Source organism: Deinococcus aquiradiocola (genome assembly GCF_014646915.1).
Lineage (GTDB): Bacteria > Deinococcota > Deinococci > Deinococcales > Deinococcaceae > Deinococcus > Deinococcus aquiradiocola.
The window spans coordinates 113,342-225,110 of the sequence record NZ_BMOE01000004.1; the positions used below are offsets into that span (position 1 = coordinate 113,342).

Below are 111,769 nucleotides of genomic sequence, written 5' to 3' on the forward strand. Positions count from 1 at the left end.
ACGCCCGGCACGCTGGCCCTGCTGCGGCGCGGCGCGGGCCTCACGGACAGCGAGGTGCGGGCCGCGCGCGATCGGCGGGACGCGTACCGCGCGCTGCTGGACGAACGCATGACCGGCCTGGACGTGCTGCTCGCCCCGGCCGTGCCGTGCGCCGCGCCCCTGCAGGGGCAGGACAGCGTGGCGCTGCCGGGCGGTCCCGTGCCGCTGCGGGTGGCGGTGCTGCGCCTGACCGTGCCGTTCAGCATGCTCGGCTGGCCCACCCTGGCCCTCCCGCACCGCACGCCGGACGGCCTGAGCGTCGGCGTGCAGCTCGTCGCTCGCCCCGGTCAGGACGCCGCGCTGCTGGGACTGGCGCGCACGCTGCCCGCGTGACGGTCCGCGTGTCCGTGTCCTCAGGGGTCTCAGGGTCGCGGCCCGTATGCTGGGCGGCATGATGCCCGCCCGCCTCGTCCGCACGGCCCTTCCGCTCCTCACGCTCGCGGTCCTCGCGCCTGCCGCCCACGCTTCGGCCGTCTGGGCGGGCGCGGACCTGAACACGACCGGGTACGGCGTGCGGGCGGGCGTGGCGCTGCTGCCCGTCCCGTTCGTCGGGACGCTCGGCGTGGAGGGCGGCGCGGAACGCGCCTTCAACACCGACACGACCGCCTTCACGGCCGCGCTGACGCTGCGCGACCTGAACCTCCCGCTCACGCGCGTGGACGCCTTCGCCAGCGTCGGCGCGGAATTCACGGACGCGACCCGCCTGTACGCCGAGGCGGGCCTGCGCGGCCCGCTGCTCGGCCCGGCCGGGTGGCGCGCCCACGTCCGCGCCCGTCAGGACGGCGCGTTCAGCGGGGGGCTGGGCGTCGAACTGCGCTTCTGACGCCGCGCTGCAGGCAGGAGAGGCGGGGTCCGGGCAGTGCATGCCCGGGCCCCGCCTCTCCTCTTCCCTGCCCCTCTTCTTCCCTGCCCCGCCCGGGTTCAGGGAACGACCCGGCGGCCCTCCTGCCCGTACTGCCCGAGGACGGCGTCCGCGACCAGCGGCGCCTGCCCGTCCCGGGTGAGGGCGACGACGGCCCCGCCGAAGCCCGCACCCGTCATGCGGGCGCCGTACACGTCCGGGTGCGCCTGCAGCAGCGCCACGAGGTCGTCCACGCGCGGGTGAGACACCTCGTAGTCGTCGCGCAGGCTGGCGTGCGAGGCGTTCATGAGTGTCCCGAAGTGCGCGGCGTCCGCCGTGAGCGCCTCCAGCACGCGGGCGTTCTCGGTGACGACGTGGCGCGCGCGGCGGTGCAGCAGCTCCGGCAGGCCCTCCAGGCGGGCGGGGTCCGTCACGTCGCGCAGCTGCGTCACGCCGAGCAGGCGGCTCGCTTCCTCCACCTGGGCGCGGCGTTCGTTGTAGCCGCTCTCGGCGAGGCGCCGGGGCACGCCGCTGTCCAGCACGAGGACCTGCGTGCCTGCAGGCATCGGCAGGGTACGGCGCTCCAGGCTGCGGGTGTCGAGGAACAGCATGTGGGTGGTGTCGGCGAGGCTGGACGCCATCTGGTCCATGACGCCGCACATGACGCCCACGTACTCGTGCTCGACCTTCTGGCCGAGCAGGGCGAGGTCCACGTCGTTCAGGGGCAGGCCGTGCAGTTCGCGCAGGGCGCGGAGCGTCGCGAGTTCCAGGGCGGCGCTGCTGGACAGGCCGCCGCTCGGCACGTCGGACCACACCCACAGGTCGTGCGGGCCGTCCACGCCGGTCAGGGCGAGGCAGCCGGTCAGGTACGGCGCGAAGCCCGCCCCGACCTCCCCGACCGGCACGGTGAGCGTCTGGTCGAGGTTCTCGGAGTGCAGGCGGTGCGCGGGCGTCCGGCCTCTGGAGACGCTGACGGTCGCGTGCTGCGGGATGGCGGCGGGCAGCACGAAGCCGCCCTGGTAGTCGGTGTGCTCGCCGAGCAGGTTGACGCGGCCGGGCGCGCGGGCCGTGACGGTCGGGGCGACCCCGAAAATGTCCTCGTAACGCTTCATCTTCAGTCTCCGGAGGTGGTGAGGGCGCGCAGTTCGGCGGCCTTCTGTTCGGGCATGGCGTCGTTCGCGAATTCCCCGGCGCCCTGCTCGGTCCCGGCGAGGTACTTCATGCGGCCGGGCGCGCGCAGGTACGGGTACAGTTCGATGTGCAGCGGCCACTCGGGGTACGCTTCGCCGTCCACGGGCGCCTGGTGGACGGTCATGAGGTACGGCATGCGCACGCCGAACAGCGCGTCGAGGCGGCGGAGCGCGTCGTGCAGGGTCGCGGCGAAGTCGTCGCGTTCAGCGTCCGTCAGGTCGCTGAGGTGCGCGGCGGCGCGTTTGGGCATCACCCACGTCTCGTAGGTGTAGCGCGCGAAGGGCGGCACGACGCTCAGCGCGTGGGTGGTGTCGTGCACGACGCGCAGGCCCGCCTGGAGTTCCTGCGCCACGAAGTCCGGCAGCCAGGGGCGGCCCGTCGCCTGCAGGTAGCCGCGCATGTTGGCAAGCGTCTTCTCCTGCACGGGCGGGATGTGGTTGTAGGCGTACAGCTGGCCGTGCGGGTGGTGCAGCGTCACGCCGACCTCCACGCCCCTGTTCTCGAAGGGCAGCACGGAGCGGATGCGGTCGTCCTGCGCGAGGACGGTGGTGCGGTCGGCCCACACGTCGATCAGGAGGCGCAGCTGTGCGGTCGGCAGGCCCGCGAGGGTCGCTTCCGGGTCCTGCGTGAACACCACCACCTCGCAGCTGCCCACGCCCGCGCGGACCGGCACGCCCTGCACGTCGGCGGGCGTGGGTGCGTCGAGCGACAGGCTGGGGAAGCGGTTCTGGAAGACGGCCATGTCGTAGTCGCCGCTCGGCAGTTCGGTGGGGTTCTCGGAGTCCACGGTCGGCGCGAGCGGGTTGTAGCCGGGCGGCGGCAGGAAGGGGCGGCCCTGGCGGTGCGCGGCGTACATGACCCACTCGCCGCGCAGCGGGTGCCAGCGGAGCTGCGGGGTGGCCTGCACGGCGTCGCCGGGCGTGGGGATGGGGCCGTCCACGCGGACGGGGCGGCCGCTGGTGTACAGCGTGAGTCGGCGGCCGTCGGGTTTGACGTAGTCGGCCTTGATCACTGGCGGGCCTCCCGGGGGGCGAGGGTCGCCTCGCGGTACCCGTGGGCGGGCACGCCGTCCTGCGGGCTGTTCGTGAGGTTGAAGGTGCCGCGCGTGAAGTGCGTGACGGCGTCCCCGAGGGACTGTGCGAGCGTGACGGGCCGGTCGGGCGTGCTGACCTGCAGGCTGCGGCGCAGCAGGGCGAGGCCGCGTTCGTTCAGCGTCTCGATCGGGTCGCTGCTGGCGCGCAGGCCGCCGATCACGTCGAGCATCCCGGCGAGCGTGTGACGTTCGGTGGCGGTCAGCATGCTCTGTTCGGTGCGGGCGATCATGACGTCCGGGTCCGGCTGGTACCACGTGTGCTGGTACCAGCGGGACAGGGCGGTGTGCACGGCGTTGCGGGCGGCGGGGCCGGTCGCGTCGCGCAGGTACACGCGGCGGCTCTCGTCGTCCCAGATGGGGGCCACGTCCGGGCCGGTCCGCATGGCGTCCGCGATGCCGATGCTGCTCGCGAGCGGCGCGCCGCACAGCAGCAGGAAGGTGTCTTCCCCGGCGCCCTCGCGGAGCGCGGAGAGGCCCATGCGGTACGCTTCGGCGCGCGTGCGGGTGGGGTCGTGGCGGTGGCCGGGCAGGGCGCCCGCGAACAGGAAGTCGAGCTTCAGGTACGTGTACCCCCAGCCGGTCACGGTGCGCGCGAGGTCGCGCAGCCAGCCGAGCACCTCGGGGTGCGTGGTGTCCAGGCCGTAGTACGGGCCGCCCCAGTTGTTCCCGATGGGGAGCGGCTGGCCGTCGTTACCTTTCAGCATCCAGTCGGGGTGCTGCCGGAACAGTTCGCTGCCCGGCCCGGCCAGGAACGGCGCGAGCCAGATGCCCGCCCGGTACCCGTACCCGCTGAGGGCGGCGGGCAGGTCGCGGGCGTGCCCGCCGAAGTCGGGCGCGGCGATCTCCCAGTCGCCCAGGTCCGCCTGGAAGCCGTCGTCCAGCTGGAACACGTCGAACGGCAGGGCCTGCGCGTGCGCGAGTCGGGCGTTCTCGGTCATGTCGTGCAGGGTCACGTCACGGTAGTAGCTGTACCACGAGCACCACACGCGCAGCGCCTCCGGCGTGCGGGCGTGCATGCGGCGGCCCAGTTCGGCGCTCAGCGTTTCCAGGGTGGCGGTCACGTCGGGCGTGTCCATGAAGACGATGTCGGTGCCGGGCCCCTCGACGTGCAGGTGCACGGTGACGCTGCCCGCCTCGGCGCGCGCCTCCCAGTGCGCGTAGCTGCGCGTCTCGTCGAGGCTGTACCCGACGTGGCCGCTCCCGTCCGGGCGGACGAGGGCGATCAGGGTGTGGCTGCGCCACACGCCGGGGCGCGCGTCGGCCGTGCCGGGCAGGAAGGCCGGGTCGTGGCCGTGCTCCTGCATCCACACCAGGGTCGGGCGGGCCTGCGTGGCGGTCAGGGGGTGCAGTTCCGCCTCGCTCCACGACTGGAAGCCGTTCACGAGGACGCGGGTGCTGGCGGGGTCGAGGGGGAGCGTCCAGTGCTGGTCGCCGCTGATGTGGGTGTGTTCAGTCATGGGTCACCGTGAAGCTGATGGGGGCGAGGGTGCGCCCGGCGAGGTGGACGGTGTCGTCCGTCCAGTTCTGCAGCAGCGTGACGCCCGAGCGGCGCGAGACGCGCACGCCTTCCGGCAGGTCCTGCTGCGGGAGGCCGGCCGCCGCGAGTTCGGCACTCAGGACGGAACGGATGAGGGCTTCGCTGTGCGCGCCGATCACGGTGACGTTGCCGTGCCGGGTGACGGCGGGCTGACCGGCGAGCGGGCCGTCCGCGTACGCGTGCGTGGCCTGCGCGCCTGCCAGGCGGTAACTTTCCGTCCAGGTGTGCGCCTGCGCCGCGACGGGCTGCCCGCTGCTGTCCTCGCTGCTGGCGGTCACGGTGACGTGCAGGCCGGGGCGGAGGCTGTCGAAGTTCTGGAGGCGCACGCCGAGCAGGTCCCGGAGCACGCCGGGCTGGCCGTCCTCGGGCGTGCGGCCGCTCGGCGTGCGGTACGCGGTGCGCGGCCCGAACACGATCCGGGCGTGGCGTGCGGCGTCCTGCAGGTGCGCGGCACGCCCGGGCGTCATGAGGGTCAGGGCGGGCGCGACGATCACGTCGTAGCCGCTCAGGTCGTGGTCGGGGTGCACGATGTCCACGTCCTGCCCCAGCGAGCGCAGCGCACCGTAGTACGCGACGGTCTGCGCCCAGTAGCTGAGGCTCGCCGCGTGACGCTGCTGGTCGTAGATCCACAGGCTCTCGTAGTCGTGCAGGACGGCCACGCGGGCGCGCACCTCACCGGCCGGGAACTGCGTGAGGTCGAGCGCTTCCACTTCCAGGTGGCCCCGGTCGGGCGTCTCGTCGTGGCGGAGCAGGCCGGAATGCATGACTTCCTGCGCCATGGTCGCGGCCCGCCAGCGGAAGTAGCTGACGGTGTCCGCGCCGTGTGCCCAGGCCTGCGCGGTCCACAGTCCCACGGCGCCCGCGGCGGGCAGCGGGTTGTACGGCGCCCAGTTCACCTGCCCGCACTGCTGCTCCATCACCCAGAAGGGCCGCTGCAGCATGCCGCGGTACAGGTCGTGGTGGAACGCCACGTAGTCGGGGTGGCCGGTGCGGGCGTAGCGGGTCTTGAGGTCCTCGCTGCCCCAGCCGCTGAAGAACTCCAGCATGCCGGTCGGGTAGTTGTCCCAGCTCACGAAGTCCAGGCCCTGCGACACGGCGTAATGGTCGAAGCCCGACTCGAAGATCATGAAGTTGTGCGTGACGAAGCGGCCCGGCGACAGTTCCCGCAGGATGGCGAGCTGTTCGGCCTGGAAGTCGCGGACGGTGTCGGACGCGAAACGGTAGAAGTCCAGCAGGTGCGAGGGGTTGAGTTCCGTGACGGTCAGGTTCGGCGGGAGGATCTGGTCGAAGCTCTGGTATGTCATGCTCCAGAAGACGTTGCCCCACGCTTCGTTCAGGGCGTCGACCGTGCCGTGGCGGGCCTGCAGCCACGCGGGGAACGCGGCGGCACTCGCGCCGCCCCAGCTGCGGGCGGTGTCGTGGCAGCCGAACTCGTTGTCGGTCTGCCAGCCGCTCACGGCGGGGTGCTGGCCGTAGCGTTCGGCCATGGCGCGCGTGATGCGGCGCGAGTGCTCGCGGTACACCGGGGACGCGAAGTCGTACTGGCGGCGCGACCCGAACTCGCGCACGCGGCCCTCGCGGTCGACGGGGAGGATTTCGGGGTGCGTGCGGATCAGCCAGGCGGGCGGGGTGGCGGTGGGGGTGCACAGCACGACCTGCAGGCCCTCGGCGGCGATGGCGTCGATGGCCGCGTCGAGCCACGCCCAGTCGTAGCGGCCGGGCTCGGGTTCCATGAGGGCCCACGCGAATTCCGCGATTCGGACGGCGCTCAGGCCGAGGGCCTTCTGCTGGCGGGCGTAGTCGCTCCAGCGGTCCTGGGGGACGTGTTCGGGGTAGTCGCACACGGCGAGTTGCAGGTGCGGGGTCGGGTCGGGTGCGGTCATGGGCAGGACTCCTTGCTTCGTAAACACTGAAACTATTGAAAGCGGGATTTCACGACATCTGCATGATTTCACGTTTTGCAGTCAAAAAGAAGCGCCCGGAGCTTGCGTAAGTTACGAAAGCTCCGGGCGGGGGCCGGGTCGGCGCGCGTCACGGCCCGCCCGGCGGACCGGCCCGCAGGCACGGCCCCCCGGACACGCCTCAGCCCTTCACGGCGCCGCTCGCCAGCCCGCCCTGCCAGTACCGGCCCAGGCTCAGGAACGCGATCAGCAGCGGCAGCACGCTGATCAGCGCGCCCAGCACGATCACGGTATAGATCGGCTCGCGGCCACTGCTGGCACTCGTCTGGTTCCACACCGACAGGCCCAGTGTGAGCGGGAACAGCTCGCTGCGGTTCACCACCACCAGCGGCAGGAAGAAGTTGTTCCAGGCGCCCACGAACGCGAACAGGCCCACTGTCACCAGCCCGCCGCGCACGAGCGGCATGCCCAGATTCCAGAAGATGGTGCCCTCGTTCGCCCCGTCGATCCGGGCGGCCTCCATCAGCTCCTTCGGGAAGCCCGCGTCCCAGAAGAGCCGCATCAGGTACAGCCCGAAGGGGTTCACGAGGCCCGGCAGGATCACGGCCCAGTACGTGTTCAGCAGCCCGGCCTTCTGCATCAGCAGGAAGATCGGGAGGGCCAGCGCGGTGCTGGGCACCATGATGGTCGCCAGGATCGTCGTGAAGATGGCGCGCTTGCCGGAGAACTCGAACTTCGAGAAGGCGTACCCGGCCATGGCGCTCACGAGGACGCTGCCGAGCGCGGTCGCTCCGGCGTACACCACGCTGTTCAGGATCCAGCGCGTGAAGATGCCGTCCTCACGCGTGAACAGCGTCACGAGGTTGTCGCGGAAGTGGCTGGGCGTGCTGAACCACAGCCCGAACGTCGAGAACAGCTGACCGTTGTCCTTGAACATGGTCGTGATCACCCACCACAGCGGCAGCAGGCAGTACACGGTGAAGACGGCCAGCAGCAGCCACTGGACGGGCGTGAAACTCTCTTTCCTCAGCATCAGGTGTCGCCTCCGTCGGCGGCGTACCGCAGAAAGAACCCGCTCAGCAGCAGCGTGAACAGGGCCAGCAGCACGGCCAGGGCCGCGCCGTACCCGAAGTTCCCGTCGCGCGCCACCGTCAGGTACAGGTAGGTGTTGGGGGTGATGTTGTCCGGCACGTAGCCCAGGGGCCGCAGCACGAACGGCTCACTGAAGATCTGCATCGTCCCGATGATGCTGAAGATGCCGGTCAGGATCAGGGTGGGGCGCAGCAGCGGCAGTTTCACGTAGCGCGTGAGCTGCCCGCCCGTGGCCCCGTCGATGCGGGCCGCCTCGTAGATGTCGGTCGGGACGTTCTGCAGCGCGGCGTACAGCGTGATCATGTTGTAGCCGGTCCACGTCCACGTGACGATGTTCCCGATGGAGAACAGCACGACCTGACTGCTCAGGAAGTCCGTCTTGAGGCCCGTGATCTGGTTGAAGGGCGACAGGTTCTTGCTGTACAGGTACCCCCACAGCAGGCCCGCGATGACGCTCGGCACGGTGTACGGCAGGTAGAAGGCCGTGCGGAAGAAGCGGCTGGCACTGCCCTTGGCGGCGTCCAGCACCAGTGCGAGCGCCGTCGCGATGATCAGCATGACCGGAATCTGGATCACGCCGAACACCAGGATGTGCGCCAGCGACTGCAGGAAGTCCGTGTCCTGGAAGGCGCGCACGTAGTTGGCGAGGCCGCCGAACACGTCCTTGGCCGGACCGAACCCGCTGCGTTTCTTGATGAACAGGCTGAGGTACACGGCGTACCCGACCGGCGCGACGAAAAAGGCGATGAAGGCCAGCAAAAAGGGAGCCAGGAAAAACCAGGGGGTTGCCCGCCCGGCACGTCTCGGTTTGGGTGTGGGGGCTGCTTGCGTCTTGGTGAGTGCAGTCATGGAGTCGTCCTCGGCGGGAGGCCAGGAGAGGCCGGGAACGCGGGAAGGGCCGGGGCCAGGAGGTGGTGTCCTCCCGGCCCCGGCGCGTCACGTCACCGGACGGTGTAGCCTTCCTTCTTGGCGTCGGCGAGCGTCTCGGCCTGCCACGCGTCGAGGGCCTGGTCGGGCGTGAGTTTGCCCTTGATCATCAGGTCGATCTGCTTGTTGAAGTTGTCGTTGGCGAAGGGGAACCAGGGCGCCCACTGGAAGTTGACGTTCACGCCCTTGCTGGCCTGCGTGTACACGGCGCTGATGTCCTGACCGCCGAAGAACTTGCTGGGGTTCTTGGTCTTCTCGTGCAGGACGGGCAGGTCCAGGCCCGCGTCGGAGGCGGGGAACAGGCCGCCGTTGACCCAGTTGGCGCTGATGGCGCTGCTGCTGAGGTTGAGCCACAGGGCGAACAGGGTCGCTTCCTTGGGGTTCTTGGACTGCGTGGTGACGACGTTGCTGCTGCCGCCCCAGTTGCCGCTCTTGATGGTGCTGCTGGCCGTCCACTGCGGGAGGGGCGCGGCGCGCCACAGGCCGGCGGACTTGTCCTTCATGCTGCCCGCATACCCGCCGGGACCCCAGGCGGCCTCGAAGTTGCTGGCGACGGTGCCGGCGCCCGCGGCGTTCCAGTAGTCGGCGCTGAAGGCGTTGATGGTGCTCACGTCGCCCTTCTTGATCATGCCGTACCAGTAGTTCAGGACCTTCTTGGCGCTGGGGTTGTTGAGGGTCTGGACCCAGCCGTCGCCGTCACGCTTGAAGAACTGCGCGCCGTCCGCCCAGGCGAGCGCCATGAACCACGGCGCGAAGGTGCTGTAGAAGTTGCCGAGCTTGACCTTGCCGGCGCTCTTCTTGTTGACGACGCTGGCCGCCTGCGCGTACTGCGCCCAGGTCTTGGGGACGGCCACGCCGTACTTCTTGAGGATGTCCTCGCGGTACACCATCGCGAAGGGGCCGGTGTCCTGCGGGATGGCGTACACGGCGCTGCCTTCGGGGCTCACCTGGCCCCAGGTCCACGGCACGAAGTACTTCTTGTAGTCGTTCGCGCCGTACTTGCTGAGGTCCTGCAGGCCGCCCGTGTCGGCGAAGGCGGGCAGGAAGCCGTACTCGATCTGCGCGACGTCGGGCGCGCCGCTGCCGGCCTTGAGGGCCGTCTGGAGCTTGGTGTAGGTGTTCGGGCCGCCGCCGAGGTTCACGACCTTCACGCTGATGTTCGGGTAGGCCTTGGTGAAGGCGGCGACGGTCTTGTCGAGGCCAGGAACCCACGACCAGACTTCCAGGGTGACCTTCTTGCCCGCGTCGACTTTCGGGAAGGCGGGATCGGCGGCGTACGCGGAGCCGAGCGCGGAGAGGCCCAGGGCCAGGGTGACGAACAGTGCGGCTTTCTTCATAACTTCCTCCGTGAGGGGTGCAAGTGGCGTTCGGGTTCGGGACGCGGCCGGTCAGGTCGGGCTGCCGGTCGCGGAAGGGTACTGCGGGTGGGGCGTCAGACGGTACGGATGTCGGTCAGGTCCGGGAAGAGCGGGCTGAGCTGTTCCGGCGTCGCCTGACGCCCGGTGATGAGGGTGTGCACGCCCGACAGCGGCAGCAGGTGCGCTCTGGACACCACGCCCAGCTTGCTGTGGTCGGCGACGACCACCACCTGCGACGCGTACTCCGCCATGCGGGTCTTGACTTCCGCCTCGTCGAAGTTGGCGTTGGTGACGCCGTGCTGGGCGTGCACACCGTTGCAGCCCAGGAACAGCAGGTCCGCGCGGATGCGGCTCAGGAGTTCCAGCGCGTACGGCGACACGAGGCTGTGCTGAAGGCGGCGCAGGCTGCCGCCCGTCACGATGATGTGCAGGTTCGGGAGACGTTCGAGTTCCAGCGCGATGTTCAGGCCGCTCGTGACGACCGTGACGCCGCGCAGGGCCGGTGAGAGGTGACGGGCGATCTCGGTGGTGGTGCTGCCCACGTCCAGGAAGACCGTCTGACCGTCCTGGACCATGCTGGCGGCCACCTCGCCGATGCGGCGCTTGACGGCCGTCTGCTGCTTGCTGCTCTCTTCGAGAGGCCGTTCGGACATGCCGAGCGGGCGGGCGACGCCGCCACGGGTGCGGCGGACGAGGCCCGTCTGGGCCAGGGCGTTCAGGTCGCTGCGGACCGTGACTTCCGAAACTCCCAGAAGTTTTGAAAGTTCGCTGACCGAGGCACTGTCGCGCTCGTTCAGGACAGAGATAATTTCGCTGTGACGGGTCTTCTGCACCCTCACGCCTCCCTTTGATCTTTTATTACTTTCGTAATTTACGATTCCTGAGAGGCCCTGTCAAGGGGAGTGAACAGATGTTCACCGGGGGGGACACCACCCGCCACGCCCCGGCCCCACGAACGACGCACCGGCCCGGCACACGGCACAAAAAAGTGCGGGCACGCGGCCCGCACTCCAGAACACCCGGACGTTTACTTCGCGTCCACCAGTTCCACGTCGAAGATCAGGGTCGCGCCGCCGGGAATCACGCCGGGCACGCCACGCGCGCCGTACCCCATGCTGGCCGGAATGGTCAGGCGGGCCTTGTCGCCCACCTTCAGCTGCGCGATGCCCTCGTCCCAGCCGGAAATGACGTGCCCCGCCCCGAGCGGGAACTCGATCGGCTCGCCACGGTCACGGCTCGAATCGAACTTCTGACCGTTCTCCAGCGTACCGGTGTAGTGCACCTTGACGGTCTGTCCCTTCATCGCCTGCGGGCCGGTGCCTTCGTGGTACTTCTCGACTTTCAGTTCGCTCATGCCCATCAGGCTACCCCATCCCGCCGCGTCACGGCTTCACACGGACTCCATGAGACGCCCACCCCCATGGCGGCCCCCGGATCAGTTCCCGGCGCGCAGGGTACGGAGCAGCAGGTTCGGGAAGCGGGTCACGCCCAGGACGAGCGGCTCGCTCCACCGCTGACCCCCGACGCGCACCTCGGCCGTCCCGGCGGGCAGGTCCGTGAACCCGTAGTACCCGTTCCCGTCCGTGACGGTGCTGCCCAGCGGCGAACCGTCCGCCGCGAACGCGTCCACCCGCAGCCCGCCCACCCGGAGCGTGCCGACCACGCGGCCCAGCACGGCCCGCCGCGCCGAGGGGGTCGGCGTCCAGACGACCGCGCCGCCGCTGCCCCCCTCGGCCGTCATGACGCTGCCCAGCACGCCACGCAATGCCGCCAGCCCCTGCGCCTGCGTCTGCCGCTGCGCGTACACCTCGCTGGTCGGCGTGCGGTACGCGTACCCCACCCACCCCAGTCCGCCCGTCAGGGCGCGCGCCGCCTGCGCGGCCGTCACCTCCGGGGAATTCAGGTACATGGACGTGCCCGCCGCCACCTCGGCCGTGCCGCTGCGCTGCTGCCCCGCGAAGGCGTTCCAGTGGTCGAACCAGCTCTCCTGCCCGTTCACGCCGTCCCGCTTGTAGTTCATGAGGACGTTCACGTCCAGCAGGCCCTCACGCATCCAGGCGGGCCAGTCCTGCAGCACCTCGCTGTACGTGCGGGTCGCGCGGAACGCGGTCAGGTCGGCCGGACCGTTACCATACACGATGGTCGCGGCACTCAGGATCACGCCCGGCCTCGCCGCCCGCGCCTCCAGCGCCACGCGCCGCGTGAGCGCCGTCACCTGCTCACGCTTCCAGGCCTTCCAGCGTTCGTCCGCCGGGGCGGGCGTCCCGGTCGCGCCCGTCTCCTGCCGGTACCGGGCGAGCGTGACGGGGCTGTACCCCCAGTCCCCACCGTCCGGGTAGCGGATACGGTCGAGTTGCAGGCCGTCCACGTCGTAGTTCTTCACGACACTGACCGCCGAGCGCACCATGTGGTCCGCCGCGGCCGGAATGCCCGGATCGAGCCACGCGTCCGCGCCGCTCTTCCAGCTGCCGTCCGGGCGGCGGGACAGCCACGAGTCGCGCGCGTCCGGCCCGTGCAGCGCGAACACCTGAGCCGCACCCGCAGACGGCAGGCTCGCGTTCCACGCGCCCGTCACGCTCACCCACGCGATCACGCGCAGGTGCCGCGCGTGCGCGAGCCGGATCACCTCCGCGAGCGGATCGAAGCCCGGCTGCACGTCCGCCGCCACCGGCACGCTCGCCTGCAGGCACAGGCAGTCGCCGCGCCGGACCGTCTGCACGAACAGCGTGTTGAATCCCATCCCGGCCGCGTCCGACACGGTCTGCGCGACCTCGGCCGGAGTGCGCAGGCCCGGCCCGAACGCGTCCACCCACAGGCCCCGCAGGCCCGGCGCGGCCACCACGGCACCAGCGGGCACAGGCCCGGAAGGAGCGGCAGTGGGCGCAGCCGAAGCGGGTGAGGGAGCCGCAGGCAGAGGGGCAGGCTGCGGAGCGGCCGCCAGCACGCTGCCCAGCAGCGCCAGCGACAGAGACAGGGCAAGGGAAGAAGGAAGACGCATACGCTGGCGTCAACGTAGCGCAGCCGGGCAAGCGGAGCGTGAGCGACACGCCCCCACCCCCCGAGCGCACCTCATCCGGACTCCGTCCAATCCGCCAGGACAATGGCACTCCCACTGTTGTTCCGACGCCTCCACCGCAACCCGGCTCTTCGTCCGCCTTCCAGTCAGCTCACCAGTCCTCGATCTGCCGTCCCGCCTCGAACGCCGCCACGCCCGCCGCCACCGACAGGTTCAGGCTCCGGCCGCCGCCCGGCTGCGGCAACTTCAGTTTCGGGAGCGCGTCCCGCAGCCACGCGGGCAACCCCCGCGATTCCGGCCCGAACAGCAGGTAATCGCCGCGCCGGAAGCCCGCCCGCGTGTGCAGGTCCGTCGCGTGCGTCGAGAACGCGAACACCCGCGCGCCCTCCCCCAGCGTCCCCTGAAACGCCGTCCACGTCGCGTGATCGTGCAGCTTCACACCCTCCAGGTAATCCATGCCTGCCCGGCGGAACTCCCGGTCCGTCAGCCGGAACCCGAACGGCCGGATGAGGTGCAGTTCCGCGCCCAGCACCGCGCACGTCCGCGCGATGTTGCCGACATTCCCGGCCTTCTCCGGCTCGAACAGCACCACCCGCACCAGAGGGACCCCCTCCCCCGCCGCCAGCGGCACCCCCTCACCCGCCCCGCCCTGCGGCTGGGTCACGCGCCCACCGCGTCCACGCGGCCCAGCAGCACCGTCACGCGCACCTGCACGTGCGACAACGCCAGCCCCTCCGACGTCTTGAACGACACGCCCACCTCCGACCCCGCCAGTCCCAGCAGGTCCGCCACGCTCCGCGCGATCACGGCGCGCATCGCCCCCAGCTTCGGGCGGTCCAGCGTCACCACCAGCGCCACGTTCAGCGGCACGAACCCCGCCTCCCGCACCAGCCCCAGGCAACGCCGCAAGATCGTGGCGCTGTCCAGCCCCCGGTTCGCGGGGTCCGTGTCCGGGTAATACTGCCCGATGTCGCCCAGCGCCACCCCGCTCAGCAGCGCGTCCGCCACCGCGTGCAGCACCGCGTCCCCGTCCGAGTGCGCCACCGCGCCGTGCGGCGCGTCCGGCACCCTCACCCCACCCAGCCACAACTCGCGGCCCCCCTCCAGACGATGCGCGTCCTCCCCGTACCCGATGCGGTATGCAAGCATGCCGGGAGAATACAGGAGGCGGCATGAACGAAGCAGAGGGCGCACCCGCAGCCTGAGACGGCTTTACCGGATGCGCCCACGGTCCGGAACATTGAGACTGCTTCCGAATAGAGTCATGCCGGTCCCCGAGAAAGGAACCGGCACACCGCTGATGCTGCGCGTTTACTTGCCGAGCTGGGAGAGTTTCAGGTAGTACGCGGCGCTCTTGTCGGCCGGGTCGAGTTTCACGGCCTGGGCGTACGCTTCGGCAGCGGCGGGGTAGTTCTTGCTCTCGTAGCGGACGCGGCCGAGCCAGCTCCAGGCTTTGGCGTAGGTGGGGCTGGCGGTGGTGGCTGCCTGGAAGCCCGTCTCGGCGGCGGCCTTGTTGCCGGTGGTGTATCTGGCGTAGGCGTCGCGGAAGGCCTTGACGGCGCTCAGGCCGTACTGAGCGCCCTCCTTGACGAGGCCCTGGTTGTAACGGTCGCTGGCGTTCGCGCCGGGGAGGTTCACGGCGGCGTCGTAGGCGGCCTGGGCGCTGGCGGTGTCGTTGAGTTCGAGGGCGAGGCGGCCCTGTTCGCGCCACGCTTCGATGAAGTTGGGGGCGGCGGCGGTGGCGGCCTTGTACCCGTCGAGGGCGTCCTGTTTGCGGCCCGCGTCGAAGTTCTGGTACGCGCGGCTGAAGGCGGTGGTGGCGGCGGGACCGTACCTGCCGGCGTTGCGGGCGACGCCGAGAAAGTACGCGGCGACCTTGTCCTGCGGGCGGAGGGTGCTGGCCTGCTGGTAGAGGGTGACGGCCTGCGTGAACTGACCGTTTTCGAGGGCGACGCGGCCACCCCAGAGGGCGCAGTCGGCGTTGGCGGGGTCGAGGGTGAGGCACTTGGCGAAGGGGGCGGGGGCGTTGCCGAGGTCGGCGCGGGCGTAAGCGGCGTAGCCGAGGTTGTACTGGGCGACGGCGGCGGTCTTGCGGGCCTGCGCGTCGTCCGGTTTGAGGGCGAGGTAGGCGTCCCACGCGGTTTCCGCCTGCTTCCAGAAGCCGACGTCGCTGTACACCTGTGCGCGGAGCTGCAGGGCGTCCGGGTTCTGCGGGGCGGCCTGCACGGCGAGTTCGGCGGCGGCGGCGGCGTCCTTCCAGGGGATGTCGTCGATGTTGCGGCTGCTGCTGGCGCGGGCCGTCTGCGCGAGGGCGCGGGCCTTGCCGAGCAGCGCGGCGGGGTTGCTGAGGTCCGGCGCGGGGGGTGTGACGGGCGCGGTGGTGGTCGTGGTGGTGGTCTGCGTCGTCTGCTGGGCGCTCACAGTGCCGGTGAGGGCGACAGCGGCGAGCGCGGCGGTCAGGAGGGCGTGCGCGGGGAGCTTCATGCTTTCAGAGCATCACGCGGTCATGAGAGAGTCTGTGAGGGCAGGGCGGGAAGGTCTTCAGAAACTGTGCACGCTGCGCGGGTGGGTACGTCCTTTCGGGACCGCCGGGGTTCGCGGGCGTCCGTTTCAGAACTGCAGGGTGTAGCTCGCGCCGAGCGAGTCCTGGCAGCTGCCGATCCCGTGGTCGTTCGCGTCGGCCTGGAAGGTGCAGGTGAGGGTCTGCGCGGTGTCGCCCGTGGCGGGCGTGGTGCGTGCGACGAGGTTGCCGGGTCGCGTGAACGTAGGGGCGGGGCGGTCGCCGAAGGAGGCACGGCCGAAGACGGTGTCGGCGCCGCCCCAGCCGAAGCCCGTCCCGAAACCGACGCTGACGCCGAGGTTCGGGCGGCCGTTCCCCAGGACGGTGTACGTGCCACTGTACGTGCGGCCGCCCACGGTGACAGTCACGTTGTCCGGGTCGCCGGGCAGCGTGGCGCGGTCCCGGAAGCCGCCGATGAAGGTGAGTCGGCCCTCGTCGCCGGTCCTGACGTTCACGATGCGTCCGGCGGCCGACCCGCTGAGGGTGGGGGCGCAGGAGGCGAGCAGCAGCACGGCGAGGAGCGGCAGGTGACGGGTCATGCTTCAGCGTAGTCCTGCCCTGCCCGGCGCGGCTGAGAGGCCCTTGAGGGGAAGCTGAACCGGGCGGCGGCACGAAGGGAAGGGGTGGCCTGCGCCCCCGGAGGCCGTCTCGTACGGTTTTGAGCTGAACTTCTGGAGTTCAGCCGAGCGACAAGGGCACCAAAAAGTACGGTTGGGAGGAGATGGAAGCGGGCAGGCGTCCTGTAGGGCGTCCGTTTTGCCCAAGAAGCGGGCAGGCGTCCTGCAGGGCGCTGTTTTGCCCGAGAAGGGATGCCGGTGCTGTTTCCGGCATCCCTGGAATCGGATCAAAACCGTATCAGTCGTGCGGGAGGTCGAGCGTCATCTTGATCTCGTCCATGCCGGGCGCGAAGCCGTCCGGGGTGCGCTGGGTGACGGTGAAGCCCTGCCGGGCGTAGAACGGCGCGGAGTGCTGGCTGGTGTCGAGCCGGATGCGGCGCACGTCGGGCCGGGCGCGCAGGCGGTCCAGGCGTTCCTGCGTGAGGCGCGTCCCGAGGCCCTGGCGGTGCAGGTCGCGGCGCACCATGCCCCAGCTGAGGCCGCCCACGCCGTCCTCGCTGACCCACAGGCCCCCGCAGCCGACCACGTCCAGCACGCCGCCTGCGCCCTCCTGCAGGAGCAGCAGGTACTCGCCGTCCGCTGCGGGGTCCTGCAGGAAAGCCGCAAAGTCCGCGCGTTCGGACGGGTGGAAGAAGTCCGGGCAGTTGCTGCCAAACAGCGCGAGGCACGTCTCGCGGTCCTGCAGGGTGTAGGGGCGGAAGGTGACGTTCATGCCCAGAGTGTCGCTGCCCGGGGCGGGCGCTGTCCAGGGGGCCGCGCGGCCGGTGTGGGGGGCGGGTATGCTCTACGCATGACATTCCGTTGGGGCATCCTGGGTGCGGCGCGGATCGCGCGGTCGCTCATTCCGGCCATCCGTGAGGCGGGCGGCGAGGTGGTGATGGTGGGCGCGCGCGAACCGGGCTCGGCGCGCGTGCAGGACTTCGCGCGCGAGTGGGGGGTGCCGATGGTCGGCACGTACGGGGACGTGATGCACGCGGACGTGGACGCCGTGTACAACCCGCTCCCGAACCACCTGCACCTCCCGTGGAGCGAGGCGGCCATGCGGGCCGGGAAGCACGTCCTGACCGAGAAGCCGCTCAGCCTGAACGCGGGCGAGGCGGCGCACCTCGCGCAGGTCGCGGCGCAGACGGGCCGCGTGCTGCTGGAGGCGTTCGCGTACCGCTTCTCGCCGCATCACGAGGCGCTCCTGCAGGCCGTGCGGGCGGGCGAGGTGGGCGACGTGCGCGCGTACCGTGGGGCGTTCGGGTTCACGATGCGGAACGATCAGGACTTCCGCTGGGACCCCGCGATGGGGGGCGGCGCGCTGTACGACGTGGGGTGCTACACCGTGAACCTCGCGCGCCTGCTGCTGGGCGAGCCGGACAGTGTGACCGCGCGGGCCCGCTGGACGCCCGGCGGGGTGGACGTGGCGCTGTCGGGCGTGCTGGAGTACGCGGGGGCGCTGGCGACGGTGGAGTGTGCCTTCGACTGGCTGCCGGACCGCATGATGGGCCGCTGTCAGGTGATCGGGTCGGAGGGGCAGCTGGAGCTGGAGGACGCGTACGTGAGCAGCGGCCCGGACCTGCGCCTGACCGTGAACGGCGAGGTGCGGGACGTGCCGGCCGCGAACGGGTACGCGCGCATGGTGCGGCACTTCCAGCGCGCGGCGGGCGGTGAGGAGGCGGCGCTGTACCCGCCGGAGGACGCCGTGCGGCAGGCGCGGGTGCTGGACGCGCTGCTCAGGTCGGCACGCGAGGGTGCGCGCGTCGTCCCGTGAGGGCCGCGTGGACGGCCCGGTGAAGGGGGTGTGGGCGGGCCGCGCGTGGCGGGCCGTGGCGGGCGTGGCGCTGCTGGCGCTGGGCGTGGCCGCGCTGAGCGGGTGCGGGCAGGTGCAGTACCTGGCGCAGGCGGCGGCCGGGCAGGTGGACCTGCTGTGGCGGGCGCGGCCGCTGGCGGACGTGATCGCGGACCCCGCCACGCCCGAAGAGACGCGCCGCCAGCTGCGGCTCGCGCAGGACGTGCGGGAGTACGCGGTGCGGGTGCTGGGCCTGCCGGACCACCGGACCTTCGCGACGTACACGGACCTGGGCCGCCCGTACCTGGTGTGGAACGTGTTCGTCGCCCCTCCCCTGTCCACGCGGCTGCGGACCTCGTGCTTCCCGATCACGGGCTGCGTCCCGTACCGCGGGTACTTCTCGCTGCAGGGCGCGCAGGCGGAGGCACAGCGTCTGCGCGCGGCGGGCGACGACGTGTCGGTGGGCGGCGTGAGCGCGTACAGCACGCTGGGGCGCCTGCCGGACCCGGTCCCGTCGAGCCTGCTGCGCGGCGGGGACGGCAGCATCATCCGGACGATCATTCACGAGCTCACGCATCAGGTGGTGTACGTGCCGGGCGACGCGAACTTCAACGAGTCCTTCGCGGTGGCGGTCGAGACGGCGGGCGCGGCCCGTTACGCGCGCGACCGGGGCCTCCCGCCGCCCGACGAGACGCTCGCCCGCACGCGCTTCCAGGCGGTCACGGCCCTGCTGCTCGGCACGCGCGACGAGCTGGACGCCGTGTACGGCTCGGCCGTCCCGGACGCCGAGAAACGCGAGCGGAAGGCGGCGGTCCTCGCGCTGGCCCGCACGAGATACGCGGCCCTCAAGGCCGACTGGGACGGGTACGCCGGGTACGACGGGTGGTTCGCGGACGGCCCGAACGGCCTGAACAACGCGCTGCTCGGGTCGGTGGCGGCATACGCGGATCAGGTGCCCGCGTTCCTGGCGCTGCTGGACCGCCTGAACGGGGACTTCCCGGCCTTCTACGCGGCGGTGCGCGCGTGTGCCGAGCGGCCGCAGCCGGAGCGCGCGGCGTGCCTCGCGCCGCCCCGGTAGACTGGCGGGATGAGCGAGAGCGTGAACGGGTCGGCCGCCGTGTGCGTGGGGGCCGTGGAGGGCCTGCCGGAAGGCAGTCAGACCGAGGTGCGGGTGGACGGCGTGAGCGTCGTCGTGGTGTGCGACGCCGGGGGGTACTACGCGCTGCGGAACGTGTGCAGTCACCAGGATTTCCCGCTGCTGGGCGGCGACGTGAGCATGGGCCGCATCACGTGCGCGAAGCACGGCGCGAAGTTCGAACTGGCGACCGGCAAGGCGAAAACGCTCCCGGCCGTGAAGCCCGTCCGCGTGTACCGGACGCGCGTGGAGGACGGTCAGGTGTGGGTGGAGGCCCTCTGAAGAACGGCCCGTCAGATTGAAGTGTCCTGAACCCGGCGCGCCCCGCCGAGACGTCTCGCCGGGGCGCGTCTGGTGCTGTGCGTGGGCTTCAGCGGCCCATGCCGTCCTGATCGAGTTCCTGCTCGGCGGGCGCGCCTTCGGGCAGGTCGGCGGCGCCCTCGCGGCTGTGCGGGCTGACCATCTGACTGGGAGGCGTGTAGTTGGGGTTCTGGTCGGCGGCCACGGCGGGGTTTTCGGGCAGGGTGACGATGCCGGTGTTCCCGGCGCGCACCTCGATCAGGCCGGAGTCGAGTTCGGTGAGGGGATCCGCCCCGGCGTACTCGGCGTCCTCCAGGGTCTTCTCCATCGCTTCGGGGTCACGGGTGACGAGTCGGGCGTTCGGGTCCTGGTCTGAGGTCATGCCGTCATTGTCGGCCCGCGCGGGCGGTGTGGCGTGGCAGGGAGCTTAACGCGGGTTGAGACTGCCCTCGCGCCTCGTGCCCTGCCGGGTCACCGGAGCAGGGCGGCGGCCTCGTCGTGCCCGCCCTCGACGGCCAGGGCGAGCGCGTCGTCGCCCGCGTCGGTGCGCGCGGCGGGGTCCGCGCCCCGGGCGAGCAGCAGTTTCACGAGGTCGGTGTTGCCGTTCTGCGCGGCACTGTGCAGCGGCGTGAACCCGCCGTGCTGCGCGGCGTCGGGCGTGGCGCCCGCTTCGAGCAGCATGCGGGCGAGGGCCGTGTGGTTCCCGGCGGCGGCACTGTGCAGCGGCGCGACCAGCATGGCGTTCTGGCTGACGGTGTTCGGGTCCGCGCCGAGCGCGAGCAGCATCCGCGCTTCGGCCTCGTGCCCGAAGAACGCGCACAGGCCCAGCAACGTGAAGCCGTCCGGGCTGAAGGCGTGCAGCAGGTCCGGGTTCGCCTGCAGCGCCGATTCGAGGTGCAGGCCGGACCCGGTGGCGGCCGCCTCGAAGGCCGAGACGGGCGCGCCCAGCTCGGTGAGGAGCGCGGCCATCTGCGGGCGGCGGTAGTACGCGGCGAACAGCAGCGGGCTCAGGCCGCTCGGGCTGGTGGCGGTGAGCAGGTCGGCGCGCGCCTCGATCAGGTCCGTGACGGTGGCCGCGTCGTTCGCCTGGATGGCCTGGAACAGCGTCGCAGATTCGGACATTCGCCCAGTGTAATACGCGCTCCCGTCCGGCGCGGCGGTCGTTCAGGCTTCGGCGCGCACGACGACGGCGATGCCCATGCCGCCCCCGATGCACAGGCTCGCCACGCCGTGCGCCTTGCCTTCGCGGCGCAGGCCGTGCACGAGGGTCGTGAGGACGCGCGCGCCGCTCGCGCCGATGGGGTGGCCGAGCGCGACGGCGCCGCCCGTGACGTTCACGCGCTCCGGGTCGACGTTCAGGTCGCGCACGACGGCGAGGGACTGCGCGGCGAACGCTTCGTTCAGTTCGAACAGGTCGATGTCGGCGGTGCTCAGACCTGCGCGTTGCAGGGCGATGGGGACGGCGCGGGCCGGGCCGATGCCCATGACGGCCGGGTCGACACCGATGGCGGCGGACGAGACGAGTTCCGCGAGGACCTGCAGGCCGTTCGCGGCGGCGTACTCGCGGGTGGTGACGAGCAGCATGGCGGCCCCGTCGTTCAGGCCGCTGGCGTTCCCGGCGGTGACGGTCCCGTCCTTCTTGAAGGCGGGGCGGAGCCGGGCGAGGCTTTCGGGCGTGGTGGGGCGCGGGTGCTCGTCGGTGTCGACGACGGTGTCGCCCTTGCGGCCCGGGACGATGACCTGCACGAGTTCGTCCCGGAACGCGCCGGACTGGATGGCGGCCGCCGCGCGCTGCTGGCTGAGCAGAGCGAAGGCGTCCTGCTCCTCGCGCGTCACGTTCCACTGCGCGGCGACGTTCTCGGCCGTGACGCCCATGTGGTACCCGTGGAAAGCGTCGGTCAGCCCGTCGAGGATCATGCTGTCCTGCACCGTCTGGTGGCCCATGCGGTAGCCCTGGCGCGCGCCGGGCAGCAGGTACGCGGCGCCGCTCATGCTCTCGGTGCCGCCCGCGAGGTACAGCTGACCTTCACCGGCACGCAGGGCCTGCGCGGCGCTGATGACGGCCTGCAGGCCGCTGCCGCACACGCGGTTGAGCGTCATGCCGGGCACGTGTTCCGGCAGTCCGGCCTTCACGGCGATCTGCCGGGCAGGGTTCATGCCCTGGCCCGCCTGCAGGACGTTCCCGACGAGCACGTCGGCGATGTCGCCGTGCAGTTCGGTCGGCAGGGCGTCCAGCACGGCACGGGCGGCCGTGACGCCGAGGTCCACGGCCGTGACGTCCTTGAGGGCTCCGAGGTAGCTGCCGATGGGCGTGCGCCGGGCCGCCACGATCACGATGCTGTTCATGGACTCAGTCTAGAGCGTCTGTCCGTTCCGTGACCGTGGAACATCGCCCCGGTCGTCCCACTCCCGACCGCTCCAGAACGACATTCACTCGCTCCGCTCGGTCATGAACACAGACGGCGTGTTTATGACACGTGCCCTACATCAGGGCGGGCAGACGAACGTGCGCCTCTCCCGGACGGGACAGGCGCAGGAGAACGGTGCGGGACGAACCGGCGCGTCAGGCGGGGCGAGGCTCGCCGCGCAGGGCGGCCAGCACGTCGTCCGGCAGGCGCGAGGGACGGTACGCCCTGTCGGTGCAGATGTGCTGCGTCTCGCCCGTCGCGACGAGATCGTCGCCGCGCCGCACCTCGTACGTGAAGGTGCAGGTGCGCGACTTCAGCTCGCCGACGCGCGTGGTGAGCGTCAGTTCCTCGTCGTAGCGCGCGGCGGCCCGGTAACGGACGTTCAGGCCCGACAGCATGAAGTAGTACCCGCGCTCCTCCACCTGCGCGTACGGAATGCCGATCTCGCGCATGAAGTCGCTGCGGCCCATCTCGAACCACACCGGGTACGTCGCATGATGCACGACGCCCATCGCGTCCGTCTCCGCGTACCGCGTCCGGAAGCGCGTGACGGTGACGTGCGCGGCCCCGGCCGAACCGGGCTCCTGCACCGTCACGGCGCGTCCCCCACCGGCAGGCGGTCGAAGGGCGACGCGCCCGCCGGGTAGAACTCCAGCAGCGGCACGCGGCGCAGCTTCAGGCCGTGCCCCACCTCGTGCTGCAGTCGGCCGCGGGCGTTGTTGAGCGCCTCGACCAGCGGGCCGTTCTCGCCGATGCTCGACACGTACACGCGCGCCACCGAGTAGTCCTGCGTGAGGCTCACGCGTTCGATGGTCACGATCATCGGCACGCGCGGGTCCTGCAGTTCCGAGATGGCCGAGTTCAGGATACGGATGATCGCCACCTCCACCTGCCGGGGCTTCATTGCGGTCCCCAGACGGTGAGGCGGGTGCGGGCGGGTCGGAACGTCATCCGCCTATCTTCGCACGGATGCCGCGCGGCGCGCTCCTCAGCGGATGAGGCCCGCGACCTCGCCCGCGATCTCGTGGATCTCGGCGGCGTCCGGTCCCTCCACCATCACGCGCACGAGGTTCTCGGTGCCGCTCGGACGCAGGTTGATGCGGCCCCGGCCGTTCAGGCGCACCTCGGCGGCACGCACGGCGGCCTGCACTTCGGGCGCGTTCACGGCGGCGGCCTTGTCCTTCACGCGGACGTTCACGAGCGTCTGCGGGAACATCACGAGGTCGTCGTGCAGGGCGTCCAGGGTGGTGTTCAGGCGGCGCATCGCGGCGAGGCTCAGCAGGGCCGTCAGCACGCCGTCCCCGGTGGGCGACACGTCCAGGAACAGCAGGTGCCCGCTCTGCTCCCCGCCGAGGTGCAGGCCGTCCTGGTGCAGGCCCTCGTGCACGTAGCGGTCCCCGACCGCCGTGCGTTTCAGGGTGACGCCCGCGTCCTGCAGTTTCAGTTCGAGCGCCATGTTGCTCATGATGGTGGTCACGACGCCCCGCTCGGCGCGCGCGCGCGCGTTCAGGAGCAGCAGGTGGTCGCCGTGCACCTCGTTGCCGCGCGAGTCCACGAACAGGGCGCGGTCCGCGTCCCCGTCGAAGGCCACGCCGAGATCGTAGCCGCCGTCGCGCACGATGCGCGACAGGCCCGCGAGGTGCGTGCTGCCGCAGTCGCGGTTGATGTTGCGGCCGTCCGGGGTGGTGTACACCGCGAACAGGTCCGCTCCGGCCGCCTGGAACACCTTCGGACCGATGCGGTACGCCGCGCCGTTCGCGCAGTCCATCGCGATCTTCAGGCCGCTCAGGTCCGGCGCGTGCCGCAGCAGGTACGTGACGTACAGCCGTTCGGCGTCCGTATGGTTGCTGACGCTGCCGAGCTCCGTGCCGCTGACGGGCGCGAGGGCAGCGACGCGGTCCAGGGCGGCCTCCATCTCCAGTTCGAGGTCGTCGCTGAGCTTGCTGCCGCTCGCGCCGAAGAACTTGATGCCGTTGTCCTGGTAGGGGTTGTGGGACGCGCTGATCACGACGCCCGCGTCGGCGTCCAGCGCCCGCGTGAGGTAGCTGACGCCGGGCGTGGGCAGCACGCCGAGATGCACGACGTTCACGCCGCGGCTCGTGAGCCCGGCGGCGAGGGCCGCTTCGAGCATGTCGCCCGACTGCCGGGTGTCCTTGCCGATCACGACGCTGACGCGCCCCGTGCCGTGCCCGCCCGCGTGCGCCTGCTCGGCGCGGCGGGCCTTGAGGACCTCGGCGGCGGCCATGCCGAGCTGCATGACCCACTCGGCGGTCAGCGGGAACTCGCCCGCGACACTGCGCACGCCGTCGGTGCCGAAATACTTGCGTTCTGAAGGTTGGACAGCTGTCATTTGGCCCATGGTATCAGTCGGGCCCGCCGTGCGGGAGGCGCGCGTCACGCGCTGCGGTCATGGCGCAGACGGGTGCGTGGGGGCACTTCAGGTGCTGCCGGTCTCACCTGCGGTGACGGGCCCGGCCGGGGAGGCGGCGTGCAGCGTCATGAGTTTGCGCCAGCGTTCGGACGCCCTGGCCTCCCAGCCCTCGTCGCGCGGGGCGTACAGGTGCAGGTCCACGCCTTCCGGCAGGTACCGCTGCTCGAAACTCCCGGCCGGATCGTCGAAGTAGTAGCGGTAGCCCCTGCCGTACCCCTGGTCGCGCATGAACTGCGTGGGCGCGTTGCGCAGGTGGACGGGCACGGCGAGGTTCTCGCCGTCCACGGCGTTCAGGGCGGCCTTCCAGGCGGTGTACACGCTGTTGCTCTTGGGCGCGAGGCACAGGTACACCACGGCCTGCGCGAGCGCGAGGTCCCCTTCGGGACTGCCGAGGAATTCCACGGCGTCCTTCGCGGCGAGGCACACGCGCAGCGCCTGCGGGTCGGCGAGGCCGATGTCCTCGGCGGCCATGCGGACCACGCGCCGCGCGACGTACAGGGGGTCCGCGCCGCCCGCGACCATGCGGGCCAGCCAGTACAGGGCCGCGTCGGGGTGCGAGCCGCGCACGGACTTGTGCAGCGCGGAGATCAGGTTGTAGAAGTCCTCGCCGCCCTTGTCCATGCTGGGCAGGTGCCGTCCGAAGGCCTCGGTGACGGCCTCTTCCGTGACGGGGTTCGCGAGGGTCGCGGCGACTTCCAGCGTGCCGAGGGCGCGGCGGGCGTCGCCGTCCGCGAGACGAGCGAGGAGTGTGAGGGCGCCCTCGTCGGCCTGCACGCCCTGCAGGCCGCGCTCGTCGCTGAGGGCGCGGCGCAGCAGGCCGAGCAGGTCGTCCGGCGTGAGGGCCTGCAGAACGAGGGTGCGGGCGCGGCTGCGCAGCGCGGGGTTCACCTCGAAGCTGGGGTTCTCGGTGGTCGCGCCGATCAGGGTGAGGAGGCCGCTCTCGACGTGCGGGAGGAGCGCGTCCTGCTGCGCCTTGTTGAAGCGGTGGATCTCGTCGAGGAACAGGATGGTGCGCGTGCCTCGTCCGCGCAGGCGTTCGGCCTCGGTGACGGCCTCGCGGATGTCCTTGACGCCTGCCGAGACGGCGCTCAGCGGAATGAAGTGCGCGCCGACCTCGCCGGCCAGCAGGCGCGCGAGCGTGGTCTTGCCGACGCCGGGCGGGCCCCACAGGATCAGCGAGCCGAGCCGTCCGGACGCGAGGACGCGGGTGAGGGGCCGTCCGGGGCCGAGCAGGTGCGACTGGCCGACCACCTCGGTCACGGTGCGCGGTCTGAGCCGCTCCGCGAGGGGGGCGGGGGGGTCGAACAGGGTCATGCGGGCATGCTAGCGGGCGCGCGGCGCGGCAACCATGAGCCGGGTCAGGGTTCACGGCCGGACGCCGGGGCGGGACGCGAGGATGCACGAGGGTCGCGGTTTGCGGGGCGAGGATGCACGGGGGTCGCGGTTCGTGAGGCGAGGATGCGCGGGGGTCGCGGTTCGTGAGGCGAGGATGCAGGCACGCTGCGGCCGCGTGGGCCAGAATACGGACGTGCGCAGCCGGATTCTCGTGCAGAACGCCTTTCGTTTCGACCGCAGCCAGTGGCGGCCACTGGAGGCGCTGCGCTGCACGGCGGGCCTCGCCGTCCCGGTGCTGCTGGGCGTGCTGGCCGGGCAGGCGCCGCTGGGCGTGCTGGCCGCGACGGGCGCGCTGAACGCGGGGCTCGCGTCGTACAGCGGCGTGACGCGCTCGCGGCTGCGGCTGATGCTGACCACGAGCGTCGTGACGGCCCTGGTGACGGTGCTGGGCGTGCTGGCCGCGCACGAGGTGTGGGCGGCGACCCTGGCGGCGCTGGTGGTGGGGTCGCTGCTCGCGCTGTACGGGCAGTCCGGCCCGGCGGCGCTTACGGTGAGCCTGCAGGCGACGAGCGTGCTGGTCGTCATGACGGGCCTGCAGCTCCCGGTGTCGCAGGCGCTCCCGGCGGGCCTGCTGGTGCTGGGCGGGGCGCTGGTGCAGACGGTGCTGCTGGTGGCGGTGTGGCCCGCGAGTCGCCGTTCGCCGGAACGCCGGGCGGTGGCGAACGTGTACCGCAGCCTCGCGCGGTACGTGGAGGCCTGGGACGAGGACGCCTCGCTGCCGGGCGTGCCGGACGCCGTGCCGCTGCAGAACGCGTGGGCGCTGCTGGACGAGGCGCGCGGCTTCGCGTGGCGGGACGAGCACGCCGCGCTCGTGCAGTCGCTGCAGGCGGCCGAGGAGATCCGCGCGTCCCTGACGGGTCTGGGGGGCGCGTCCGTCGCGTACCGGGCGCAGCGGCCAGGGCGTGCCGCGCGGCTCGCGTCGGCGCTGGCGCGCACCCTGCGCCGCGTGGAGAGCGACGTGCGGCAGGGCCACGCCGGGCACGCGTCCGTGCGGTCGCGCGCGGAACTGCGCGGACTGCGGCAACGGCTGGCCGCGCTGGACGGCGGGACGCCCGACGAGCGCAGCGAGCGGCACTGGGCGGAACTGATCGTGGCGCGCCTCGACCGGCTGCTGCGCCTGCCGCCGCCCTCACGGCCGCTGCCCGCCCCGCAGGGAGCGTCCTCTCCCCCGCCCGCTGCCGGGCCGGACGCGGCGCCCGTCACGCTGCTCGGCCGCCTGACGGGCCTGCTGGCGCGCATGCCGCGCAGCGTGCCCCTGCAGCAGGTCGCATGGCGGCACGCGCTGCGGTTCGGGGTGGCGCTGGCGCTCAGCACGCTGCTGTACCGGGCGCTGAACGTGTCGCACGGGTACTGGCTGCCGCTCACGGTGGCGGTCCTGCTGAGGCAGGAGTTCTCCGCGACGCTCACGCGCGGCGTCGCCCGCCTGAGCGGCACGCTGGCGGGCGTGCTGCTCGCCGCCGGGATCGTCGCGGCCCTGCATCCCGGCGCGGCCCTCCTGAGTCTGCTGAGCCTGCTGGCCGCGTTCCTGGTGTACGCGCTGTTCCTCACCAACTACGCGGTGTTCTCGGTTGCGATCACGCTGTACGTGGTGTTCTCGGTGGAGGCGGCGGGCATCGCGCAGCGTCTCGCGGTGGAGACGCGCGTGGTCGCGACGCTGCTGGGCGGCCTGCTGGCCCTGGCCTTTCACCTCGTGTGGCCCACGTGGCAGGCGCGGCAGGCGCAGGGGGTGCTACGTGACGCGCTGGCCCGCCACCTCGCGTACGCCGAGGCGGTCGCGGCCCTGTACGCCGCCGGGAGCGGCCCGGAGCGCGAGCAGGCGGCCGAGACGGCGAGATCGGCGCGCCTCGCGGCGCGGCAGCTACGGCTGCAGGCGGAGAACCTCGTGCAGGCGGCGGCGCTGGAGCCCGGACGGCGACCGCTGCGCGCCGATCTCGCCGCGCTGGTCGGCGAGCTGAGCCGCGAGGCGGCCCGCACGCTGGCCCTGCATGCCGAGGCGCTGGACGGCAACCCGGACGAGCACCGCCCGGCCGCACCGGACGTGCCATGGACGCACGCGCCGTGGACACTCACACCGGACGCGGTCGTGCTGGGCGCACGCGCGCTGCTGGACCGCGTCCCGGGATCAGAGACGGCAGCGGCACCGACGCCGTGACATGCATGCCCTGAGCGTTCCCGGCGGTTTTTCATGCCCGGCTGTTCTATGCTGCGCGCCATGACCCCGTCCACCCAAGGTTCCGTACCCTCCGATTCCTCGTCCCTCGCGGTGGCGCAGGCGTATATCCGGCTCGCGCACGGCCTGGACGTGCACTCGCCCGGCTACATCGACGGGTACGGCGGCCCGGCCGAATGGGCGGACCGGTCGGAACGCAGCCCGCAGCAGCTTCAGGAGGAGGCGGCGCGCCTCACGGACCTCGTCGCGCAGGTCACGGACCCCGCCCGGCGCACCTTCCTGGAGGTGCAGTCGCGCGCCATGCACACCCTGGTCCGCATGCTGGGCGGCGAGCGCCTCGCGTACAGCGAGGAGGTGCGCGGCCTGTACGACATCGACCCGGAACGCGCGGACCTCGCGGAGCTGGAGGACGGCCTGAACCGCATGGACGCCGCCCTGCCCGGCAGCGGCACCCTGGAGGAACGCGAGGAGCGGCTGCGGGCGCGCGTGCAGCTCGACCCGGACGACGTGCTGCGCGTCACGACGCCCGTCCTCGACGAGCTGCGCCGCCGCACGGGAAACACGTTCTGGCTGCCGGAAGGTGAGGACTTCAGCATCGGCCTCGTGCGGAACCAGCCGTGGGGCGGGTACAACTGGCCGCTCGGGAACCTGCGCAGCCGCATCGACATCAACGTGGACCTCCCCGTCCTCCTGCCGAGCCTGCCGGACCTGATGGCGCACGAAGGCTACCCCGGGCATCACACCGAGCATTCCGGCAAGGAGGCGCGCCTCGTGCGGGAGCGCGGCTGGCACGAGCACAGCATTCAGCTCATCAACGCGCCGGAATGCGTGGTGTCCGAGGGCATCGCCGTGAACGCGCTGGACGCCGTGATGACGCCCGCCGAGGTGCGCGAGTGGCTGACGGGCGACCTGAGCCGCGTGGCGGGCCTCGACCCGGACGACGTGCGCGCCTGGCTGGCCCTGCAGGACGCGCGGGAGAGTGCGCGCGGCGTGAACGGCCACGCGGCCCTGATGCTGCACGAGGACCACGCGCCGCAGGCGCAGGTGGTGGAGTTCCTGATGCGGTACAACGTCGTCAGCGAAGCCCGCGCCCTCAAGAGCCTGGAGTTCATCACGCACCCCAGCTTCCGCAGTTACACCTTCACGTACAGCGTCGGTGGGCGGCTCGTGCGCCGCGCCATGCAGGCCGGGGCGCCGCGCGAGGTGTTCGCGCGTCTGCTGACGGAGCCCGTCACGCCCGGCGAACTCGCCCGCTGACCATGCCCGGCGGGGCACCGTTCCCCGGAAAGCATTTGCCCCGCCCGCGCAGGCGTACCCTGACCGCATGACCGTCACGCCAGACCCTGCCACTCCCCCCAGCGGCCACCCTTCCAGCGCCCTCCCGGACCAGCCGGGCCAGGCGTCTTCCGGAAGGACTGACCTGCAGCTGGGGTACTCCTTCTGCCCGAACGACACCTTTATCTTCTACGCCCTGTCGCACGGACGCACCCCGTCCCCGCTGCCGGTCACGGAAGTGCTGGAGGACGTGCAGACCCTCAACGACTGGGCGGGCGAGGCGCGGCTCCCCATCACCAAGATCAGTTACCGCGCGTACTTCAGCGTCATGCGGGACTACGTCGCGCTCCGCAGCGGCGGCGCCCTCGGGCGCGGCGTCGGGCCGCTCATCGTCGCCCGGACGGACCTGGGCGACCTGAACGGCCTGACGGTCGCGTCGCCCGGCGCGCTCACCACCGCCGAACTGCTCCTGCGGATCGTGTACCCCGGCGTGAACGTCGTCCGCATGCGCTACGACGAGGTGATGCCCGCCGTGGAACGCGGTGAGTACGGGGGGCAGCAGGTGCACGCGGGCCTCATCATTCACGAGTCGCGCTTCACGTACCCGCAGCACGGCCTCACGAAGCTCCTCGACCTGGGCGCGTGGTGGGAGGGCGAGACGGGCCTGCCCCTGCCGCTCGGCGCGATCCTCGTGCGGCGCGACCTGCCGGACGACACGAAATGGGCGCTGAACGAAGCGGTCCGCGCGAGCCTGCAGTACGCGTGGACGCACCCGCAGGAACCGAAGGCGTACATCCGTCAGCACGCCCTGGAAATGAGTGACGACGTGATGCAGGCGCACATCGACCTGTACGTCAACACCTTCTCCGACGACGTGGGCGAAGAGGGCGAACGTGCCGTGCAGGAACTGTACCGGCGGGCCGTCCAGGCAGGCGCCGTGCAGGACACCGGCCTGCCGCTCTTCGTGACGCCGCAGGACTGAAACGGACTGATCCGACTGGAAGGAGCAGGCAGAAGCGGATTCCGGATGACAGGGCACGGCACGCGCCGCGTGCCAGGGGGGTGGGAGGCGGGTACGTCGCTCTGGGCGATGCGCTTCCCGCCCCCTGATGTCATGCTGGGGCATGACGACGATACCTGGGCGGGCGTGGGTGCGGGGCGTACTGGACGTGCTGAGAGAGGCGGTGGAGGGCGGCGCGCCCGGTCAGGGGACGGCGTTCCTGGACGGGACGAAGGCGGACGGGAGCGGCAATCACGGGCTGCTGGCGACGCTGGACGCGCTGACGGCGGCGCAGGCGAGCGAGGGGACGGCGCTGGGCCTGAGCGTGGCGGCCCACGCGGCGCACGTGGCGTACCACATGGAGGTCATGGTGCGCTGGGCGCACGGGGAGCGCGGCCCGTTCGACTGGGCGGGGAGTTTCGGGTCGGGCCGCGTCACGGCGCGGGAGTGGGAGGCGCTGCGGGAGCGGGTGCGGGCGGCGTACGCGGCCCTGCAGGCGCAGGCGGTCCTGCCGGACGGGGAGCCGGAGGAGGACGCGGCGGGCGGTCTCGCGGGGGGCGTCGCGCACGTCGCGTACCACCTGGGCGCGCTGCGTCAGCTGGTGAAACTGCTGCAGTGACGCGCGGGGCAACGGCACCCGGCTGGGGCGTGTCCCGTCCACTTCCCGCAGGGTGGGAACCTCACCGCCTCCCCTTCCATTTCCGGGACCGCGTCCGCGCTCCTGCTCTTTTCACCCGGATGAACTCCGCGCACGGCGGGGGCGTTCACCTGCAGCCGGATCACCCGAAGATGCTGAGCGGCAGGAGGGCGCTCACGGTGTAGTTGGGGGCGTCCACGATCTGACTGATGCGGAGGTCCACGCACGCGCTCGCCAGGATGTACGCGTCTGGCACACTCAGCGCGTGCGTGCGCGTCATGTACGCGAGCAGGCCCTGCAGGGCGGTGCGGGCGGCGTCCATCAGGTCGGGCGCGTGACCGGTCGCGGCGTAACTCCCGGCGCTCCACAGGCCGGTCGGTTCGGGCGGCGCGCGGAACTCCGGGGTGCGGACGGGATGGTCCCGCATAACCGTGACGCGCAGCGTGAGCTGGCCGTCCATCTCGATGCCGGTGCCGCTCAGTTCGCCGTCGCCCTGCGCGGCGTGCAGGTCCCCGGCGCTCAGCAGGGCGCCCGGCACCTCGACGGGCAGGTAGAGGGTGCTGCCGCTCACGAGCTGCCGGATGTCCATGTTGCCGCCCACCTGCCGGGGCGGACTGGTGACGTGCGGGCCGGGCGCGGCAGGCGCGACACCGATGACGCCGGGAAACGGTGCGAGCGGCACGCGGATGCCGGGCCGGAAATCCGTGTACGTGCGGGCGCGCAGGTCCCAGACGTGCGTGTACCCGCCCGCCGGGAGGTGCGGCGCGAGCGCCCGGTCGAGCAGGCCGATGCCGTCCGGACGGCAGCCGGTCCAGCCCCACGCGGCGGGCCGCACGTCCAGAATGTCGATGGCGAGCGTGTCGCCCGGCTCGGCCCCCTGCACGTGGACGGGCCCGGTGAGCGGGTGGCCGCGCAAGCCGCCCGTGGAAGGCCGGACCGGGTACGCGGCCGCGAGCACGGCGTCCCGCAGGTCCGGGGCGAGGTGGGCGGGCAGGGCGAGTTCGCCCGCCTGGACGCGCCGGGCGACGCTGCCGTACGACGCGTCCAGCGTGTCGAGCGTGACGGTGTCGCCGCTCCGCACGGTGAGGGCGGGCGTGAGGGCGGCGTCCCAGACGGTGTGGACGGACTGCGTTCCCAGGTGGTGCGTGCCGGTCATGCGTCAGGGTAGCGTGCCCGCACCGCTCACCGGCCCGTGGGGCTGGGCGTCATACGGTTTTGATCCGATTCCAGGGATGCCGGAAACAGCGAAGGCATCCCTTCTTGGGCAGAACGGACGCCCTACAGGACGCCTGCCCGCTTCTTGGGCAGAACGGACGCCCTACAGGACGCCTGCCCGCTTCTTGGGCAGAACGGACGCCCTACAGGACGCCTGCCCGCTTCTTGGGCAGAACGGGAGGAGTGGCGTGGCCAGCCGCGTCCGTTCACGACGATACGCCCTACAGGACGCCTGCCCGCTTCCTGGGCAAAACAGCGCCCATGACTGGGACAGCTCCGCAGGAGAGGACGCCTGCCCGCTTCCGTCTCCTCAAAACCGTACTTGTTGGCGCCCTTGTCACTCGGCTGAACGCTACAAGTTCAGCTCAACACCATATCAGACGTCCTGGGTGGTGGGACGGATGAGCAGTTCGTTGATGGCGACGTGTTCCGGCTGCGTCAGGGCGTACAGCACGGCGCGCGCCACGTCGTCCTCGTGCAGGAACGCCGCGTCCGGCCTGCCGTTCCGCCAGAATTCCGTGTCCACCCGGCCCGGCTCGACGATGGTGACGCGCACGCCCTGCCCGCTCACTTCCTTGCGGATGCTGTCGCCCATCCCGGAGATCGCCCACTTGGTGGCGCTGTACGGGCCGGGGTTGGCGACGCGTCCGGCGACGCTGCCCACCAGAAAGAAATGCCCCCGCGCCTTCACGATCTCCGGCAGGGTCGCGCGTGCAGTGAGGGCCGCGCCGAGCACGTTGGTGAGGATCATGTCCCGCCACTCGTTCGGGGTGGGGTCGCCGCTCGCGTACCTGCCGGTCCCGGCCGTGAAGCCCGCGTTCGCGAAGGCCGCGTCCAGCCGCCCGAAGCGCTCCAGGGTGGCCTGCACGGCCGCCTCCAGTTCCGTCCACTCGGTCACGTCCACCTTCAGGGCCAGCGCCTTTTCCTGGCCGAGTTCGGCCGCCAGGACCTCCAGCCGGTCAAGGCTGCGGGCCGTGAGCACCACGCGGTACCCGGCCTGCACGGCGTGCCGCGCGACCGCCGCGCCAATTCCCATGCTGGCCCCCGTGATGAAGAGGACTTTGCCTTCCGCGCCCTTGTGATCGGTCATGGCGGCAGGCTACCGGGCGCGCGGGAGACCAACCGCGCCGCACACCACCGAATGAAGAGAGCGTAAGGAGGCCAGTCAGGGCGCGGACGCGGGCGCCGCCGCTGGAAATGCTCTACGCTGGCGGCAATCCGAGTCTCGCGTCCCTGTTCCGCTCCCGTCTCTTTCTGGAGGTCCGTCATGCCTACCGTCCGTGAGGTCACGTTCAACCTGCTGCGTCAGCTGGGCCTGACCACCATCTTCGGCAATCCCGGCAGTACCGAGGAGCCGTTCCTGAAGGACTTCCCCGCAGATTTCCGGTATGTGCTGGCACTGCAGGAGGCGAGCGCGGTCGGGATGGCGGACGGGTACGCGCAGGGGTCGGGGAGGCCCGCGCTGGTGAACCTGCACACGGCTCCGGGCGTGGGAAACGGGATGGGGAACATCATCACGGCGGCGCGCAACAAGACGCCGCTGATCATCACGGCGGGACAGCAGACGCGCAGGACGCTGCTGATGGAGGCGTTCCTGAGCAACGTGCGCGCCACGGAGCTGCCGCTCCCACACGTGAAGTGGAGTTACGAGCCGGTGCGGGCGCAGGACGTGCCGGCCGCGTTCATGCGGGCGTACGCGGAGGCGGTGCAGGCGCCGGCGGGGCCGGTGTTCCTGTCGTTGCCGCTCGACGACTGGGACCAGGAGGCGGAGGGGGAAGCGGTGCTGCGGAGCGTGTCCGGGCGGGTCGCGCCGGACCCGGAACGGCTGGAGCTGGTGGCGGCGGCCCTGCGGGGCGCGCGGAATCCGGCGCTGGTGATGGGGGCGGGCGTGGACCGCAGCGGCGGGTGGGGGGCGGGCGTGGCGCTGGCGGAGACGCTGGGGTGCGCGGTGTACGGCGCGCCGATCGCGGAGCGGCTGGGGTTCCCGACCACGCACCCGCAGTACCGTGGGCCGCTGCCGTTCGCGATTCTGCCGCTGGGGCGGGCGCTCGCGCCGCATGACGTGGTGGTGGTGGTGGGCGCGGAGGTGTTCCGGTACTACCCGTACGTGCCGGGAGAGTACCTGGCGGGCGGGACGAGGGTTTGGCAGCTGACGGACGATCCGGCGGAGGCGGCGCGCGCGCCGGTGGGGGACAGCGTGATCGGGGACGCGCGCCTGTGCCTGGAGGGGCTGTCGGCGCATCTCGCGGACTTCGTGCCGGGGTGGGGGCGGGCGGTGAGCGCGTCTCCCCCTCCCGCCGCCACGCCGGACGGGGGGCCGGCGACCGTGCCGCCTTCTCCTGCTCCCGCACCGGGGGACGCCCGCCTGACGGCGCGGGACCTGTTCGCGCTGGTGGCGCAGGAACGGCCCGACGATTCGGTGGTGGTGCAGGAGGTGCCGAGCAGCATTCCGGCCCTGATGCGGCACCTGAAGTTCAGCGGGCCGGGCCGGTACTTCACGATGGCGAGCGGCGGGCTGGGCTTCGGGCTGCCCGCCGCGGTGGGTCTGGCCCTCGCGGAGCGGGACGGGGGGCGTGGGTGGCCGGTGCTGGCGTTCATCGGGGACGGGTCGCTGCACTACAGCGTGCAGGCGCTGTGGTCGGCGGCGCAGCTGGGCGTGCGGGTGGTGGTGGTCGTGCCGCGCAACGGCGAGTACGGCATCCTGAAGATGTTCGCGCGGCAGGAAGGCACGCCGGGCGTGCCGGGCCTGGACCTGCCGGGCCTGGACGCCGTGCGGATCGCGCAGGGGTACGGCGTGACGGCCCTGGCGGCACGGACGGCGGACGAGGTGAGGTCGGCGCTGAGGGACGCGCTGCGGCGGGACGGTCCGACCCTGATCGAGGTGCCGGTCACGCCGGAACCCGGCAAGCTGCTCGGCTGAACGGGTCGCCGCTTGCGGGGTGGGGGCCGTGAACTGCTCTAGACTGCCCGCATGAAGTTCACCATCATCGTTCTGGATTCGGTGGGCGTGGGGGCCCTGCCCGACGCCGCCAGTTTCGGCTCTCCTCCCGGCGACGGCGGGTCGCACACCCTGAACCACACGCTGGCGCGGACCGGCGTGCAGCTTCCGAACCTCGCGCGGCTCGGCCTGGGCCGACTGCCGACCGTGCAGGGCGTGCCGGACGCGGGGGACGTGACGGGCGCGTTCGGGCGGATGCTGGAGGTCAGCCCCGGCAAGGACACCAGCACCGGGCACTGGGAGTTCATGGGCGTGCAGCTGACGCATCCCTTCCAGGTGTTCCCGGACGGGTTCCCACCCGCCGTGATGGACGCCTTCAATGCCGCGACGGGGCGGGGGTTCCTGTGCAACCGGCCGTACAGCGGCACGGACGTCATCCGGGATTTCGGGCCGGAGCACCTGCGGACGGGGGACCCCATCGTGTACACCAGTGCCGACAGCGTCTTCCAGATCGCGGCGCACGTGGACGTGGTGCCGGTGGAGACGCTGTACGAGTGGTGCCGCGCGGCGCGTGAGATCCTGCAGGGCGAGTACGCGGTGGCGCGCGTGATCGCGCGGCCTTTCCGGGGGAGCGCGCCGGACTTCGAGCGGGCGGGCGAGCTGCGGCACGACTACTCGCTGACGCCGCCCCCGACGGTCCTGACGGCGCTGCGCGCGGCGGGCCGGGACGTGGTCGGCATCGGCAAGATTCCCGACATCTACGATCATCAGGGGTTCAGCGAGGAGATCCACACGGACGACAACCCGGACGGTATCCGCAAGACGCTCACGCGCATGCGCTCGGACTTCGACGGGCTGGTGTTCACGAACCTCGTGGATTTCGACGCGAAGTACGGGCACCGGCGCGACCCGGCCGGGTACGGCGCGGCCCTCGCGGCTTTCGACGCGGCCCTGCCGGACCTGATGGCGGCCGTGCCGGACGACGGAGCGCTCGTGATCATCTCGGATCACGGGAACGACCCCACGTGGCACGGCAGCGACCACACCCGCGAGTACGGGATGCTGCTCGCGTACCGCCCCGGGCTGGGCGCGGTGGACCTGGGGGAGCGCGCGACGTTCGCGGACGTGGGCGCCACGGTCGCCGAGGCGCTCGGTGCGGCGTGGGACGGTCCCGGCACGAGCTTCTGGGGTCAGCTGCAGTGAGCGTGCGGGGCGGGGTGGCGGGACCGGAGAGTTTCGCGTACACCCTGACGCTCGGCGGGCGGTACGCGGGCACGCAGGAGTGGGTGGTGCGGCCGGAGCGTTCCGGCGTCGTGACGCGCGTGCAGACGGAGTTCGGCGGGGCGCTCCCGGCGGCCCGGAAGGTGCAGGAGTCGCGGCTCGACCCGGCGTCCGGGCAGAGCGTGGCGTACGCGGAGGCGGAGGGCGGGAATCGCCGCCCGCACTTCGAGACGCTGTTCGACGCGGCGACCGGCCTCGTCACGCTGCGGCAGGGCAAGGACGAGGCGACGCAGCCGCTGGTGGAGGGGTACCACGACCCGCTGTCGCTGCTGCTGTGGCTGCGTTCGCGTCCGCAGGAGGCCGCGTCCGTGCCGCTCACCGTACGCATGGTGGGTGGGCGCGTGCACGTGCAGGCCCTGCCGGACAGCGATGTGCACGGTCTCGCGGCGCACGTGTACTTCCTGCGGCCCGGCGGGGCGTACGTGTACGTGGAGCGGGACGCGCCGCACCGCCTGCTGCGCCTGATCCAGCCGAGCGATTTCGGTCCGGTGGAGGCCCTGCTGACGCTGGAGCACGCGGGCGCTCGCCGCGAGCATTCCCGCGCCGGGGGCGCGCGTGACGCCGTGCGCGGCGAGCGCCCGCCGCCCGGCAAGCCGCGCCGTCGCCGCTGACGCGCGCTCACCCCTTCGCCGGGGCGGAGGTCCGTCGCACGTAAGCGAGCACTTCCATGGTTCCGCTCCAGCACCTCCACCACCCGCGCCGCCCGGTCATCGAAACGGAGGACGGTCTGGTGACAGACGCTCCCTCCACACCCGCCGGGACGGTCGGCCCCGTTCCGAATCCCGATCACTCGCCCCGTCCGGCCGTCCCGGCGGCGGGCGTTGTGGCGACACACGCCAGAGGTAACTTCATGAACATCCTGAAAGGTGAGGCGGCCCGTGCCGCCCTGACGCGCACGTTCTCCGAGATTCCCGTGCCGGACAGCGTGCTGGACCGCAACGAGCGGCTGTTCGGAGAACGGCTCACGCCGGAACAGGTGGTGGACCGCATCCTGAAGGACGTGCAGGCGCGCGGCGACGACGCCCTCCTCGACTGGACGGAACGCCTCGACGGGTTCCGCCCGGACCGCCTGGAGGTGACGGCGGACGAACTCGCGGCGGCGAGCGTCGCGCCGGAACTGCACGCCGCGATCGAACTGGCGATCTCGCGCGTGCGGGCCTTCTACGAGCAGCAGCCCGCGCACGGCTTCCTGAACCACGGGCCGGACGGCGCGCTCGGGCAGCTGGTGCGGCCGCTCGGGCGGGTGGGCGTGTACGTGCCGGGCGGCCTCGCGCCGCTCGTCAGCACCCTGATTCACACGGCGATCCCGGCGCAGGTGGCGGGCGTGCCGGAACTCGTCGTGTGCAGCCCCGTGGGCCGCGACGGGGACATTCACCCGGCAGTGCTGGTCGCGGCGCGCCTGATCGGCGTGACGCGCGTGTTCCGGCTGGGCGGCGCGCAGGCCATCGCGGCCCTCGCGTACGGGACGGCGTCCGTGCCGGGCGTCGACAAGATCGCCGGGCCGGGCAACCTGTTCGTGGTGATCGCCAAACGCATGGTGTTCGGCCAGGTGGGCATCGAGAGCCTGCCCGGCCCGACCGAGACGCTGGTCCTCGCGGACGACAGCGCCGACGCGCGCTACGTGGCCGCTGACCTGCTCGCGCAGGCGGAACACCTGGGGGCCGAACCGGTCCTCGTGAGCACCAGCCGCGAGCTGCTGGTGGCCGTACAGGCCGAACTGAACGGTCAGCTGGAGGCCCTGCCGGAACCGAACCGCGGCTGGGCGCGCGACAGCGTGGACGCCCGCATGAAGATCGTGCTGGCGGACACGCTGGACGAGGCGCTCGACCTGTCGAACGTGTACGCGCCCGAGCACCTGTGCCTGCTGACGCGCGACCCGTGGTCCCTGCTGGGGCGCGTGCAGCGGGCGGGCGGCGTGTTCGTCGGCGAGAGCAGCATGGAGGCCCTCGGGGATTACCTGGCCGGGCCGAGTCACGTCATGCCGACGGGCGGCACGGCCCGCTTCATGAGCCCGGTGAACGTGCGTGACTTCCAGAACATCATCTCGGTGGTGGGCATCAACGAGGAGACGCTGCGGCGCGTGGGGCCGGCCGCCGCGCTCCTCGCGCGCACCGAGGGTCTGGAAGCGCACGCGCGCGCCATCGAGTCGCGCCTGAACACGCAAGGCTGACCCTGTTCGGGCGGTGGGGGCGGCGCGCGGAGACCGGACGCGTGCCGCCCTTTCCTGTGGCGCGGTCCCGGGGGTGCGCGTGCCGGAATGGTGAACTTCTGGGATGTGTGTCCGCGCTGCCGCAGGTATGCTGGGGCCGTGCTGCTCGCCTTTCTCGCCTTCGTTGTTCTGCTTGCCGGGTTCGTCGCGTACGCCGCCGACAACATCGCGCGGCGCGCCGGTCGCCGTCACCTTCGTCTGTTCGGGCTGCGGCCCAAGACGACGGCCCTGATCGTGGCGGTCGCGGCGGGCATGGGCATCAGTCTGGCGAGCATGCTGGCGTTCTTCGCGCTGAACCGGCAGGCGATCCGCAACATCGAGCAGGCGGACCTGCTGCGCCGCGAACTGAACACCCTGAAAGGCGACGTGAAGGTCGTCCGTTCCGACCTGAGCAAGGCGCAGACGGAACGGGACGCCGCGAACGCCCGCGCCGAGGAGGCCCGCGCGGCCGGACAGCGCGCCGTGCAGCAGCTGACGCAGGCGCAGACGGCGCTGGAGTCGGCGCGGACATCCACCGCGCGCCTGAAGTCGCAGGCGACGACGCTGCAGGGACAGGCGCGTGACCTGCAGGCGCGCGTGAAGACCCTCACGGCGCTGCGCGGCGCGCTGGAGGCGCGCGCCATCAGCAACCGGCGCGCGCTGCTCGCGTCGCAGGCGGAACTGGCGACGTCGCAGAAGAACCTGACCGGCGCGCAGGGCCGCGCCAGCACCCTCGACCGGCGCCTGAGCGACGTGCAGGCGCAGATCACGGTGCTGGACCGCCGCAACGCGGCCGCGCAGGCGCAGGCGCAGAGTGCCAGGACGCGTGCCGTGCAGGCGCAGGCGCAGGTGGACGCCCTGCAGGACCAGCTGGCGGTCCTCGACCGGTCGCGCGCGCAGGTGACGGCGCAGCGCGATCAGGCGGCCGGGCAGCTGCGGACCCTGCAGGACCAGCTGACGGCGGCCCGCACGCAGGCGGCGCAGGCGCGGACGCAGGCGGGCAGCGCGGTGCAGCAGGCGACGCAGGCGCGCGCGCAGCTCTCCACGCTGACGGTGCAGCGCGACACGGTCCGCAAGGACCTCGCGGCGCTCAAGGCGACGGTGGCGGGCCTGCAGGCGCAGGCGCTCGCCCTGAAGAACGACAACGACACGCTGCGCCTGAGCCTGAGCAGTTCGCAGGCAGACGTGAAGCACCTCGAGGACGAGTACACGCGCGCCACCAGCGAGCTGAGCGCGAGCCGCAACACGGAGCTCAGCTACTCCAAGAACAGCATCGTGTACGGCGGCGTGGTCGCGTCCGTCCGCAGCCTCGACAGCTTCCTGGACGCGGCGGGCACGGCGGCGTCCGCGCGGGGTGCGCGCGGCGCGCCGCCCGCGCGGCTCGCGGCCCCGGCACGGCAGTCGCTCGAATCGGCCCTGCGGGGCCTGAACGCCAGCGCGTACGTGCTGTGCCGCGCGAGCGGGAACTCCGCGGCGGGCTTCGCGGTGGACCTGACGTGCGACGCGCGCCCGAACACCCTGATCTTCACGCACGGCAGCGTCATCCGGCGCGCGACCATCAACCTGAAGGCAGGCGACGAGGCGCTGCGCGGGCAGGTGCAGGACCTGATCGGGGACGCGGTGCTGGACCTGACGCGGCGCGGCGTGCCGCTGGAGAACGTGCTGAACGGCGGCCTGAACACCGCGAGCCTCTTCAGTCTGCTGACGCGCCTCGCGGAGCGTGGGGGCAGCACGGCCGTGGTGGGCGTGATGCCGCGCGACGACGTGAAACCGAGCAGTCAGGTGGACCTGTACGCCGACATCGTGCAGTGATCCCGGCGTGAGCTGAGCGCCTGAAGGTCCGCCGCGCGGAACGCGAAGCCCCCTTCCGGCGGCGAGCACCGGGACCCGAATGGGGCGGGCCAGGCACTTCAGCGGGATGCCCACCACAGCAGGGGGCCGTCGTCGCCGTCCGGGTCGTCGGCCTGGCCGATGTGCGTGAAACCGGCCTTCTGGAGGACGCGGGCACTGGCGGGGTTGTGCGGGGCGGTGAAGGCCGTGACGCGCCGCACGCCGGGCAGGTCGTGCCAGTGCGGCAGGAGCGCCCGGAGCGCCTCGGTGGCGTAGCCTTCGCCGCGCGCGTCGGGGTTCAGGCCGTACCCGATCTCCAGGTCGCCCTGTCCGTCCGGGTCGCCCTTCTGTCCCATCAGGCCGATGGCGAGGCGGTCCTGGCGGCGCACGAGCACGAACTGCCCGCTGGGTCCACCGGCGGCGAGCAGGTGCGGCAGCAGCGGGAGCGCGTCGCCGGGCCATGTAGCGGGCACGCCGATCAGGTGGTCGTGCCCGTCCAGGTGCAGGGTGTGCGTGAAGCCGGAGGCGTCCGGAGCGAGGTTCAGGCGGGCCTGCATGAGGTCCGGCGTGAGTTCTGGCAGGCGCAGGCGGGCCGTGTGGAAGGTCAGCATGCCGTGGCCTGACGGGTCGGGACATTTGTAAGCTGGGGGGTTGTCATGTCAGTGTCCGGAGTCTACACTCGCGGGACTTCAATTGAGTGACCGTGCCGGACCGCGCCCAGCGTCCGTGAGCACGGCGGGTGAACGCATGCCGGTCCTTCAGGTCTCCACAGCCCATCAACTTCTGCCCCGGCCCGCGCTGGAACCGCTTCAGCTGGTTCAGACGGCCCCGGCGCGCAGGCGCGTCATGCTGCTCGCCGACTACGTGCACCCCTTCGTGTACCGCACGGGGTTCCCGCAGGGCGTGCCGGACGTGGACCTCGTGCTGGCGGCGGGCGACCTGCCCGGCTACTACCTGGAGTACCTGGCGACCAAGCTGCCGGTGCCGGTGCTGTACGTGCCCGGCAACCACGAGAACGAGTACGTGAACGAGGGCGACGGCCGCATCCCGGCGCGCGGCGTGACCAACATCCACGGGCGCGTGGTGACGGTGGCGGGCCTGCGGATCGCCGGGTGGGGCGGCGTGCCCCGCTACCGCGCGGACGGCGAGGGGCAGTACACGGACTTCCAGGCGCGCGTCGGGCTGGGCCTGCTCGCGCTGCGGGCCCGCAGGGGCGTGGACATCCTGCTCACGCACGCGCCGCCCACCGGTCCGCACGCCGGGACGGACTACGCGCACCGGGGCTGCGCCGCCATCCAGACCTTCATGGACCGCCGTCACCCGAAGCTGGTCGTGCACGGCCACATCCACGAGTACGAAGGCAAGAAGCTCTCGTACCAGGATCAGAGCAGCGGCGCAGAGGTCATGAACGCGTACGGGTACCACATCGTCGACATCTGAACAGGCGCCATCTGAACCGCCGAGATCCGGACTGCCGGGAGGCGCAACGACGGGTCAGTTCAGAGGCTTGATCTGACAGAGGAGCGCCGCCCGGTCTGCTGACCTGGGCGGCGCTCCTTCTGCATGGACTGTCCGGCCGGGTCGGGCGTGCGGATCAGTGCCCGTGCCGCTGAACTTCAGGAGTCCAGCTCAAAATCGTATCAGTCTGCGATGAGACGCACGTCGACGTTGCCGCGCGTGGCGACGCTGTACGGGCAGACGTTGTGCGCGTCGTGCATGAGTTTCTCGGCGGTTTCGCGGTCCACGCCGGGGATTTTGACGTGGAGTTCCACGTCGAGCGCGAAGGCCAGTCCGGCTTTCTGCAGGCCGACCATGGCGGTGACTTCGCTGGCGCTGGTGTCGATCTTGCTGCGGCGGCCGACGACGCCGAGGGCGCTCTGGAAGCAGGCGGCGTATCCGGCGGCGAAGAGCTGTTCGGGGTTGGTGCCCTGGCCGCCGTCGCCGCCCATCTCGCCGGGGACGCTGAGGTGCAGGTCGAGGCGGTCGTCGCTGCTCCGGACGGTGCCGGAGCGTGCGCCCTGTGCGGTGGCCTGTGCGGTGTAGATGTTGCTCATGGTGAAACCTCCGGGCCGATCATGCGCCGCCACGGGGGGCGGGACGGTAAGAACGGCACCGTTACTGGACACACCCTCCTCCCAATTCATACTCACCTGAGTATGATACTTACTCTACTCATCTGAGACTCCTATGCTGGGGGCAGTTCCACACCAACCCGGAGGATTCATGGTTCAGACCGCGCTCGACCTGCTCGCCCAGGCCCTCACCCGGCTGCTCTCGGTACTGCCCGTCCTGCTCGTCGCCGCGCTCGTCCTGATCGCGGCCCTCCTCACGTACCGGCTGCTCGGCCGGGACCGCCTGCGCGCGGGGCTGCGCTGGGCCACCGACCGCGGCTGGAGGCTCGGCCGCTGGGTGCTGGTGCCTGTCGCACTGGGCGCGGCCACCCTGATGACCGACATCGCCCACCGCAGCGTGCAGGCGCGCATCGGCGGGCAGGTCAACGCCCGCTACACCAACACGGCCGACCCGAACACCGCACAGACGGTGCAGCAGGCACCGACCGTCACGTACCTCAGCGAACGCACGTACACCCGTACCCTCGTGATCCCGCCGGAACTGCTGCGGCAGGTGCGCCGCGAGGGCGTGCAGGTCCTCGCGCCGTACCTGCAGGATCCCAGCAGCGAGAATATCCTGCGGCTGCGTGACCGCTTCACGCGCAGCGGGCAGAACGTCGTGTTCAGCCGCGAGGCGACACTGCAGAGTGAGGAGTTCATTCCGCTCGACACGAGCCGCGTGAGCGCCGAACTGCTCGCCGTGAACGCCGCCGACCGGCAGAGCGCGTACAACGCGGCGTTCACGGCCCTGTACCGGTTCCGGAACCCGCTGGCGCAGGCGGCCACCGTGCGCTTCCAGTTTCCGCTGCCGCAGGGGTCCGGCACGCTGAGCGGCTTCACCATGAGCATCGACGGGCAGTCGTTCACGTCCACGGACCTCTCGTCGGGCAGCAGCACCTGGGAGGGCCGCGTCGCGCCGGGCGCGGTGACGGAGGTGCGCGTCACGTACCGGCACCAGGGCGCGCGCGGCTGGAATTACGACCTGTCCGCGCGGCGCGAACGGGTCCGGGACTTCGAGCTGACGCTGCGGACCGATCAGGCCACCCGGTTCCAGCGCTACAGCCTGTACCCGACCGGCGTGACGGGCGGCACCTTCGGCGGGCCGCAGACGCTGAAGTGGCAGCTGCAGAACGCCATCACGGCGCAGAACATCGCGGTGGTGTTCGCGCAGGGGTCGGTACGGGAGACGCTGCTCAAGCTGTACGCCTTCCTGCCATTCTGTCTGCTGGGCGGCGTGCTGCTGGTGGCCGTGTGGGGGTGGCTGCGGCGCCTGCCGGTACTGCCGGTGCGGCTCGCGCTGGCGGTGCTGGGCCTGAGTCTGGGCTTCGCGGTGGGCGGCGTGCTGACCGGGTACCTGCCGCCCGTCCCGGCGGAACTGCTGGGCGCGGCCCTGGCGTTCCTGCTGGCCGTGCTGTGCCTGGGGCGGGCGTTCGTGTGGCCGCTGCTGCCGGTGGTGCTGGCGCCCGTGACGTTCCTGTGGGTGGGGAATGCCGGGCTGCTGCTGAGCGTGCTGGCTGTGGCGACGCTGCTGCTGTTCCTGCGGGCCGGGGCAGGGCAGGTGGGCGCGGTGCAGGTGGCCTGAAAGCCGCGCCCACGGCAGGCGGGCCGCTCACCCGGAAGTGCGGGTGGGCGGCCTCCTTTATGCTGTGGGCATCCCGGAAAGGGGGCCGCCGGGCGTGCCGCTGACCGCTGCACGGTGGACGCACCGCCGACAAAAGCTGATCGTTCTGGTAATCTTCTCTGACCGCCCGTCCGCGTGCACCGCACGAACGTTCATTCCGCCTCTCCCCCACCGAGGTCCACCATGCGCAAGAACACCTTCCTGACCGCCCTGCTGCTCGCCTCCACCGCCGCGCCCGCCCTGACCGCGCAGGCCCAGGCGCAGAAGACCACCCTCACGGTCTTCATGGGATCCCAGCAACGCCCCGAGATCTTCCAGCCGCTCTTCGACCGCTTCACGCGCCAGAACCCCAACATCAGGGTCCGCATCGAGCAGGGCGGCGCGACCAGCGAAGCGCAGAACAGCTACCTCACCACCGTCCTCGCCGCCAAGGACCCCAGCCTCGACATCTTCCTGATCGACGTGGTGCGCCCCGCCACCTTCGCCGCCGCCGGGTGGGCCGAACCGCTCGACAGCTACATCCCCAGCAAGGACGCCTATATCAAGGCCTTCCTGCCCGGCACCATCGCCTCCGCCACCGTGAACGGCAAACTGTACGCGCTGCCCGCCTTCACGGACGCGCAGTTCCTGTACTACCGCAAGGACCTGCTCGCCAAGTACAAGGCCAAGGTCCCCACCACCTGGGACGAACTCGCCAGCACCGCCGCGAAGATCACTAGGGCCGAGGGCGGCAACCTGCAGGGCCTGAACTTCCAGGGCGCGCCCATCGAGGGCGCCGTCTGCAACTTCCTGGAACTGCTGTGGTCGGCGGGCGGCGACGCGCGCAACGTGGACAGCGCCCAGGGCCAGCAGGGTCTCGGGTTCCTCGTAAACGCCGTCAAGACGAAACTCAGCCCCGCCAGCAGCGCCGAGATGAAAACCGACGACTCCCGCCAGCAGTTCCAGGCCGGAAACGTCCTGTTCGGCATGAACTGGAGTTACGCCTGGGCGCACTTCCAGGGCAACAGCCCCGACCCCACCAAGGTCAAGGGCAACGTCGGCGTGGCGAAACTCCCCGCCTTCGGCAAGAACGGCAGCGCCACCTGCGTCGGCGGCTGGCAGTGGGGCGTGAGCAGCTACAGCCGCAACAAGGCCGCCGCCGTGAAGCTCCTGCAGTTCATGGCGAGCGCCGACAGCCAGCGCGACCTGGCCGTGAAGGGCGCGTACCTGCCGGTGCGCCGCGCGCTGTACAACGACCCGGCCGTGGTGAGCGCCAACCCGCACTTCAAGACGCTGTTCCCGGCCGTGTCGAGCGCCCGCTCGCGCCCCGTGACGCCCGCGTACCCGCGCGTGTCGGAAATCGTCCGCACGAACGTGTCCGCCGCCGTGTCCGGCAACAAGACCGTGGACGCCGCCCTGAAAGACATGCAGCGCGACCTGGAACCGCTGCTGAAGTGAGGCGGGCCGCACTGCACGGCGGGCCGGGGCGCGCATGACGACGCCCACGCCTGCCCGCCCCCGGGCACGCCGCACGCTGAGCGAGGAGGGACTGGCGCTGCTGCTGCTGCTGCCCGCCGCCCTGATCTTCGGCGCGGTGATGCTCTACCCGATGCTCACCACCCTGTACAACAGCCTCTTCGTGAACAGCCTCACCGAACCGTACCTGGGGACGCCGTTCGTGGGCCTCAAGCACTACGCCGACATGCTGCACGACGGCCGCTTCCTGAACGCGCTGCGCAACACGCTCGTGTACGGCCTGCTGACCGTCAGCGGCTCCTTCCTGATCGGCGTGCCGATGGCGCTCGTCGCGCACGCCGAGAGCCGCGCACGCTGGCTCGCGCGCGTCGCGATGCTGCTTCCGTGGGCCATGCCGCCCGTCATCAGCGCCCTGATCTTCCAGTGGCTCTTCAACGGGCAGTACGGCGTCGTGAACGACCTGCTCGTGCGGCTGCACCTCGTCTCGTCACCCGTCGCCTTCCTGACCAGTCCGGTGCTGGCGGGCGTGGTGCTCGTCGTGACGGTCGTGTGGAAGACCTCCAGTTTCGTGGCGCTCATCGCGCTGGGCGGCCTGCAGGGCATCCCGCAGGAACTCACGGAGGCGGCCGAGGTGGACGGCGCCGGGCGGGTCCAGAGCTTCTGGCGCGTCACGCTCCCCATGCTCGCCCCGGCGCTCGCGGTGGCGTTCATCTTCCGGGCCATCAGCGCCATCCAGGTGTTCGACATCCCGTACGCCCTCACGGGCGGCGGCCCCACCGCGTCGCAGTACGGCGCGACCGAGACGCTCGGCATCTACATCTACCGCACCACGCTGGAATTCCTGGACTTCGGGTACGGCGCGGCCCTCAGCGTCGCCCTGTTCGCCGTGAGTCTCGCCATCACCGCGCTGTACGTGCGCTTCGTGCGGGGGGACGCGTGAAACGCGAGGCGCTCCCAGCACGGCTCGCGCGGTACGCGGGCCTCATCCTGCTGATCGTGGGCGGCACGTTCCCGCTCGTGTGGATCGCGCTCACCAGCCTCAAGAGCGGCCCGGAACTGCAGCAGTTCCCCGTCCAGTACCTGCCCACGCACCCCGCGTGGAGCAACTACGCGCGCGTGTTCACCGAGCAGCCCTTCGCGACGTTCTTCGTGAATTCCCTGATCGTGTCGGGCGTCAGTACCGTGCTGTGCGTGGTCGTCGCGTCGCTCGCCGCGTACGCGCTCGCGCGCCTCAAGCTGCGCCGCCGCAACGTGTACACGACGCTGGTGGTGGTGTTCAGCATGTTTCCCGTCATCAGTCTGGTCGTGCCGCTCTTCCGGATCCTGCGCGGCGCGAACCTGCTGAACACGTACCCGGCCCTGATCCTGCCGTACACGGCGCTGTCCCTGCCGGTCGCGATCCTGGTCCTCATCGCCTTCTTCGGCAGCATTCCGCGCGACCTGGAGGCGGCCGCCATGATCGACGGCTGCTCGCGGCTCGGCGCGCTGCGGCGCGTGGTGGTGCCGCTCAGCGCGCCCGGCATCGTGACGGCCGCGCTGCTGGTGTTCGTGAACAGCTGGAACGAGTTCCTGCTGGCCCTGTCCTTCAACACCAGCCGCACCATGCGGACCGTGTCGGTCGGCGTGACGCTGTACCAGGGCGAGTTCGCGTTCCCGTGGCCGCTGATTTCGGCCGCCATCGTGATCGCCGTGGTGCCGCTCGTGCTGCTGATCGTGCTGTTCCAGAAGCGTTTCGTGACCGGCCTGACCGCCGGCGGCGTCAAGGCCTGAGCGCCGCCCCACTCCCGAGCCCCGGAGGTTCCGCATGACCCACCCCGACCCGCACGCGCCCACGCAGGGCGCTCCGTCCACGTCCGAATTCCTGTGGTTCGCGCAGCTGTCCCGCGACGGCGAGTTCATCGGCACTGCTGCCAGACCGCCGCGCAGGCCCACGCTGGAGTACGTGTCCAGCCTGATCGAGACGGCAGCCGAGGCGGGCTTCACCAGCCTGCTGACCGCCACCAACTACCACTCCGAGCACGAGAACTACACGGCGGCCATCGCGGCGCTCGCCCGGACGCGCGGCGCGGGCCTCTTGATCGCGGTGCGGCCCGGCATGTTCCACCCCGCCATGTACGCCAAGATGATCGCCACCGCCCAGAACCTCTTCCCGGGGCGGGTGCGGGTGAACATCGTGACAGGCTCCAGTCCCGCCGAGAACGCCATGTACGGCGACTTCGAGGCGCACGCGCAGCGCTACGAGCGCACGCGGGAATTCATGCTGATCCTGCGGCAGCTGTGGACGCAGCCGGGACCGCAGCAGTACGCGTCGGACATCTACAGGTTCGAGAACACGGTGCTGGAGCCCGCGCCCGTGCAGCCCATCCCGCTGTACTTCGGCGGGGCGAGCGAGGCGGCGCAGCGCGTCGCGGCGGAACTCGCGGACGTGTACCTGCTGTGGGGCGAGCGGCGCGACATGCTGGAGGAACGCCTCGCGCAGATGCGGACGCTGGAGCAGGAGTACGGCAGGACGCTGCGGTACGGCCTGCGGACGCACGTGGTCGTGCGTGAGACGGAAGACGAGGCGTGGCAGGCCGCCGAGCGCCTCATCTCACGGGTGGACCCGGAGGTCAGGCGCGCCTTCGTGGAGAGTTACAGCCGCGTGGACGGCGTGGGGCAGCTGCGGCAGTTCCGGATGCTGCAGGAGGCGGGAGACAGTCTGCTGGTCGAGCCGCACCTGTGGGCGGGCGTCGGCATGGCCCGCAGCGGTGTGGGCGTCGCCATCGTCGGGAATCCGGAGCAGGTGGCGGGCAAGATCCGCGAGTACGAGGAGATGGGCATCTCGACCTTCATCTTCAGCGGCTACCCGCATCTGGAGGAGGCGCGCCGCTTCGGGGAGCTGGTCATGCCACTCCTGAAGGGCGGCACGGCAGAAGAACGGGTGCTGCACGCGACGGGCGTCGCTCCCGTCGCCTGACGGCAACACACAGTCGCGTGACGGCAACAGGTACAGCCGCCTGAAGGGGTGCCCCTCGGGGAGGGCCGTTCCTTCAGGCGGCGCGGGCGGGAGCGGCGCGTTCCGCCCGGCCGACCCCCTGGAGGTCAGCTCGGTCCGGGTTCAGGGACGGGCGGCGTGCTGCTTTTCCCACACGAGGTCGCGCAGCACCCAGCCGCAGCCGGGAAAGCGAAGTCCGGCGCGGATCTCGAAGATCAGGTAGTCGCGCAGTTCGGCGACCGTGAACCCTTCGGCGAGCAGGTCGCCCATGGTCTTCTCACCGTTCAGGGCGGCGGCCACGCGTCCGCCGCGCCCGCTGCCGAGCTGGTGGCGGAGTTTCAGGGCGTACCATGCGGAGCGGTCCATCGGGAAGAGACGGCCGGAGCGGATGCCGGCCACGACGCGTTCGGCCACCTCGAAGAGCGGCAGTTGCGCGCTCTGCGCGGCCGCGCGGACGCTGCGGCCCTCGGCGTCGTCGAAGAGGGGGAGGTCGCCCCTGAAGAGGGCACTGGGGCTGCCGATCACGGCGCACATCTGGCTCCAGTCGTCGCTGTAGCGCGCCCAGTCGGCCGTGATCTTGCCGTAGGGGGCGAGCACCTCGCCACTGACGTCCTGCACCCTGAAGCTGAAGCTGCCCTGTTCCGGCAGGAGCGGCGCGGCGTAGATGGCATCCAGGCCCTGCCAGTCGACGATGCCGCCGTTGGTGATCTGCCCGTCCTGGAAGTCCAGGAAGAATGGCAGCTCCGCGTCTGCCGTCAGCACGCCTGTCTTGCGACTCACATGAAGAAGTTCCAGCACGCCGATGAGTGGTGCGTCAAAGAACAGACCCTGCATTGAGGGTCAGCGTAGCAGGTTTCGGGGGTGGGCGTCCGTGAGAATTTTCCAGGCGTGCCCGAGTTCGCTGCTGAGGTCGCTGGCGCTCAGGCCGTAGCCGTGCCGGTCGCCCGCGAGTTCCCCGGCGCGGGCGTGGAGGCGCACGCCGCACAGTGCGGCCTGCGGGGCGGGGAGGCGCTGTGCGAGCAGCGCGGCGAGGATGCCGCCGAGGGTGTCGCCCATCCCGGCGGACGCCATGCCGGGGTGCCCGCCGCGCGAGACGTTCACGCCGTCGTCGCTGGCGATGGTGGTGGGGCCGCCCTTGAGGACGATCACGCCGCCCAGCCGGGCCTGCAGGGCGCGGGCGGCGGCGATGGGGTCTCGGACGATGTCGGGCGTGGTCACGCCGAGCAGGCGGGCAGCCTCGCCGGGGTGCGGCGTCCAGATGACCTGCGCGTGCCCGGCCCCGGCGAGGTCCGGCTGCAGGGCGTCCGCGTCGAGGACGGTCGGGAGCTGCCACGTCAGGGCCTGCCGGGCGAGGTGGGCGGCGTCCGGGCCGAGCCCCATGCCGAGCGCGACGGCGTCCGGGCGGCGGCCCGCGCGGAGTTCGGCCGCGAGGGCCGCGCCGGGATCGTGGTGCGTGCGGGCCATGAGTTCCGGGGCCTGCGTGACGGCGAGCGTGGCGACGCCCGACTCGGCGCTGTGCAGCGTGACGAGGCCCGCCCCGGCGCGCAGGGCGCCCAGGCCCGCCAGGACGGGCGCGCCGACCGTGCCCGCGTGCCCGCCGACGATCCACACGCGGCCCGCGTCGCCCTTGTGCGCGTCCGCGTGGCGCTGCGGGAGGAGCGCGGCGACCGTGTCGTCGTGCGGGCGGCGGGCGACGGCGTGCGCGTCCACCCAGGCGTGCGGCACGCCGAGGCCCGCCACGCGTACCTGCCCGGCGGCGTGCGCGGCCGGGCCGTACACCAGGGCGGGTTTCGGGCCGCCGAGCGTGACGGTGTGGTCGGCGTGCACGGTCACGTCCGGCAGGGCCGCGCTGGCCGCGTCCAGGCCGGACGGGAGGTCGATGGCGAGGACGGTCAGGGCGTGCCGGTCGCGGGCGGCGTTCAGGAGCGTGACGAGGTGTGCGAGGTCCTGCCGCATGGGGGGCCGGAAGCCCGTGCCGAGCAGGCCGTCCACCACCAGGGCCGGGACGGGTCCGGTCAGGCCGAGGGCGCGGCCGAGCGCGGCGGGCGTGAGCAGGGCGGGCTGGACGCCCACGGCGCGCAGGCGGGCGCGGTTCGCGCGGGTGAGCGGGTGCCGGGACGGCTGCGCGAGGACCTGCACGTCCAGCCCGGCGGCGTGCAGGTGCCGCGCGGCGACGAGGGCGTCCCCGCCGTTCGCGCCGCCGCCCGCGAGGAGCAGCACCCGCCCGTGCGTGGCGAACCCGTGCGCGGTGAGGGACAGGGCGGCCTGCGCGACGGCGCGGCCCGCCTCCTCCATCACGAGTTCCAGCAGGCCCGCGCGGGCGAGGCGCTCGTCGATGGCGCGCACGGCGGGCGCGTCCAGCAGCACTTCCGGCGGGCGGGCCTGGGCCTGATCGCGGGTCATGTCAGACGTGTCCGCGCACGATGAACAGCACCACGATCACCACGAGGACCAGCATGACGATCCGGGCGGTCTGCACGGCCTTCCTTGTGCGCGGGTCGCCTTTCAGTTCGTCCTGCTGTTCGCGCTGACTCTGCCGCACCGCGAGCCGCTGCCCCTTCTTGATGGCCTTGACGGACTCGGCGAGGCGACCCTGCCGCCGCAGCGCCACCCCGAGGTTGTGCTGCGCGCCCGAGTAGTCGGCGTTCAGGGCGATGGACTGCCGGTAGAGCGTCTCGGCACCTGCCGCGTCTCCGCCCTCCAGGGCCATGTTGCCCAGGTTGGTGAGGGCGCGGTAGTGGCCGGGGTCGTGCGCGATGGCCTCCCCGAAACTCTGGCGGGCCTGCCCCTCGCGGTCCTGCAGGGCGTGCAGCACGCCCAGCGTGTTGAGGGCCTCGGCGCGCGTGAGCGGTTGCGTCAGGGCCGGCTGCAGGCGCTCGCGCAGGGCGGCGTCGTCGCTGAGGCGTTCGCGGTCCGCGCCGAGCAGCGCTTCGAGGGCCGCGTGCAGCGCGTCCGGCGGAGCGTGTTCGCGCAGGGTGCGCGCGTCGGCGGCACCCATGTCGTTCAGGAGGTCGGGGAGGCGTTCCGCGAGGCGCTGCGCGACGAGCAGGCGGCGTGCCCGGACGGCCTCCTGCAGGTCGAACAGCACTTCCAGCGCGTCCTGCACGGGCATGTCGGCGTTCCCGACGCGGGCGGCAGCGAGGGCACGGCGGTACTCGCCGGCCCTGAGGTATCCGGCCCAGTCGAGGTTCAGTTCCGGCTGTGGGGTGGGGGCCGGACCCCCGTGCGGGGCGGCAGGCTCTGCGGTCACGGCAGGAAGTATAGACCGCGCGCGCGGGGAGCGGTTCAGCGGCGCATGAACGCTGGGGCGGGCGCGGCTCAGCGTCCGGCGGTGAGGCCGCCGAGCACGCGGCGCGCCCACAGGTACCGCTGCGCGAAGTACTTCTCGGACAGCGAGTTGATCGCCACCTGCCCGCCGTAGGAGTTCGCGTTGATGAAGGTCCCGTCCCCGAGGTAGATGCCGACGTGCGTCACCTGTCCGCGTCCCTCGGTGTCGAAGAACAGCAGGTCGCCCGGCTGCCACTCGCCCGCCTGCACCGGCTGGCCCGTCTGCGCCTGCTGCGCGCTCTGACGCGGGAGGTTCAGGCCGAGCGGAGTGAACACCTGCAGCACCAGGCCGCTGCAGTCGGTGCCGCTGCGGCTCGCGCCGCCGTACACGTACGGGACGCCCATCAGGTTCATGGCGAGGGCGCGCCAGTCGGGCGTCTCGCCAGTCCCGGCCTGCGGGTCCGCCGCTCCCGTGTCCTGGCCGGGGGGCGCGTCGCTGCGCGGCTCGCCGGTCGCGGAGGGCCGGGGGAGCGGCACGCCGGGCGAGTACGTGGCGGGCGCCTGCAGGCGGGCCGGGGCGGGCGGCAGGGCCGGGAGCGGTCCGGCCGTGACGCCCTGCGGGAGCAGCAGCACCTGTCCGGCCCGCAGGTCGGGGGTGCTCAGGCGGTTCAGGGCGAGCAGGTCGTCCGGGCGCACGCCGTACAGGCGCGCGACGGCGTACAGCGTCTGGCCCGGCTGCACGGTGTGGCGCGGCGCGTCCGGTGCGGGCAGAGGTGCGGCGGAGGACGGGCGGGGAGTGGGGGCGTCCAGCACGGTGACGGGCGCACTGAGTGCGTGCACGACCGGCGCAGCCTGGACTGGCTGGGCAGCCTGCACGGGCTGCGGAGCCTGGGCCGTGGGGGCGGGCGTGCCGGGCGGCAGGGCCAGCACCTGCCCCGCCTGCAGGTCCGGGGAGGTCAGGCGGTTGAAGGCCTGCAGGTCGGCGGGCTTCAGGCCGTACAGCCGCGCCACGCTGTACAGCGTCTGCCCGGGCGTGACGGTGTGGGTACGGGCGGGCAGGTACAGCACCTGTCCGGCGTGCAGGTCCGCGCTGCTCAGCCCGTTCAGGCGCAGCAGGGTCTGCACGTCCGTGCCCGCCTGCCGCGCCACGCTGTACGCGGTGTCGCCGGGACGCACGGTGTACGCCGCGTCCGACACGGCCTGCGCGGACGCGAACGGCCCGAACAGGCACGACAGGGCGAGGCCTGCCAGGGCGGCCCGGCAGGCCAGCAGCGCGTGCAGGCGGGACGGGCGGGGCAGGCGATTCCTTGGGTGGGGTCGGGGCACGCGGGACCTCGGGGCAGGTGCGGCCGGGGCGGGCCGGGCAGGTGAGCGGAGACTGAACGACAGGTGAGCGCCGGGACTTCGTCACTTTAACACTCTTCGCCGCGCGCGCTGCGACCTTTCCGGCATCCGGCACGGCAATGGAAGGCGGCGGGAGTCGTAACGCTCCCCGCCATGTTCGGCACCCACGGCGACTAGACTGCACGCATGAGTCAGCCGTTTGTCCAGAAGCGCCGCCAGACCGTGACCGCCAACGTCGGCGGGGTGCTCATCGGTTCCGGCCACCCGGTCGTGGTGCAGTCCATGACGAACACCGACACCGCCAACGCCGAAGCGACCGCCATTCAGGTCGCGCAGCTCGCGCGGGCGGGCAGCGAACTCGTGCGCGTGACCGTCAACACGCCCGAAGCGGCCGCCGCCATCCCCGAGATCGTCGCGCGGCTCCACGAGGTCGGCCTGAACGTCCCCATCGTCGGGGACTTCCACTACAACGGGCACCTCCTGCTGCGCGACTACCCGGAAACGGCCCGCCTTCTCGCGAAGTACCGCATCAACCCCGGCAACGTCGGCGCAGGCCAGCATCACGACGCGAACTTCGCCACCATGATCGAGGTCGCCAAGGACTTCGGGAAACCCGTCCGGATCGGCGTGAACTGGGGCAGCCTCGACCAGAGCGTCCTGGCGCGCCTGATGGACGAGAACGCCCGCCGCAGCGACCCGCGCAGCGGCACGGACGTCATGATCGACGCGATGGTCGTCTCCGCCCTGGAGAGCGCGCAGTACGCCGAGCAGCTGGGCCTCCCGCACGACCGCATCCTGATCAGCGTGAAGGTCAGCAGCGCGCCGGAACTGTGGCAGGTGTACCGGCAGCTGGCCGCGCAGTGCGACTACCCCCTGCACCTGGGCCTCACCGAGGCGGGCATGGGCATGAAGGGCATCGTGGCGAGCAGCGTCGCGCTGGCCCCGCTGCTCACGGAAGGCATCGGGGACACGATCCGCGTGTCGCTCACGCCGGAACCGGGCGCGCCGCGCAAGCTGGAGGTGGAGGTCGCGCAGCAGATCCTGCAGTCGCTGGGCCTGCGTCAGTTCCTGCCGCAGGTCACGAGCTGCCCCGGCTGCGGGCGCACCACATCGCAGTTCTTCCAGGAACTCGCGCAGAAGATCCAGGACTACATCCGCGATACCATGCCGGACTGGAAGGCGAAGTACCCGGGCGTGGAGGAGATGCAGGTGGCCGTGATGGGCTGCATCGTGAACGGGCCCGGCGAGAGCAAGCACGCGAACATCGGCATCAGCCTGCCCGGCACCGGCGAGGACCCGCGCGCCCCCGTGTACCAGGACGGCAAGCTGCTCACCACGCTGCGCGGCCCGCGCATCGCGGAGGACTTCCAGGCGCTGCTGGAGGAGTACGTGGAACGCACGTACGGCCAGGGGGAACCGGCAGGCGTGTGACCCGCCCGCCGGGCACCGTCCGGCCAGCGCGCGGGACGAGGGACGGGACCACAGCCTCACGCGGGCCGTGGTCCCGTTCGTCTGTGCGTGGCCCTGTTCCCCTGTCGGCCCGGCGTCCGTTACGCTGGAGGCATGAGCACCTGGGGAGTCGGAAGTTTCGAGAACGAGAGCGCCGCGATGTTCGTGAAGGAAGTCGTCGAGGACGGCCCTGTCGCGCTGGAGGAGGCGCTGGAGGTCGTGCTGGACCCGGACATGGACTACGTGGAGCTGGAGGAGGGGCAGCGGGCCGTCGCGGCGGCCGAGATCGTGCAGGTGCGCCTGAGCGGCGACACGTCGGCCGTGACGGACGCCGCGCTGCGCGCGTGGCTGGACGGTGACGACGCGGCGGACGGCGAGGCGGCCGAGGTGGGCGCCCTGCGGGACCTGGCGGTGGAGGCGCTGGGCCGGGTGCTGGGGCCGGGGTCGGAACTGCCGGAACTGTGGCAGGACGGCCCGGACGCACGCGAGTGGCTGGCGGACGTGAACCGCCTGCAGGCCGCGCTCGGCGGCGCCTGAGTGCAGGGGGGCGGGGCGGAAGCGGTTCCCCCCGAACATGAAGCCCGGCATAGCGGGAACCTGACAGCAGCCTGAAAGGGTGCATGGTAAACTCCGTCCAAGTTGAAGACCTGCGGCATCCACGGCCTCACTGCACCCCCACCGCGTTTCGGGGGTTCGGGAGGCCGCCGCTCCTTTGGCCCACCCGTGCAGGGCACGGGTCCGTGCGGGGAAGGCATCGAGAGAAAGGGCAGTACGAGAGCGTCGAGCCGCGGCACCGCGGTCATCAATCTGGCAGGCAGGAACGGGGTCGTCCTCTGGGCGGCCCCGTCTGCGTTTCCTGCTCCCGTCCCTGTCCTATGGAGGTACGTCCTGTGACCCTACGCGAACAGTTCCACACCCTGCCCAAACTCCTGAAAGTCAGTGAGGTCGCCGAGTTCACCGGCACGCACGAGCGCACCGTCCGCCGCTGGATCCGGGACGGTCGCCTGAGTGCCCTGGAGAGCCCCATCGGTCTGCGCGTGTCGCGCCGGGCCCTGTGGCGCTTCCTGGGCCTGGACCTCGCCATGACGGCCTGAACCCGCCCGCCACCGCCCGCACCCCGAGGGAAGACGGTCCTCCTGCCGTCCTCCCTCGTTCTGCCGCCGGGTGGGCGCATGCTCTACACTGCGCGGCGTGAATCTGGAACTCGTCCGGACCCTGCAGGCGAGCGGCGACGATGCCGGGGCGCTCGCGGCCCTGGACGCCCTGACCCCTTCCCCCACCGAGCGCACGCAGGCGGCCGCCCTGGCCCTGCTGCTCGGACGGCCGCGCCTGAGCGCCGCGTGGGCGGACGGGGAGCCGCTGCTGCACGCGGCGGCCCTGCTGCGCCTCGGGGAGCGCGCGGAGGTGCTGCGCGTCCTGGCGGGCGAGCGGGACTCGGCGCGGGTGCTGGTGCTGCGCGCCCGCGCCACCGGGGACATGCAGGTGGCCGAACAGGCACGCGCCCACGCGCGCCGCGAGGGAGACAGCCCCGCGCTCATCGCGGCCGCCGCGCACCTGGGCGAACTGCTGCTCCCGCACGGCCCGTACCCGGCCCTGCGCGCCCTGGCAGAAGGCCTCAAGGTGAGCGAGATGCAGCGCGAGCACACCGACCCGTACCTGCTGGCCGTGCTGAGCGTGGTGCAGGCGCAGGCGGGCGGTTCCGGCAAGGCGGGCCGCACCGCCGGGAAGGCGCTGGAGCGCAGCGTGCCGCGCAGCCCGGCCCGCGTCCTCGCGCTGCACGCACTGGGACAGGCGGGGGAGGCGGAACGCGAACGGGCGGCAGGCGACCTGCACCGCACCTTCAGTCTCCTCTACCCCGGCGGGCAGGTGTAATTCAGGCGGACGTGGTGGGTGGCCCGGCGGTCAGGGACGCGGCCCGCCCACCCGGACGGTGAGGCGGTCCAGGCCACGGATCACGAACCCGCCGCTGTAGTGCGCGTCCTGCACGTCGAGCCGGGGGAAGTGCAGCGCGAGGGCGCGCAGGCTGCTGGCGAGTTCGAGGCGGGCGAGCGGCGCGCCCAGGCAGTAGTGGATGCCGAGCCCGAAGGTGAGGTGCTGCCCCTCGCTGCGGGTGAGGCGCAGTTCGTCCGGCGCGCTGAAGCGGCGCGGGTCACGGTTGCCGCTCGCGTACAGCAGCGCGACCTTCTGCCCGCGCTGCAGGGCGTGTCCGGCCACGTCGGTGTCCTGCAGCACCCAGCGTTCGAAGAGCGGGAGGGGCGTGTCGTGCCGCAGGAGTTCCTCGACGACCGTGCGGAACCACGCGTCGTCCGCGCCGTGCCGGGCGGCCTGCGCGACGGTGTCCCACTGGCCGGTGCGGACGAGGTTCAGGACGCCCGCGGTGAGGCCGTTGACGCTGGCCTCGTGCCCGGCGTTCAGGAGGAGGATGCAGGTGTCCACGAGTTCCTGTTCGGTGAGGCGCTCGCCGCCCTCCTCGGCCTGCGCGAGCGCGGTGATCAGATCGTCCTGCGGGTGCGCGCGGCGTTCGCGCAGCAGGCGGCGCAACAGCGCCGAGAAGTCCAGCACGGCGCGTTCGGCCTCCTCGATGACGGTGTCGGGCGGGTCGACCTCGTAGAGGCGGACGATGGCGGCCGACCAGGGACGCAGCAGGGCGCGGTCCTCGTGCGGCACGCCGAGCAGTTCGGCGATGACGGTCACGGGGAGCGGTTCGGCGTAGGCGCTCACGAGGTCGAAGGTGTCCGCGCCGTGCAGACCGAAAGCGACGCCCTCCACGATCTGCGCGATGCGTCCGCGCAGCTGTTCGACGCGGCGGGGCGTGAAGGCGAGGCTGACGAGGCCGCGCAGGCGCGTATGTTTGGGCGGTTCGCTGTCGAGCAGGTGGTTGGTGTTGAAGGCGTCGAAGGCGGCGCGGCGCAGGTCGCGGGAGCGGGCGTCGTGCAGCGGCGTCTCGTCGCGCGAGAGGGGCGTCAGGGCGCGGCCGAAGGTGCGGCTGTCGCGCAGGATGCGGGCGATGTCGTCGTAGCGGGTGACGAACAGGCGGTCCTGCTGCCAGAAGGCGGGCGTGTCCTCGCGCAGGCGCGTGAGGGTGGGGTACGGGTCGCGCACGAAGGCCGGGTCGGTCAGGGGCAGGATCGGGGCGGTCGCGGTCATGGCTCAGGCTAGCAGGGCGGGCATGGACGGCTGGGGTACGCGGGCCGGGACCGTGGGCGGGCCGGATTCCGTCAGGCGTCTGCGGGCAGGACGGTGGCGTCGCCCCAGCGGAGGGCCGCGACGGTGAGGGCGACGTCGAGGGCACGGACCGTCAGTTCCAGCGTTCCGGCCTGCCCGTGGCCGTGCAGCGTGAACCACTCGCCGAGCGGAACGAAACCCCCGAACAGGGCGCCGTCAGGCAGGGCAGCGGGCGGCGCGTCCCGGCGGGCGTTCGCGGGCGCGTCCGCCTGTGTGACCGACTGCGGGACTGGTTCGGCGGGCAGGTACACGGTGACGGCCCCCCCGCTGCCGATGCCGAGGGCGTGCGCGCCGCTGCCGGGCAGGTGGTCGGGCTCGGCGCGGTAGACGTCGAGGCGGGCCGTGAGCGTCCATGGGCCGTCCGGAACTGGCCCCGCCTGCAGGCGCAGCAGCGGGGGCGGGCCGTACCAGCCGTAACGCATGACCTCCAGGTGCCCGCTGTCCAGCGCGACGCGGTACCCGTTGGGGGTGCGCGTCTCGCGCCGGAAGGTCGGCAGGTCGGGCGGCGGGGCGGCGCGCGCGGCGGGCGCGGGGCGCGTCAGGGTGAGTGGCGCGGCCCGGCCCGGCCCACCGCGGGCGAGGGACGGGAGGTCGGGATGCGGGTGCTGGGGTGGGCGCGCGGGTGGGGCGGCAGGGGCGGGCGGCGGAGCGTGGACGTGCGTGAGCTGCTCCCGGAGCGCCTGGCGTTCCATGCCGGTCAGCGATCCGGCGAGGGCGACGCGCATCGCCTCGCTCGCGAACTGCACGGTCCGCACGTCGTCCTGCGTGCGGTGGTGCAGGCCCGGCACGGTGAGGCGTTCCTCGGGCGCGGCGGGCACCAGCAGGCCGTGCTGCACGCCGAGCGTCAGCGCGGCGTGCGCGTCCGGCCCGATCAGTTCCCCGGCGAGGTCCGGGGCGATGGGGGCGTGCACGAGGCTCAGGCGCGCGAGGGCCTGACGCACGTGGCGCGGCAGGGCGGCGATCTCACTCAGGAGGGCCGTGCGGACCCCGTCCGGCAGGCCGTCCGTGCCGCGCTGGCGCAGGAGGGCCTGCGCGTGCAGCGGCCATCCGTCGGACCGCTGGATGAGGCGCGCCGCCTGCGTGTAGAGCGCCTCGCGTTCGGTGGGTGTCAGGGGCTCATGCGCGTACCGCTCCTGCCAGGCGTGCAGCGCCATGCGGGTCGTGAGGGGCTGCATGTGCAGGTCGTGCGTACGGGCGGGGTCGGCGAAGCCCGTGAGGTCCTGCAGTTCCTCCCACGCGGCGGGCGTGCTCTCGCTGAGCAGCAGCACGAGCGGGAACGGCAGGTCGAGCAGGAAGCCCGTCAGGTCCGGCAGCCACGCGCGGCCCCGCACGGCGTTTTGGACGGAGATCAAGGCGTTCAGGCCGCTGTGCCGCAGGGTGCTGGCGAGGCCCGCGAGGCTTCCGTCCGGGTCGGGCGCACGGCCCGCCCCGTGATCGGCGGCCGGGGCCTGGCGGGGCGGGAGGTGCGCTTCGAGCTGCTGCCACAGCACCTCCTGAAAGAGGGTACGGACCTCGGTCGCCTGCAGGTCGAGGTGCACCCAGCCGCTGCCCTGCAGGCTCTGGCGGATCAGGCTGCGTTTGCCGCTGCCGCGCCGGCCGTACAGCCGCACGAGCTGCGGGCGGGTGCTGCGTCCGAGCAGTCCGCCGAGCGTCGCCTGCTCGTCCCACACGCAGCGCCACTCGGGCGGGTCGGGGCCGGGCGGGTCGGGCGGGGCGGGCTCGTCGGGGAGGCGCAGGCCGAGCCGGTCGGCCCGCGCGAGGATCTGGGCGGCGGCGCCCGCGTGGTGCTGCGCGCTCAGGCGCCGCCGGACCCGGCCGAGCGTCTGCTCGACCCGCTCGATGATGTTCCAGCGCTGCCCTTCCAGCCACTGCTGGTAGGCACGCGTCCCGAGGTCCTCCAGGCCGCTGAGCGGCAGGCCGCGCAGGGTGGCGAGCCAGCCGAGCAGGTGCGCGTCGTCCACCTGGGGGGCCGCCTCGGTCCAGGGGTCGAGGTCGGTGAGGCACGCGAAGTGCAGCATCGGTTGTCGTTCCGGGAAGGTCGTGACGCCGTCCCGTTTCAGGCGCGCAAGTTCCACCCGCAGGTTCCGGAGCGGGTCGGCGGTGTCCCACAGCAGTTCGGCGAGGTGTTCGCGGTGGTGCGCCTGCCGTTCGAGCACCAGGTACGTGAGCAGTGCGGCCGACTTGCTCGACACGACGACGTTCCGGCCGTCCCGCGTGAAATGAACGTGGCCCAGCAGGTGAAGCTGCATGCGGTCCCCCCCGCGCGCCGGTCATGGCCGGCCGCCCCTGTGCCCGGTGTGTGCCGGGGATGATGTTCGTGCCGACCGGACGGCCGACGTTAAGGCGCTGTGCACCGGGCCGCCGGGCAGCGGCGGACGTGCAGCGGAACGTTACAGGGAGGCGCGGCGGCCCGGCGTGCGGGCGGAGCGGGGCGCGGCAGGTGAGGACGGCGCGAGGAGCGGTGCAGGGTCATTCTACCGCAGGCCCGGCCGTTCCGGGTACGGATCCGGGCGCGCCACGGATGACGTCATTCGCTGCGTTTAACGTCTGGCAGGTGCGCTTAACCTGACCCTAACGCGCCCCTGATTACAGTGACCGTGCAGCAGGACCGACCCCTGAAGAGCGGTCCGGACGGCCAGGGGGGCCGCCGGACCTTCACCAGCGCCGCCCGCACGGGTGGGCGCCGGCGCGTGCCGCGAAGCGGCGGGCGACAGGGGGTCAGGGCCAGGCACCTGCCGCAAGGGGGGAAGGTGAACACGTACACCTAGCAGGGCACACCGGAGAGGAAGCACGCAAGAGCACGCCGCGCACCGCATCGTCAGTCACCGATTTCCCAGGGGGGGAAGACCATGAAACACCGTTTACCGATGCTGGCCATCACGGGCCTGCTGGCACTGAGCGCCTGCGGGCAGAGCAGCACACCGACCGCGATCTCGAACAACACGAGCGGCACGCCCAGCACGCCGTCGACACCCAGCACGCCGACCACACCGACCACGCCCGCACCCGGCACACCCACCCAACCGCCCAAGCCGCAGGAAGTGGTGGGCTGCGCGACCATCACGGTGGATCTCGACGGGATCACGCCCGTGAACGGCGTGACGACCGCGCCCGTCATCGTGACGGACAGCAGCGGCGCGGAGGCCTTCAACGGCACCGCCAACGACCTCGAGAAACTCAGCAAAACCTTCCCGGCCGGGACGTACAGCGTGAAGGCCGGGACGCTGCAGGGCTACACGGCGCAGAACAGCCCGCAGAGCGTCACGCTGGACTGCGACGCCAACAAGGACAAGACGGTCCTGCTGAGCTTCAAGACGACGGCCGTCACTCAGGCGAAGGTCGCGAGCCTCGCCTTCACGGCGTCGAAGGCCGTCACGGACGGCGACCTGCAGGACCTGCCGGGCAAGCCTGAAGCGAACGTCAACAAGAACGTCATGCTGTACGCCTCCCAGACCGAGGAGCCGGTGCTGGTCAGCATGATGGTGAAGGACGCGAGCGGCGCTCCAGTGGCGGGCGCGGCCGTGAACGTGCAGGTGGACAGCCCGAGCGTCGCCATCATCGGCGGGCACGTGAGCGGCCTGGGGAGCGTCGCGTCGCAGGGCGTGCAGCAGGGCGTGGCGTACTCGGACGATCAGGGCATGGTGCGCTTCACGGCGTACGCCACGAGCGCTCCCGCGTCCGGCGCGCCCGTGAAGTTCGTGGTGTCGGCCGTGAACGACGGCGGAGCAGCCCTGAAGGAATTCAAGGCGTTCTTCCTGAACATGAGTCACCTCTATTACCAGGGCAACACCAGCTTCGGGGCGAGCGCCACGATTCCCAGCAAGCAGCGGCTCGGCGGGAACGTCGGCAGCTTCGAGAACAACTGGATCGACCCGGCGCAGCGCACGCACGCCTTCACGACCGTCGCGTACACGAAACAGCCGCAGGGCGGACCGAGCGTCGTGGGCGGCAGGGGCAGCTTCCCCGGCTTCATGGAGTACAGCGTGAGCGGCCCCAGCATGGACCGCGTGTTCCTGACGACCAGCAGCAGCGCCAACAGCGGTGACAGCACCCTGGATTCCGCCGGGCAGCCGGTGTACCTGAAGACGCGCGACGACGTGAAGGCCGCCGATCTCGGCCTGAACGTGCAGGTGGCCGCCACGTACCACTACACGCCCACGTACGGCAGCACCACCTACGACTTCCCGCTCAAGAGCTACGTGTTCAGCAAGGCCTTCACCGGCACCATCCTGAGCATCCGCAAGACCGGGCCGGACATCGAGACGTGGACCGGGTACGGACAGACGCACGACGCGTACCGGCCGGACGACGTGACCCTGCTGCCCGCCATGGACCCCGGCAACCTCACGCCGTCCAGCGCCGACAACTTCACGGTGGGACGCACGTACGAGTACAGGATCACCGTCACGAACACCGGCAAGACCGTGGCCCGCAACGTCATCGCACGCGACGTGCTGCCCGCCGAGCTGGGCTTCGTGCAGGGCAGCGTGAACGTCAGCAAGGGCGGCACGCCTGTCCCGAACGGCAACCTGCTCGCCACCTACAACGCGCAGCGGCACGCCTTCAACCTGTCGTTCACCGGCAGCGAGAGCATCGGCGAACTGCAGCCGGGCGAGTCCTTCGACATCACCTTCCGGGTGTACCCGCGCCAGAAGCCCGGCTACGCCTGGAACGACAACAACCGCGACGGCCAGTCGGACGGCACGACCGGCACCGGCGCCTACGGCGAGAACGCGCCGCGCGACGGGTACTACGAGGACCCGTACCTCATCAAGAACCGCGCCAAGGCCAGCGCCGAGAACGCCTTCGAGGTGGACGCCTACAAGGACATCCACATCGTGCGCCCCGTCCTGACCATCGACAAGTACGCGCAGACACGGGTGGTGTACACCAACCAGCCCGTCAAGTTCGACATCGGCGTCCACATCCTGAACCGCGCCACCGAGGACCCGAACCCCGAGGTACGCGCCGGGTACGCGGCCCTCGGCGACCTGAAAGGCGAAGGCTTCGCGTACAAGACGCGCCTGGAGGACTCGTACGGGTACAACCTCGACTTCGTGAACGCCTACGACGCGGCCGGGAACCGCGTCACGACCTTCGAGCAGCTCGGCAACAACGCCCTGGCCCTGAATCTGCCGGAAGTGATGCTGCCCGGCGACTCTTACAACCTCACGACGGTCTTCCAGGCCGAGAACAGCGTGAAGGGACCGAACGGCAGGGACAGCGCCGGACTCGGCGCGAACGTCAACTGCGCGCGCCTGTACGCCTGGAACCTCAACCAGCCGTACAACCGCATCCTTGAGGAGTCGGACTTTAAGGCCCAGGCGCAGAGGCCCGTCTTCCCGCCGCTGTCCCCCCAGTACGAGGGCGTGTACCGCGGTTTCCTCCCCATCAATCTGGACGGCAACACGAGCGAGTTCCTGACGAACGAGAACGGCATCGACCGGGCCGGACACAACTACCTGATCGACTGCGACTTCGTGTACGTCCTCGACAGGCCCTCCTTCGACCTGCGCCTCTTCGACGCGGCGCGCGGCTCGAACGGCCTGACCGACTACACCGTCAATCCGAACCGCCTGACGGACGCGCAGAGCATCCCGCAGGGCAGCTACTACGAGTACGACTTCTCATACACCAACGAGAGCGCCGACAGCGCCCACAACGTCCGCAGCAGCATGACGCTCCCCACCTTCGCGAGCCTGAACGACCTGGGCGTCGTGTACACCCACCTCGGTACCCCGTACAGCTACAGCATGGCGCAGGTGCTGGCGGGCGTGACCCTGCCGTCCGGCGCGACCCTGACCGCCACCCGTGCGGGCGACACCGTCAGCATGCGCGTCAGCGAGATGGGCGCACGCGACACGCTGTTCGCGCAGTTCGTGATGTACGCCAACCAGGCGGGCAGCGGCAAGGCCGTCAGCAGCCTCGACTGGGACGAGAACACCAACGGCTCCCCGCTCGCCGAGGAGGAGTACACGCGGGTGGTTCTGCGCTGACCTGAACACTTCACGGCCCTCTCCCCTTCCCCACGCCCCGGCACGCGCCGGGGCGGTTTGCTGTGCCCCTGTCTTCCTGCGGACGCGTGGGGGTGACAGGTGTGGACACGCGGCGCGCACCCCGGGCGTATCGTGAGGTCGGAAGGCGGCCTCCCGCAGGACCTGGGTGCCGGGCCTCCCGCGCAAGGAGTCAGTTCTCATGTCGATGGTCTTCACCGTGTGCGCCCTGGTCGGGTGCGGTCTGCTGCTGTTGTCCCTGCTGGGCGATCATTCCAGCAGCCTTCACGATCTCGCCGGGCATCCGGAGGTCGCGCCGCCGGGCGGTCATGCGTTCGGGGGCAGCCTGCTGTCCTGGTTCAGTCTGCGGAGCGTGGTGAGTTTCGTGGCGTTCTTCGGGCTGGGCGGGCTGCTCGCGGCGTGGCTGGCGCTCCGGCCGGAGCTGCAGCTGGTGTTCGCGCTGGTGGCGGGCGCGGCGGTGGGGGGGTTCACGGCGTTCGTGTTCCGGCTCGCGGAGGTGCGCGGGGAGCTGACGGCCCGCACGACGCCGCTGGTGGGCCGCACGGCGCAGGTGATCGTCGCGCCGCACGGCGCGGTGCCGGGCAAGGTGCTGCTCACGGCGGGCGGGCAGAGCGAGCAGATGCTCGCCCGCAGCAGCGACGACCTCACGCCCGGCGATCAGGTGCTCGTGATCTCGCAGGCGGGCGGTCTGCTCGACGTGAAACGCTGGGACGCCCGCTGACGGTCCTGCCCTGACCCTCCCGCGCTGACCGCGCCCCCCGCGCCACTCACCCCTCCGACCGGCTCCGGCGCGGCCGACCACCGTGCCGCCCCCGCCCTGTACTCGGGCCTGCCTCCCTGCGCGCCTTCCTCTGCCGTCGTCGCCGTGCCGCGCCCGCACCTTTCCTGTGCCGCGGCGTGCCCGGTTCCCCTTCCCGCGTTCCTGCCCTGGAACCGCAGTCAGGAGTGTTATGACCCAGTCGCTTTCGCTCGCCGGTCTGATCCTGTTCGGCATCATCGTCGTGATCCTCATCCTGCAGCGCCTGCTGATCGTGGTGCCGCCCAACAAGGTGCTGGTCGTGTCGGGCCGCGCCCGCACCACCAGCGAGGGGGACACGGTCGGGTACCGCGTCATCCGGGGCGGGCGGGCCTTCCGCATCCCGGTGCTGGAGAAGATCTCGTGGATGGACCTGAACACCATTCCGCTCGACCTGAAGATCGAGAACGCGTACAGCAAGGGCGGCATTCCGCTCACCATTCACGCCGTCGCGAACGTGAAGATCAACGGCAACGAACCGCAGCTCAGCAACGCCATCGAACGCTTTCTGGACACGCCGGTCGCGTCGCTGACGAACATCACGCGCGACACGCTGGAAGGCAACCTGCGCGGCGTGGTCGCCACGCTCACGCCGGAGGAGATCAACGAGGACCGCCTGCGGTTCGCGGAGGCGCTCATCGAGGAGGCCGAGCACGACATGGGCAACCTCGGCATCAAGCTCGACACGCTCAAGATCCAGAACGTCTCGGACGGCAGCGGGTACCTGGGCAGCATCGGGCGGCGCAAGACGGCCGAAGTGCTGAAGGAGGCGCGCATCGCGGAGGCCGAACGGGACGCGGAGGCCACGCAGGCCGAAGCGCAGGCGCGTCAGCGCAGTCAGGTGGCGCAGGCGATCAGCAGTCAGGCGGTGATCGAGGAGCAGAACAAGCTGGAGGTGCGCCGCACGGAGCTGGGCGCCGTGCAGCTGTCGCGTCAGAACGAGGCGGCGGTCGAGTCGGAGCTCGCGAAGGTGCGCGCCACGCAGGGCTTCGAGCAGGAGCGCGCGGCGCTGGAGGCCACGCTGCGGCAGCGGACGGCGGAAGCGACCCGGCAGGCGCGCGTGATCGAGGCGCAGCAGAACGCCGAGGCGGCCGAAGCGGAAGCGCAGGCGCGGCAGCGGGCGCAGGTGGCGCAGACGGCGGCGGAGCAGGCCATTCTGGAACGCCAGAACGAACTGCGCGTCCGCAGGGCCGAACTGGACGCGGTGGCGGGCAGCCGCGAGAACGAGGCGCGCGTCGCGGCCGAACGGGCGCAGGTGGTCGCGCAGCAGCAGCTGGAGCAGGAACGCATCCTGCTGAACGAGAAGAAGTACGAGGCGGAGATCGTCGCGCCTGCCCGCGCGAAACGCGAGGCGAGCCTGCTGGAGGCGCAGGCGGCGGCCGCGCCGATCATCGAGGAGGGCCGCGCGAAGGCGCAGGCGGTGCAGCTGCTGGTGGACGCCTTCCGGAACGCCGGGCCGGAGGGCGAGCGGGCCTTCGTGCTGAACATGCTGCCGGGCATCGTGGAGCAGTTCGCGGCGAGCGTGCAGGGCATGACCATCGACAGGCTGACCGTGCTGGATTCCGGCAACGGTCAGGCCGCGCGAAGCGCCGTGCAGCTGCTGCCGTCCAACATCATCTCGATGGTGGAACAGGTGGAGACCGCGACGGGCGTGAACCTGCTGTCGATGCTGCAGGGCCGCGCGGCGATGCCCGACACCCTGAACGGCAAGAGCGACCCGAGCTGAACAGCCGCCGGGCCAGTCGGCGAGAACACCGCTGACTGGCCCGGAAGAACGAAGGAGGGCCGGTGCGCGTGCACCGGCCCTCTCTCCTGCTTGCGGCCTGCTGGCCGCGCGGGGATTACTCCTCGCTGGGGGCGGCTTCGCCCTTGACTTCTTCGAGGGTCGCTTCGCCTTCCAGGACGGCCTCGGCGGCCTCCTCGCTCAGCTCGCCAGCAGCGACCAGACCGGCCACCTGGGCGGCCTGCTCTTCGGCAGCGGCCTCGCCTTCGGAAAGGCGGGGCGGCAGGACGCTGACGACCATCAGGTCGGCGTCACCGGCGAGCTTCACGCCGTCGGGCAGCTTGATCTGGCCGGCGGTGACGTGGTCACCGATGTTGAGCTTCGTGACGTCCACCACGAGCTCCTGGGGGATGCGGCGCGGGCCGGGCGCGATGACGCGGACGTTGTGGGCGACGATGTCGACCAGACCGCCGTTGATCTCACCGGCGGCCTTGCCGCTGGTGTGCACGGGCACGTCCACTTCGACCGGCTCGCCGTAGTGGACGAGCGTGAAGTCGACGTGGATGGGCAGGCGGCGGCGGGCATCCATCTGCACGGTCTTGACGAGGGCGGGGAAGCTCTCGCCGCCCTCGATCACGATGTCGAAGATGCCGGTGCGGCCCTGCGCACGGAAGGCCTTGTCGAACTCCTTGCGGTCGATGGTGAAGGAGACGTTCTGCTCTTTGTTGTAAGCCACGGCGGGCATCTTGCCTTCCTGCAGCGCTTCTCGGGTGGTGCGTGGGGTTGCCTTGAGTTCCATGTTTCCGTCCTCCATACCTGCTGGCCTTCCTGCACGCTTCGCCGCTCCGTTCCGCCGGGTTCCGGACCTTTGAAATTCAGACCCTTGAGAAACGTGTTGGCGGGGCAGGGGCCATGCAACCTGTGCAGTATAGCAAAAGACCGGCCCGCCAGGGTAGCCCGCGTGCGCGGGCCAGGCGGGCCGGTGTGTGGGGGCGTGCCGGGTCAGTTCGGCATGAGGGCCTGCAGGTCCTCGGGCGTGATGGTGCGGGTCTGCGCGCCGACGCTGGTGGCGGAGAACACCCCGGCGGCGTTTGCGGCGAGGGCGCTGCTGGCGAGCGTCTGTCCGCTCAGGACCGAGTGCGCGAAGGCGGCCACGAAGGCGTCGCCTGCGCCGGTGGTGTCCACCACGGCGTCCCCGACCTTGACGGGGTCGATGAGTTCCGTCTCCTCGGGCGTCCAGACGATGCTGCCCATCGCGCCGACCTTCACGACGACCGTCTGCACGCCGCGCCGTCCGAGCGCGGCGAGGGCCGTGCTGATGCTGGACGTGCCGGTCAGGGCGAGCAGTTCGTGCTGATTCAGGAGCAGGTACTCGCAGCCGATCACGGTGTCGAGCAGGCCCGTCCCGACGGCGTTCACGGCGCCCGTCCCGAGGTCCATGAAGGTCGGCACGCCCGCCTTCTTGGCGAGGCCGAGTGCCTTGACGGCGTACTCGCGTTGCGGGCCGCTGATGAGGCTGTACGCGGACACGATCAGCGCGTCGCTGCTGTCGATGTCCTTCTTCTTGAGTTTCGCTGCGTCCAGTTCGCGGTTCGCGCCGCCGTAACTGATCATGGCGCGCTTCCCGTCGGGCGTCTGCATGACGGTGATGGTGCTGGTCAGCAGTTCCGGGTCGCGCTGCACGGCGCTCTCGCTGACGCCGCTCTCGCGGACCTTGCTGAGCGCGTAATCCGCGAAGGGGTCCTGGCCGACGCGCGCGCCGAGCAGCACCGTGTGCCCCAGGCGGGCGAGCGTGACGCTGATGGTGCCGCCCGCACCGCCGGGCTGCATGGTGGCGCGGATGGGGGCGACTTCCTCACCGGGGGCGGGCAGGTGTTTCAGGTGGTACAGATGATCCACTGTCACATCGCCGATCACATAAAATTTCAAGACAATCCTCCGGGGCTCTGACAGGTCATGAAGGGTCTGATCATGAATCTGGGTCTGGCACACTTCACTTCAGGGGGCCGGGCCCTGCCGGGCGGACCGGTCCTGAACTGAGTCTGTGACCGGACCGACGAGCGGCTGGACCCGGCCCCCACTGCGTGTGCCGTATGTTATCACGTCCCACGCGCCCTTCCCGGGACGTTCCCACCCGGAGGCGGCGCTCCCGGGCACGCGCCAGGGTCAGGAGAGCAGGCGGTGCAGTTCGCGCATGGCGGGCAGCGGCACGTCCTCGGCACGCACGTCAGCGGGCAGGCCCGCCCCCAGGATGGCCGCGTCGAGCACTTCCGGCGCGTACCCGGCCATCCGCAGGTTGTTGCGCAGCGTCTTGCGGCGGTGATGCAGCGCCTGCTCCAGCAGCCGCACCAGCCCCTCGGGCGGCTGCTCGCCCGTGAAGTCCAGCCGCACCACGCTGCTCGTCACGTCCGGCGCGGGGAAGAACGAGCCTTTCGGCACGTCGCGCAGCAGTTTCGCCTTCCCGTGCAGCGAGATGAGCGCCGACAGGTACCCGTACCCGTCCTGGCCGGGCTGCGCGCCCAGCCGTTCGGCCACCTCGCGCTGCACCAGCACCGTCGCGCTCGCCACGCGCCCGCTGCGCATGAAGCGCGTCAGGAGCGCCGTGCTGATGTAGTACGGGAGGTTCGCGATGACGCGCGTGCCCGCAGGCAGCGACGCGTAATCGAAATCCAGCGCGTCCCCCCACACCACCCGCACGTCCAGGCCCGCCAGCGTCTCCGCCAGCACGCCCTGCAGGCGCTCGTCCTTCTCGAGCGTCGTGACGCGCGACCCGCGCTCCGCGAGTTCCCGCGTGAGAACGCCCAGGCCCGGCCCGACCTCCAGCACGTCCACACCCTCCCCCGCCCCGCCCGCCTCCGCGATGAGGCGCAGGATGTTGCCGTCGATCAGGAAGTTCTGACCGAGGCTCTTGGTGGGGCGCAGGCCGTGCCGTTCCAGCAGTTCGCGCACGGTACGCGGCGAGTACAGCTTCAGCGGCTCTTGGTGTTCGGCGGGATCGGGTGGGTTCGTCATAAGGAACGGAGCGGCGCGGGGCCGCTCACCGGACCGTTATACCACCGCGCACCACAGCATCCCGCGCAGGCATTACACTGCGCGGCACATGACCACCCCATTCGAGACGGGCCTCCCGCTCTCCGGCGTTCGCGTGGCGGACTTCACGCGCGTCCTCACCGGACCCTTCTGCACCATGCTGCTCGCGGACCTCGGCGCAGACGTCATCAAGATCGAACCGCCCGGCGGGGACGACACGCGCGCCTGGGGACCGCCCTTCCAGCAGAGCGGTCAGGGCCGCGAATCCAGTTACTTCCTGAGCGTCAACCGCGGCAAGCGCAGCGTGCAGCTCGACCTGAAAACCCCGGACGGCCTGGACGCCGCCCGCGCCGTGATCGGCAGCGCCGACATCCTCGTCGAGAACTTCCGGCCCGGCACGCTCGACCGGTTCGGGCTCGGCTGGGACGCCCTGCACGCCCTGCACCCGAGACTCATCTACGGTGCCGTCTCCGGCTTCGGGCAGAGCGGCCCGTACCGCGACCGGGCCGGGTACGACGTGATCGCGCAGGGCATGGGCGGCCTCATGAGCTACAACGGCGAGGAGGGCCGCCCGCCCGTCCGGGTCGGCGTGGCCGTCGCGGACGTGTTCGCCGGGAGCCTCATCACGCAGGCGCTCCTCGCGGCACTGTACGCCCGCGAGAAGACCGGACGCGGACAGCGGGTGGACGTGAACCTGCTGGAGGGCGTCATCGCGCTCGGCACGAGCCAGGTGAGCCGCTACCTCGCCGCCGGAGAGATCCCCGCCCCGATGGGCAACGACCACCGCAGCATCGTCCCGTACGGCACGTACCCCTGCGGGGACGGGTTCATCAACGTCGCCGTCGGCAACGACTCGCTCTGGAGGCGCTTCTGCGCGGCCCTCGACCTGCCGGACCTCGCCAGCGACGCCCGCCTGGACAGCAACGAGGGCCGCGTCGCACACCGCGAGGAACTCAACGCCGCGCTGGAACGCGGCATGGCCCGCTACACGCGCGCCGAAGTCATGGCGCGCCTCGACACGGCAGGCGTGCCGTGCGGCCCCGTGTACGACATGAAGGACGTGTTCGACGACCCGCACGTCCGCGACCAGCGCCTCGCCGTGACCGTCCCGCACGCCACGCTCGGCACCACCACCGTCACCGCCGCCCCCTGGAGTTTCGGCGGGGAACGCCCACCCGTCCGGCGCGGCCCACCCACCCTCGGCCAGCACACCGACGAGGTCCTCGCCGAACTCGGCCTGCCGCCCCGCCCCTGACCGGTCCCCTCGTGCCCTGAAGCGGCACCCGGTCAGCTCACGACAGGCCGTACACGCGCCGGGCGTTCTCGTCCGTCACGCGCTCCAGCTCCTCCACCGGCAGGCCACGCAGCGCCGCCAGGAACTCCAGCGTGTACCGCACGAACCCCGGACGGTTCGGCCGACCGCGCTTCGGGACGGGCGCCAGGAACGGCGCGTCCGTCTCCACCAGCAGCCGGTCCAGCGGCACCTCCCGCGCCGCCGCCTGAATCTCCGGCGCGTTCCTGAACGTCACGTTCCCCGCGAACCCGAAGTAATCCCCGCGCGCGAGCCCCACCTCCAGCAGGCCACGGTGCCCGGAGAAGCAGTGCAGGATCGCCGTCCCGCCCCCCCACGCCCCCAGGCACTCCATCACGCCCACGTGCGCCGACTCCTGCCCCTGACGGTCCCGCGTGTGGACCACGACCGGCTTCCCCACCCGGCCCGCCAGGTCCAGCTGCCACTCGAACGCCGCCATCTGCTGCGCCCGCACGTCCTGCGCCCAGTAATCGTCCAGGCCGCTCTCCCCCACCCCCACCACGCGCGGGTGGGTGGCCAGCGCCTCCAGCGTCGCGCGCGCCTCCGGCGAATCCTGCTCCGCCGCGTCCGTCGGGTGAATGCCCACCGTCGCCCACACCTGCGGGAACTCCTCCGCCAGCGCCACCGCCGCCCGCGCATGCTCCGGACTCGCCCCGATGCACACCACGCCCGTCAACCCCAACTCCGACAACGCCTCACTCGGCCGCTCGATGTAATCCAGATGGCAATGACTGTCGATCACGCCCGGAACCGTACCACACCCCACCCGAAGCACACAGGGACCCGCACACCACACACAGGCTGGGCCGGACGCAGCGACACCCGCCACACCCGGCCCGAACAAATCCCCCGGTCCCCGTCCAGGCCACACCCGCGCGCCCCGCCCGAAACCATCAGCGCACCCCCGGAATCCCCGGCCAGCAGTCGGGGACGGCCCCTCCCTTTCTCCAGACTCGGTGGGGCGTCTCTGGATTCCTTGGCAATCGGTCGGGGACGGCCCCTCCCTTTCTCTAGACTCGGTGGCGCGTCTCTGGATTCCTTAGGTCGTGTACTCCGAGTTGATCACCACGTACTCGCCGCTCAGGTCGCAGCCCCACGCTTCGCCGTGCGCGCCGCCCACGCCGAGGTTCACTTCGAAGGTCACCTCGTCGGCCTTCATGCTGGCCGACACGCTCGCCGCGTCGTACGCGAGGGGCTTCCCGGCGAAGACGGGCGTGCCCTGCACGCTCACGGTCATCGCTTCGACGTTCACGTTCGCGCCGCTGCGGCCCACCGCCATGATCACGCGGCCCCAGTTCGGGTCGTTGCCGTGCACGGCGCTCTTCAGGAGGGGGCTCACGCAGCAGGTGCGGGCCGCGGCGAGCGCCTCCTGTTCCGTCAGGGCGCCCGTGACGCGCACCGTCAGGAGCTTCGTGGCGCCCTCCCCGTCCGCCGCGATCTGGCGGGCCAGGTCGCGCATCACGCCCTCCAGTGCCTCCAGGAATTCCGGGAGGGGCACGTCGCCCGCCAGGCCGTTCGCGAGGGCGATGGCCATGTCGTTCGTGCTGGTGTCGCCGTCCACCGTGACGGCGTTGAAGGTGCGGTTCACGATGGCCGGGAACGCGGCGCGCAGCGCGTCCTGATCCACGCGGGCGTCCGTGAACGCGAACGCGAACATGGTCGCCATGTCCGGGTGGATCATGCCGCTGCCCTTCGCGGTGCCGACGATGACGGCGCCCGTGCTGAGGGTCGCGTGCGCCGTCTTGGGGCGCGTGTCGGTCGTCATGATGGCGGCCGCGAACGGCGGGACACTGGTCGTCATGTCGTCCGGGAGGTGCTCCAGGCCGCTCAGGAGGCGGTCCATGGGCAGCAGGTGCCCGATGATGCCGGTGCTGGCGGTCAGGACCTCGTGCGTGCGGGTGTTCATGATGCCGCCGAGCGCGTCGGCCATGTCGGCGTTGTCGCGCGCGCCCTGCGTGCCGGTCGCGGCGTTCGCGATGCCGGCGTTCACGACGAGTGCGCGCACGCCCTGCCCGGCCGCGTACAGGTCACGGTTGCGGGTGACGCAGGCGGCGGCGGTGGTGCTGCGCGTGCCCGCGAACGCCCACGTGCAGGGGACGCTGCTGACGACGCAGCTGAGGTCGGTGCGGCCGCTCGGTTTGATGCCGGCGGCGAGCGCGGCGGACTGGTAGCCCTTCGGGAAGGTGAGGGTGGGTGCGGTCATGGAACTCCTGTGGCGCGGGGCCGTGAGGGTCGGGTCAGGCGTGGTGGCCGGTGCCGAGCATGAGGTCGAGGTTCTGCACGGCGGCGCCGCTGGCGCCCTTGCCGAGGTTGTCGAGGCGCGCGACGAGGAGCGCCTGCGCGTGCGTGTTGGCGTACACGAAGAGCTGCAGATCGTTCGTGTCGTTGAGGGCCTGCGGGTCGAGGATCTGCGGGGCGTCCTGCATGGACTGCACCTGCACGTACCGCTGCCCGGCGTAGTGCCGTTCGAGTGCGGCGTGCAGGTCCTGTGCGGTGAAGCCGGTCCCATGCAGGAAGACGGGAATCTGCACGATCATGCCCTGCCGCCAGTCGCCGACGTTCGGCGCGAAGATCGGCGGGAACGTGAGGCCGCCGTACACCTGCATTTCGGGCACGTGCTTGTGTGTGAGGTTCAGGCCGTAACTCCTGAAGTGCCCGGCCATGGGGTGCTCGGTGCCCTGTTCGTGGGCGTCCACGAGGGCGCGGCCGCCGCCGCTGTAGCCGCTGAAGCCGGTCACGCTGACGTTGGCGTCCGCGGGCAGCAGGCCCGCTTCGGTCAGGGGGCGGAGCAGGGCGATGGCGCCGGTGCTGTAGCAGCCGGGGTTGCTGACGCGGGCGCTGGTCCGGATGGCGTCCGCCTGTCCGTGCGTGAGTTCCGGGAAGCCGAAGGTCCAGCCGGGCGCGGTGCGGTGCGCGGACGACGCGTCCAGCACGCGCGTGCGGGGGTTGTCGATCAGGGCGACGGCTTCGCGGGCGAGGTCGTCGTGCAGGCACAGGACGGCCACGTCGGCGGCGTTCAGCAGTTCGCGGCGCGCGGCGGGGTCCTTGCGGCGCTGCGGGTCGATGCTGAGGAGCGTCAGGTCCGTGCGGTCCTGCAGGCGGGAACGGATCTGGAGTCCGGTCGTTCCGGCCTCCCCGTCGATGAATACGGTGGGTGGTGTCATGTCAGTCCTCCCTGTGGGCGGCCTCGTCCGGGTGGCCCGGCGCGGGGCGGGCCTGCCGGTCGGCGGGGGTGAGGGTGTAGACGGCGTTGTCGGTCCATTCGCCCCGGTGCAGGTACGTGCCGACCTGCGTCTCATGGTGCCGGAAGTGCAGGCGCTGCAGGAGGCGCAGGACGGGCAGGTTGCGCGGGTCGATCTCGGCGCGCAGCAGCGTCAGGCCGAGCGGACCGAGGGCGTGATCGAGGAGGACGTTCAGGGCTTCGGCGGCGTACCCGTGCCCGTGGTGCGCGCGGGCAAGTGTCACGCCGATCTCGCCCTCGCGGCCCTGCACGTGGAGGGCCACGTCGCCGATCAGGGTGTCGCCGGGGCCAGGGGAGGCGGGCAGGGTGACGGCGAGCTGCGTCCAGCCGGGGTCGCCCGCCCGGCGGCCCTGCATGTCGGTCACGAGGGCCTGCGCGTCCGCGAGCGTGGAGGGCAGCGGCCACCCCTGGTAGCGGGCGACGAGCGGGTCGTCCCGGTATGCGGCCAGGGCGGGCGCGTCGCCCGGCTGCAGGGGCCGCAGCGTGACGCGCGCGCCGCGCAGGGGGCCGGACGCGTTCACCAGCTGGGCTTGAGGCTGCCCATCACGTGGTACAGCAGGGCCTTCTGCGCGTGGAGTCGGTTCTCGGCCTGGTCGAAGACGCGGCTCTTGGGATGCTCGGTCGCTTCGGGGACCGTCTCCTCGCCGTAGTGGGCGGGCAGGCAGTGCAGGAAGATGCCGTGCGGCGCGAGCCGGTCGAGCATCTCGGGCGTCACCTGGTAGCCCTGGAAGGCCTTGCGGCGCAGGGCGGCCTGGTCTTCCTGGCCCATGCTGATCCACACGTCGGTGTACAGCACGTCCGCGCCGTCGATGGCGGCGAGGTCGTTGGTGAGGGTGACGTCCGCGCCGCGTTTCACGGCGTCCATCAGGACCGCGCCGTTCGGTTCGTACCCGACGGGCGTGACGACCGTGACGGCGCTGCCGGTCAGGACGCCCATGTGGATGTGGCTGTTGGCGAGGTTGTTGCCGTCCCCGATGTACACGACGCGTTTGCCTTTCGCGGTGCCGAGCTGTTCCTCGATGGTCTGGTAGTCCGCGAGGAGCTGCACGGGGTGCAGCATGTCGGACAGGCCGTTGATGACGGGCACCGAGGCGTGTTCCGCGAGTTCCGTGAGGGTCTGCTGCAGGTACACGCGGCCCATGATGCCGTCCACCCAGCGTTCGAGGTTGCGGGCGACGTCGCTCACGCGTTCGCGCGTGCCGAGCCCGATCTCCTGGTTGGAGAGGGTGATGGCGTGCCCGCCGAGCTGGTACATGCCGACGTCGAAGGTGGTCCGGGTGCGGAGGCTGGCCTTCTCGAAGAGCATGGCGAGCGACAGGCCCGCGAGGGGTTTGACGGCCTTCCACTCGCCGCGCTTCATGCTGGCCGCGGTGTCCAGAACGGCGCGCAGTTCGGCGCTGCTCATGTCGAGGTTGGATAAAAAGTCACGGCCGGCCATGGCGGGGGCAGGCAGGGCGTCCAGGGTCAGGACGGTGACTTGGTGGCTCTCGCGGTCGGCGGGTGGGGTCGGTCCGGTCATAGGCTGAGATTATACATATTCACCGTCATTGCAATTTCATGCATGAACATTCGTGCCCGGACCGCCCCCGCCACCCCGGGCGTCAGAACACCATGGTCTTGTTGCCGTGCACCAGCACACGGTCCTCCACGTGCGCCTTCACGGCCCGCGCCAGCACCTGCCGTTCCACGTCCCGGCCCAGCCGCATCAGCGTCTCGGGCGTCTCGCGGTGCGTGACGCGCGCCACGTCCTGCTCGATGATCGGCCCGGCGTCCAGTTCCTCCGTCACGTAGTGCGCCGTCGCGCCCACCAGCTTCACGCCGCGCGTGAACGCCGCCCGGTACGGGTTCGCGCCGATGAAGGCCGGCAGGAACGAGTGATGGATGTTGATGACCGGCACGCCCACCTCCCGCAGGAAGTCGCCCGACAGGATCTGCATGTAGCGCGCCAGCACCACGAAATCCACCTTCCCCTTCAGCAGCGCGAGCGCTTCCGCTTCCGCCTGCGGTTTGGTGTCGCGCGTGACGGGAATCAGGTGGAACGGCACGCCGAACATCTCCGCGTCCCGGCGCATCGTCTCGTGGTTACTGATCACCATGGGAACCTCCACGTCCAGCTCGCCGCGCCGCTTGCGCCACAGCAGGTCCAGGAAGCAGTGATCGTACTGGCTCACCAGGATCGCCATGCGTTTCGGCTGGTCGCTGTACCAGATGTGCCAGTCCATCCCGAACGGCGCGGCCACCACCGCCGCGAAAGCGCGCTCGAACGGTTCACGCGCGAGGTCCAGGCCCTCGAGGTGGAACTCCATCCGCATGAAGAACTGCCCGCCCTCGGGGTCGGTCGAGTGCTGGTCGCTGTGAATGATGTTCGCGCCGTGGTTGTGCAGGAACTGCGACACGGCCGCCACGATGCCGCGCTTGTCGGGGCAGGAGATCGTGAGGCGGGCCGTGTTGGCGGGCTGCTGGAAGGACGGGCGGGAATCGGGCGTCGGGCGTGAGGTGGGGGTCGGGCGGGCGTCCTGCGTCATGGGACAGAGCATACCCCGCACGGCAAAACGCGCGGCGGGCAGGCCCAGACATGACGCCCGGACCTGCCCGCACACCGAATTGTCCCGCCCGCCACCCCAGCAGGGGCCGGGCGGGCGAGGCTCATACGGTTTTGATCCGATTCCAGGGATGCCGGGAACAGCACCGACATCCCTTCCACCTCCTCAAAACCGTACTTTTTGGTGCTCGCTTCGCTCGGCTGAACTCATGGAGTTCAGCTCAAAACCGTATCAGGCCTTGCCGACGCTGCCGAGCACGCGCAGCTTGTGCTCGATGACCTGACTCATCACGTCGCGCGCCGGTCCGAAGATCTTGCGCGGGTCGAACTCCTTCGCGTTCGCGGCCAGCGCCTCACGGATGCCGACGGTGCTCGCCAGACGCAGGTCCGTGTCGACGTTCACCTTGGCGATGCCGAACTGCGTGGCGCGCTCCAGGTCCTCGTCGGCAATGCCGGCCGCGTCACCGATCTCGCCGCCCGCCTTGCGGAAGCGTTCCACGATCTCCTGCGGGACGCCGCTGCTGCCGTGCGCGACGAGCGGAATGCCGGTCAGGCCAGCGATCTTCTCGATGCGCGCGTGATCGATGTACGGGCGGCCCTTGCCCTTGAAGGCGCCGTGGCTCGTGCCGATGGCGATGGCGAGGTAGTCGGTGCCGGTCTGCTCGATGAACTGCACGGCCTCCTCGGGGTCGGTCAGGAACGCGTCCTTCTCGTCCACGACGATGTGCTCCTCGATGCCGCCCAGGCGACCGAGTTCGCTCTCCACGCTGATGCCCATGGCGTGCGCGGCCTCCACGACACGCTTCGTCTCCTTGACGTTCCCGGCGAAGTCGTGGTGCGACGCGTCGATCATGACGCTCGTGAAGCCCATCTTGATGGCGTTCAGCGCCGAGGCGTACGAGCTGCCGTGATCGAGGTGCAGCGCGACGGGCACGGTCGCGCGCTGCGCGAGGTCCTTGACGATGTTCGCGAGGTCCTGACCGCCGTACTTGATGGCGCCCTCACTCATCTGCACCATGACGGGGCTGCGGAGCCGCTCGGCGGTGTGGATGATCGCCTGCGTGATCTCCATGTTGTTGGTGTTGAACGACCCGACGCCGTACTTTCCGGCGCGGGCGGGAATCAGAATGTCATTACCGGTTACGAGCATGTTTGTGCCTCCGTGCCCCAGGATACCGCGCGCCCGGTGGAGCAGGTTCAGGCGTCTAGCGCGAGCGCGGTGTGCGCGTCGCCCGGGGCGTCCCGCGGGTTCCGCCCCTTCGGTTTCAGGTTCGGGTCACGCGGCGGTGGAATCGTCAGGGCATGCGTCTCCCCCACCGTTCCCTGAAGCTGCTGCCCCTCGTCACGCTCGGCCTGTGCGCGGTCCTGCCCATGGCCTCGGCGAGCGGCAATCCCGCCCCGCTGAACGGCATCTGGACCCTGAGCGGCCTGAGCGAGCCGGGAGCCGTCCTGCGCGGCGCGCCCGTCACGGCGGACCTCGTGATCGTGGACGGGCGGCTGCACGGCACGCTCGGCTGCGGCCGGTATGAGGGCACCCTGGATGCCGCGCGCAACGCCCTGAGCGTCAAGGCGAACCTCCTGCCGCCCCGTGCGGGCGAACGCTGCCTGTACGCCGTACGCGGCGCGTTCCTGAACGACCTGAACGCCGCGCGGCAGTACACCGTCAGCCGCGATCACCTCGTGCTGTTCTCCGGCAGGGCCCGCCTGACGTTCACGCGTCTGGGCTTCGTGACGCCCGCCCGCAAGTGACGGCGGGCGGGGGGGGCACGGTCAGAACAGGCTCGCCTGCGCGTCCGTCTGCTCGTCCGGCCACCACTGCAGGCGCCCCAGGTCGCAGCGGCCCGACGCGCCGAAGGTGACGCCCTCGGCAGTGAGCAGGCCGCGCTGAATGTCCCCGAACCCGAGCCGGTCGGTGCTGACGGCGCCCTGCGCGTTGATGACACGCTGCCACGGCAGGTCGGTCCCGGCGAGGCCGCTCATGATGAAGCCCACCTGCCGGGCCGCACCGGGCGCGCCCGCCAGCGTGGCGAGCTGCCCGTACGTCATGACGCGGCCCGCCGGGATGCGCTCCACGAGGGCGAGGACGCGGGCACGAAAGGAGGCGGGGTCAGGCATGACGGTCATGGGTTCAGGATACCCTGCACCCGCAGCGCCGCCCCGGTCAGCCGATCAGGCCGAGGCCGAGGGCCGGGTCGCGCAGGGCGCTCAGGAAGGTGTGCTGCGGGAGGTCCTGCAGGCCGTGCTTGCGCCGGAAACGGCGGAAATCCTCGGCGACGGCCGGGTTGCTGGGGTCGCTGGCACTGCCACCGCTCGCCTCGACGTGAATGGTGACGCCCGCCTGCGGCACGCGCACGAGGCGCGTGAGGGCCGCGACCCGCAGGTGCCAGTCCCAGTCGTGGTAGTGCGGCAGGGCCGGATCGTACAGACCGAGCGTGTCGTGCAGCGCGCGGCGGTACGCGAGGCCGCTCATCAGGACGGGGTTGGTGCGGCGCAGCACGTCCCTGCGGGCCTCCAGCCCGAAGTAGATCTGTTCCTGCAGGACGCTCCCGGAACGCACTTCGATCAGCCCGTCGGCGTGCGCGGCCTGCTGGCCGTCCAGCGCGGCGAGCACGCGGCCCAGGTGTCCGGGGAGCCACTGGTCGTCGTCGTCGAGACAGGCGATCACGTCGCCGCGCGCCGCACGGACGGCCGCGTTGCGGGCCGCGACCTGACCGCGCAGCGCGGCGCGCAGCACGCGGACGCGCACACCGCTGGCCCGCACCGTGTCCTGCAGCTGCGCGGCGGCACTGCGGGTGTCGTCGCCGTCGTTCACGACGAGCACCTCCAGCGCCGGGTGCTGCTGCACACGGACGCTTGCGAGGGCACGGGCGAGCATCCGGGGTCGGTTGCGGGTGGGCAGGATGACGCTCACGAGAGGCCGGTCCGTCATGCGTCCAGCGTGCCCCGCGCACGTCATGGCAGCCTCAGGCGCGCGTCAGCGCCGGGTCAGGCCGTACCTACACACGGCCTGCGTTTCAGGGCGTCAGGGCGTGCAGGCCCGTCCCGAACTCCAGGGGCGCGTGGCCGGGCAGGACCTTGTCCGCGAACTCCGCGAGGCCCAGCCGGTCCGGCGCTTCGAGGTGATACCGGAAGTTCCAGAGGTAGTGCTGCACCACGCGCTCCGGCAGGCCGAGCCGCCGCGCGTGCCGTTCGCTGACCTCCGCGAGCTGCCCGATGCCCGCGCGCCGCGAGACGCGCATGGCCTGCAGCAGCGCGTGCGGGGGCGGCGCGTCCTTGCGGTACGCCCAGACCGCGAACGCGAAGGGGTGGCCGGTCAGCACGAACCAGCGGTGCGCGAGGTCCGTGACGGTCACGCCGTGCTTCTGGTGCGGGAGGTCCAGCATGCTGACCTCCTCCCCGATGGGGCCGACCACGTCGTACCACTCGCGCAGCGCGTCGTCCCCGATGCGCAGCACGCCGTCGTAGCCCTGGTCCAGCAGCTCCAGGGCGCTGCCCTCGGCACGTTCCAGGGTGGCCTGCACGCCCGTCTCGCGCAGCAGCACCTCCAGCAGCGCGACGCTGGTCGCACTCTGCGCGGTCAGGGCGATGCGGCCGCCGCGCAGGTCACCCCAGGGCCTGCGGTGAAAGAGGTTCACGCTGTACACGGCGCCCAGCACGCTGACCGAGAAGTCCGGCAGGGCGCTCAGCACGTCCGCGTTCCGGATGAACTCCACCGCGCTGATGTTCGCCATGCTGACGCGGCCCGTGAGAAGCGCCTCGTTCATCTGGGTGGGCACGCCACGAATGACGTCCACGCCGCCCGGCACCTGCAGGTAATCGAGAATCGGGGCGACGTTCGTGTAATGAATCAGGCCGATGGGGTACGGAGCCGGTGTCACGAGGGGTTCCTCCACAGAGTCAGGGTGCCCGCCCACGGGATCAGGACCAGGGCCACGCCGATGGCGTACAGCCAGGCGTACTGCAGTCCGGACGTGTCGTACCTCGCGATCATGCCATACGCCTGCGGGCCGCTGTTCGGGTCCATCATGAAGCTGAGTGGCTCCGACGTCTGCAGGGAGAGCAGCGGGGGATTCGGCACGAACGTGACGGCCGGGAACACCGCGAGACACAGGGCACCCAGGTCGAGGAGCCACCGGTTGGATGTCGCCCGGCGGCCGCGGACGTGTTCGGCGGGGCGCTGCACCACTAGTCCGCCGCGACTTCCTGCCGTGCCGGGTACGTTTCCAGTTCGTTGTAGTACGCGTCGCGCAGGACGGGGGTGCGTCCGGCCTGCTGGATCATCTGGATCATCCTGGCCTTGCTGAGTTCCATGGGGCTGGTGGCGCCCGCCGCGTGCGCGATGTGTTCTTCCAGGATGGTGCCGTCCACGTCGCTGACGCCCCAGTCGAGGCTCACCTGGGTGAGTTCGCTGCTGATCATGACCCAGTACCCTTTGACGTGCGGGAAGTTGTCAAGGTACAGGCGGGACACGGCGAGGTTGCGCAGGTCGTCGAGGCCGGTCGTGTAGTCGGTCTTGCCGAGGTTCTGCGCGAGGGTGTTGCCCATCGGCTGGAACGCGAGCGGAATGAAGGCGTGGAAGCCGCCCCCGAATTCCCGCAGGGACTGGTCCTGCAGGGTGCGCAGGCGGTCCATGTGGTCGAGGCGTTCTTCGAGCGTCTCGATGTGGCCGTACAGCATGGTGGCGTTGGTGCGCATGCCGAGGCTGTGGGCTTCGTGGTGGATCTGCAGCCACTTCTCGGCCTTGACTTTGTTCTTGGCGACCTGCAGGCGCACGCGGTCCGCGAAGATCTCGGCGCCGCCGCCCGGCATGGCGCTCAGGCCCGCGTCCATCAGTTCGCGCAGCACTTCCAGGGTGGGTTTCCTGCTGATCTTGCTGAGGTGTTCGATCTCGGCGGCGGTGAAGGCCTTGACCTGCAGGTCCGGGAAGTTCTGCCGGAGTTGCCGGACCATGTTCGGGTAGAAGCTCCAGGGGCGGTTCGGGTGGTGGCCGCTGCTCATGTGCAGTTCGGTCACGCCGGGCACGTACTTTTCGCGGACGTGCTGCACGACGGCTTCCTCGTCGTAGTCCCAGGCGCGTTCCTCGCCTTTGCGGGCCGCGAAGGCGCAGAAGGTGCAGCCGACGTAGCAGAGGTTCGTGAACTCCAGCCGCATGCTGTGCACGAAGTACGTCTTGTCGCCGTGCAGCTGTTCGCGCCGCAGGTTCGCGAGGCGCATCAGGGCGTTGAGGTCCGGCGTGCGGAAGAGGGTCATGCCCTCCTCGAAGGTCAGCCGTTCGCGTGCCTCGACCTTGGCGGCGATTGGGAGCAGCTGGGGGTCACGAATCCACTTCATGCGTCAAGTCTACGCCTGCCCGCGCAGGCAAACGTACCCGAAACTGCAGGGTGCGGGCGGCGATGCGGGCGGTCTTCAGGACGGATGAACGTGCCCCCCACCCCCCCAGTGGGCCTGCAGCGGAACTGCTTCACGTTCACCTATACTCGGTCAAATGCCGACAAGCACGGACGCCAAAGTCACCCGGTATCGCCTGCTGGTGGAACTGATGGCCGTGCTCGTGAGCACGCACCGGGTGGACAGCGTGCTGGAGGCCCTGCACGAGCGCGTGGGGACGCTGTTCCAGGCGCCTGTCACGCTGCTGGCCCTGCGGCAGCCGGACGGCGCCTGGAACTGCCTGACGCTGGAGGGGCACAACACGCACCGCAAGACGCTCGCCGCGAGTGCGGACGGCCTGCTGGAGCGTGCGCTGCGCGGCGAACTGACATACACCAACGAACTCCTGTCGTACGCCGAGCGGAGCGGCCTGGTGTTGCGCCGTCTGGACCCGGACTCCACCCTGCCGTTCACGCGCTCCTGGATGGGCGTGCCCCTGCTGATGGACGGGCAGGCGACGGGCGTGCTGTCCATCCAGAGTTACGCGCCGGGCGACTTCAGCGACGACGACCTGGAATTCCTGCAGCTGCTCAGCACGCACCTGGGCATCGCGATGGAGAACGCGCACCTGCGCGAGCGACTGGAGAAGGAGGCCCGCACGGACGCCCTGACGGGCCTCGGGAACCGGCGGTCTTTCGTGTACAGCGGCGAGCGGGCCCTGGCGAGCGGCGACCCGGTCACGCTGGCCGTGATGGACGTGCAGCACTTCAAGGCCATCAACGACGCGCTCGGCCACCCGGCCGGGGACGCGGTGCTCGTGCACATCGGGGCGCTCCTGCACGAGCACGCGCTGCCGGACGCTCAGGCGTTCCGGCTGGGCGGCGACGAGTTCGCCCTGCTGCTGCACCACCCGCACGGCCCGGCGTACGCGCGCGTGCAGGCGTTCCTGCAGCACGCGGGCCACGCGCCCTGGCCGGTGCCGGTCCCGGTGCGGCTGAACGTGGGCCTCGCCGAGCACCGCGCGGGCAGCACGTTCGAGCAGCTCGTGCGGAACGCCGACCGGCGCATGTACGACGCGAAGCTGCGCGGCGTGCAGCTCGACCCGGCCTGACCGGCGACAGACCGGGCCGCACCTTTCAGGCGGGGTTCAGGGGCGGGGCGCGTCCAGGCGGGCCTGCACGGCGGGCCAGTCCTCGTCCGTCACGCTGAACAGCACCGTGTCGCGCACCGACCCGTCCCGGCGCACCATGTGCCGCCTCAGGACGCCCTCGCGCTGCGCTCCGAGGGCCGCGATGGCCGTCTGGGAGCGCGTGTTCAGGATGTCCGTCTTGATCTCGACGCGGTGCATGCCCATTTCCCCGAAGGCGTGCGCGAGCAGCAGGCGTTTGAAGGCGCGGTTCGCGCCGGTCCGCATGAAGGCGGGCGCGATCCACGTCCCGCCGACCTCCACGCGGCGGTGCGCGGGCCGCAGCTCCATGTAGCGCGTGCAGCCCGCCAGCTGGCCGTCCACGCGTTTCACGAAGCCCATCTGGTCCGGCGCGTACAGGATGCCGGTGTAGTACGCGTCGGTGGCCGGGTCGCCGCTCAGGTGCGTGTACTCGTGCGGGGCCTGCGCGGCGAGCGCCACGAGCGGCGCGATGTCGTCGGGCGTGAGCGGGTGCAGGCTGTACGGGCCGTGCCGGAGCGTCAGGTCGTGCTGCATGGGAGGACTGTACACGCTGCGCTGCCGTCCATGCCCCGCACCTGCCTGGACCGTGCCTGCGTGCACCGTGCGCGCGGGCCGGTGCACTCAGGCGGGCGGGTACAGCTCAGGCAGGTGCGGGGCGAGGTTCACGCCCGTCACGTACGCCGTGTGGGACGCGCGACTGAGGCTGAGGGTGGCGTAGGCCGTGTCCCCGAACGCGAACCAGCCGTGCGGCGTGCCGAGCAGTTCGCGCAGCAGGCTGTTCCCGAACCCGCCGTGCGTGACGATCAGCACGCGCTCGCCGCCGCCGTTCCAGACGAGTTCCAGGGCGTGCAGCGCGCGGGCGCGAACGGCCGCCCGACTCTCGCCGCCGTCCCGCGTGAAGGGGTCGAGGTCGTGCCGGAAGGCGGGGATGGGGTACTTCTGCAGCGCCTCGTCGCGCTTCATTCCGGCGAGGGGGCCGTTGTCCCACTCGCGCAGCAGGTCGGTGGGGGTCAGCGGCACGCCGAGCGCGGCCGTGACGACGCGGGCCGTGGTGTGCGCGCGCCGCAGGGTGGAGGTGTACGCCCGCTCGAAGCGGGGCGGGTGCGCCTGCCAGTACCGGGCGAGTGCGGCGGCCTGCGCCTCACCCTGGGGGCTCAGGGGGCTGTCGTGGCGGCCCTCGTGGACGCCCTCGTCGTCGGCGCGGCTGCGGCCGTGACGCAGCAAGGTCAGGTGCAGGGCGGTCATGGGGCGTTCCGGTCGCCCGGCGCGGCCCACGAGAGGGCACCCTTGAAGAAGTGCTCGGCGACGAGTCCGGCGGCCCCCTGGCCCCAGGCGTCGTCACTCCAGCGGTCCACGAGGACGGCCGGGCAGTGCGCGTCCGGCAGCTGGCGGGCGTGCAGGGCGGCACGCATGGCGTTCAGGAAGGGGTCGCCGACGATGACGCCTTCCCCGCCGATCAGGATGAGTTCCGGGTCGAGCAGGTCGGTGAGGTTGGCGAGCGCCTCGCCGAGCCGCTGCCCGGCGGCCTGCAGGATGGCGTGCGGGCGCGTGTCGCCCGCGTCCAGCAGCGCGATGAGGTCCTCGAGGTGCTGCGCGTGCGTGCCGGGGTGCAGGTCGTTGAACTGTGCGACGAGGTCGGGGCTGGAGACGTGCGCCTGCAGGCAGCCGTGCAGGCCACACTCGCAGGGGCGGCCGCCGGGTTCGGTGAGGACGTGCCCGAGTTCGCCCGCACCACCGCGCGGACCGCGGTACAGCTGGCCGTTGAGGACGAGGGCAGCGCCGATGCCGCGTCCGAGCGTGACGACCACGAAGTCGGTGGCCTGCCGGGCGCGGCCGACGAGGCGTTCGGCGGTGGCGAAGGCGTTGGCGTCGTTGTCGATCCAGACGGGCACGCCGAGCTGCTCGTGCAGCAGCGTACCGAGCGGCAGGTCGCGCCAGCCGGTGCGGTGAGAGACGACGCACACGCCGCGTTCCGTGTCGATGAGGCCCGGCAGGGCGAGGCCCGCGCCGACGAGCGGGACGCCGCTGGCCTGCGGGTGTCGGCGCAGGTGCGCGCTGGCGAGCGCGGCGGCAGCGACGGCCGCCTCCGGGGTGGGCGCGCCGAGCGGGACGCGGATACGGTCGATGACGTTGAGGGCGAGGTCGGTCAGGACGGCCTGCAGTTCGGTTTCGAGGAGCTTCATGCCGATCGCCTGGTGGCCCGCGTAGTTGATGCCGAGCGGGACGGGGTGGCGGGGCAGGTGCGGGGCGAGTTCGGGGTGCTGGGTCAGGATGCCTTCGCTGAGGAGGTCGGCGGTGACGATGGTGATGGAGGCGGCGCTCAGGCCGGTCTGCTGCACGAGTCGGGAGCGGCTCATGGGGCCGTCGCGGCGCAGCTCGTCGAGGATGAGTCGGCGGTTCATGGCGCGCGCGGCACCCTGGTCGACTTTCTGTGCGCGCATGGCTCGCATGCTATCCGGATTCGGGGGCGCGGGTGACGTCAGTTTCTGACCTCTCCGGCTGGCGAGCAGCGGGGCTGCCCTGACGGCTGGGTGGGGGGCGGGAGATCCGTTCACATTCTTCCGTTCATTTGACAAAGTGAAGGGATCGTCCTACGATTGGTCACACGTCACAATCCAGGCCGCTGTTCCGGCCCCGTTCACCCGCTCCGGCCCGTGCCGGGAGGTCCCTCATGCGTGCACGCTCCGCCCCGGCCCGTCCGCCCCGACCCGCCCCGCCGACGCTGACGGCGCCGCTGCTCGCCCTGCTGCTCGGCGCGTGCAGCGCCCCGTCTTCTCCTGCCACCCTCCAGCCGCACACGCCCGGCACGGCAGCCACCGTCAGCGCACTCACCGTCAGCACGCAGGCCACCCGCAGCGCCAAACGCGGCGTCGCCTACGACCTCGCCAGCACGGCCGACGCGACCGCCCTCTCGCCCGGCGTCGGCTGGTGGTACAACTGGAGCCCCACCCCCAACCCCGGCGCGACCGGAACCGGCATGGAATTCGTCCCGATGCTCTGGAACGGCACCTTCGACACCGCCACCGCCGAGACCCAGATCCGCGCCCTCGGCACCCCGAAGAACCTGCTCGTCCTGAACGAACCGAACCTCACGGACCAGGCGAACCTGACGCCCGCACAGGCCGCCGCCCTGTGGCCCCGCTACGAGCAGGTGGCGCGCGACACCGGCGTGAACCTCGTCGGACCCGCCATGACGTGGGGCACCATGCCGAACTACCAGGACCCGGTCGCGTGGCTGGACGCCTTCTACGCCGCGTACCGCAACGCGAACGGCGGACGCGACCCGCGCATCGACGCACTCGCCTTCCACTGGTACGACTACGGCCTCGCCGCGCAGCTCGACCGCCTGAAAAAGTACGGCAAGCCCCTGTGGGTCACGGAATTCGCGAACTGGCACGCGCAGCAGGACGGCGCGCAGATCGACACGCCCGCCAGACAGCTCGCGCAGCAGAACGACATGGTCGCCACGCTGGAAGGCCGCAGCGACGTGCTGCGCTACGCGTGGTTCACGGGCCGCTGGCCCAACGACACGCACGCCACCAGCCTCCTCGCCGGGAGCGGACAGCTCACCCCGCTCGGCCAGAACTACCTGAACCTTCCCGCCGCCCCCGCACCGTGCGGCGCGGCGAACATCGCCCTGAACCGCCCCGCCACCGCGTCCAGCAGCGAGTCGGCTGGTACGCCCGCCAGTGCCGCCGTGGACGGCAACGCGGGCACCCGCTGGTCCAGCGCCTTCGCGGACCCGCAGTGGCTGCAGGTGGACCTGGGCAGCGTGCAGCCCCTCTGCGGCGTGACCCTCCAGTGGGAGGCCGCGTACGGGAAGGCCTACCAGCTGCAGACCTCGGACGACGCCCGTACCTGGACGACCGTGTACAGCACCGCCAGCGGCACCGGCGGCACGCAGGCCCTGAACTTCACGGGCAGCGGCCGCTACGTGCGCGTACTCGGCACGCAGCGCGCCACCACGTACGGGTACTCGCTGTGGGAACTGCAGGTGCGCCGCACGAACTGATCCGTATTGCATCCCCGATTGACCGGAATCCTGATGACCTCTCCCCCGCCCCCAGGTTCACCGTTCCGCGCGTCCACGGGCGCAGTCACACAAGGAGTCCACATGAACACACGGCCTTCCCCCACCGCCTCGCCCCGCAGCATCCTCACGCGGTTCACGCTCGCCGCCAGCGTCGGCCTGTTGCTCGGCGCGTGCACCCAGCAGACGCCCGCCCCGACCGCCACCGGCACACCCACCCTCGGCGCGCTGGCGACGTGCGGCACCACGAACCTCGCCCTGAACCGCCCCGCCACCGCGTCCACCACCGAGAACGCCGGTACGCCCGCCAGTGCCGCCGTGGACGGCAACGCGGGCACCCGCTGGTCCAGCGCCTTCACGGACCCGCAGTGGCTGCAGGTGGACCTGGGCAGCGTGCAGAACCTCTGCCAGGTCACCCTGAACTGGGAGGCGGCCGCCGGGAAGGCTTTCCAGATCCAGGCGTCGAACGACGCCACCACCTGGACGACGCTGTACAGCACCACCAGCGGCACGGGCGGCGTGCAGACCGTCCCCGTCACGGGCAGCGGCCGCTACGTCCGCATGTACGGCACGCAGCGCACCACCGCGTACGGGTACTCGCTGTGGGAGATGACCGTGAACGGCGTGGCGGGCACCCCCACCCTCCCCACGTCGGACACGCCGAACTTCGGGCCGAACGTCAAGATCTACGACCCGGCCGTGCCTGCCGCGACCATCCAGGCGGACCTCGACAGTGCCTTCAATGCCTGGAACCAGAACGCGGGCGCGCAGTTCGGCAGTCAGCGCTACACGTTCCTGTTCAAGCCCGGCACGTACGGGCGCGTGTGGGCGAACGTCGGCTTCTACACGCACCTCGGCGGGCTGGGCCTCAACCCGGACGACGTGACCATCAACGGCGCGATCAACGTCGACAGCGGCTGGAATGCCGGAGACACCGCCAACGCCACGCAGAACTTCTGGCGGAGCGCCGAGAATCTCTCCGTCGTGCCCGAAGGCGGCACCGACCGCTGGGCCGTGTCGCAGGCCGCCCCCATGCGGCGCGTGCACGTCAGGGGCGCCCTGACGCTCGGGCCGAGCAACTACGGGTACGCGAGCGGCGGGTACCTCGCGGACGTGCGGGTGGACGGGCAGGTCAGCTCGTCGTCGCAGCAGCAGTGGTACACGCGCGACAGCAGCCTGGGCAGCTGGACGGGCGGCGTGTGGAACATGGTGTTCTCCGGCGTGCAGGGCGCCCCCGCGCAGACCTTCCCGAACCCGCCCAGCACCACGCTCGCCACCACGCCCGTCTCGCGCGAGAAACCCTACCTGTACATCGACAGTGCCGGGAAGTACCGCGTGTTCCTCCCCAGCCTCCGCACGAACGCCGCCGGGGCCACGTGGCCCAACACGCCCGGCACCAGCCTGCCCCTGAGCACGTTCTACGTCGCGAAACCCAGCGACAGCGCCGCCACCCTGAACCAGGCGCTCACGCAGGGCCTGAACCTGTTCTTCACGCCCGGCGTGTACCACCTGAACCAGACGCTGAACGTCACGCGCGCGAACACCGTCATCTACGGCCTGGGCTTCCCGACCCTCATCCCGGACGGCGGCGTGAACGCCATCCAGACGGCCGACGTGGACGGCGTGAACATCTCCGGCCTGCTGTTCGACGCGGGCACCACCAACAGCGCCGCCCTCCTCACGGTCGGCACGGCCGGATCGCACGTCAGTCACGCCACGAACCCCAGCAGCGTGCAGGACGTGTACTTCCGCATCGGCGGGGCCGTGGCAGGCAAGGCCACCACCAGCCTGATCGTGAACAGCGACCACACCCTCGTGGACCACATCTGGGCGTGGCGCGCCGACCACGGCACCAACCCCACCGGCTGGACCGTCAACACCGCCGACACCGGCATGATCGTGAACGGCAATGGCGTCCTCGCGACCGGGCTGTTCGTCGAGCACTACCAGAAGTACGAGGTGGTGTGGAACGGCCAGGGCGGCAAGACCATCTTCTTCCAGAACGAGAACCCCTACGACGTGCCGGACCAGGCCACGTGGCGCAGCGGCGCGAACGGCTACGCCGCGTACAAGGTCGCCGACACCGTCACCACGCACGAAGGCTGGGGCATGGGCGTGTACTCGTACTTCAACGTGAATCCCGGCGTGCACGTCGACCGCGGCTTCGAGGTGCCGAACACCGCCGGCGTGAAATTCCATGACGTGTTCACCGTGTCCCTCGGGAACGTCGGCACCATCGACCACGTCATCAACACCACCGGCCCCGTCGCGCCGCAACCCGGCACGAACACCGCGCCCAGCAACGTGGTCAGCTACCCCTGACCCGCAGGGCGTGAACGGCCGTGGCCCCCTCCGTGCAGCGGAGGTGCGGGCCACGGCCTTCGGCGTTCATGTCAGCCCTGCAGTCATGCCAGGACGGCCAGCGCGTCCGCGAGGGGGGCGCGGCGCTCGGCCAGGGCGTCCAGGGTGCGGGAGCGGTGCAGGCGGGCGGCGAATTCCACGTCCGGCGCGTACTCGTGGAAGGTCTGCAGGAAGTGCCCGAGCGCGTCGTGGCCTTCCCTCAGGAAACTCGTGAGCGCGAGGCGCAGGGCGGCGCGCTGCACGTCTTCCGGCGCGCGGCTCACGCGCATGCCCTTGCGGGACACGTAGCGGTGGTCCGTCAGGATGTCGGCCGCTCCGGCCCAGGGGTCCGGCGCGGCGTAGCTGACGCCCCGGATGCTGCTCATGGCGACTGCTCCGGCGCACTGCGGGCAGGGTTCGACGGTGGTGTGGACGGTCCAGCCGTAGCACTCGGGGCGCGGCACGTCCCGCAGGTCCAGCAGGGCGTTGATCTCGGCGTGCGCCAGATCATGCCCGGCGACGAAGCCTGAACCTTCCGCGCCGTGTACGCGCCGCGCCGCGCCCAGCCGGTTGCGTCCGCGCGCCAGCACCGTGCCGTGCTCGTCGGCGATGCACGCCCCGATGGCGTACGAGCCCTCGCCGTACGCGGTCCAGGCTTCTTCCAGGGCGGCCCGCCAGGGAGCGGAGAGCGGCGTCACAGCCAGCCCCGCTCGCGCAGGACCGCCAGCGCCGGGGCCAGCTGATCGTCGTCGCACCAGGGCGACTGTGTGGGATCGACCCAGAGGCAGTCTCGGCCTTCCGGGCTGGGTTCCTGGCGGGTCAGGCGGGCCAGGAAGATCAGGCTGGCCATGCCGCTGCGGGGTGAGGTGACCGCGAAGCCTGTGCCCTCCACGGCCACGTGGGCGCCCGCTTCCTCCCAGGCTTCCCGCACGGCCGCGCCCGCTGCCGTCTCGCCGGGTTCGATGCCGCCGCCCGGCAGGCTCCAGCGGCCCCCGCCGACCCCGATCATGAGCACCCGGCCCTCGTGCAGCACGCAGGCGCAGGCGCGCCCGGTGCGCTCCAGGCCGGGCGAGAGGTTCGTCGGTCCGGCCCAGCGGCTCACAGGGCGCCCCGGTGCTTCTCCACCAGCTCGTCCAGCGCTTCTCGCAGCAGGCTGGCCTCGGTGCGCTCCAGGGCGGCGGCGAGTTTGCTCAGCCGCTCCAGCTGGCTCTTGGGGTAGTAGTTGCTCTTGAGGACCATCTTGCTTTCCACGTAGATGCAGGCACGGCCGCGTCCCTCGCGTTTGGCGCGCAGCAGGGCCTCGTCGGCAGCGCGCTGCAGTTCGAGGGGGCTGTCGGCGTGGGCGGGGCGTCCGGCGAGGCCTACGGAGAGGCTGAGGGTGCGGGGCCAATCGGGGTCGCGGTTCATCTGGAAGTGCTTGATGATCTCGTCGAAGAGGATGAGGGCCGTTTCGGCAGCCGTTTCGGGGAGGATGGCGGCGTACTCGTCGCCGCCGAGGCGCGCGACGTGGCTTCCGGCCGGGAGGCTGCCGGTCAGCAGGCGTTCGACGACGCGCAGGACCCGGTCGCCTTCGTTGTGCCCGAGGGTGTCGTTGAGGTTCTTGAAGTGGTCGACGTCCAGCAGGGCGAGGGTGAGGGGGACGCCGGCGAGTTTGGCGAGGGTGGTCTCGAAGTCGGGGCGGCTGAGGATGGGGGGGCGGGCCACGGTGAACCTCCTTGGATTGCGTATATGCTCTAACATATATATGTTACGCATATACGTCAAGAGGAACATACGCCTGGAAAAATGCCCACTCCGCGCAACTTGAGCGTATGAGACTCATATTCCTGCACTCTAAACATTGACATTTCGCTGAGTGCAGGGCTAGGATTCCGTCTGGATCGGCACAAACCCGCCGGGACGACCGGAGGGCCGCCCCACTCACTTCACTTCACAGGAGGAACATTCATGCTGAAACCACTAGGTGACCGCGTACTGGTTGAAATCATCGAGGAAACCGAGCAGAAGACCGCTGGTGGCCTCTACGTCCCCGACAGCGCCAAAGAGAAGAGCCAGCGCGGCAAGGTCGTCGCCGTCGGCAGCGGCAAGACCCTCGACAACGGCACCAAGGTCGCGCTGGAAGTCAAGACCGGCGACACCGTGTACTTCGCCAAGTACGGCGGCACGGAAGTGTCCCTGGAAGGCAAGAACTACAGCATCCTCGCCGAACGCGACATCCTCGCGATCGTCGAGTAAGACGGAACACGGGAAGTTCAGGGCCCGCCCTGACTTCCACCTCCGTACCGTTCACCCGCACGATTCACTCACGGTCAGGACGGCCTCACGCCCACTGACCTGCAGTCAAGGAGCACACCATGGCTAAGCAACTCGTATTCGATGAACAGGCCCGTCGCGCGCTGGAACGCGGCGTCAACGCCGTCGCCAACGCTGTCAAGGTCACCCTCGGGCCGCGCGGCCGCAACGTCGTGATCGAGAAGAAGTTCGGCAGCCCCACCATCACCAAGGACGGCGTCACCGTCGCCAAGGAAGTGGAGCTGGAAGACAAGCTCGAGAACATCGGCGCGCAGCTCCTCAAGGAAGTCGCGTCCAAGACCAACGACATCACGGGTGACGGCACCACCACCGCCACCGTGCTCGGCCAGGCCGTCGTCAAGGAAGGCCTGCGCAACGTCGCGGCCGGCGCGAACCCCCTCGCCCTGAAGCGCGGTATCGAGAAGGCCGTCCAGGCCGCCATCGAAGAGATCAAGAAGCTCAGCGTGCCCGTCGAGGACAGCGACGCCATCAAGAAGGTCGCGGGCATCAGCGCCAACGACGAACAGGTCGGCGAGGAAATCGCGAACGCGATGGACAAGGTCGGCAAGGAAGGCGTCATCACCATCGAGGAGTCCAAGGGCTTCGACACCGAAGTGGACGTCGTGGAAGGCATGCAGTTCGACAAGGGCTACATCAGCCCCTACTTCATCACCAGCCCCGACACCATGGAAGCCATCCTCGAAGATCCGTACATCCTGATCAACGAGAAGAAGGTCAGCGCCCTCAAGGACCTGTTGCCCGTGCTGGAGAAGGTCGCGCAGACCGGCCGTCCCCTGCTGATCATCGCGGAAGATGTGGAGGGCGAAGCGCTCGCGACCCTCGTCGTGAACAAGCTGCGCGGCACGCTGAACATCGCGGCCGTCAAGGCCCCCGGCTTCGGTGACCGCCGCAAGGAAATGCTGCGCGACATCGCCGCCGTGACCGGCGGTCAGGTCATCACCGAGGACCTCGGCCACAAGCTCGAGAACGTCACCATGGACATGCTGGGCCGCGCCAAGCGCATCCGCATCACCAAGGACGAGACCACCGTCATCGACGGCGGCGGCGACCAGAAGGAGATCGAAGCCCGCGTCGGCGCGATCAAGGCCGAACTCGACACCACCGACAGCGACTACGCCAAGGAGAAGCTGCAGGAGCGCCTCGCCAAGCTGGCCGGCGGCGTCGCGGTCATCCGCGTCGGTGCGGCCACCGAGACGGAACTCAAGGAGAAGAAGCACCGCTACGAGGACGCCCTCAGCACCGCCCGCTCGGCGGTCGAGGAAGGCATCGTGTCGGGCGGCGGCACCACCCTGCTGCGCATCATCCCCGCCGTCCGCAAGGCCGCCGAGGCCCTGAGCGGCGACGAGGCGACCGGCGCGCGCATCCTGATCCGCGCCCTGGAAGAGCCGGCCCGTCAGATCGCCGTGAACGCTGGCTTCGAAGGCAGCGTCGTGGTCAACGCCGTCATCAACAGCGACCTGCCCCGTTACGGCTTCAACGCCGCGACCGGTGAGTTCGTGGACGACATGGTCGCCGCGGGCATCGTCGACCCGGCCAAGGTGACGCGCACCGCGCTGCAGAACGCCGCCAGTATCGGCGCGCTGATCCTGACCACCGAAGCGATCGTGTCCGACAAGCCCGAGAAGGCGCAGGCCGGCGGCCCTCAGGGTGGCGGCATGGGCGACGGCGGCATGGGCGGCATGGACTTCTGAAGTCCTGACCGCTGACCCCGTCAGCAAGAAAGGGAGGCCGGAGCGTACGCTCCGGCCTCCCTTCTTTCATGTCAGGCTCCCCTGCCCCCACGAGCCTCTCCTGCGTGGGGTTACCTGCGGCGCAGGAGGTTCTGGACCGTGCCGATCACGCCCGCGCGGAAGAACAGCACCACCAGCACGAACACGAGGCCCGTCACGATGCCGACCGGGAAGTTGCTGGTGGACAGGTAGTCGCGCAGCAGCAGCACGAGGCCCGCGCCGATTAGCGGGCCGAAGGCGGTGGCGGTCCCGCCGAGCAGCGTCATGATGACCACCTCGCCGCTCGTGCGCCAGTTGACGACTTCCAGGCTGACGACGCCGTGCCCGAACACGGTCAGGCCGCCCGCCAGTCCGGCGAGCGCGGCGGACACGAGGAACGCCGTGAACTTGTAGCGGAACGGGGCGTACCCGACGCTTTGGGCGCGGACTTCGTTGTCGCGCACGGCCTGCGTGACGCGCCCGAAGGGGCTGTGCACGAGGCGGTACGCGGCGGCCATCCCGGCGGCGAACACCAGCAGCGCGAAGTAGTACCGGACGAGGTTGCTGTCGAAGTTCAGGCCCGGCAGGTTCGGGTGCGGGATGCCCTGCAGGCCGTTCTCGCCGCCCGTGAAATCCGTGAGCTGCAGCGCCACGAAGCTGACCATCTGCGCGAAGGCGAGCGTGATCATGCTGAAGTAGATGCCGTAGGAGCGGACGGACAGGAAGCCGATGGGCACGGCGAGCAGCAGGGCGCTGGCGGCTCCGGCCAGCAGGGAGACGGGGACGTTCAGGCCGTGCGAGAGGGCGTACGCGGTGACGTAGGCGCTGGTGCCCCAGAAGGCCGCGTGCCCGAAGGACAGCAGGCCCGCGTACCCGAACAGCAGGTCGAAGGCGACGGCGAACAGGCCCCACGCGAGGATGTCGAGCGCCAGGACCGGGTACACGAAGTGCGGGAGGGCCAGCAGCAGGGCCGCGCCGAGCAGCAGCCAGCCGAGGCGGGCGCGTGGGCGGGCGGCGGTGCGGGCGGTGGTGGGGAGGGCCGTCACCGGGCACCTTCCGGCAGGCCGAACAGGCCGCTGGGGCGGAACAGCAGCACGAGCGCCATCAGGATGAACACCAGCGTGTTGCTGATGGGCGGGTAGAGGGCCGCGCCGACGGCAGTGAGGACGCCGACCGCGAAGCCGACCACGACCGAGCCGAGGATGCTGCCCATCCCGCCGATCACGACGACCGCGAAGGTCGTGATGATGAGTTCGGCGCCCATGTACGGGTCGACGCTGTAGATGGGGGCGGCGAGCACGCCCGCCAGTCCGGCGAGGGCCACGCCCACCCCGAACACGGCCGTGACCCACGCGGAGACGTTGATGCCGAAGGAGCGGGTGACGGTGGGATTCTCGGTCGCGGCGCGCACGACGGCGCCGACGCGGGTGCGTTCGATGACGTACCACGTGACGAGGCACACGGCGAGGCTGAGCGCGATCACGAACAGGCGGTATTTGGGGAACACCACGAAGCCGAGGTTCACGACGCCGGTCAGCATCTCGGGCGGGGTGTAGGGGGCGCTGCTGACCGCGAACTGGCTGAGCATCACCTGTTTCACGAGGTCCTGGATGAGCAGTGTCAGGCCGAAGGTGAGGAGCAGGTTGTAGCTGTGGTCCAGGCCGTACAGGCGGCGCAGCAGCACGCGTTCCAGGATCACGCCGATCAGGCCCACGATGAGCGGTGAGACGATCAGGGACGGCCAGAAGCCCAGGCCGAGCGTTTCGGACAGCGCGAAGGCGCCGAAGGCGCCCAGCATGTACAGCGCGCCGTGCGCGAAGTTCACGATGCGCAGCATGCCGAAGATCACGGCGAGTCCCAGGCTGAGCAGGGCGTAGAAGGCGCCGTTGACGAGGCCGTTGAACACCTGGATGAGCAGCAGCTGGGCGTTCATGCGTTCACCGCTTCACGGGCGTGGGGCGGGGTCACTGCATCTTGCATTTGCTCTCGCTCAGGGGCGTGAAGGCCTTGTCGGCGGGGATGATGGCGGTGCGTTTGAAGTAGTCGCCGGGTTCCTTGGCGTCGGCTTTGGCTTTGACCTGCACGGTGTACACGTCGAGCGTGACGCGGTGGTCCTGCGGGCGGATGTAGGCGTTGCGGGCGTAGAAGTCGTTGAAGCGGTACCCTTCGAGCGCCTTGACGACGGCGTCGCCGTTGTCGCTCCTGGCGCGCACGACGGCGTTGAGGTACTGGGTGGTGGCGCTGTAGTTTCCGGCCTGTTCCCAGGTGGGTTTCTTGCCGAAGGCCTTCTCGAAGCGGGCGGCCCACGCGCGGCTGAGGGCGTCCATGTTCCAGAACCACGGGACGGTCGCGATGGCGCCCGCGTAGGCGTCCTGGCCGAGGGCGGTGACGTCGGTGTCGAACAGCAGGCCGATGCCGAGCCCGATGCCCTGTTTCTTCAGGCCGAACTCGTTGTACTGCTTGACGACGTTCACGAGGTCCGCGCCGGCCTGCATGGTGCCGAAGATCTTGGGTTTCAGGGACTGCGCCTTGAGGAGGTAGCTGGAGAAGTCGGTGTTCGGGAAGGGGGTGGCTTCGCTGGGCGCGACGAGCTTCCCGCCGTTCTCCTGCACGGCGGCCGTCATCTGGCGGTTGAGGTCCTGCCCGAAGACGTAGTTGGGGTAGATGATGTACCAGGTCTTGCCGCCGCGTCTGGTGACGGCGGTGCCGGTGCCGTTGGCGAGCATGTAGTTGTCGTAGGCGTAGTGGAAGGTGTACCTGTTGCACTTCTCGTTGGTGAGAGTGCTGGTGCCGGGGCCGACCGCGATGACGGGAATCTTGCGCTGGCGGGCCACTTCGGACGCGGCGAGCGCGGCGGCGCTGCTGACGAGGTCGGTGATGAAGTCCACGCCCTGCCGTTCGATCATCTCGGTGGCCTTGTTGCTGGCGATGTCGGCCTTGTTCTGGTGGTCGGCGGCCGTGACGGTGATCTTGCCCCGGTAGGCGGGGTTGGCGACGATGAAGTCCTCGACGGCCATGTTCACGGCCTTGACGGCGCCCTGCCCGGCGACTTCGGAGTACACGCCGGACAGGTCGGTGATGACGCCGATGCGGATCTGGCCGTCGCTGAGCGCGGCGAGGGGGGCGTTCTGCGCGAGGCTCAGGCTGGGCATCAGCAGGGCGGCGGTGACGAGGCCGGTGGTCAGGCGGGCGCGGGTACGGGTGCTGTTCATGGGATCTCCTGTGTGCGGTGAGATGGGGGGGCGGGGTGTGCCTACACGCTGAGGTGGTGCAGCAGGTCCCGTCGTCGTTCGCGGACTTGCTCGCGCGGGACTTCGTCCACGATGCGGCCGTCCACCATCACGTAGTGCCGGTCGGCGAGGCGCGCCGCGAAGCTGAGGTTCTGCTCGACGAGCACGATGGCGAGGCCCTGCGCCTTGAGGTCGTCGAGCATCCGGCCGATGGCCTGCACGATCACGGGCGCGAGGCCCTCGGACGGCTCGTCGAGCAGCAGCAGGCGGGGCGCGCCGCGCAGGACGCGCAGCATGGCGAGCATCTGCTGTTCCCCGCCGGAGAGTTTGGTGCCGGGGTGGTGCGCGCGTTCCCGCAGGACCGGGAAGGCGTCGTACGCGCGGTTCAGGTCCCAGCCGCCCGGTCGCAGGGGCGGCAGTTCGAGGTTCTCGCGGACCGACAGGTTCCCGAGGATGGCGCGTTCTTCCGGCACCCACGCCACGCCGCGCCGGGCGACGGCGTTGCTGTTCAGGCGCGTGATGTCCTGGCCGTCCAGGGTGACGCTGCCGCCGTTGTGACCGCGCGGGGGCGGAAGGACGCCCATGATGCGTTTGAGGGTGGTGGTCTTGCCCGCGCCGTTGCGGCCGATGAGGGACACGACCTCGCCCTGCTGCACGTCGAGGTTCACGCCGTGCAGGACGTGCGACTGGCCGTAGAAGGCCTGCAGGTCGCGGACGGTCAGGAGCGGCGTCATGCGCGGCTTCCGTGGCCGGGGGCGATGTCGGCCTCGCTGCCGTCCTCGGCGAAGATGTCTTCCTCGTGTCCGAGGTACGCGGCGATCACGGCGGGGTCCTGCCGCACCTGTTCGTAGGGGCCGCTCGCGATGACCTGGCCGTACTGCAGGACGGTGATGCGGTCGGCGAGCTGCGCGACGACGCTCATGTTGTGTTCCACCATGACGACCGTGCGTCCGGCCGCGACGCGCCGCACGAGCGCGATGACGCGCTCGATGCCTTCGGAGCCCATGCCGGAGGTGGGTTCGTCGAGCAGCAGCACGCGCGGCTCCTGCGTGAGGGACAGGCCGATCTCCAGGCCGCGTTTCTCGCCGTGCGACAGGTCCGCCGCGAGGCGGTGCTGCACGTCCTGCAGGCCCACCTGTGCCACGATCTCGTCGATGCGGGGGTCGAAGCGCTGCAGGGCGCGGTCGCTGATCCAGAAGCGGTGCGGGAGGGCGGTGGGGGCCTGCAGGGCCACGGCGAGGTTGTCGCGGACGGTCATGCTGCCGAACACGCTGGAGATCTGGAAGGAGCGGGACAGGCCGCGCCGCACGAGGTGCTGCGGGGAGAGCGTGTCGACGCGTTCGCCGAACAGGCGGACCTCGCCGGAGGTGGGTTTCAGGAAGCCGGACAGCAGGTTGAAGAGGGTGGTCTTGCCCGCGCCGTTCGGTCCGATGACGGCGTGGATCTCACCTTCGCGGATGTCGAGGGTGACGTCGTTGGTGGCGCGGAAGCCGCGGAATTCCTTGCAGAGGTGAACGGCCTGGAGTGCCGGGGTCAAGGGGTGCTCCGGGAGGTGTGGCGGGAACGGGCAGGTCTGAAGGCAGGACTGGCGGTCATGAATCCTCCTGTTCGGGCGCTCTGGGTTGTGATGTGACTCACGTGTATCACAGATGGGGGCCGGATGTGAAGGTCCGGCTCCTCCGCACCGGGCGGCCAGGAATGGGTCCGGGTGGCCCCGCGTGCGTCCTGACGGGCGTTTGTTCGCCTGCACGGCGGGCTGTCTCCGTCCGCGTGACAAACGTCCCGCCGGGGCGCGTCCAGGCACACCCTCCGGGCCGCCGCGCAGGCCCTACAATGCCTGCACCATGCTCGATTACTTCCAGGCCCGCAGTCTCCTCGGCGGAGACGAACAACTCGTGATGGACAGTGTTCGCAGCTACGTGGACGCGCAGCTCATGCCGCACATCGCCCGGTGGTGGGACGACGCCGACCTCCCGGTCCGCGACGTGATGAAGGGCCTGGGCGCGCAGGGCCTGCTCGGCCCGACCATTCCCGAGGAGTACGGCGGGTCGGGCGCCAGCTACAGCAGCTACGGCGCCATGATGTACGAACTGGAACGCTGCGACAGCGGCCTGCGCAGCGCCGCGAGCGTGCAGGGCAGCCTCGTCATGCACCCCATCTACACGTACGGCAGCGAGGAGCAGAAACGCGAGTACCTGCCGGGCCTCGCGAGCGGCGAACTCGTCGGCTGCTTCGGCCTGACCGAACCGGACGGCGGCAGCGACCCCGGTGCCATGCGGACCCGCGCCCGCCGCGACGGTGACGACTACGTCCTGAACGGCAACAAGATGTGGATCACGAACAGCCCCGAGGCGGACCTGGCGGTCGTGTGGGCCAAACTGCAGGGCGAGGACGGCAGGGACGCCGTGCGCGGCTTCATCGTGACGCGCGGCACGAGGGGCTTCAGCACCCCCAAGATCGGGCGCAAGATGAGCCTGCGCGCCAGCGTGACGGGCGAGATCGTGCTGGAGGACTGCCGCGTTCCGGCGAGCAGCATGCTGCCGGGCGTGGCGGGCCTCAAGGGGCCGCTCGGCTGCCTCACCAGCGCCCGCTACGGGATCGCGTGGGGCGCGATGGGCGCGCTGGAAGCTGTGTACGCGGCGACGCTGGAGTACACCACGGGCCGCAGCACCTTCGGCAAGCCCATCGCGGCGCGGCAGCTGGTGCAGGACAAACTGGTGCGGATGCTGACGGACCACACGACGGGCCTGCTGCTGGCCGTGCAGCTCGGACAGCTGAAGGATTCGGGCCGCATGACCTTCGGGCAGGTGAGCCTCGCCAAGCGCAACAACGTGCGCGTGGCGCTGCAGGGCGCGCGGCTCGCGCGGGAACTGCACGGCGGGAACGGCATCACCACCGAGTACCCCGTCATCCGGCACATGCTGAACCTGGAGACGGTGGACACCTACGAGGGCACGCACGACATCCACACGCTGATCGTCGGGCGCGACATCACGGGCCTCGGCGCGCTCGAATGACGGGAGCGCGGGCATAACCGGCAAGTCCGGCAGCAGGGACATCACCGGCCAGTCCGGCGGCGGGGACATAAGCGGCAAGTCCGGCAGCGCGCCGTCCGCCACGGTTTCGGCGGGGCCGGACGCGGTGCGCGGGCAGTGGCGCATGGCGTGGGTGGGGATGCTCGTCACGCTGGTGTCGGTGGCGTGCGCGCGGCTGGCGTTCGGGCTGGTGCTGCCGCAGATGCGTGCGGGCCTGCACCTGTCGTACGCGCAGGCGGGCACGCTCGGCACGCTGACGGCCCTGGGCTACCTGCTGATGCTCATTCCGGCCGGGCAGCTCGCGCGGCGCTGGAGTGCGCGCGGCAGCGTCCTGATCGGCCTGACCCTCAACACCCTGGGGTTCGTGGGGCTGTGGGGGGTGCAGTCGCTCGGGCCGCTGCGGCTGCTGATGGTGCTGCTGGGCTTGGGGACGGCGCTGGTGTTCACGCCGCTGGTGTCGCTGCTGACCGCGTGGTTCCCGGCGCGGCGCGGGACCGTGATCGGGCTCGCGTCCAGCGGCGTCGGGGTGGGACTGCTGCTGACGGGCGTACTGCTGCCGCGCCTGACGCACGCGTACGGGCCGGGCAGCTGGCGACTGATGTGGGCGGCCTTCGCGCTGCTGGGCGTGCTGGTGCTGGCGCTCGCGGCGGCCGTGCTGCGCGAGGCGCCCCGCGCGGGCGGACGGCCGGAACGCGTGCCGGGCGCGAGCCTGCGCGTGTACCGTTCGGCGGGCGTGCTGCGGGTGGGCGGCGCGTACGGGCTGGGCGGGCTGGCGTACAGCGTGCAGACGCTGTTCATGCTGAGCTTCACGCTGCAGTCCGGCGTCTCCCCTGCCGTGGCGGGCACGCTGGTCGCCGTGCACGGCCTGCTGAGCGTGTTCGCGGGCGTCGGGTGGGGGTGGCTGTCGGACCGGCTCGGGCGCGGCCCGGCCATGATGCTGGCGGGCACGCTCACGCTGGTCGCCATGACGGCGCCGCTCGCGTGGCCTCACCCGGCGGCGTTCGCGCTGCACTGGGTGCTGCTGGGCCTGACGATCTCCGGGTACTTCACGCTGCTGCAGGCGGCCGGGACGGAGGAGGTGCCGCACGCGGACGCGCCGCTCGCGCTGAGCGCCATCACGGTGTTCTTCGCGGTGGGTCAGTTCGTGGGGCCGAGCGTGGCGGGCCTGCTCGTGGAGCACGGCGGGTTCCGGGCGGCGTTCGCGCTGAGTGCGGCGGCCGTGCTGGTGTCGCTCGCGCTGACGGTGTGGCGGTACCGGGCGGGCCGCCGTGACCGGCAGGCCGTGCCGGACGGTGCCTGAACAGGCGGGACAGCGGCAGGACGGGCCTGCCCGCCGGTGGGCGACCGGTCAGGCTTCGCTGAGTTCGCCGTTGCCGCGTGTGGCGTCGCGCAGCGCGGCCCGGAAGGTGCCGGTGTCCTCGGGGTACAGGTGCAGGGTGAGGGTGAGGCCGGTGGCGGTGTACGTCTCCTCGCCGCGTTCGGTGTCGTGCTGGGTGAGCAGGTGGTACAGGGTGCTGACGTCCGCGAAGGGCACGCTGGCCGTGACGGTCACGCGGGGCCGCACGAGGTGTCGCCGGGCGGTGCGGACGCATTCGGCGGCGAGGTTGCCGTACGCGCGGGCGAGGCCGCCCGTGCCGAGTTTGATGCCGCCGTAGTAGCGGACGACGGCGACCGTGACGTGGTCCACGCCCTGGCCCTGCAGGGCGCGCAGGATGGGTTGTCCGGCGGTGCCGCCGGGTTCGCCGTCGTCGCTGAAGCGGTACGCGGTCCCGATGACGTAGGCCCAGCAGACGTGCGTGGCGTCCGGACGTTCGGCGCGGAGCGAACGCACCCAGTCCAGCGCCTCTTCGGGGGTGTCGGTGCGGGCGGCGAGGGCGATGAATTCGCTGCCCTGGGTCACGGTGTCGGCGCGCCAGGGGGCGCCGGGCGTGGCCTCGAGCGTCGTGAAGGGGTCCGGCGTCATGACGGGCAGCGTAGCAGGAGGCCCGCGCGCCGGACGAACGGGGCGGGACGGCACGGCGGAGTGTCGCCTGCCGCGCGATCGAACATACCGTCCGGACGGTATGTTAGGGCATGGCTTCCAGTTCCGTCCACGTCCGCAACACCGACCTCACCCGGCAGCAGCTGCTCACGGCCGCCGCCGACCTGCTCCTGGCGGGCGGCGTGAACCGCCTCACGCTGGACGCCGTCGCCGCCCGCGCAGGTGTCAGCAAGGGCGGCCTGCTGCACCACTACGCCAGCAAGGACGCGCTGCTCCTCGGGCTCGCCGACCGGCTCGTGCAGCGCTTCCGGGACGACCTGCAGGTGTGGCTGGACCGCGAGACGCCCGGCACGCCCGGCCGCTGGGCACGCGCGTACGTTCACGCGACCTTCGCGCCCGGTCAGGACGCGCACGACGAGGCGGTGTTCCTGGCGCTCGCCGGGGCTGTCGCCGCGCAGCCCACCCTGAACGCGCACCTGCGGACCCTGATGACCTTCGTGGACGAGGACAGCCTGCAGGACGGCCTGCCGCCCGCCCGCGCCACCGCCCTGCGCCTCGCGTGCGACGGCCTGTGGCTCAGCGACCTCGCGGGCCTCCCGCCCATCCGGGACGCGCACCGCGCCGACCTGTACGCCCAGCTGCTCGCGTGGACGCAGCCGTGAACGGTGCTCCCCCCCACGGGCGGCAGCCGTGACCGCGCCCCTCCCGCACGAGCGGTGGAAGCCGCGCTTCTACACGGTGTTCGGCGGTCAGGCCCTGTCCCTGATCGGGTCGGCCCTCACGCAGTTCGTGCTGATCTGGTGGATCACGCAGCAGACCGGGTCGGCCAGCGCACTCAGCGTGGCGGGCATCATGGCGCTGCTCCCGCAGGCCCTGCTGGGACCGCTGGGCGGCACGCTCGCCGACCGCTACAGCCGCCGCGTCATCATGATCCTGACGGACGCCGTGAGCGCCGCGTGCATGCTGGTCCTCATCGCGCTGTTCGCGACGGGCCGTGTGCAGCTGTGGCACATCTACACCATGATGTTCGTGCGCTCCAGCATGCAGGCCTTCCAGAGTCCGGCCGCGCAGGCGAGCACCGCCATGCTCGTGCCCGGCAGCTGGCTGCCGCGCGCCGCCGGGCTCAACCAGTCGCTGCAGGGCATCATGACGGTCGCCGCCGCGCCGCTCGGGGCACTCGCCCTGAGTGTCCTGCCGCTGCAGGGCGCCCTCCTGATCGACGTGTTCACCGCGCTGCTCGGCATCGTGCCGCTGTTCTTCTGGCGCATTCCGCAGGGCCGCCTGGAGGTGCAGCAGAGCGTGTGGCAGGACTTCCGGGAGGGCCTGAGCCTCGTGACGGGCTCGCCCGCCCTGACGCGGCTGTACCTGCTGATCGCGGCCGTGGTGCTGGTGATCATGCCGACCTTCACGCTCACGCCGCTGCTCGTGAAGCAGCACTTCGGGCTGGGCGTGAACAGCGTCGCGCTGATGGAGGGCCTGTCGGGCGTCGGGATGATCGCGGGTGGCCTGCTGGCCGCCGTGATCCGGTGGCGCAGCCGCATCGCGGCGGTCCTGATCGCGTTCGCGGTGTCGTGCGGGACGGTCGCGCTGACGGCCCTGGCCCCGCCGCACCTGTTCTGGCTGGCGGTGGTGTGGTGGGTGGTGAGCGGCGTGACGTTCAGTCTCGGCAGCGCCCCGCAGACGGCCCTGCTGCAGAGCATCGTCCCGAACCACCTACAGGGCCGGGCCCTGTCGCTGCTCGGCACGCTGACGGGCCTGGCGGGGCCGGTGGGGCTGGCGCTCGCCGCGCCGCTCGGGGAGCGGATCGGGACGCAGGGCATCTTCGCGTGGGGCGGGTTCCTCGCGGCGGCCGTGTGCCTGCTGGGCTTCGCGTCGCCCGCCCTGATGCGCATCGAGACGCCGGGCGCCGTGCCGGAAGGGACGGGCCGCCGCGACCGCGTGCACTGACGCCCGCCGGACTCACACGGAATGGCACAACACGCTCCGAGTTCAGCCGAGCGGAGCGAGTGGCAACAGGGACGGTGCGGCGCAGGTGGAAGGGATGTCGGTGCTGTTCCCGGCATCCCTGGAATCGGATCAAAACCGTATCAGGCGGGCAGAAGGCCGCGTTCCACGAGGTGCCGCCGCGCGTGGAAGAGGGTGAGGGCGCCCGGCCCCTGCAGGATCTCGCCCGCGAGGAGCCTGCGGTACACCTCAGGGAGAGGCAGCACCAGCCGTTCGATCAGTTCGTCCGGTTCGGGGTGAGCGTCGCCGAGCGTCACGCCGAGGGCCAGCAGCGGGTAGAAGGCGACACCGCTCACGCTGGGCTGCGGGTAGAAGGCAGGCAGCGCGATCCATTCGCGGGCCGTGCCGCCCACCTCCTCCTGCAGTTCGCGGGCGGCACTGTCCAGCACGTCCTCGCCGGGCTCCATGCCGCCCGCGACCACCTCGGTGATCCAGGCGCGCAGCGGGTAGCGGTACTGGCGGATGAGGACGGCCTCTCCGGCCGGGGTGATGGGCAGCACGAACACGGCGCGCGGGCCGCGCGGCCGGTACAGGTACGTGAGGCGCGTGCCGCTGCCGGTGAGGACATGATCGCGGTGCAGGACGTGCGGGGGGCCGGACACGGTCTCGCTGCCGAGCGTTTCCCAGGGCTGCTGTTCGTCGGGGACGAGGGTGGGCCAGTTGGGGTGGGCGGGGCGGTCGGTGGGGTCGGGCACGGTTCAGGCTACCGCGCCGCAGGACCGATACGGTTCTGAGCTGAACTCGTGGAGTTCGGCCGAGCGAAGCGAGCACCAACAAACGGTGTTGATCCGATTCCGGGGACGCCGGGATAAGCGCTGACATCCCTTCTTGGGCAGAACAGCGCCCATGACTGGGACAGCTCCGCAGGAGAGGACGCCTGCCCGCTTCTTGGGCAGAACGGACGTCCTGCAGGACGCCTGCCCGCTTCCACCTCCTCAAAACCGTATGAGAAGCCGTTCTCATCTCATGAGGACGCAGGTCACATTCTCACCGCGCGGCCACGTACAGTACGGTCAATTCATGGCCAGCCTCCCTGCTTCCCGCGACGCCAGCTCCGGCCTCCGCTCCTGCACCCTCGCGCTGCTCACGGCCCTGACGTTCGGCAGCGGGGCGCACGCCGCCGCCCCCGACCCCTTCCTGCGTTCCGGCCCGGTCGCGCAGCCCCCCACCCTCAGCGGCCCGGCCACACCCGGCAGCGCGGCCCCCGCCCCGGCCCCCGTCACCACCGCCGCGCCCGTGCTGGCCGGGCCGCCCGTGCAGGCGTTCGGTGTGCCGCGCTTCAGCAGCACCGGCGGCAACACCCGCGTCGTGTTCGACCTGCCCGCCGGCCTGCGGTACTCGCTGACGCCCACCTTCAGCGGCCTGCGCCTCGACGTGAACGCCCAGCCGGGCGTGCGCGTGCAGGCGCAGCACGTCCCCGCGCCCGGCGCGGCCGTCAGCGACTACAGCCTCACGCTCGGCAGCGACGGCAGCTCGCAGCTGCTGCTGCAGACGCCGTTCCCGCTCGGCAGCACGCAGGGCTGGACGGCCAGCGAGACGACCATCGCGACCGGCGGCCGCGTCCTCATCCTGAACTTCGGTGCGGCCCTGGGCGGCGGCGCGGAACCCAGCGTGCGCGGCACGGTCCTCGCCGTCGCGCCGCCCGCCATGCCCGGCAGTCCCTCCGCCACCGCGGGCGCGCCCGTCCCCACCGCCGACCAGCTCCCGCCCGGCGACACCGCCAGCGCCCTCGGCTCGAACGCCCTGCCCACCCCCACGCCCGCCCTGCCCGGCAGCAGCGACAGCAGCCGCCTCACGAGCGGCACCGTGCCCGGCACGCCCGCCGGACCCGCCACGCTCGGCGCGCCCCGCATCGGCAAGAACCCTGGCCTGACGCGCGTGGTGCTGGAACTGCCGCCCGCCGCGACCTTCCGCGTCACGCCGCTCCCGCTCGGCCTGCGCATCGACCTGAGCGGCGTGAGCGCCGGACAGCTCACGAGCGCGCCGAACCTCACGCCGGAAGTGCGCGGCTGGAGCGTCGCCCCGAACCTTACGGGCGCGTCCCTGACGCTGCTCACGTCCTCCCCCATCACGCTGCGCAGCGGGTGGCGTGACGTGCTCCTCCCGCCCGCCGACGGCAGCCAGCTCGCCCGCCTCGCCATCGACGTGTCGCCCGCCCTGGCCGACACCAGCCCCCTCGGGCCGCTCGCGCTCGCCCCGCTGCGCAGCGCTCGCCCCGCCATGCTGGCCTTCAGCGGCACGCCGAACCGTCCGCGCGTCGTGCTGGACCCCGGTCACGGCGGCAGCGACCCCGGCGCGATCGGGCAGATCGTGGAAAAGGAAGTGACGCTCGACGTGGCCCGCCGCGTACGCGCCGACCTCGCGCAGGCGGGCATCGACGTGATCATGACGCGCGACAGCGACACCGCCCTCGCCGCCGACAAGACCACCGACCTCGGCATGCGCGCCGCCCTGGGCACGACCACCGGCGCGCAGATGTTCGTGAGCATCCACGTGAACAGCACCGAGGCCGCGTCCGCCCTCAGGGGCTACGGCATCGAGACGTGGTGGAACAACAACCACCCGAACTCGCAGGCGCTCGCGCAGAGCATCCAGCAGGACGCGGTCGCCAGCACCGCCGCGTACTCGCGCGGCCTGAAGAACGTCCACACGCTCGCCGTGCTGCGCCTGTCGCGCATCCCGGCCGCCCTCGTGGAGATCGGGTACACCAGTCACCCCATTGACGGGCAGAACCTCAAGGACAGCAACTACCTCGACCGGGTGGCGTTCGGCGTCGCGTCCGGCATCCGCGACGCGCTGCAGGCCGGGATCGGCACCACCTGGCGCTGACCGACCCGGCAGGCACGCGCGTTCAGCCCAGCCCGAGCCAGCGCAGCAGCCAGTACGTGCCGAACCCGCCCAGGATGCCCAGCGCGAGCTGACGGGAGCGCCACATCAGCAGGCCCGCCACCAGCGCCGCCACGGCGCGCCTGGGGGCGTCCGCGGCGTTCGCCACGTCCGGCACGACCAGCGCCGCGAACACGCTCACCGGCACGAACCGCAGGAACGCCAGCCAGAACGGCGGGAGGCGCACGCCGCCCAGACTGAGGCCCAGGTACCGGGACGCGAAGGTCACGGCCCACATGCCCAGCATGGTGAGCAGCACGTTCACGGTTCCCGCCCGCCCGCGTCCCCCGCGCCCCTGGAGGTGAGGGCCGCGCCGAGCAGCGCGCCGCCCACCCCGGCGATCAGGACCGTCAGGCCGCCCGGCAGGACGCGCGACACCGCCCACGCGAGCAGGCCCGACCCGGCCGCCACGATCAGCGTGACGCGCGACGTGAGGAGCGGCACGAGCAGGCCCAGGAACGCCAGCGGGAAGATCACGTCCGCGCCCACCGCCGCCGGGTCCGGAATGAACGCCCCCACCAGGGCGCCCAGCAGCGTGAAGGCGTTCCACACGACGTACAGGCTGAGTTCCGCGCCCAGCAGGAACGGCAGGCTGAGCGTGCCCTGCGGCGCGGCGATCACCACGCCGTACGCCTCGTCCGTCAGGAACTGCGCGGCCAGCCCGCGCCGCCACCCGTGCAGCGGGAGGCTCTGCGCGAGGCTGAGGCCGTACAGGACGTGCCGGACGTTCAGCAGGAACGTGGTGCCCACCACTGCGAGCGCGCTCGCCCCCTGTCCGAACAGGCCTGCCGCCGCGAACTGCGACGCGCCCGCGAACACCGTGAGGCTCATGAGCTGCGTGTCCAGCACGCTCAGGTGGGCGGCGCGCGCCGTGACCGCGTACGCCACCGCGAACGGCGCGACGCCCAGCCACAGCGGCAGCATCGCCGTGAAGCCCGACAGGAACGGCGAGCGGGCCACACGCATCAGATGACCCGCCGTTCCGGCAGCCGCTCCCCGCGCGACAGGCGGCGCTCCATCAGGCGCACGAGGCGCGTCAGGGTGAAGGTCAGCAGGAAGTACACGACGGCCAGCACCGCGTACACCTCGAACTGCCGGTACGTGGCGTTCGTGATGTACTTGCCCTGCGCGAACAGTTCCTGCAGCGTCACCGCGCTCGCCAGACTGCTGCCCAGGATCAGCGACACGAACTCGTTCCCGAGCGCCGGGAGCGCCACCCGCCACGCCTGCGGCAGCACCACGAACCTCAGGGACTGCACGCGCGACAGGCCCAGGCTGCGCGCCGCTTCCAGCTGCCCGTCCGGCACGCTCCGCAGGCCGCCGCGCACGATCTCGGACGTGTACGCCGCCGAGTACAGCCCCAGCGCCAGCACCGCCGCCGGGAAGCCCTGCAGCGTCACGCCCAGCGCGGGCAGCCCGTAATACACCACGCTCAGCAGCACGATGAGCGGCACGCCGCGCACCACCTCCACGTACGCGTTGCCCAGCGTGCAGAGCAGCGGCACCCGGAAGGTCCGCACGACGCCCAGCAGCGTCCCCAGCAGCACCGACACCAGCAGCGCCGACACGCTCACGCCGAGCGTCAGCTGTAGCCCCGCCCACAGCAGCGCCGGGTAGTCCCCCGACAGGATGGCCCGGAAGCCGATGAGCAGGTCATTCACCGGGACAGGATAGCGGCCCGGCACGCCACGCACCCAGGGACACCGCGCCCCGCAACCGTGCCCGACCAGACCATGCCCTGACACGCGCCCCTTACACTGGAGTGAGGCCCGCGCGGACAGTCCCCCCTGGACTGAGCCCCCCATACCGGACCTCAAGGTAGACGTGAATTCATGCCAGTCCTGGCACCCCAGCACCCGACCGTGCCCGACCTCGCCCGCAGCGGCGACCCCGTGGCCCGCGCACGCGACACCCGCGAAGGGACCGTGCCGCACACCGTGATCGACTCGCTCTACGTCCGCAGCTGGACGTAGGCCCCACGCACGCCGGACCCACACCGCCCACGCCCCGGACCCGCCCCGACCGGCGACCGGCCCGGCGGCCAAGCAGTGCAGGCCAGCGTGACGGCGTCCGCGTACCCGCGAACCGTCACCCGTGCCCCCGGCCGCACGCGCGCCACCATTCGAGATCAAGCACACTTCAGGTCCCCGACCTGACAAGGAAGGTGTTCTATGCGGGCCTGGCTCGCGCTCTTCTCCGCCATCGCCTTCGAGGTGACCGGCACCCTGACCCTCAAACTGTCCGCCCTGCATCACCACGGGGCCGGACTGCTCGTCACGTACGTGTTCCTGGCGGCGTCCTACGCGCTGCTCGCGCAGGCGTTCCGGCGCATTCCCGTCGCCGTCGCCTTCGCCGTGTGGGAGGCGGCCGGACTGGCCCTCGTCACGCTCGCGGGCGTGGTCCTGCTGCACGAGACGCTCACGCCCGCCCGCCTGATCGCCATGCTGGGCCTCGGGGCGGGTGCGTGGCTCCTGCACCACGGCACGCGCCCCGCCCGGGCGGTCCGGCCATGACGTGGACGCCGCTGCTGCTCCTCGCGCTGGCCGCCCTCATGGACGTCGCCGCGAACCTGCTCCTCAAGCACTCGGACGGTCTGCGCCGCCCCCTGCCCGCCGTGGGCGGCATCGCCCTCATCCTGATGGCCTTCACGCTGCTCGGCATCGCCCTGCACAGCGTCCCGCTCGGCGTCGCGTACGCCGTCTGGGGGGGGCTCGGCATCATCCTCACCGCCCTCCTCAGCCTGCGCGTGGACCACGTGCGCTTCACCGCGCGCGGCTGGGCCGGCCTCGGCCTGATCCTCGGCAGCGTCCTCCTGATGCACCTCAGTCACTGACCAGAGTGAGGGGCAGCCGGACCCGTCCAGGCCGACTGCCCCTCTCTGCGCGTCACGGGGACGGCCTCCATCTGCTCCGGCCCGCCCCCTCAGGCGGTGGTGGCCGGGGGCCAGATCATTTCTGCGCGATCCATTTCTCCAGCAGGTTCTGGTACTCGCCGCTCGACCTGAGGCGCGCGAGCGTCCTGTTGGCGGCGGCGACGAGGTCGCTGCCCTTGCTGAACACCATGCCGTAATCTTCGGACACGAGTTCCTTCCCGGCCTGCGCGAACTGGCCCGGCAGGCGCTTCTGGAGGCTCGTGACGGTGGGCGCGTCGCCGAGCAGCGCGGCGATCCGGCCTGACTGCACGTCCGCGAGCCCGGCCGCAAAGTCGTCGTACACCTTGATGACGGCTCCCTTGGGTTTCAGGGTGTCGTTCGCGGCGAACTGCCCGGTGGTGTTGGCCTGCACGCCGATCACCTTGCCCTTCACGTTCGCGGGCCACGCGAACTTGCCGGGGTTGCCGCCCTTCACGATGAACACCTGCGCCGAACGGTAGTAGGGGGCGCTGAAGCTCACGATCTTCGCGCGTTCCGGCGTGATGGTGATGGCGCTCATGGCGATGTCCACGCGGCCGCTCGTGACGCTCTGAGGCATCAGCGCCCCGAACCCGACGGGACTGATCTGCAGTTTCACGCCGAGGTCCTTCGCGACGGCGCGGGCGATCTCGATGTCGAAGCCCTGGAAGCTGCCGTCCGCGCCCTTGAACTCGAACGGCTGGAAGGTGGGGTCCGTGCCGAGCACGAGGACGCCCTTCTTCTTGACGTCCGCGACGCTGGACGCGAGGGCGGACGACACGGTGAGCAGCGCGGACAGGAGGAGCAGGGAACGCTTCATGGAGGGTAGGATAGCGCCGTGAGCGAAGCACCGACCTCCCCCCATCACACGGACGCGGGCCATGACGGGCGGTGGCCGGACCGTCAGGACTTCGTGCAGGGGCCGCCCGTGCCGCCCCCGGACGCGTGGGAGCGGCCGGGCGTGGTGATGTTCTTCAACCTGGAGTGCCCCGGCTGCGTGTCGCGCGGCCTGCCGTTCCTGAAGCGGCTGCACGCGGAGTTCGGTCGTGAGGTGCAGGTCATGGCGGTCCACACGAGCCGGGGGCACCGGGGGTTCGCGCGGGAGGACGTGGAACCGCAGCTGCGGCGCTTCGTGACGACGTTCGCGCGCCTGCCGTTCCCGGTGGCGCTCGACCTGACGGGGAGCGTGGCGGCCGCGTGGGAGACGGAAGGCACGCCGCACACGCTGGTGTTCGCGGCGGGCGGCGAGCTGCTGCGCAGCGTGTACGGCAGTCAGGAGGGCGCGCAGACGCGGCTGGAGTACCTGCTGGCCGAACTGAGCGCCCACCCGTCCTGAACCCGGTCAGAGCGGGGAGGGCAGCGCGGCAGCAAGTTCAGTCGAGGGGCTGGACGGCGTCGGTGCGGCCGAGCGCGACCGTGACCTGCACGTCGAAGGGCCGCAGGTCGAGGAGTGCCTGCACGTCCCCTGGCGTGACGCCCGCCACGCGCTCCACGGCCTCCTCGACGGTCACGAGGCGGCCGAGCGCGAGGTACTCCATCCCGAACCCGAACAGCTGCCCCTGCGGCGTCTCGGCACGCAGCAGGGTGGACACGGCGAGCTTGCGGGCAGCGCGGCGCACCTCGGCGGGCGTCACGCCGTCCCGCTGCAGGGTGACCAGCGCGTCCCGGTACAGCGCGAGGACTTCCGCGCCGCGTTCCGGGTCGCAGGAGAAGCCGCCCTCGAACACGCCCGCCTCGCTGTACTCGGCGTGCGACAGGTCGGCGCTGTCGGCGAGGCCGGTGTCGAGGAGCGCCCAGTACAGGCGGCCGTTCTCGCCGCCGACGATCTCGGACAGCACGGCGGCCGCCTCCCGCAGCGGGTGCGTGACGGGCACGCCGGGCGAGCAGACGGCGACGTGCAGGCGGCCGAGCGTGTCGTCCGTCAGGCGGTGCAGGGCGGGCGCGGGCGTGTGCGGGCGGGGCGTGCGGGTGGGCGCGGTGCGCGGCCAGTGCGCGCTGAGCGTCTCGGCCTGCGCGAGGAGGGCCGCCTCGTCGAGCTGGCCGGTCGCGACAAGCGTGACGGCGCCCGTCCCGTAGCGTTCCGTGAAGTTCTGCCGCAGCGCGTCCGGCGTGAGGGCCGCGACGGTCTGCGCCGTGCCGAGCACCTGATGGCCGAGCGGGTGGTCGTTCCAGTACGCGGCGCGCAGCGCGTCGAACACGCGCGATTCGGGCTGGTCGTCGTACATGGCGATCTCTTCGAGGATGACGCCGCGTTCCATCTCGACGTCCTCGGGGCGCAGGGCCGGTTCGAGCAGGACGCTGAGCGCGGCGAGCAGTTCGGGCGCCTGTTCGGGGAGGCTGGCGGCGTGGTAGACGGTCGCCTCGTCGCTGGTGAAGGCGTTGGCGTGCCCGCCGAGCGCGTCGAGACGCATGTTGAGTTCGGTGCCGCTGACGTGCTCGCTGCCCTTGAACATCAGGTGTTCGAGGAAGTGCGAGGCGCCCATCTCGGCGCGGCGTTCGTCTCGCGCGCCGGTCTGCACGAAGTACCCCATCGCGACGGTCTGCGCGAGCGGATCGTGGGCGA

General features: G+C 71.3%; 108 protein-coding genes (2 of these 108 cut by a window edge). 43 read left to right on the plus strand and 65 right to left on the minus strand.

The window, feature by feature from the left end; genetic code table 11:
* Positions 1-372, plus strand: partial view of an amidase gene (locus IEY33_RS07780; RefSeq protein WP_229670867.1) — the 3' end only. It extends 813 nt beyond the left edge of the window; only the last 372 of its 1,185 coding nucleotides appear in the window; its start codon lies beyond the left edge, outside the window; its stop codon occupies positions 370-372.
* 58 nt (positions 373-430) lie between these two features.
* Positions 431-862: a hypothetical protein gene (locus IEY33_RS07785; RefSeq protein WP_188961962.1), complete on the plus strand. Its 432-nt coding sequence runs from the start codon at positions 431-433 to the stop codon at positions 860-862.
* 98 nt (positions 863-960) lie between these two features.
* Here IEY33_RS07785 and galK read toward each other — a convergent pair whose 3' ends face one another.
* From galK to IEY33_RS07860, 15 genes are all read right to left on the minus strand, one after another.
* On the minus strand, positions 961-1,992 hold the full coding sequence (gene galK / locus IEY33_RS07790) for a galactokinase (RefSeq protein ID WP_188961964.1): 1,032 nt from the start codon (positions 1,990-1,992) through the stop codon (positions 961-963).
* A 2-nt stretch (positions 1,993-1,994) separates the two neighbouring features.
* Complete coding sequence (gene galT / locus IEY33_RS07795) at positions 1,995-3,083, minus strand: galactose-1-phosphate uridylyltransferase (RefSeq protein WP_188961967.1); 1,089 nt, start codon at positions 3,081-3,083, stop codon at positions 1,995-1,997.
* Entirely contained in the window at positions 3,080-4,621 is a 1,542-nt protein-coding gene (locus IEY33_RS07800; RefSeq protein ID WP_188961970.1) for a glycoside hydrolase family 36 protein, read from the minus strand. The genes galT and IEY33_RS07800 overlap by 4 nt, the downstream gene beginning before the upstream one ends.
* Positions 4,614-6,584 (minus strand): beta-galactosidase, encoded by a 1,971-nt coding sequence (locus tag IEY33_RS07805; protein ID WP_188961972.1) that lies wholly within the window; start codon positions 6,582-6,584, stop codon positions 4,614-4,616. Before IEY33_RS07805 ends, IEY33_RS07800 begins: the two co-directional genes overlap by 8 nt.
* A gap of 199 nt (positions 6,585-6,783) precedes the next feature.
* The gene (locus IEY33_RS07810; protein WP_188961974.1) at positions 6,784-7,635 is read right to left on the minus strand and encodes a carbohydrate ABC transporter permease; all 852 of its coding nucleotides are present in this window, start codon (positions 7,633-7,635) and stop codon (positions 6,784-6,786) included.
* Positions 7,635-8,453, minus strand: coding sequence for a carbohydrate ABC transporter permease (locus IEY33_RS07815; protein WP_229670868.1), 819 nt, complete (start codon positions 8,451-8,453; stop codon positions 7,635-7,637). Before IEY33_RS07815 ends, IEY33_RS07810 begins: the two co-directional genes overlap by 1 nt.
* 182 nt (positions 8,454-8,635) lie before the next feature.
* On the minus strand, positions 8,636-9,958 hold the full coding sequence (locus IEY33_RS07820) for an extracellular solute-binding protein (RefSeq protein ID WP_188961979.1): 1,323 nt from the start codon (positions 9,956-9,958) through the stop codon (positions 8,636-8,638).
* A gap of 95 nt (positions 9,959-10,053) precedes the next feature.
* Positions 10,054-10,812 carry a DeoR/GlpR family DNA-binding transcription regulator gene (locus IEY33_RS07825; protein WP_188961981.1) on the minus strand — a complete coding sequence of 253 codons (759 nt, stop codon included), beginning with the start codon at positions 10,810-10,812 and terminating at the stop codon, positions 10,054-10,056.
* A 194-nt stretch (positions 10,813-11,006) separates the two neighbouring features.
* On the minus strand, positions 11,007-11,339 hold the full coding sequence (locus IEY33_RS07830) for an FKBP-type peptidyl-prolyl cis-trans isomerase (RefSeq protein WP_188961984.1): 333 nt from the start codon (positions 11,337-11,339) through the stop codon (positions 11,007-11,009).
* A 75-nt stretch (positions 11,340-11,414) separates the two neighbouring features.
* Complete coding sequence (locus IEY33_RS07835) at positions 11,415-12,821, minus strand: family 10 glycosylhydrolase (RefSeq protein WP_229670869.1); 1,407 nt, start codon at positions 12,819-12,821, stop codon at positions 11,415-11,417.
* 325 nt (positions 12,822-13,146) lie between these two features.
* Positions 13,147-13,593: a tRNA (cytidine(34)-2'-O)-methyltransferase gene (locus IEY33_RS07840; RefSeq protein WP_188962393.1), complete on the minus strand. Its 447-nt coding sequence runs from the start codon at positions 13,591-13,593 to the stop codon at positions 13,147-13,149.
* Between the two features lie 62 nt (positions 13,594-13,655).
* Positions 13,656-14,144 (minus strand): 2-C-methyl-D-erythritol 2,4-cyclodiphosphate synthase, encoded by a 489-nt coding sequence (gene ispF, locus IEY33_RS07845; protein WP_188961990.1) that lies wholly within the window; start codon positions 14,142-14,144, stop codon positions 13,656-13,658.
* 162 nt (positions 14,145-14,306) lie between these two features.
* Entirely contained in the window at positions 14,307-15,479 is a 1,173-nt protein-coding gene (locus IEY33_RS07850) for a tetratricopeptide repeat protein (RefSeq protein WP_188961992.1), read from the minus strand.
* Positions 15,480-15,605: 126 nt separating this feature from the next.
* Entirely contained in the window at positions 15,606-16,094 is a 489-nt protein-coding gene (locus IEY33_RS07855) for a hypothetical protein (protein ID WP_188961995.1), read from the minus strand.
* Positions 16,095-16,410: 316 nt separating this feature from the next.
* Positions 16,411-16,884 (minus strand): GNAT family N-acetyltransferase, encoded by a 474-nt coding sequence (locus IEY33_RS07860; protein ID WP_188961998.1) that lies wholly within the window; start codon positions 16,882-16,884, stop codon positions 16,411-16,413.
* 78 nt (positions 16,885-16,962) lie between these two features.
* Between IEY33_RS07860 and IEY33_RS07865 the strand changes: the two genes are divergently transcribed.
* The 3 genes from IEY33_RS07865 to IEY33_RS07875 are packed head-to-tail and all read left to right on the plus strand — an operon-like array spanning position 16,963 to position 19,363.
* Positions 16,963-17,928 carry a Gfo/Idh/MocA family protein gene (locus IEY33_RS07865; protein WP_188962000.1) on the plus strand — a complete coding sequence of 322 codons (966 nt, stop codon included), beginning with the start codon at positions 16,963-16,965 and terminating at the stop codon, positions 17,926-17,928.
* Positions 17,929-17,935: 7 nt separating this feature from the next.
* The gene (locus IEY33_RS07870) at positions 17,936-19,024 is read left to right on the plus strand and encodes an aminopeptidase (protein WP_188962003.1); all 1,089 of its coding nucleotides are present in this window, start codon (positions 17,936-17,938) and stop codon (positions 19,022-19,024) included.
* Between the two features lie 9 nt (positions 19,025-19,033).
* The gene (locus IEY33_RS07875) at positions 19,034-19,363 is read left to right on the plus strand and encodes a Rieske 2Fe-2S domain-containing protein (protein ID WP_188962006.1); all 330 of its coding nucleotides are present in this window, start codon (positions 19,034-19,036) and stop codon (positions 19,361-19,363) included.
* A gap of 88 nt (positions 19,364-19,451) precedes the next feature.
* Here IEY33_RS07875 and IEY33_RS07880 read toward each other — a convergent pair whose 3' ends face one another.
* From IEY33_RS07880 to IEY33_RS07910, 7 genes are all read right to left on the minus strand, one after another.
* Positions 19,452-19,763, minus strand: coding sequence for a hypothetical protein (locus IEY33_RS07880; RefSeq protein WP_188962009.1), 312 nt, complete (start codon positions 19,761-19,763; stop codon positions 19,452-19,454).
* Between the two features lie 89 nt (positions 19,764-19,852).
* Positions 19,853-20,503 (minus strand): ankyrin repeat domain-containing protein, encoded by a 651-nt coding sequence (locus IEY33_RS07885; RefSeq protein ID WP_188962011.1) that lies wholly within the window; start codon positions 20,501-20,503, stop codon positions 19,853-19,855.
* Between the two features lie 42 nt (positions 20,504-20,545).
* On the minus strand, positions 20,546-21,727 hold the full coding sequence (locus IEY33_RS07890) for an acetyl-CoA C-acetyltransferase (protein WP_188962014.1): 1,182 nt from the start codon (positions 21,725-21,727) through the stop codon (positions 20,546-20,548).
* A gap of 217 nt (positions 21,728-21,944) precedes the next feature.
* The gene (locus IEY33_RS07895; RefSeq protein WP_268238821.1) at positions 21,945-22,379 is read right to left on the minus strand and encodes an acyl-CoA thioesterase; all 435 of its coding nucleotides are present in this window, start codon (positions 22,377-22,379) and stop codon (positions 21,945-21,947) included.
* Between the two features lie 2 nt (positions 22,380-22,381).
* Positions 22,382-22,693 (minus strand): ribosome-binding factor A, encoded by a 312-nt coding sequence (locus IEY33_RS07900; protein WP_188962016.1) that lies wholly within the window; start codon positions 22,691-22,693, stop codon positions 22,382-22,384.
* A gap of 84 nt (positions 22,694-22,777) precedes the next feature.
* On the minus strand, positions 22,778-24,139 hold the full coding sequence (gene glmM / locus IEY33_RS07905; protein ID WP_188962018.1) for a phosphoglucosamine mutase: 1,362 nt from the start codon (positions 24,137-24,139) through the stop codon (positions 22,778-22,780).
* 87 nt (positions 24,140-24,226) lie between these two features.
* The gene (locus IEY33_RS07910) at positions 24,227-25,534 is read right to left on the minus strand and encodes a replication-associated recombination protein A (RefSeq protein WP_188962021.1); all 1,308 of its coding nucleotides are present in this window, start codon (positions 25,532-25,534) and stop codon (positions 24,227-24,229) included.
* A 214-nt stretch (positions 25,535-25,748) separates the two neighbouring features.
* On the opposite strand from IEY33_RS07910, the gene IEY33_RS07915 reads away from it, so the two are divergent.
* The 4 genes from IEY33_RS07915 (at position 25,749) to IEY33_RS07930 (ending at position 30,679) form a co-directional block, all read left to right on the plus strand.
* Complete coding sequence (locus IEY33_RS07915) at positions 25,749-27,767, plus strand: FUSC family protein (protein WP_188962023.1); 2,019 nt, start codon at positions 25,749-25,751, stop codon at positions 27,765-27,767.
* Between the two features lie 60 nt (positions 27,768-27,827).
* Entirely contained in the window at positions 27,828-29,042 is a 1,215-nt protein-coding gene (locus IEY33_RS07920) for a hypothetical protein (RefSeq protein ID WP_188962025.1), read from the plus strand.
* Between the two features lie 67 nt (positions 29,043-29,109).
* Positions 29,110-30,042 (plus strand): 1,4-dihydroxy-6-naphtoate synthase, encoded by a 933-nt coding sequence (locus IEY33_RS07925; protein WP_188962028.1) that lies wholly within the window; start codon positions 29,110-29,112, stop codon positions 30,040-30,042.
* 142 nt (positions 30,043-30,184) lie between these two features.
* Complete coding sequence (locus IEY33_RS07930; RefSeq protein WP_188962031.1) at positions 30,185-30,679, plus strand: DinB family protein; 495 nt, start codon at positions 30,185-30,187, stop codon at positions 30,677-30,679.
* A gap of 160 nt (positions 30,680-30,839) precedes the next feature.
* Here the strand turns inward: IEY33_RS07930 and IEY33_RS07935 are convergent, their stop codons facing one another.
* Positions 30,840-31,853 carry an acetamidase/formamidase family protein gene (locus tag IEY33_RS07935; RefSeq protein ID WP_188962034.1) on the minus strand — a complete coding sequence of 338 codons (1,014 nt, stop codon included), beginning with the start codon at positions 31,851-31,853 and terminating at the stop codon, positions 30,840-30,842.
* A gap of 435 nt (positions 31,854-32,288) precedes the next feature.
* Entirely contained in the window at positions 32,289-33,002 is a 714-nt protein-coding gene (locus IEY33_RS07940) for an SDR family oxidoreductase (protein ID WP_188962036.1), read from the minus strand.
* 177 nt (positions 33,003-33,179) lie between these two features.
* Here IEY33_RS07940 and mdlC point away from each other — a divergent pair, with 177 nt between their 5' ends.
* From mdlC to IEY33_RS07965, 5 genes are all read left to right on the plus strand, one after another.
* Positions 33,180-34,832, plus strand: coding sequence for a benzoylformate decarboxylase (mdlC, locus tag IEY33_RS07945; RefSeq protein WP_188962039.1), 1,653 nt, complete (start codon positions 33,180-33,182; stop codon positions 34,830-34,832).
* A 51-nt stretch (positions 34,833-34,883) separates the two neighbouring features.
* A complete protein-coding gene (locus tag IEY33_RS07950; RefSeq protein WP_188962041.1) occupies positions 34,884-36,053 on the plus strand; it encodes a phosphopentomutase in 1,170 nt (389 codons plus the stop codon).
* The gene (locus tag IEY33_RS07955; protein ID WP_306415604.1) at positions 36,050-36,742 is read left to right on the plus strand and encodes a DUF3108 domain-containing protein; all 693 of its coding nucleotides are present in this window, start codon (positions 36,050-36,052) and stop codon (positions 36,740-36,742) included. The genes IEY33_RS07950 and IEY33_RS07955 overlap by 4 nt, the downstream gene beginning before the upstream one ends.
* Positions 36,743-36,981: 239 nt before the next feature.
* Positions 36,982-38,301 carry a histidinol dehydrogenase gene (gene hisD, locus IEY33_RS07960; RefSeq protein ID WP_188962043.1) on the plus strand — a complete coding sequence of 440 codons (1,320 nt, stop codon included), beginning with the start codon at positions 36,982-36,984 and terminating at the stop codon, positions 38,299-38,301.
* A gap of 138 nt (positions 38,302-38,439) precedes the next feature.
* Positions 38,440-40,131: a DUF3084 domain-containing protein gene (locus IEY33_RS07965; protein ID WP_188962046.1), complete on the plus strand. Its 1,692-nt coding sequence runs from the start codon at positions 38,440-38,442 to the stop codon at positions 40,129-40,131.
* 98 nt (positions 40,132-40,229) lie between these two features.
* Here IEY33_RS07965 and IEY33_RS07970 read toward each other — a convergent pair whose 3' ends face one another.
* The gene (locus tag IEY33_RS07970) at positions 40,230-40,760 is read right to left on the minus strand and encodes a GNAT family N-acetyltransferase (protein ID WP_188962048.1); all 531 of its coding nucleotides are present in this window, start codon (positions 40,758-40,760) and stop codon (positions 40,230-40,232) included.
* Positions 40,761-40,995: 235 nt separating this feature from the next.
* On the opposite strand from IEY33_RS07970, the gene IEY33_RS07975 reads away from it, so the two are divergent.
* A complete protein-coding gene (locus IEY33_RS07975) occupies positions 40,996-41,589 on the plus strand; it encodes a metallophosphoesterase family protein (protein ID WP_188962050.1) in 594 nt (197 codons plus the stop codon).
* Between the two features lie 200 nt (positions 41,590-41,789).
* On the opposite strand, the gene IEY33_RS07980 is transcribed toward IEY33_RS07975, so the two are convergent.
* The gene (locus IEY33_RS07980; protein ID WP_188962053.1) at positions 41,790-42,203 is read right to left on the minus strand and encodes an organic hydroperoxide resistance protein; all 414 of its coding nucleotides are present in this window, start codon (positions 42,201-42,203) and stop codon (positions 41,790-41,792) included.
* 169 nt (positions 42,204-42,372) lie between these two features.
* Between IEY33_RS07980 and IEY33_RS07985 the strand changes: the two genes are divergently transcribed.
* The 5 genes from IEY33_RS07985 to IEY33_RS08005 all read left to right on the plus strand — a co-directional run bounded on the left by IEY33_RS07985 (position 42,373) and on the right by IEY33_RS08005 (position 48,292).
* A complete protein-coding gene (locus tag IEY33_RS07985) occupies positions 42,373-43,842 on the plus strand; it encodes a hypothetical protein (RefSeq protein ID WP_188962055.1) in 1,470 nt (489 codons plus the stop codon).
* Positions 43,843-44,064: 222 nt separating this feature from the next.
* Positions 44,065-45,318, plus strand: coding sequence for an ABC transporter substrate-binding protein (locus tag IEY33_RS07990; protein ID WP_188962058.1), 1,254 nt, complete (start codon positions 44,065-44,067; stop codon positions 45,316-45,318).
* Positions 45,319-45,352: 34 nt separating this feature from the next.
* Complete coding sequence (locus IEY33_RS07995) at positions 45,353-46,276, plus strand: carbohydrate ABC transporter permease (RefSeq protein WP_188962060.1); 924 nt, start codon at positions 45,353-45,355, stop codon at positions 46,274-46,276.
* On the plus strand, positions 46,273-47,106 hold the full coding sequence (locus tag IEY33_RS08000) for a carbohydrate ABC transporter permease (protein WP_188962063.1): 834 nt from the start codon (positions 46,273-46,275) through the stop codon (positions 47,104-47,106). Before IEY33_RS07995 ends, IEY33_RS08000 begins: the two co-directional genes overlap by 4 nt.
* A 34-nt stretch (positions 47,107-47,140) precedes the next feature.
* Positions 47,141-48,292: an LLM class flavin-dependent oxidoreductase gene (locus tag IEY33_RS08005; RefSeq protein ID WP_188962065.1), complete on the plus strand. Its 1,152-nt coding sequence runs from the start codon at positions 47,141-47,143 to the stop codon at positions 48,290-48,292.
* Positions 48,293-48,433: 141 nt separating this feature from the next.
* Here the strand turns inward: IEY33_RS08005 and IEY33_RS08010 are convergent, their stop codons facing one another.
* The 4 genes from IEY33_RS08010 to IEY33_RS08025 all read right to left on the minus strand — a co-directional run bounded on the left by IEY33_RS08010 (position 48,434) and on the right by IEY33_RS08025 (position 52,903).
* Positions 48,434-49,144, minus strand: coding sequence for a DUF4388 domain-containing protein (locus tag IEY33_RS08010; protein WP_188962068.1), 711 nt, complete (start codon positions 49,142-49,144; stop codon positions 48,434-48,436).
* Between the two features lie 6 nt (positions 49,145-49,150).
* Positions 49,151-50,713 carry an NAD(P)H-hydrate dehydratase gene (locus tag IEY33_RS08015; RefSeq protein ID WP_188962071.1) on the minus strand — a complete coding sequence of 521 codons (1,563 nt, stop codon included), beginning with the start codon at positions 50,711-50,713 and terminating at the stop codon, positions 49,151-49,153.
* A 1-nt stretch (position 50,714) separates the two neighbouring features.
* Entirely contained in the window at positions 50,715-51,560 is an 846-nt protein-coding gene (locus IEY33_RS08020; RefSeq protein WP_188962073.1) for a tetratricopeptide repeat protein, read from the minus strand.
* A gap of 68 nt (positions 51,561-51,628) precedes the next feature.
* Positions 51,629-52,903, minus strand: coding sequence for a C40 family peptidase (locus IEY33_RS08025; RefSeq protein WP_188962076.1), 1,275 nt, complete (start codon positions 52,901-52,903; stop codon positions 51,629-51,631).
* Between the two features lie 204 nt (positions 52,904-53,107).
* Here IEY33_RS08025 and ispG point away from each other — a divergent pair, with 204 nt between their 5' ends.
* From ispG to IEY33_RS08045, 4 genes are all read left to right on the plus strand, one after another.
* Entirely contained in the window at positions 53,108-54,352 is a 1,245-nt protein-coding gene (gene ispG / locus IEY33_RS08030; protein WP_188962078.1) for a flavodoxin-dependent (E)-4-hydroxy-3-methylbut-2-enyl-diphosphate synthase, read from the plus strand.
* A 132-nt stretch (positions 54,353-54,484) separates the two neighbouring features.
* Positions 54,485-54,907: a DUF4259 domain-containing protein gene (locus tag IEY33_RS08035; RefSeq protein WP_188962080.1), complete on the plus strand. Its 423-nt coding sequence runs from the start codon at positions 54,485-54,487 to the stop codon at positions 54,905-54,907.
* 353 nt (positions 54,908-55,260) lie between these two features.
* Positions 55,261-55,464: a helix-turn-helix domain-containing protein gene (locus IEY33_RS08040; RefSeq protein WP_188962082.1), complete on the plus strand. Its 204-nt coding sequence runs from the start codon at positions 55,261-55,263 to the stop codon at positions 55,462-55,464.
* A gap of 97 nt (positions 55,465-55,561) precedes the next feature.
* Positions 55,562-56,242, plus strand: coding sequence for a hypothetical protein (locus IEY33_RS08045; protein ID WP_229670871.1), 681 nt, complete (start codon positions 55,562-55,564; stop codon positions 56,240-56,242).
* 30 nt (positions 56,243-56,272) lie between these two features.
* Here the strand turns inward: IEY33_RS08045 and IEY33_RS08050 are convergent, their stop codons facing one another.
* Positions 56,273-57,517, minus strand: a complete 1,245-nt coding sequence (locus IEY33_RS08050) for a cytochrome P450 (RefSeq protein WP_188962084.1) — start codon at positions 57,515-57,517, stop codon at positions 56,273-56,275.
* A gap of 71 nt (positions 57,518-57,588) precedes the next feature.
* Complete coding sequence (locus IEY33_RS08055; RefSeq protein WP_188962085.1) at positions 57,589-59,844, minus strand: AfsR/SARP family transcriptional regulator; 2,256 nt, start codon at positions 59,842-59,844, stop codon at positions 57,589-57,591.
* A gap of 600 nt (positions 59,845-60,444) precedes the next feature.
* On the opposite strand from IEY33_RS08055, the gene IEY33_RS08060 reads away from it, so the two are divergent.
* The 3 genes from IEY33_RS08060 to IEY33_RS08070 all read left to right on the plus strand — a co-directional run bounded on the left by IEY33_RS08060 (position 60,445) and on the right by IEY33_RS08070 (position 66,131).
* Positions 60,445-63,591 (plus strand): DUF11 domain-containing protein, encoded by a 3,147-nt coding sequence (locus IEY33_RS08060; RefSeq protein WP_188962088.1) that lies wholly within the window; start codon positions 60,445-60,447, stop codon positions 63,589-63,591.
* Between the two features lie 199 nt (positions 63,592-63,790).
* Positions 63,791-64,330, plus strand: coding sequence for an NfeD family protein (locus IEY33_RS08065; RefSeq protein ID WP_188962090.1), 540 nt, complete (start codon positions 63,791-63,793; stop codon positions 64,328-64,330).
* A gap of 229 nt (positions 64,331-64,559) precedes the next feature.
* A complete protein-coding gene (locus tag IEY33_RS08070) occupies positions 64,560-66,131 on the plus strand; it encodes a flotillin family protein (RefSeq protein ID WP_188962093.1) in 1,572 nt (523 codons plus the stop codon).
* Positions 66,132-66,246: 115 nt separating this feature from the next.
* On the opposite strand, the gene IEY33_RS08075 is transcribed toward IEY33_RS08070, so the two are convergent.
* The 3 genes from IEY33_RS08075 to rsmA all read right to left on the minus strand — a co-directional run bounded on the left by IEY33_RS08075 (position 66,247) and on the right by rsmA (position 69,140).
* Complete coding sequence (locus IEY33_RS08075; protein ID WP_188962095.1) at positions 66,247-66,927, minus strand: 50S ribosomal protein L25/general stress protein Ctc; 681 nt, start codon at positions 66,925-66,927, stop codon at positions 66,247-66,249.
* A gap of 203 nt (positions 66,928-67,130) precedes the next feature.
* The gene (locus IEY33_RS08080; RefSeq protein WP_188962097.1) at positions 67,131-68,057 is read right to left on the minus strand and encodes a carbohydrate kinase family protein; all 927 of its coding nucleotides are present in this window, start codon (positions 68,055-68,057) and stop codon (positions 67,131-67,133) included.
* Positions 68,058-68,294: 237 nt separating this feature from the next.
* Entirely contained in the window at positions 68,295-69,140 is an 846-nt protein-coding gene (rsmA, locus tag IEY33_RS08085) for a 16S rRNA (adenine(1518)-N(6)/adenine(1519)-N(6))-dimethyltransferase RsmA (RefSeq protein ID WP_188962099.1), read from the minus strand.
* 88 nt (positions 69,141-69,228) lie between these two features.
* Here rsmA and IEY33_RS08090 point away from each other — a divergent pair, with 88 nt between their 5' ends.
* Positions 69,229-70,413, plus strand: a complete 1,185-nt coding sequence (locus IEY33_RS08090) for a CaiB/BaiF CoA transferase family protein (RefSeq protein WP_188962101.1) — start codon at positions 69,229-69,231, stop codon at positions 70,411-70,413.
* A 37-nt stretch (positions 70,414-70,450) separates the two neighbouring features.
* On the opposite strand, the gene IEY33_RS08095 is transcribed toward IEY33_RS08090, so the two are convergent.
* From IEY33_RS08095 to fba, 7 genes are all read right to left on the minus strand, one after another.
* Complete coding sequence (locus IEY33_RS08095) at positions 70,451-71,212, minus strand: TatD family hydrolase (RefSeq protein ID WP_188962104.1); 762 nt, start codon at positions 71,210-71,212, stop codon at positions 70,451-70,453.
* 297 nt (positions 71,213-71,509) lie between these two features.
* A complete protein-coding gene (argJ, locus tag IEY33_RS08100; RefSeq protein ID WP_188962106.1) occupies positions 71,510-72,673 on the minus strand; it encodes a bifunctional glutamate N-acetyltransferase/amino-acid acetyltransferase ArgJ in 1,164 nt (387 codons plus the stop codon).
* 34 nt (positions 72,674-72,707) lie between these two features.
* On the minus strand, positions 72,708-73,634 hold the full coding sequence (gene argC / locus IEY33_RS08105) for an N-acetyl-gamma-glutamyl-phosphate reductase (protein WP_188962108.1): 927 nt from the start codon (positions 73,632-73,634) through the stop codon (positions 72,708-72,710).
* Between the two features lies 1 nt (position 73,635).
* A complete protein-coding gene (locus tag IEY33_RS08110; protein ID WP_188962110.1) occupies positions 73,636-74,232 on the minus strand; it encodes a GNAT family N-acetyltransferase in 597 nt (198 codons plus the stop codon).
* On the minus strand, positions 74,229-75,230 hold the full coding sequence (argF, locus tag IEY33_RS08115; protein WP_373288018.1) for an ornithine carbamoyltransferase: 1,002 nt from the start codon (positions 75,228-75,230) through the stop codon (positions 74,229-74,231). Before argF ends, IEY33_RS08110 begins: the two co-directional genes overlap by 4 nt.
* Positions 75,231-75,312: 82 nt before the next feature.
* Positions 75,313-76,236 (minus strand): formyltetrahydrofolate deformylase, encoded by a 924-nt coding sequence (gene purU, locus IEY33_RS08120; RefSeq protein WP_188962112.1) that lies wholly within the window; start codon positions 76,234-76,236, stop codon positions 75,313-75,315.
* A 249-nt stretch (positions 76,237-76,485) separates the two neighbouring features.
* Positions 76,486-77,403 (minus strand): class II fructose-1,6-bisphosphate aldolase, encoded by a 918-nt coding sequence (gene fba / locus IEY33_RS08125; RefSeq protein ID WP_188962114.1) that lies wholly within the window; start codon positions 77,401-77,403, stop codon positions 76,486-76,488.
* A 152-nt stretch (positions 77,404-77,555) separates the two neighbouring features.
* Between fba and IEY33_RS08130 the strand changes: the two genes are divergently transcribed.
* The gene (locus IEY33_RS08130; protein ID WP_188962116.1) at positions 77,556-78,002 is read left to right on the plus strand and encodes an META domain-containing protein; all 447 of its coding nucleotides are present in this window, start codon (positions 77,556-77,558) and stop codon (positions 78,000-78,002) included.
* Positions 78,003-78,023: 21 nt separating this feature from the next.
* Here the strand turns inward: IEY33_RS08130 and IEY33_RS08135 are convergent, their stop codons facing one another.
* The 5 genes from IEY33_RS08135 to mqnE form a co-directional block, all read right to left on the minus strand.
* Positions 78,024-78,377: an MGMT family protein gene (locus tag IEY33_RS08135; protein ID WP_188962119.1), complete on the minus strand. Its 354-nt coding sequence runs from the start codon at positions 78,375-78,377 to the stop codon at positions 78,024-78,026.
* Positions 78,378-78,414: 37 nt separating this feature from the next.
* Entirely contained in the window at positions 78,415-79,182 is a 768-nt protein-coding gene (locus IEY33_RS08140) for a glycosyltransferase family 2 protein (RefSeq protein ID WP_188962121.1), read from the minus strand.
* Between the two features lie 85 nt (positions 79,183-79,267).
* Positions 79,268-80,131 (minus strand): menaquinone biosynthetic enzyme MqnA/MqnD family protein, encoded by an 864-nt coding sequence (locus IEY33_RS08145; RefSeq protein ID WP_188962124.1) that lies wholly within the window; start codon positions 80,129-80,131, stop codon positions 79,268-79,270.
* A complete protein-coding gene (locus tag IEY33_RS08150; protein WP_188962126.1) occupies positions 80,128-80,436 on the minus strand; it encodes a hypothetical protein in 309 nt (102 codons plus the stop codon). Before IEY33_RS08150 ends, IEY33_RS08145 begins: the two co-directional genes overlap by 4 nt.
* Positions 80,437-80,438: 2 nt before the next feature.
* Positions 80,439-81,584 carry an aminofutalosine synthase MqnE gene (gene mqnE / locus IEY33_RS08155; RefSeq protein ID WP_188962129.1) on the minus strand — a complete coding sequence of 382 codons (1,146 nt, stop codon included), beginning with the start codon at positions 81,582-81,584 and terminating at the stop codon, positions 80,439-80,441.
* A gap of 154 nt (positions 81,585-81,738) precedes the next feature.
* On the opposite strand from mqnE, the gene IEY33_RS08160 reads away from it, so the two are divergent.
* Positions 81,739-82,731, plus strand: coding sequence for a GGDEF domain-containing protein (locus IEY33_RS08160; RefSeq protein WP_188962131.1), 993 nt, complete (start codon positions 81,739-81,741; stop codon positions 82,729-82,731).
* Between the two features lie 36 nt (positions 82,732-82,767).
* On the opposite strand, the gene IEY33_RS08165 is transcribed toward IEY33_RS08160, so the two are convergent.
* The 3 genes from IEY33_RS08165 to IEY33_RS08175 all read right to left on the minus strand — a co-directional run bounded on the left by IEY33_RS08165 (position 82,768) and on the right by IEY33_RS08175 (position 85,229).
* A complete protein-coding gene (locus tag IEY33_RS08165; protein ID WP_188962134.1) occupies positions 82,768-83,322 on the minus strand; it encodes a GNAT family N-acetyltransferase in 555 nt (184 codons plus the stop codon).
* 87 nt (positions 83,323-83,409) lie between these two features.
* Positions 83,410-84,033 carry a histidine phosphatase family protein gene (locus IEY33_RS08170; RefSeq protein ID WP_188962137.1) on the minus strand — a complete coding sequence of 208 codons (624 nt, stop codon included), beginning with the start codon at positions 84,031-84,033 and terminating at the stop codon, positions 83,410-83,412.
* Positions 84,030-85,229: an ROK family protein gene (locus IEY33_RS08175; RefSeq protein ID WP_188962139.1), complete on the minus strand. Its 1,200-nt coding sequence runs from the start codon at positions 85,227-85,229 to the stop codon at positions 84,030-84,032. Before IEY33_RS08175 ends, IEY33_RS08170 begins: the two co-directional genes overlap by 4 nt.
* Positions 85,230-85,459: 230 nt before the next feature.
* On the opposite strand from IEY33_RS08175, the gene IEY33_RS08180 reads away from it, so the two are divergent.
* Both IEY33_RS08180 and IEY33_RS08185 read left to right on the plus strand, forming a co-directional pair.
* Entirely contained in the window at positions 85,460-86,800 is a 1,341-nt protein-coding gene (locus IEY33_RS08180; RefSeq protein WP_188962141.1) for a glycosyl hydrolase, read from the plus strand.
* Positions 86,801-86,902: 102 nt separating this feature from the next.
* Positions 86,903-89,140, plus strand: coding sequence for a discoidin domain-containing protein (locus tag IEY33_RS08185; protein WP_188962143.1), 2,238 nt, complete (start codon positions 86,903-86,905; stop codon positions 89,138-89,140).
* 83 nt (positions 89,141-89,223) lie between these two features.
* Here IEY33_RS08185 and IEY33_RS08190 read toward each other — a convergent pair whose 3' ends face one another.
* Genes IEY33_RS08190 through IEY33_RS08200 form a run of 3 tightly spaced genes read right to left on the minus strand, consistent with a single transcriptional unit; the run spans position 89,224 to position 90,862 of the window.
* Positions 89,224-89,856 (minus strand): nucleoside deaminase, encoded by a 633-nt coding sequence (locus IEY33_RS08190; RefSeq protein ID WP_229670872.1) that lies wholly within the window; start codon positions 89,854-89,856, stop codon positions 89,224-89,226.
* On the minus strand, positions 89,853-90,260 hold the full coding sequence (locus IEY33_RS08195; protein ID WP_229670873.1) for an NUDIX hydrolase: 408 nt from the start codon (positions 90,258-90,260) through the stop codon (positions 89,853-89,855). Before IEY33_RS08195 ends, IEY33_RS08190 begins: the two co-directional genes overlap by 4 nt.
* Positions 90,257-90,862 (minus strand): GGDEF domain-containing protein, encoded by a 606-nt coding sequence (locus IEY33_RS08200; protein ID WP_188962145.1) that lies wholly within the window; start codon positions 90,860-90,862, stop codon positions 90,257-90,259. The genes IEY33_RS08195 and IEY33_RS08200 overlap by 4 nt, the downstream gene beginning before the upstream one ends.
* 243 nt (positions 90,863-91,105) lie before the next feature.
* On the opposite strand from IEY33_RS08200, the gene groES reads away from it, so the two are divergent.
* Both groES and groL read left to right on the plus strand, forming a co-directional pair.
* Positions 91,106-91,393 carry a co-chaperone GroES gene (groES, locus tag IEY33_RS08205; protein WP_188962147.1) on the plus strand — a complete coding sequence of 96 codons (288 nt, stop codon included), beginning with the start codon at positions 91,106-91,108 and terminating at the stop codon, positions 91,391-91,393.
* 119 nt (positions 91,394-91,512) lie between these two features.
* Positions 91,513-93,162: a chaperonin GroEL gene (gene groL / locus IEY33_RS08210; protein WP_188962150.1), complete on the plus strand. Its 1,650-nt coding sequence runs from the start codon at positions 91,513-91,515 to the stop codon at positions 93,160-93,162.
* A gap of 110 nt (positions 93,163-93,272) precedes the next feature.
* Here groL and IEY33_RS08215 read toward each other — a convergent pair whose 3' ends face one another.
* Genes IEY33_RS08215 through IEY33_RS08235 form a run of 5 tightly spaced genes read right to left on the minus strand, consistent with a single transcriptional unit; the run spans position 93,273 to position 97,947 of the window.
* On the minus strand, positions 93,273-94,226 hold the full coding sequence (locus IEY33_RS08215; protein ID WP_188962152.1) for a branched-chain amino acid ABC transporter permease: 954 nt from the start codon (positions 94,224-94,226) through the stop codon (positions 93,273-93,275).
* A complete protein-coding gene (locus IEY33_RS08220) occupies positions 94,223-95,113 on the minus strand; it encodes a branched-chain amino acid ABC transporter permease (protein WP_188962155.1) in 891 nt (296 codons plus the stop codon). The genes IEY33_RS08215 and IEY33_RS08220 overlap by 4 nt, the downstream gene beginning before the upstream one ends.
* A 31-nt stretch (positions 95,114-95,144) precedes the next feature.
* Positions 95,145-96,392: an ABC transporter substrate-binding protein gene (locus tag IEY33_RS08225; RefSeq protein ID WP_188962157.1), complete on the minus strand. Its 1,248-nt coding sequence runs from the start codon at positions 96,390-96,392 to the stop codon at positions 95,145-95,147.
* A gap of 41 nt (positions 96,393-96,433) precedes the next feature.
* The gene (locus IEY33_RS08230) at positions 96,434-97,144 is read right to left on the minus strand and encodes an ABC transporter ATP-binding protein (protein ID WP_188962159.1); all 711 of its coding nucleotides are present in this window, start codon (positions 97,142-97,144) and stop codon (positions 96,434-96,436) included.
* Complete coding sequence (locus IEY33_RS08235) at positions 97,141-97,947, minus strand: ABC transporter ATP-binding protein (protein WP_188962161.1); 807 nt, start codon at positions 97,945-97,947, stop codon at positions 97,141-97,143. The genes IEY33_RS08230 and IEY33_RS08235 overlap by 4 nt, the downstream gene beginning before the upstream one ends.
* 307 nt (positions 97,948-98,254) lie before the next feature.
* Here IEY33_RS08235 and IEY33_RS08240 point away from each other — a divergent pair, with 307 nt between their 5' ends.
* Together IEY33_RS08240 and IEY33_RS08245 are read left to right on the plus strand one after the other, a co-directional pair.
* Positions 98,255-99,427 (plus strand): acyl-CoA dehydrogenase family protein, encoded by a 1,173-nt coding sequence (locus IEY33_RS08240; RefSeq protein ID WP_188962164.1) that lies wholly within the window; start codon positions 98,255-98,257, stop codon positions 99,425-99,427.
* A 142-nt stretch (positions 99,428-99,569) separates the two neighbouring features.
* Positions 99,570-100,745 carry an MFS transporter gene (locus tag IEY33_RS08245; RefSeq protein WP_229670874.1) on the plus strand — a complete coding sequence of 392 codons (1,176 nt, stop codon included), beginning with the start codon at positions 99,570-99,572 and terminating at the stop codon, positions 100,743-100,745.
* A gap of 48 nt (positions 100,746-100,793) precedes the next feature.
* Here IEY33_RS08245 and IEY33_RS08250 read toward each other — a convergent pair whose 3' ends face one another.
* Positions 100,794-101,408, minus strand: a complete 615-nt coding sequence (locus tag IEY33_RS08250) for an IMPACT family protein (protein ID WP_188962167.1) — start codon at positions 101,406-101,408, stop codon at positions 100,794-100,796.
* A gap of 110 nt (positions 101,409-101,518) precedes the next feature.
* On the opposite strand from IEY33_RS08250, the gene IEY33_RS08255 reads away from it, so the two are divergent.
* On the plus strand, positions 101,519-102,088 hold the full coding sequence (locus IEY33_RS08255; RefSeq protein WP_188962169.1) for a TetR/AcrR family transcriptional regulator: 570 nt from the start codon (positions 101,519-101,521) through the stop codon (positions 102,086-102,088).
* 28 nt (positions 102,089-102,116) lie between these two features.
* Positions 102,117-103,373, plus strand: a complete 1,257-nt coding sequence (locus IEY33_RS08260; protein WP_188962172.1) for an MFS transporter — start codon at positions 102,117-102,119, stop codon at positions 103,371-103,373.
* Positions 103,374-103,513: 140 nt separating this feature from the next.
* On the opposite strand, the gene IEY33_RS08265 is transcribed toward IEY33_RS08260, so the two are convergent.
* Positions 103,514-104,125 carry an NUDIX domain-containing protein gene (locus tag IEY33_RS08265; RefSeq protein ID WP_188962174.1) on the minus strand — a complete coding sequence of 204 codons (612 nt, stop codon included), beginning with the start codon at positions 104,123-104,125 and terminating at the stop codon, positions 103,514-103,516.
* A 325-nt stretch (positions 104,126-104,450) separates the two neighbouring features.
* Here IEY33_RS08265 and IEY33_RS08270 point away from each other — a divergent pair, with 325 nt between their 5' ends.
* Complete coding sequence (locus IEY33_RS08270; RefSeq protein ID WP_188962176.1) at positions 104,451-106,259, plus strand: N-acetylmuramoyl-L-alanine amidase family protein; 1,809 nt, start codon at positions 104,451-104,453, stop codon at positions 106,257-106,259.
* A 22-nt stretch (positions 106,260-106,281) separates the two neighbouring features.
* On the opposite strand, the gene IEY33_RS08275 is transcribed toward IEY33_RS08270, so the two are convergent.
* From IEY33_RS08275 to IEY33_RS08285, 3 genes are read right to left on the minus strand one after another with little or no spacing between them, the layout of a single operon-like run.
* Positions 106,282-106,581 carry an AzlD domain-containing protein gene (locus IEY33_RS08275; RefSeq protein ID WP_188962178.1) on the minus strand — a complete coding sequence of 100 codons (300 nt, stop codon included), beginning with the start codon at positions 106,579-106,581 and terminating at the stop codon, positions 106,282-106,284.
* Complete coding sequence (locus tag IEY33_RS08280; protein ID WP_188962179.1) at positions 106,578-107,282, minus strand: AzlC family ABC transporter permease; 705 nt, start codon at positions 107,280-107,282, stop codon at positions 106,578-106,580. The genes IEY33_RS08275 and IEY33_RS08280 overlap by 4 nt, the downstream gene beginning before the upstream one ends.
* Positions 107,282-107,977 carry an amino acid ABC transporter permease gene (locus IEY33_RS08285; RefSeq protein WP_188962180.1) on the minus strand — a complete coding sequence of 232 codons (696 nt, stop codon included), beginning with the start codon at positions 107,975-107,977 and terminating at the stop codon, positions 107,282-107,284. The genes IEY33_RS08280 and IEY33_RS08285 overlap by 1 nt, the downstream gene beginning before the upstream one ends.
* 171 nt (positions 107,978-108,148) lie before the next feature.
* Here IEY33_RS08285 and IEY33_RS08290 point away from each other — a divergent pair, with 171 nt between their 5' ends.
* The 3 genes from IEY33_RS08290 to IEY33_RS08300 all read left to right on the plus strand — a co-directional run bounded on the left by IEY33_RS08290 (position 108,149) and on the right by IEY33_RS08300 (position 109,149).
* A complete protein-coding gene (locus IEY33_RS08290; protein WP_188962181.1) occupies positions 108,149-108,289 on the plus strand; it encodes a hypothetical protein in 141 nt (46 codons plus the stop codon).
* Positions 108,290-108,487: 198 nt separating this feature from the next.
* Positions 108,488-108,829, plus strand: coding sequence for a DMT family transporter (locus IEY33_RS08295; protein ID WP_188962182.1), 342 nt, complete (start codon positions 108,488-108,490; stop codon positions 108,827-108,829).
* Positions 108,826-109,149 carry a DMT family transporter gene (locus IEY33_RS08300; protein ID WP_188962185.1) on the plus strand — a complete coding sequence of 108 codons (324 nt, stop codon included), beginning with the start codon at positions 108,826-108,828 and terminating at the stop codon, positions 109,147-109,149. Before IEY33_RS08295 ends, IEY33_RS08300 begins: the two co-directional genes overlap by 4 nt.
* 115 nt (positions 109,150-109,264) lie before the next feature.
* Here the strand turns inward: IEY33_RS08300 and IEY33_RS08305 are convergent, their stop codons facing one another.
* Complete coding sequence (locus IEY33_RS08305) at positions 109,265-110,026, minus strand: ABC transporter substrate-binding protein (RefSeq protein ID WP_188962187.1); 762 nt, start codon at positions 110,024-110,026, stop codon at positions 109,265-109,267.
* 18 nt (positions 110,027-110,044) lie between these two features.
* Between IEY33_RS08305 and IEY33_RS08310 the strand changes: the two genes are divergently transcribed.
* A complete protein-coding gene (locus IEY33_RS08310; protein ID WP_229670875.1) occupies positions 110,045-110,542 on the plus strand; it encodes a TlpA disulfide reductase family protein in 498 nt (165 codons plus the stop codon).
* Between the two features lie 37 nt (positions 110,543-110,579).
* On the opposite strand, the gene IEY33_RS08315 is transcribed toward IEY33_RS08310, so the two are convergent.
* A protein-coding gene (locus IEY33_RS08315; RefSeq protein ID WP_188962189.1) for a M16 family metallopeptidase crosses the window boundary here: on the minus strand, positions 110,580-111,769 show its 3' portion. It continues 70 nt past the right edge of the window; 1,190 of the gene's 1,260 nt are visible here — the last part of the coding sequence; the start codon falls outside the window, past its right edge; its stop codon occupies positions 110,580-110,582.

Coding starts and splice junctions, on each gene's coding strand:
- IEY33_RS08090 (WP_188962101.1), top strand. CDS start 69,229: ATGACCACCCCATTCGAGACGGGCCTCCCGCTCTCCGGCGTTCGCGTG.
- hisD (WP_188962043.1), top strand. CDS start 36,982: ATGAACATCCTGAAAGGTGAGGCGGCCCGTGCCGCCCTGACGCGCACG.
- IEY33_RS07980 (WP_188962053.1), bottom strand. CDS start 42,203: ATGAGCAACATCTACACCGCACAGGCCACCGCACAGGGCGCACGCTCC.
- mqnE (WP_188962129.1), bottom strand. CDS start 81,584: ATGAAGTGGATTCGTGACCCCCAGCTGCTCCCAATCGCCGCCAAGGTC.
- IEY33_RS08140 (WP_188962121.1), bottom strand. CDS start 79,182: ATGACGGACCGGCCTCTCGTGAGCGTCATCCTGCCCACCCGCAACCGA.
- IEY33_RS07885 (WP_188962011.1), bottom strand. CDS start 20,503: ATGTCCGAATCTGCGACGCTGTTCCAGGCCATCCAGGCGAACGACGCG.
- IEY33_RS07930 (WP_188962031.1), top strand. CDS start 30,185: ATGACGACGATACCTGGGCGGGCGTGGGTGCGGGGCGTACTGGACGTG.
- IEY33_RS07880 (WP_188962009.1), bottom strand. CDS start 19,763: ATGACCTCAGACCAGGACCCGAACGCCCGACTCGTCACCCGTGACCCC.
- IEY33_RS08135 (WP_188962119.1), bottom strand. CDS start 78,377: ATGACCGTCATGCCTGACCCCGCCTCCTTTCGTGCCCGCGTCCTCGCC.
- IEY33_RS08005 (WP_188962065.1), top strand. CDS start 47,141: ATGACCCACCCCGACCCGCACGCGCCCACGCAGGGCGCTCCGTCCACG.
- IEY33_RS07950 (WP_188962041.1), top strand. CDS start 34,884: ATGAAGTTCACCATCATCGTTCTGGATTCGGTGGGCGTGGGGGCCCTG.
- IEY33_RS07810 (WP_188961974.1), bottom strand. CDS start 7,635: ATGCTGAGGAAAGAGAGTTTCACGCCCGTCCAGTGGCTGCTGCTGGCC.
- groL (WP_188962150.1), top strand. CDS start 91,513: ATGGCTAAGCAACTCGTATTCGATGAACAGGCCCGTCGCGCGCTGGAA.
- IEY33_RS08010 (WP_188962068.1), bottom strand. CDS start 49,144: ATGCAGGGTCTGTTCTTTGACGCACCACTCATCGGCGTGCTGGAACTT.
- IEY33_RS07805 (WP_188961972.1), bottom strand. CDS start 6,584: ATGACCGCACCCGACCCGACCCCGCACCTGCAACTCGCCGTGTGCGAC.
- IEY33_RS08065 (WP_188962090.1), top strand. CDS start 63,791: ATGTCGATGGTCTTCACCGTGTGCGCCCTGGTCGGGTGCGGTCTGCTG.
- argF (WP_373288018.1), bottom strand. CDS start 75,230: ATGACCGGACCGACCCCACCCGCCGACCGCGAGAGCCACCAAGTCACC.
- glmM (WP_188962018.1), bottom strand. CDS start 24,139: ATGACAGCTGTCCAACCTTCAGAACGCAAGTATTTCGGCACCGACGGC.
- ispG (WP_188962078.1), top strand. CDS start 53,108: ATGAGTCAGCCGTTTGTCCAGAAGCGCCGCCAGACCGTGACCGCCAAC.
- IEY33_RS07940 (WP_188962036.1), bottom strand. CDS start 33,002: ATGACCGATCACAAGGGCGCGGAAGGCAAAGTCCTCTTCATCACGGGG.
- IEY33_RS07970 (WP_188962048.1), bottom strand. CDS start 40,760: ATGCTGACCTTCCACACGGCCCGCCTGCGCCTGCCAGAACTCACGCCG.
- IEY33_RS07850 (WP_188961992.1), bottom strand. CDS start 15,479: ATGAAGCTCCCCGCGCACGCCCTCCTGACCGCCGCGCTCGCCGCTGTC.
- IEY33_RS08165 (WP_188962134.1), bottom strand. CDS start 83,322: ATGCAGCACGACCTGACGCTCCGGCACGGCCCGTACAGCCTGCACCCG.
- argJ (WP_188962106.1), bottom strand. CDS start 72,673: ATGACCGCACCCACCCTCACCTTCCCGAAGGGCTACCAGTCCGCCGCG.
- mdlC (WP_188962039.1), top strand. CDS start 33,180: ATGCCTACCGTCCGTGAGGTCACGTTCAACCTGCTGCGTCAGCTGGGC.
- IEY33_RS07860 (WP_188961998.1), bottom strand. CDS start 16,884: ATGAACGTCACCTTCCGCCCCTACACCCTGCAGGACCGCGAGACGTGC.
- IEY33_RS07830 (WP_188961984.1), bottom strand. CDS start 11,339: ATGGGCATGAGCGAACTGAAAGTCGAGAAGTACCACGAAGGCACCGGC.
- fba (WP_188962114.1), bottom strand. CDS start 77,403: ATGCTCGTAACCGGTAATGACATTCTGATTCCCGCCCGCGCCGGAAAG.
- IEY33_RS07910 (WP_188962021.1), bottom strand. CDS start 25,534: ATGACCCTGTTCGACCCCCCCGCCCCCCTCGCGGAGCGGCTCAGACCG.
- IEY33_RS07935 (WP_188962034.1), bottom strand. CDS start 31,853: ATGACCGGCACGCACCACCTGGGAACGCAGTCCGTCCACACCGTCTGG.
- IEY33_RS08175 (WP_188962139.1), bottom strand. CDS start 85,229: ATGCGCGCACAGAAAGTCGACCAGGGTGCCGCGCGCGCCATGAACCGC.
- IEY33_RS07865 (WP_188962000.1), top strand. CDS start 16,963: ATGACATTCCGTTGGGGCATCCTGGGTGCGGCGCGGATCGCGCGGTCG.
- ispF (WP_188961990.1), bottom strand. CDS start 14,144: ATGCTTGCATACCGCATCGGGTACGGGGAGGACGCGCATCGTCTGGAG.
- IEY33_RS07990 (WP_188962058.1), top strand. CDS start 44,065: ATGCGCAAGAACACCTTCCTGACCGCCCTGCTGCTCGCCTCCACCGCC.
- IEY33_RS08225 (WP_188962157.1), bottom strand. CDS start 96,392: ATGAACAGCACCCGTACCCGCGCCCGCCTGACCACCGGCCTCGTCACC.
- IEY33_RS08185 (WP_188962143.1), top strand. CDS start 86,903: ATGAACACACGGCCTTCCCCCACCGCCTCGCCCCGCAGCATCCTCACG.
- IEY33_RS08245 (WP_229670874.1), top strand. CDS start 99,570: ATGGCGTGGGTGGGGATGCTCGTCACGCTGGTGTCGGTGGCGTGCGCG.
- IEY33_RS07985 (WP_188962055.1), top strand. CDS start 42,373: ATGGTTCAGACCGCGCTCGACCTGCTCGCCCAGGCCCTCACCCGGCTG.
- IEY33_RS08170 (WP_188962137.1), bottom strand. CDS start 84,033: ATGACCGCCCTGCACCTGACCTTGCTGCGTCACGGCCGCAGCCGCGCC.
- IEY33_RS08255 (WP_188962169.1), top strand. CDS start 101,519: ATGGCTTCCAGTTCCGTCCACGTCCGCAACACCGACCTCACCCGGCAG.
- IEY33_RS08270 (WP_188962176.1), top strand. CDS start 104,451: ATGGCCAGCCTCCCTGCTTCCCGCGACGCCAGCTCCGGCCTCCGCTCC.
- IEY33_RS08055 (WP_188962085.1), bottom strand. CDS start 59,844: ATGCAGCTTCACCTGCTGGGCCACGTTCATTTCACGCGGGACGGCCGG.
- IEY33_RS08300 (WP_188962185.1), top strand. CDS start 108,826: ATGACGTGGACGCCGCTGCTGCTCCTCGCGCTGGCCGCCCTCATGGAC.
- IEY33_RS08075 (WP_188962095.1), bottom strand. CDS start 66,927: ATGGAACTCAAGGCAACCCCACGCACCACCCGAGAAGCGCTGCAGGAA.
- IEY33_RS07820 (WP_188961979.1), bottom strand. CDS start 9,958: ATGAAGAAAGCCGCACTGTTCGTCACCCTGGCCCTGGGCCTCTCCGCG.
- IEY33_RS08240 (WP_188962164.1), top strand. CDS start 98,255: ATGCTCGATTACTTCCAGGCCCGCAGTCTCCTCGGCGGAGACGAACAA.
- IEY33_RS08070 (WP_188962093.1), top strand. CDS start 64,560: ATGACCCAGTCGCTTTCGCTCGCCGGTCTGATCCTGTTCGGCATCATC.
- IEY33_RS08015 (WP_188962071.1), bottom strand. CDS start 50,713: ATGACCCGCGATCAGGCCCAGGCCCGCCCGCCGGAAGTGCTGCTGGAC.
- IEY33_RS08130 (WP_188962116.1), top strand. CDS start 77,556: ATGCGTCTCCCCCACCGTTCCCTGAAGCTGCTGCCCCTCGTCACGCTC.
- IEY33_RS08280 (WP_188962179.1), bottom strand. CDS start 107,282: ATGCGTGTGGCCCGCTCGCCGTTCCTGTCGGGCTTCACGGCGATGCTG.
- IEY33_RS07900 (WP_188962016.1), bottom strand. CDS start 22,693: ATGAAGCCCCGGCAGGTGGAGGTGGCGATCATCCGTATCCTGAACTCG.
- groES (WP_188962147.1), top strand. CDS start 91,106: ATGCTGAAACCACTAGGTGACCGCGTACTGGTTGAAATCATCGAGGAA.
- IEY33_RS08050 (WP_188962084.1), bottom strand. CDS start 57,517: ATGACCGCGACCGCCCCGATCCTGCCCCTGACCGACCCGGCCTTCGTG.
- IEY33_RS08060 (WP_188962088.1), top strand. CDS start 60,445: ATGAAACACCGTTTACCGATGCTGGCCATCACGGGCCTGCTGGCACTG.
- IEY33_RS08305 (WP_188962187.1), bottom strand. CDS start 110,026: ATGAAGCGTTCCCTGCTCCTCCTGTCCGCGCTGCTCACCGTGTCGTCC.
- IEY33_RS08290 (WP_188962181.1), top strand. CDS start 108,149: ATGCCAGTCCTGGCACCCCAGCACCCGACCGTGCCCGACCTCGCCCGC.
- IEY33_RS07800 (WP_188961970.1), bottom strand. CDS start 4,621: ATGACTGAACACACCCACATCAGCGGCGACCAGCACTGGACGCTCCCC.
- galK (WP_188961964.1), bottom strand. CDS start 1,992: ATGAAGCGTTACGAGGACATTTTCGGGGTCGCCCCGACCGTCACGGCC.
- IEY33_RS07855 (WP_188961995.1), bottom strand. CDS start 16,094: ATGACCCGTCACCTGCCGCTCCTCGCCGTGCTGCTGCTCGCCTCCTGC.
- IEY33_RS07785 (WP_188961962.1), top strand. CDS start 431: ATGATGCCCGCCCGCCTCGTCCGCACGGCCCTTCCGCTCCTCACGCTC.
- IEY33_RS08295 (WP_188962182.1), top strand. CDS start 108,488: ATGCGGGCCTGGCTCGCGCTCTTCTCCGCCATCGCCTTCGAGGTGACC.
- IEY33_RS08160 (WP_188962131.1), top strand. CDS start 81,739: ATGCCGACAAGCACGGACGCCAAAGTCACCCGGTATCGCCTGCTGGTG.
- IEY33_RS07925 (WP_188962028.1), top strand. CDS start 29,110: ATGACCGTCACGCCAGACCCTGCCACTCCCCCCAGCGGCCACCCTTCC.
- IEY33_RS07995 (WP_188962060.1), top strand. CDS start 45,353: ATGACGACGCCCACGCCTGCCCGCCCCCGGGCACGCCGCACGCTGAGC.
- IEY33_RS08230 (WP_188962159.1), bottom strand. CDS start 97,144: ATGACGCCGCTCCTGACCGTCCGCGACCTGCAGGCCTTCTACGGCCAG.
- IEY33_RS08220 (WP_188962155.1), bottom strand. CDS start 95,113: ATGAACGCCCAGCTGCTGCTCATCCAGGTGTTCAACGGCCTCGTCAAC.
- IEY33_RS07890 (WP_188962014.1), bottom strand. CDS start 21,727: ATGAACAGCATCGTGATCGTGGCGGCCCGGCGCACGCCCATCGGCAGC.
- IEY33_RS08035 (WP_188962080.1), top strand. CDS start 54,485: ATGAGCACCTGGGGAGTCGGAAGTTTCGAGAACGAGAGCGCCGCGATG.
- IEY33_RS08180 (WP_188962141.1), top strand. CDS start 85,460: ATGCGTGCACGCTCCGCCCCGGCCCGTCCGCCCCGACCCGCCCCGCCG.
- argC (WP_188962108.1), bottom strand. CDS start 73,634: ATGACACCACCCACCGTATTCATCGACGGGGAGGCCGGAACGACCGGA.
- IEY33_RS07875 (WP_188962006.1), top strand. CDS start 19,034: ATGAGCGAGAGCGTGAACGGGTCGGCCGCCGTGTGCGTGGGGGCCGTG.
- IEY33_RS08250 (WP_188962167.1), bottom strand. CDS start 101,408: ATGACGCCGGACCCCTTCACGACGCTCGAGGCCACGCCCGGCGCCCCC.
- IEY33_RS07920 (WP_188962025.1), top strand. CDS start 27,828: ATGACCCCGTCCACCCAAGGTTCCGTACCCTCCGATTCCTCGTCCCTC.
- purU (WP_188962112.1), bottom strand. CDS start 76,236: ATGACGCAGGACGCCCGCCCGACCCCCACCTCACGCCCGACGCCCGAT.
- rsmA (WP_188962099.1), bottom strand. CDS start 69,140: ATGACGAACCCACCCGATCCCGCCGAACACCAAGAGCCGCTGAAGCTG.
- IEY33_RS07975 (WP_188962050.1), top strand. CDS start 40,996: ATGCTGCTCGCCGACTACGTGCACCCCTTCGTGTACCGCACGGGGTTC.